95 protein-coding genes and 5 tRNA genes (2 of these 100 running past the window's edge) are annotated in these 115343 nt (G+C 72.6%); 69 read left to right on the top strand and 31 right to left on the bottom strand.

Annotated features, from left to right (window positions below; genetic code table 11):
- The 7 genes from ACY0MR_RS11655 to ACY0MR_RS11625 form a co-directional block, all read left to right on the top strand.
- A protein-coding gene (locus ACY0MR_RS11655; protein WP_388793680.1) for an ABC transporter substrate-binding protein crosses the window boundary here: on the top strand, positions 1 to 1250 show its 3' portion. The gene continues 517 nt to the left of window position 1, outside the view; the window shows 1250 of its 1767 coding nt (coding positions 518-1767); its start codon lies off the left edge, out of view; it ends in the stop codon at positions 1248 to 1250.
- A gap of 114 nt (positions 1251 to 1364) precedes the next feature.
- Positions 1365 to 2363 (top strand): ABC transporter permease, encoded by a 999-nt coding sequence (locus ACY0MR_RS11650; RefSeq protein WP_361854052.1) that lies wholly within the window; start codon positions 1365 to 1367, stop codon positions 2361 to 2363.
- Entirely contained in the window at positions 2360 to 3463 is a 1104-nt protein-coding gene (locus tag ACY0MR_RS11645) for an ABC transporter ATP-binding protein (RefSeq protein WP_361854049.1), read from the top strand. Before ACY0MR_RS11650 ends, ACY0MR_RS11645 begins: the two co-directional genes overlap by 4 nt.
- A gap of 8 nt (positions 3464 to 3471) precedes the next feature.
- Positions 3472 to 4692, top strand: a complete 1221-nt coding sequence (locus ACY0MR_RS11640) for an ABC transporter ATP-binding protein (protein WP_473561773.1) — start codon at positions 3472 to 3474, stop codon at positions 4690 to 4692.
- Positions 4693 to 5474: 782 nt separating this feature from the next.
- Positions 5475 to 6152 carry a trimeric intracellular cation channel family protein gene (locus tag ACY0MR_RS11635; protein ID WP_361854046.1) on the top strand — a complete coding sequence of 226 codons (678 nt, stop codon included), beginning with the start codon at positions 5475 to 5477 and terminating at the stop codon, positions 6150 to 6152.
- 23 nt (positions 6153 to 6175) lie between these two features.
- Positions 6176 to 7060, top strand: a complete 885-nt coding sequence (locus ACY0MR_RS11630) for a thioesterase family protein (RefSeq protein ID WP_388793685.1) — start codon at positions 6176 to 6178, stop codon at positions 7058 to 7060.
- A gap of 373 nt (positions 7061 to 7433) precedes the next feature.
- A complete protein-coding gene (locus ACY0MR_RS11625; protein WP_404085613.1) occupies positions 7434 to 8597 on the top strand; it encodes a cysteine desulfurase family protein in 1164 nt (387 codons plus the stop codon).
- 287 nt (positions 8598 to 8884) lie between these two features.
- Here ACY0MR_RS11625 and ACY0MR_RS11620 read toward each other — a convergent pair whose 3' ends face one another.
- Entirely contained in the window at positions 8885 to 9580 is a 696-nt protein-coding gene (locus ACY0MR_RS11620; RefSeq protein ID WP_361849293.1) for an N-acetylmuramoyl-L-alanine amidase, read from the bottom strand.
- Positions 9581 to 9641: 61 nt separating this feature from the next.
- On the opposite strand from ACY0MR_RS11620, the gene mnmA reads away from it, so the two are divergent.
- Entirely contained in the window at positions 9642 to 10793 is a 1152-nt protein-coding gene (gene mnmA, locus ACY0MR_RS11615; protein WP_388793688.1) for a tRNA 2-thiouridine(34) synthase MnmA, read from the top strand.
- Positions 10794 to 10837: 44 nt separating this feature from the next.
- Here mnmA and ACY0MR_RS11610 read toward each other — a convergent pair whose 3' ends face one another.
- The 3 genes from ACY0MR_RS11610 to ACY0MR_RS11600 all read right to left on the bottom strand — a co-directional run bounded on the left by ACY0MR_RS11610 (position 10838) and on the right by ACY0MR_RS11600 (position 17353).
- Positions 10838 to 15472: an nSTAND1 domain-containing NTPase gene (locus ACY0MR_RS11610; protein WP_473560616.1), complete on the bottom strand. Its 4635-nt coding sequence runs from the start codon at positions 15470 to 15472 to the stop codon at positions 10838 to 10840.
- Positions 15469 to 16356 carry a hypothetical protein gene (locus tag ACY0MR_RS11605; protein WP_473561771.1) on the bottom strand — a complete coding sequence of 296 codons (888 nt, stop codon included), beginning with the start codon at positions 16354 to 16356 and terminating at the stop codon, positions 15469 to 15471. Before ACY0MR_RS11605 ends, ACY0MR_RS11610 begins: the two co-directional genes overlap by 4 nt.
- 208 nt (positions 16357 to 16564) lie before the next feature.
- Positions 16565 to 17353 carry an alpha/beta fold hydrolase gene (locus ACY0MR_RS11600; protein WP_473560614.1) on the bottom strand — a complete coding sequence of 263 codons (789 nt, stop codon included), beginning with the start codon at positions 17351 to 17353 and terminating at the stop codon, positions 16565 to 16567.
- A gap of 97 nt (positions 17354 to 17450) precedes the next feature.
- Between ACY0MR_RS11600 and ACY0MR_RS11595 the strand changes: the two genes are divergently transcribed.
- From ACY0MR_RS11595 to ACY0MR_RS11525, 15 genes are all read left to right on the top strand, one after another.
- Positions 17451 to 17990: an LOG family protein gene (locus ACY0MR_RS11595; RefSeq protein ID WP_404085624.1), complete on the top strand. Its 540-nt coding sequence runs from the start codon at positions 17451 to 17453 to the stop codon at positions 17988 to 17990.
- Positions 17991 to 17997: 7 nt separating this feature from the next.
- Positions 17998 to 18696: an SDR family oxidoreductase gene (locus ACY0MR_RS11590; protein ID WP_388793694.1), complete on the top strand. Its 699-nt coding sequence runs from the start codon at positions 17998 to 18000 to the stop codon at positions 18694 to 18696.
- 2 nt (positions 18697 to 18698) lie between these two features.
- Positions 18699 to 19715, top strand: coding sequence for a methionine synthase (locus ACY0MR_RS11585; RefSeq protein WP_473560612.1), 1017 nt, complete (start codon positions 18699 to 18701; stop codon positions 19713 to 19715).
- A gap of 32 nt (positions 19716 to 19747) precedes the next feature.
- Positions 19748 to 21928 (top strand): NAD-dependent DNA ligase LigA, encoded by a 2181-nt coding sequence (ligA, locus tag ACY0MR_RS11580; protein WP_388793698.1) that lies wholly within the window; start codon positions 19748 to 19750, stop codon positions 21926 to 21928.
- Between the two features lie 332 nt (positions 21929 to 22260).
- The gene (locus tag ACY0MR_RS11575; RefSeq protein ID WP_388793700.1) at positions 22261 to 24375 is read left to right on the top strand and encodes a putative bifunctional diguanylate cyclase/phosphodiesterase; all 2115 of its coding nucleotides are present in this window, start codon (positions 22261 to 22263) and stop codon (positions 24373 to 24375) included.
- Between the two features lie 105 nt (positions 24376 to 24480).
- Positions 24481 to 24777 (top strand): Asp-tRNA(Asn)/Glu-tRNA(Gln) amidotransferase subunit GatC, encoded by a 297-nt coding sequence (gene gatC / locus ACY0MR_RS11570; RefSeq protein WP_015036350.1) that lies wholly within the window; start codon positions 24481 to 24483, stop codon positions 24775 to 24777.
- Positions 24778 to 24782: 5 nt separating this feature from the next.
- The gene (gatA, locus tag ACY0MR_RS11565) at positions 24783 to 26279 is read left to right on the top strand and encodes an Asp-tRNA(Asn)/Glu-tRNA(Gln) amidotransferase subunit GatA (protein WP_361849245.1); all 1497 of its coding nucleotides are present in this window, start codon (positions 24783 to 24785) and stop codon (positions 26277 to 26279) included.
- Positions 26280 to 26284: 5 nt separating this feature from the next.
- Positions 26285 to 26518 (top strand): hypothetical protein, encoded by a 234-nt coding sequence (locus ACY0MR_RS11560; protein ID WP_187623239.1) that lies wholly within the window; start codon positions 26285 to 26287, stop codon positions 26516 to 26518.
- Positions 26519 to 26534: 16 nt separating this feature from the next.
- Positions 26535 to 28046 (top strand): Asp-tRNA(Asn)/Glu-tRNA(Gln) amidotransferase subunit GatB, encoded by a 1512-nt coding sequence (gatB, locus tag ACY0MR_RS11555; protein WP_388793702.1) that lies wholly within the window; start codon positions 26535 to 26537, stop codon positions 28044 to 28046.
- A gap of 566 nt (positions 28047 to 28612) precedes the next feature.
- Entirely contained in the window at positions 28613 to 30691 is a 2079-nt protein-coding gene (locus ACY0MR_RS11550; protein ID WP_473560606.1) for a phosphocholine-specific phospholipase C, read from the top strand.
- Positions 30692 to 30892: 201 nt separating this feature from the next.
- Positions 30893 to 33151, top strand: coding sequence for an MMPL family transporter (locus tag ACY0MR_RS11545; protein ID WP_473560604.1), 2259 nt, complete (start codon positions 30893 to 30895; stop codon positions 33149 to 33151).
- Positions 33129 to 33686: a GNAT family N-acetyltransferase gene (locus tag ACY0MR_RS11540; RefSeq protein ID WP_473560602.1), complete on the top strand. Its 558-nt coding sequence runs from the start codon at positions 33129 to 33131 to the stop codon at positions 33684 to 33686. Before ACY0MR_RS11545 ends, ACY0MR_RS11540 begins: the two co-directional genes overlap by 23 nt.
- A 48-nt stretch (positions 33687 to 33734) precedes the next feature.
- The gene (locus tag ACY0MR_RS11535) at positions 33735 to 34331 is read left to right on the top strand and encodes a hypothetical protein (protein ID WP_473560600.1); all 597 of its coding nucleotides are present in this window, start codon (positions 33735 to 33737) and stop codon (positions 34329 to 34331) included.
- A gap of 171 nt (positions 34332 to 34502) precedes the next feature.
- On the top strand, positions 34503 to 34700 hold the full coding sequence (locus tag ACY0MR_RS11530; protein WP_388793712.1) for a hypothetical protein: 198 nt from the start codon (positions 34503 to 34505) through the stop codon (positions 34698 to 34700).
- 7 nt (positions 34701 to 34707) lie between these two features.
- The gene (locus tag ACY0MR_RS11525) at positions 34708 to 37761 is read left to right on the top strand and encodes a helix-turn-helix transcriptional regulator (RefSeq protein ID WP_473560597.1); all 3054 of its coding nucleotides are present in this window, start codon (positions 34708 to 34710) and stop codon (positions 37759 to 37761) included.
- Here ACY0MR_RS11525 and ACY0MR_RS11520 read toward each other — a convergent pair.
- The 3 genes from ACY0MR_RS11520 to ACY0MR_RS11510 form a co-directional block, all read right to left on the bottom strand.
- The gene (locus ACY0MR_RS11520; protein ID WP_473560595.1) at positions 37699 to 38001 is read right to left on the bottom strand and encodes a DUF6191 domain-containing protein; all 303 of its coding nucleotides are present in this window, start codon (positions 37999 to 38001) and stop codon (positions 37699 to 37701) included. The genes ACY0MR_RS11525 and ACY0MR_RS11520 overlap by 63 nt on opposite strands.
- Before the next feature lie 8 nt (positions 38002 to 38009).
- Entirely contained in the window at positions 38010 to 39152 is a 1143-nt protein-coding gene (locus tag ACY0MR_RS11515; RefSeq protein WP_473560593.1) for a PQQ-dependent sugar dehydrogenase, read from the bottom strand.
- Positions 39153 to 39252: 100 nt separating this feature from the next.
- The gene (locus ACY0MR_RS11510) at positions 39253 to 40275 is read right to left on the bottom strand and encodes an aldo/keto reductase (protein ID WP_388793720.1); all 1023 of its coding nucleotides are present in this window, start codon (positions 40273 to 40275) and stop codon (positions 39253 to 39255) included.
- Between the two features lie 75 nt (positions 40276 to 40350).
- Here ACY0MR_RS11510 and ACY0MR_RS11505 point away from each other — a divergent pair, with 75 nt between their 5' ends.
- The 7 genes from ACY0MR_RS11505 to ACY0MR_RS11475 all read left to right on the top strand — a co-directional run bounded on the left by ACY0MR_RS11505 (position 40351) and on the right by ACY0MR_RS11475 (position 51233).
- Positions 40351 to 41316, top strand: coding sequence for a 2-hydroxyacid dehydrogenase (locus ACY0MR_RS11505; protein ID WP_388793722.1), 966 nt, complete (start codon positions 40351 to 40353; stop codon positions 41314 to 41316).
- 827 nt (positions 41317 to 42143) lie between these two features.
- Entirely contained in the window at positions 42144 to 44987 is a 2844-nt protein-coding gene (locus ACY0MR_RS11500; protein WP_403317642.1) for a putative bifunctional diguanylate cyclase/phosphodiesterase, read from the top strand.
- Positions 44988 to 45202: 215 nt separating this feature from the next.
- Positions 45203 to 47053, top strand: a complete 1851-nt coding sequence (locus ACY0MR_RS11495) for an acetolactate synthase large subunit (RefSeq protein ID WP_361849286.1) — start codon at positions 45203 to 45205, stop codon at positions 47051 to 47053.
- A gap of 41 nt (positions 47054 to 47094) precedes the next feature.
- Positions 47095 to 47622 (top strand): acetolactate synthase small subunit, encoded by a 528-nt coding sequence (ilvN, locus tag ACY0MR_RS11490; RefSeq protein ID WP_266897003.1) that lies wholly within the window; start codon positions 47095 to 47097, stop codon positions 47620 to 47622.
- A 133-nt stretch (positions 47623 to 47755) separates the two neighbouring features.
- Entirely contained in the window at positions 47756 to 48757 is a 1002-nt protein-coding gene (gene ilvC / locus ACY0MR_RS11485) for a ketol-acid reductoisomerase (protein ID WP_055602072.1), read from the top strand.
- A 237-nt stretch (positions 48758 to 48994) separates the two neighbouring features.
- Entirely contained in the window at positions 48995 to 50584 is a 1590-nt protein-coding gene (serA, locus tag ACY0MR_RS11480; RefSeq protein ID WP_388793727.1) for a phosphoglycerate dehydrogenase, read from the top strand.
- Between the two features lie 76 nt (positions 50585 to 50660).
- Positions 50661 to 51233 (top strand): TetR/AcrR family transcriptional regulator, encoded by a 573-nt coding sequence (locus tag ACY0MR_RS11475; RefSeq protein WP_392040513.1) that lies wholly within the window; start codon positions 50661 to 50663, stop codon positions 51231 to 51233.
- A gap of 101 nt (positions 51234 to 51334) precedes the next feature.
- Here ACY0MR_RS11475 and ACY0MR_RS11470 read toward each other — a convergent pair whose 3' ends face one another.
- The 3 genes from ACY0MR_RS11470 to ACY0MR_RS11460 all read right to left on the bottom strand — a co-directional run bounded on the left by ACY0MR_RS11470 (position 51335) and on the right by ACY0MR_RS11460 (position 54836).
- A complete protein-coding gene (locus ACY0MR_RS11470; RefSeq protein ID WP_473560588.1) occupies positions 51335 to 52507 on the bottom strand; it encodes a DUF1266 domain-containing protein in 1173 nt (390 codons plus the stop codon).
- Positions 52504 to 53652, bottom strand: coding sequence for a DUF1266 domain-containing protein (locus tag ACY0MR_RS11465; RefSeq protein ID WP_473560586.1), 1149 nt, complete (start codon positions 53650 to 53652; stop codon positions 52504 to 52506). The genes ACY0MR_RS11470 and ACY0MR_RS11465 overlap by 4 nt, the downstream gene beginning before the upstream one ends.
- Positions 53653 to 53714: 62 nt before the next feature.
- Positions 53715 to 54836, bottom strand: coding sequence for a PucR family transcriptional regulator (locus tag ACY0MR_RS11460; protein ID WP_392862401.1), 1122 nt, complete (start codon positions 54834 to 54836; stop codon positions 53715 to 53717).
- A 183-nt stretch (positions 54837 to 55019) separates the two neighbouring features.
- On the opposite strand from ACY0MR_RS11460, the gene ACY0MR_RS11455 reads away from it, so the two are divergent.
- The 3 genes from ACY0MR_RS11455 (at position 55020) to ACY0MR_RS11445 (ending at position 57986) form a co-directional block, all read left to right on the top strand.
- Positions 55020 to 55946 (top strand): proline dehydrogenase family protein, encoded by a 927-nt coding sequence (locus ACY0MR_RS11455; protein WP_388793737.1) that lies wholly within the window; start codon positions 55020 to 55022, stop codon positions 55944 to 55946.
- A gap of 30 nt (positions 55947 to 55976) precedes the next feature.
- The gene (pruA, locus tag ACY0MR_RS11450) at positions 55977 to 57608 is read left to right on the top strand and encodes an L-glutamate gamma-semialdehyde dehydrogenase (protein ID WP_388793739.1); all 1632 of its coding nucleotides are present in this window, start codon (positions 55977 to 55979) and stop codon (positions 57606 to 57608) included.
- Positions 57609 to 57749: 141 nt separating this feature from the next.
- Entirely contained in the window at positions 57750 to 57986 is a 237-nt protein-coding gene (locus tag ACY0MR_RS11445) for a hypothetical protein (protein WP_388793741.1), read from the top strand.
- Here ACY0MR_RS11445 and ACY0MR_RS11440 read toward each other — a convergent pair.
- Complete coding sequence (locus ACY0MR_RS11440; protein ID WP_473560583.1) at positions 57976 to 58869, bottom strand: alpha/beta fold hydrolase; 894 nt, start codon at positions 58867 to 58869, stop codon at positions 57976 to 57978. The two genes, ACY0MR_RS11445 and ACY0MR_RS11440, sit on opposite strands and share 11 nt — an antisense overlap.
- 108 nt (positions 58870 to 58977) lie before the next feature.
- Between ACY0MR_RS11440 and ACY0MR_RS11435 the strand changes: the two genes are divergently transcribed.
- The gene (locus ACY0MR_RS11435; protein ID WP_473560581.1) at positions 58978 to 59514 is read left to right on the top strand and encodes a GNAT family N-acetyltransferase; all 537 of its coding nucleotides are present in this window, start codon (positions 58978 to 58980) and stop codon (positions 59512 to 59514) included.
- Between the two features lie 7 nt (positions 59515 to 59521).
- Here ACY0MR_RS11435 and ACY0MR_RS11430 read toward each other — a convergent pair whose 3' ends face one another.
- Genes ACY0MR_RS11430 through ACY0MR_RS11420 form a run of 3 tightly spaced genes read right to left on the bottom strand, consistent with a single transcriptional unit; the run spans position 59522 to position 61663 of the window.
- Positions 59522 to 60265, bottom strand: a complete 744-nt coding sequence (locus ACY0MR_RS11430; RefSeq protein ID WP_473560579.1) for a hypothetical protein — start codon at positions 60263 to 60265, stop codon at positions 59522 to 59524.
- Positions 60262 to 60603, bottom strand: coding sequence for a PadR family transcriptional regulator (locus tag ACY0MR_RS11425; RefSeq protein ID WP_388793749.1), 342 nt, complete (start codon positions 60601 to 60603; stop codon positions 60262 to 60264). Before ACY0MR_RS11425 ends, ACY0MR_RS11430 begins: the two co-directional genes overlap by 4 nt.
- A 55-nt stretch (positions 60604 to 60658) precedes the next feature.
- Positions 60659 to 61663: a zinc-binding dehydrogenase gene (locus ACY0MR_RS11420; protein ID WP_473560577.1), complete on the bottom strand. Its 1005-nt coding sequence runs from the start codon at positions 61661 to 61663 to the stop codon at positions 60659 to 60661.
- A 101-nt stretch (positions 61664 to 61764) separates the two neighbouring features.
- Here ACY0MR_RS11420 and ACY0MR_RS11415 point away from each other — a divergent pair, with 101 nt between their 5' ends.
- The 4 genes from ACY0MR_RS11415 (at position 61765) to ACY0MR_RS11400 (ending at position 65497) form a co-directional block, all read left to right on the top strand.
- Positions 61765 to 62661, top strand: a complete 897-nt coding sequence (locus ACY0MR_RS11415) for a LysR family transcriptional regulator (RefSeq protein ID WP_473560575.1) — start codon at positions 61765 to 61767, stop codon at positions 62659 to 62661.
- A gap of 239 nt (positions 62662 to 62900) precedes the next feature.
- Positions 62901 to 63032 carry a hypothetical protein gene (locus tag ACY0MR_RS11410; RefSeq protein ID WP_260461862.1) on the top strand — a complete coding sequence of 44 codons (132 nt, stop codon included), beginning with the start codon at positions 62901 to 62903 and terminating at the stop codon, positions 63030 to 63032.
- An 80-nt stretch (positions 63033 to 63112) separates the two neighbouring features.
- Complete coding sequence (locus tag ACY0MR_RS11405; RefSeq protein ID WP_361851117.1) at positions 63113 to 64153, top strand: 3-isopropylmalate dehydrogenase; 1041 nt, start codon at positions 63113 to 63115, stop codon at positions 64151 to 64153.
- A 255-nt stretch (positions 64154 to 64408) separates the two neighbouring features.
- Entirely contained in the window at positions 64409 to 65497 is a 1089-nt protein-coding gene (locus tag ACY0MR_RS11400; protein ID WP_361851119.1) for a branched-chain amino acid aminotransferase, read from the top strand.
- Positions 65498 to 65963: 466 nt separating this feature from the next.
- Here ACY0MR_RS11400 and ACY0MR_RS11395 read toward each other — a convergent pair whose 3' ends face one another.
- The gene (locus ACY0MR_RS11395) at positions 65964 to 67385 is read right to left on the bottom strand and encodes a cytosine permease (RefSeq protein WP_473560572.1); all 1422 of its coding nucleotides are present in this window, start codon (positions 67383 to 67385) and stop codon (positions 65964 to 65966) included.
- A gap of 316 nt (positions 67386 to 67701) precedes the next feature.
- On the opposite strand from ACY0MR_RS11395, the gene ACY0MR_RS11390 reads away from it, so the two are divergent.
- From ACY0MR_RS11390 to ACY0MR_RS11370, 5 genes are all read left to right on the top strand, one after another.
- Positions 67702 to 68718: an agmatine deiminase family protein gene (locus ACY0MR_RS11390; RefSeq protein WP_388793760.1), complete on the top strand. Its 1017-nt coding sequence runs from the start codon at positions 67702 to 67704 to the stop codon at positions 68716 to 68718.
- 139 nt (positions 68719 to 68857) lie between these two features.
- The gene (locus tag ACY0MR_RS11385; protein WP_361851144.1) at positions 68858 to 69403 is read left to right on the top strand and encodes a TetR/AcrR family transcriptional regulator; all 546 of its coding nucleotides are present in this window, start codon (positions 68858 to 68860) and stop codon (positions 69401 to 69403) included.
- 144 nt (positions 69404 to 69547) lie between these two features.
- Positions 69548 to 70879 (top strand): MFS transporter, encoded by a 1332-nt coding sequence (locus ACY0MR_RS11380; RefSeq protein WP_473560570.1) that lies wholly within the window; start codon positions 69548 to 69550, stop codon positions 70877 to 70879.
- A gap of 282 nt (positions 70880 to 71161) precedes the next feature.
- Entirely contained in the window at positions 71162 to 72778 is a 1617-nt protein-coding gene (gene cimA / locus ACY0MR_RS11375) for a citramalate synthase (RefSeq protein WP_388793764.1), read from the top strand.
- A gap of 63 nt (positions 72779 to 72841) precedes the next feature.
- The gene (locus ACY0MR_RS11370) at positions 72842 to 74191 is read left to right on the top strand and encodes a hypothetical protein (protein WP_473560568.1); all 1350 of its coding nucleotides are present in this window, start codon (positions 72842 to 72844) and stop codon (positions 74189 to 74191) included.
- A 17-nt stretch (positions 74192 to 74208) separates the two neighbouring features.
- Here the strand turns inward: ACY0MR_RS11370 and dnaN are convergent, their stop codons facing one another.
- Complete coding sequence (dnaN, locus tag ACY0MR_RS11365; protein WP_473560566.1) at positions 74209 to 75312, bottom strand: DNA polymerase III subunit beta; 1104 nt, start codon at positions 75310 to 75312, stop codon at positions 74209 to 74211.
- A gap of 82 nt (positions 75313 to 75394) precedes the next feature.
- The gene (locus ACY0MR_RS11360; protein WP_473560564.1) at positions 75395 to 76006 is read right to left on the bottom strand and encodes a YceI family protein; all 612 of its coding nucleotides are present in this window, start codon (positions 76004 to 76006) and stop codon (positions 75395 to 75397) included.
- 307 nt (positions 76007 to 76313) lie between these two features.
- Between ACY0MR_RS11360 and ACY0MR_RS11355 the strand changes: the two genes are divergently transcribed.
- The 3 genes from ACY0MR_RS11355 (at position 76314) to ACY0MR_RS11345 (ending at position 82305) form a co-directional block, all read left to right on the top strand.
- Positions 76314 to 80240 carry an endo-alpha-N-acetylgalactosaminidase family protein gene (locus ACY0MR_RS11355; protein ID WP_473560562.1) on the top strand — a complete coding sequence of 1309 codons (3927 nt, stop codon included), beginning with the start codon at positions 76314 to 76316 and terminating at the stop codon, positions 80238 to 80240.
- Positions 80241 to 80503: 263 nt separating this feature from the next.
- Positions 80504 to 82087, top strand: a complete 1584-nt coding sequence (locus tag ACY0MR_RS11350; protein WP_361851137.1) for an acyl-CoA carboxylase subunit beta — start codon at positions 80504 to 80506, stop codon at positions 82085 to 82087.
- Positions 82088 to 82101: 14 nt separating this feature from the next.
- Positions 82102 to 82305, top strand: coding sequence for an acyl-CoA carboxylase subunit epsilon (locus ACY0MR_RS11345; RefSeq protein ID WP_473560560.1), 204 nt, complete (start codon positions 82102 to 82104; stop codon positions 82303 to 82305).
- 154 nt (positions 82306 to 82459) lie between these two features.
- Here the strand turns inward: ACY0MR_RS11345 and ACY0MR_RS11340 are convergent, their stop codons facing one another.
- From ACY0MR_RS11340 to ACY0MR_RS11305, 8 genes are all read right to left on the bottom strand, one after another.
- A complete protein-coding gene (locus tag ACY0MR_RS11340; RefSeq protein WP_015036414.1) occupies positions 82460 to 83041 on the bottom strand; it encodes a GTP-binding protein in 582 nt (193 codons plus the stop codon).
- Positions 83022 to 83576 carry a DUF742 domain-containing protein gene (locus ACY0MR_RS11335; protein WP_361851139.1) on the bottom strand — a complete coding sequence of 185 codons (555 nt, stop codon included), beginning with the start codon at positions 83574 to 83576 and terminating at the stop codon, positions 83022 to 83024. The genes ACY0MR_RS11340 and ACY0MR_RS11335 overlap by 20 nt, the downstream gene beginning before the upstream one ends.
- Before the next feature lie 92 nt (positions 83577 to 83668).
- Entirely contained in the window at positions 83669 to 84082 is a 414-nt protein-coding gene (locus ACY0MR_RS11330) for a roadblock/LC7 domain-containing protein (RefSeq protein ID WP_026057603.1), read from the bottom strand.
- Between the two features lie 7 nt (positions 84083 to 84089).
- Complete coding sequence (locus tag ACY0MR_RS11325) at positions 84090 to 87377, bottom strand: sensor histidine kinase (protein WP_473560558.1); 3288 nt, start codon at positions 87375 to 87377, stop codon at positions 84090 to 84092.
- Positions 87378 to 87718: 341 nt separating this feature from the next.
- Positions 87719 to 88300, bottom strand: coding sequence for a GTP-binding protein (locus tag ACY0MR_RS11320; protein WP_473560556.1), 582 nt, complete (start codon positions 88298 to 88300; stop codon positions 87719 to 87721).
- Positions 88281 to 88685 (bottom strand): DUF742 domain-containing protein, encoded by a 405-nt coding sequence (locus ACY0MR_RS11315; protein ID WP_017235980.1) that lies wholly within the window; start codon positions 88683 to 88685, stop codon positions 88281 to 88283. Before ACY0MR_RS11315 ends, ACY0MR_RS11320 begins: the two co-directional genes overlap by 20 nt.
- A 159-nt stretch (positions 88686 to 88844) precedes the next feature.
- Complete coding sequence (locus tag ACY0MR_RS11310) at positions 88845 to 89258, bottom strand: roadblock/LC7 domain-containing protein (protein ID WP_030325548.1); 414 nt, start codon at positions 89256 to 89258, stop codon at positions 88845 to 88847.
- 9 nt (positions 89259 to 89267) lie between these two features.
- Positions 89268 to 93083 carry a sensor histidine kinase gene (locus ACY0MR_RS11305; RefSeq protein ID WP_473560554.1) on the bottom strand — a complete coding sequence of 1272 codons (3816 nt, stop codon included), beginning with the start codon at positions 93081 to 93083 and terminating at the stop codon, positions 89268 to 89270.
- Between the two features lie 571 nt (positions 93084 to 93654).
- Between ACY0MR_RS11305 and ACY0MR_RS11300 the strand changes: the two genes are divergently transcribed.
- The 9 genes from ACY0MR_RS11300 (at position 93655) to ACY0MR_RS11260 (ending at position 97633) form a co-directional block, all read left to right on the top strand.
- Complete coding sequence (locus tag ACY0MR_RS11300) at positions 93655 to 93858, top strand: hypothetical protein (RefSeq protein ID WP_376460180.1); 204 nt, start codon at positions 93655 to 93657, stop codon at positions 93856 to 93858.
- 128 nt (positions 93859 to 93986) lie between these two features.
- The gene (locus tag ACY0MR_RS11295) at positions 93987 to 94781 is read left to right on the top strand and encodes a fumarylacetoacetate hydrolase family protein (protein WP_361847072.1); all 795 of its coding nucleotides are present in this window, start codon (positions 93987 to 93989) and stop codon (positions 94779 to 94781) included.
- Positions 94774 to 96249, top strand: a complete 1476-nt coding sequence (gltX, locus tag ACY0MR_RS11290) for a glutamate--tRNA ligase (protein ID WP_361847075.1) — start codon at positions 94774 to 94776, stop codon at positions 96247 to 96249. Before ACY0MR_RS11295 ends, gltX begins: the two co-directional genes overlap by 8 nt.
- Before the next feature lie 26 nt (positions 96250 to 96275).
- On the top strand, positions 96276 to 96998 hold the full coding sequence (locus ACY0MR_RS11285; RefSeq protein ID WP_361847078.1) for an HAD family hydrolase: 723 nt from the start codon (positions 96276 to 96278) through the stop codon (positions 96996 to 96998).
- Positions 96999 to 97091: 93 nt separating this feature from the next.
- Positions 97092 to 97163 (top strand) — tRNA-Gln (locus ACY0MR_RS11280).
- Positions 97164 to 97205: 42 nt separating this feature from the next.
- Positions 97206 to 97278, top strand: a tRNA-Glu gene (locus tag ACY0MR_RS11275).
- Between the two features lie 84 nt (positions 97279 to 97362).
- Positions 97363 to 97435 (top strand) — tRNA-Glu (locus ACY0MR_RS11270).
- Positions 97436 to 97449: 14 nt separating this feature from the next.
- A tRNA-Gln gene (locus ACY0MR_RS11265) sits at positions 97450 to 97521 on the top strand.
- A gap of 39 nt (positions 97522 to 97560) precedes the next feature.
- A tRNA-Glu gene (locus ACY0MR_RS11260) sits at positions 97561 to 97633 on the top strand.
- A 124-nt stretch (positions 97634 to 97757) separates the two neighbouring features.
- Here ACY0MR_RS11260 and ndgR read toward each other — a convergent pair.
- Positions 97758 to 98474, bottom strand: coding sequence for an IclR family transcriptional regulator NdgR (ndgR, locus tag ACY0MR_RS11255; protein ID WP_015036427.1), 717 nt, complete (start codon positions 98472 to 98474; stop codon positions 97758 to 97760).
- A 140-nt stretch (positions 98475 to 98614) separates the two neighbouring features.
- Between ndgR and leuC the strand changes: the two genes are divergently transcribed.
- The 4 genes from leuC (at position 98615) to ACY0MR_RS11235 (ending at position 101816) form a co-directional block, all read left to right on the top strand.
- Entirely contained in the window at positions 98615 to 100039 is a 1425-nt protein-coding gene (gene leuC, locus ACY0MR_RS11250; protein WP_361847081.1) for a 3-isopropylmalate dehydratase large subunit, read from the top strand.
- Between the two features lie 6 nt (positions 100040 to 100045).
- Complete coding sequence (gene leuD, locus ACY0MR_RS11245) at positions 100046 to 100639, top strand: 3-isopropylmalate dehydratase small subunit (protein ID WP_388793787.1); 594 nt, start codon at positions 100046 to 100048, stop codon at positions 100637 to 100639.
- Positions 100640 to 100743: 104 nt separating this feature from the next.
- Positions 100744 to 100971: an SCO5555 family protein gene (locus tag ACY0MR_RS11240; RefSeq protein WP_024755921.1), complete on the top strand. Its 228-nt coding sequence runs from the start codon at positions 100744 to 100746 to the stop codon at positions 100969 to 100971.
- Between the two features lie 143 nt (positions 100972 to 101114).
- Complete coding sequence (locus ACY0MR_RS11235; RefSeq protein ID WP_388793789.1) at positions 101115 to 101816, top strand: HU family DNA-binding protein; 702 nt, start codon at positions 101115 to 101117, stop codon at positions 101814 to 101816.
- An 89-nt stretch (positions 101817 to 101905) separates the two neighbouring features.
- Here ACY0MR_RS11235 and ACY0MR_RS11230 read toward each other — a convergent pair whose 3' ends face one another.
- Both ACY0MR_RS11230 and cofC read right to left on the bottom strand, forming a co-directional pair.
- On the bottom strand, positions 101906 to 102115 hold the full coding sequence (locus tag ACY0MR_RS11230) for a hypothetical protein (protein WP_361847090.1): 210 nt from the start codon (positions 102113 to 102115) through the stop codon (positions 101906 to 101908).
- Positions 102116 to 102125: 10 nt separating this feature from the next.
- On the bottom strand, positions 102126 to 102773 hold the full coding sequence (cofC, locus tag ACY0MR_RS11225) for a 2-phospho-L-lactate guanylyltransferase (protein WP_404085700.1): 648 nt from the start codon (positions 102771 to 102773) through the stop codon (positions 102126 to 102128).
- 127 nt (positions 102774 to 102900) lie between these two features.
- On the opposite strand from cofC, the gene ACY0MR_RS11220 reads away from it, so the two are divergent.
- The 3 genes from ACY0MR_RS11220 to ACY0MR_RS11210 all read left to right on the top strand — a co-directional run bounded on the left by ACY0MR_RS11220 (position 102901) and on the right by ACY0MR_RS11210 (position 105912).
- Positions 102901 to 103653, top strand: a complete 753-nt coding sequence (locus tag ACY0MR_RS11220; RefSeq protein ID WP_361847096.1) for a lysophospholipid acyltransferase family protein — start codon at positions 102901 to 102903, stop codon at positions 103651 to 103653.
- Positions 103650 to 104651, top strand: coding sequence for an NAD(P)H-dependent glycerol-3-phosphate dehydrogenase (locus ACY0MR_RS11215; protein WP_388793795.1), 1002 nt, complete (start codon positions 103650 to 103652; stop codon positions 104649 to 104651). Before ACY0MR_RS11220 ends, ACY0MR_RS11215 begins: the two co-directional genes overlap by 4 nt.
- 121 nt (positions 104652 to 104772) lie before the next feature.
- A complete protein-coding gene (locus tag ACY0MR_RS11210; RefSeq protein ID WP_361847102.1) occupies positions 104773 to 105912 on the top strand; it encodes a D-alanine--D-alanine ligase family protein in 1140 nt (379 codons plus the stop codon).
- A gap of 32 nt (positions 105913 to 105944) precedes the next feature.
- Here the strand turns inward: ACY0MR_RS11210 and ACY0MR_RS11205 are convergent, their stop codons facing one another.
- Together ACY0MR_RS11205 and ACY0MR_RS11200 are read right to left on the bottom strand one after the other, a co-directional pair.
- Complete coding sequence (locus tag ACY0MR_RS11205) at positions 105945 to 106424, bottom strand: DUF3515 domain-containing protein (protein ID WP_361847204.1); 480 nt, start codon at positions 106422 to 106424, stop codon at positions 105945 to 105947.
- 23 nt (positions 106425 to 106447) lie between these two features.
- Complete coding sequence (locus ACY0MR_RS11200) at positions 106448 to 106681, bottom strand: Lrp/AsnC family transcriptional regulator (protein WP_017947604.1); 234 nt, start codon at positions 106679 to 106681, stop codon at positions 106448 to 106450.
- A 233-nt stretch (positions 106682 to 106914) separates the two neighbouring features.
- Between ACY0MR_RS11200 and ACY0MR_RS11195 the strand changes: the two genes are divergently transcribed.
- Complete coding sequence (locus ACY0MR_RS11195; RefSeq protein WP_148006334.1) at positions 106915 to 107877, top strand: thiamine-phosphate kinase; 963 nt, start codon at positions 106915 to 106917, stop codon at positions 107875 to 107877.
- Entirely contained in the window at positions 107874 to 108674 is an 801-nt protein-coding gene (gene thiD, locus ACY0MR_RS11190; protein ID WP_388793798.1) for a bifunctional hydroxymethylpyrimidine kinase/phosphomethylpyrimidine kinase, read from the top strand. Before ACY0MR_RS11195 ends, thiD begins: the two co-directional genes overlap by 4 nt.
- A 140-nt stretch (positions 108675 to 108814) precedes the next feature.
- Here the strand turns inward: thiD and rpmB are convergent, their stop codons facing one another.
- Positions 108815 to 109000, bottom strand: a complete 186-nt coding sequence (gene rpmB / locus ACY0MR_RS11185) for a 50S ribosomal protein L28 (protein ID WP_015036441.1) — start codon at positions 108998 to 109000, stop codon at positions 108815 to 108817.
- A gap of 276 nt (positions 109001 to 109276) precedes the next feature.
- On the opposite strand from rpmB, the gene ACY0MR_RS11180 reads away from it, so the two are divergent.
- The 5 genes from ACY0MR_RS11180 to ACY0MR_RS11160 form a co-directional block, all read left to right on the top strand.
- A complete protein-coding gene (locus ACY0MR_RS11180; RefSeq protein WP_392862437.1) occupies positions 109277 to 110896 on the top strand; it encodes a DAK2 domain-containing protein in 1620 nt (539 codons plus the stop codon).
- Positions 110897 to 110955: 59 nt separating this feature from the next.
- Entirely contained in the window at positions 110956 to 113157 is a 2202-nt protein-coding gene (recG, locus tag ACY0MR_RS11175) for an ATP-dependent DNA helicase RecG (protein WP_361847113.1), read from the top strand.
- 68 nt (positions 113158 to 113225) lie between these two features.
- Complete coding sequence (rsmD, locus tag ACY0MR_RS11170) at positions 113226 to 113810, top strand: 16S rRNA (guanine(966)-N(2))-methyltransferase RsmD (RefSeq protein WP_388793803.1); 585 nt, start codon at positions 113226 to 113228, stop codon at positions 113808 to 113810.
- A gap of 26 nt (positions 113811 to 113836) precedes the next feature.
- Positions 113837 to 114316 (top strand): pantetheine-phosphate adenylyltransferase, encoded by a 480-nt coding sequence (gene coaD, locus ACY0MR_RS11165; protein WP_328491035.1) that lies wholly within the window; start codon positions 113837 to 113839, stop codon positions 114314 to 114316.
- Between the two features lie 110 nt (positions 114317 to 114426).
- Positions 114427 to 115343 carry the 5' portion of an ATP synthase F0 subunit B gene (locus tag ACY0MR_RS11160; protein WP_388793805.1) on the top strand. Its footprint extends 142 nt past the window's final position, so 917 of the gene's 1059 nt are visible here — the first part of the coding sequence; the start codon lies at positions 114427 to 114429; the stop codon falls past the right edge of the window.

Below are 115343 nucleotides of genomic sequence, written 5' to 3'. Positions count from 1 at the left end.
ACCCCAAGGGCGAGTACAAGGGTCCCTACAAGGACACCTCCGCGGACAAGCTCGGCCTGAAGGCGATCGAGACCCCGGACGACAAGACCATCATCTTCAAGCTGCCGGTCGCCAACGGCGACTTCCTGCAGATGCTGGCCATGCCCGCCGCCTCCCCGGTCCGCCAGGACAAGGACACCAAGGCCAAGTACGGCCTGAAGCCCTTCTCCTCCGGCCCGTACAAGTGGGACTCGTACACCCCGAACAAGTCCATCAAGCTCGTCCGCAACGACAAGTGGGACGCCAAGACGGACACCGTCCGCAAGGCCCTGCCGGACAAGGTCAGCGTCACGTTCACCACGAACGCCGACGACATGGACAACCGCCTGGTCGAGGGCGAGTACGACCTCGACATCAACGCCACCGGCGTCGGCGCCTCGGCCCGCCAGAAGGTGCTCCAGCAGCACAAGGGCAACGTCGACAACCCGCAGACGGGCTTCATCCGCTACGCGGTCTTCCCGCAGACGGTGATCCCCAACATCGAGTGCCGCAAGGCCATCATCTACGCGGCCGACTCCAAGTCCCTCCAGACCGCCCGCGGCGGCCCGCAGGCCGGTGGCGACATCGCCACCAACATGCTTCCGCCGGCGATCAAGGGTGCCGACCCGAAGGCCGACCCGTACGGCAAGCTCGGCGGCGCCCCGGACCTGGCCAAGGCCAAGGACGCGCTCAAGAAGTGTGGCAAGCCGAACGGCTTCAAGACCACGATCGCGGTCCGCAACAACAAGAAGATCGAGATCGCGACCGCCGAGTCCCTCCAGCAGTCGCTGAAGGCCGTCGGCATCGAGGCCGAGATCGACCAGTTCGACGGCGCCCAGACGTCCGGCATCATCGGTTCGCCGAAGGTCGTCAAGGACAAGGGCTACGGCATCATCATCATGGGCTGGGGCGCCGACTTCCCGTCCGGCCAGGGCTTCCTCCAGCCGCTCGTCGACGGTCGCTTCATCCTCCAGAGCGGCAACAACAACTTCTCGGAGCTGAACGACAAGGCCGTCAACGGCCTGTTCGACCAGGCGCTGAAGGAGACCGACCCGGTCAAGGCCGGCGAGCTCTACAAGCAGATCAACACGAAGGTGTCGGAGGCCGCGGTCTACCTGCCCTTCACCCACGAGAAGAACATCATCTGGCGCAGCTCCCGGCTGACCAACGTCTACACGGCGGACGCCTACAACGGCCGCTACGACTACGCGTCGCTCGGCGTCGTCAAGTAATCCGACCCGTTCCACCGGCGCACCACCCGCCGCCAGGTCCGAAGGGCAGGTGATGGCCGAGGGCGGCGGCCGGGGGACCCGATCGGGTCCCCCGGCCGCCGACCGGCCGACCGCATGCTTGCATACATAGTCCGGCGACTCTTCGCGGTCGTCGTGATGCTGCTCGTCGTCACGCTCGTGACGCTCAGCATCTTCTTCCTCATACCCAAGCTGACCGGCAGCGACCCTGCCGCGATGTTCGTCGGCAAGCAGGCGGATCCGGCATCCATCGAGGCCGTCCGGCAGAAGCTGGGCCTGGACGAGCCGATCCTGGTGCAGTTCTGGCACTTCGTCTCCGGCATCTTCGTCGGTCGCGACTACACCGGCGGCGGCGACACCATCCACTGCGCGGCGCCCTGCTTCGGCTACTCGTTCCGCACCGAGCAGGACGTCTCGGAGATGCTGGTCGACGCCTTCCCCGTCACCCTCTCCATGGTCATCGGCGCCGCGGTGCTCTGGCTGGTGCTGGGCGTCTCGACCGGCGTCGTCTCCGCCCTCAAGCGGGGCACGATCATCGACCGCGCCGCCATGATCACCGCGCTGGCCGGCGTCTCGCTCCCCATCTTCTTCACCGCCATGCTGGCGATGCTGATCTTCCGAACCCAACTGGGCTGGCTCAACGCCTCGTACACGCCGATCACCGAGTCCTTCGGCGGCTGGTTCGGCGGCCTGCTCCTGCCCTGGGTGACCCTCGCCTTCCTGTACGCGGCGATGTACGCGCGGCTCACCCGCGCCACCATGCTGGAGGTCCTCGGCGAGGACTACATCCGCACCGCGCGGGCCAAGGGCCTCCCGGAGCCGGTCGTGCTCGGCAAGCACGCCATGCGCTCCACCATGACCCCCATCCTGACCATCTTCGGCATGGACCTCGGCGCCCTCGTCGGCGGCGCGATCCTGACCGAGACCGCGTTCAGCCTCCACGGCCTCGGCGGACTCGCCATCAAGGGCGTCAGCGAGCGCGACCTGCCGCTGATCCTGGCCGTCACGCTGATCACCGCGGCCTGCGTCGTCCTCGCCAACCTCGTCGTGGACCTCCTGTACGCGGTGATCGACCCCCGAGTGAGGCTCGCATGACGGACAAGCTGACGAAGACCGGCGCGGCGGTGGGAGAACCCGTCGCCACCGGGTCCGCCCCCTCCGACGCCTTCCTCGACGTGCGCGACCTGAAGATCCACTTCCCGACCGACGACGGTCTGGTCAAGTCGGTCGACGGGCTCAGCTTCCAGCTGGAGAAGGGCAAGACCCTCGGCATCGTGGGCGAGTCCGGCTCCGGGAAGTCGGTCACCTCGCTCGGCATCATGGGTCTCCACACCGTCGGCCAGTACGGCCGGCAGAAGGCCCGCATCTCCGGCGAGATCTGGCTCGACGGACGCGAGCTGCTCTCGGCCGACCCGGACGAGGTCCGCAAGATGCGCGGCCGCGACATGGCCATGATCTTCCAGGACCCGCTGTCCGCGATGCACCCGTACTACACGGTCGGCAACCAGATCGTGGAGGCGTACCGCGTCCACCACGACGTCGACAAGAAGACGGCACGCAAGCGGGCCGTCGAACTCCTCGACCGGGTCGGCATCCCCGAGCCCGCCAAGCGGTTCGACAACTACCCGCACGAGTTCTCCGGCGGCATGCGCCAGCGCGCGATGATCGCCATGGCGCTCGTCAACAACCCGGCCCTGCTCATCGCCGACGAGCCGACCACCGCGCTCGACGTGACCGTGCAGGCCCAGATCCTCGACCTGATGCGGGACCTCCAGAAGGAGTTCGGCTCCGCGGTCGTCATCATCACCCACGACCTCGGCGTCGTCGCCGAGCTCGCCGACGACATCCTCGTGATGTACGGCGGGCGCTGCGTCGAGCGCGGACCGGCCGAGTCCGTCTTCTACGAGCCGCAGCACCCCTACACCTGGGGCCTGCTCGGCTCGATGCCGAGGATCGACCGCGACCAGACCGACCGGCTCATCCCGGTGAAGGGCAACCCGCCCAGCCTCATCAACATCCCGGACGGCTGCGCCTTCAACCCCCGCTGCCCGTACGCGGACGTCCCCAAGGGCGGCATCACGCGCACCCTGCGACCGGAGCTGGCGCCGGCCGGGGACCGCCACTTCTCGGCCTGCCACATGCCGCAGGAGGAGCGGACCCGTATCTGGACCGAAGAGATTGCGCCGAAACTGTGAGCGAGACCATGGAACCCCTCCTCAAGGTCACCGGCCTGAAGAAGCACTTCCCCATCAAGAAGGGGCTTCTCCAGCGGCAGACCGGCGCGGTCAAGGCGGTCGACGGGATCGACTTCGAGGTCCTGCCCGGTGAGACGCTCGGCGTCGTCGGCGAGTCCGGCTGCGGCAAGTCCACGATGGGCCGGCTGATCACCCGGCTGCTCGAACCGACCGGCGGCACGGTCGAGTTCCAGGGCAAGGACATCTCGCACCTCGGCGTCTCGGGCATGCGCCCGTTCCGCCGGGACATCCAGATGATCTTCCAGGACCCGTACGGCTCGCTGAACCCGCGCCACACGGTCGGCACGATCGTCTCGGCCCCCTTCAAGCTCCAGGGCGTCGAGCCCGAGGGCGGCGTGAAGAAGGAGGTCCAGCGCCTGCTCGGACTGGTCGGCCTCAACCCGGAGCACTACAACCGCTACCCGCACGAGTTCTCCGGCGGCCAGCGCCAGCGCATCGGCATCGCCCGCGCCCTGGCCCTGAAGCCGAAGCTCGTGGTGGCGGACGAGCCGGTCTCGGCCCTGGACGTCTCCATCCAGGCGCAGGTGGTCAACCTCCTGGACGACCTCCAGGAGGAGCTCGGCCTCACGTACGTGATCATCGCGCACGACCTGTCGGTCATCCGGCACGTGTCGGACCGCATCGCGGTGATGTACCTCGGCAAGATCGTGGAACTCGCGGACCGCAAGTCCCTCTACGAGAACCCGATGCACCCGTACACCCGCGCCCTCATGTCGGCGGTCCCGATCCCGGACCCCCGCCGCAGGGGAGCGAAGAGCGACCGCATCCTGCTGACCGGCGACGTCCCGTCCCCGATCGCCCCGCCGCCGGGCTGCCGCTTCAACACCCGCTGCTGGAAGGCGACGGACGTCTGCCGCACGCAGGAGCCCCCGCTGATCGAACTCCGCCCGGGCCAGCGGGTGGCCTGCCACCACCCGGAGAACGCGGAGTCCCTGACAATCCCGGGGGCGAGGGAGTCGCTGGAGATCACGACGGCACCCGTGAAGACGGAGACGCCGGTGGCGCCGGTGACGCCGGAGAAGAAGGAGACGGCGTCGGAGCCGACAGCCGCGGAGAAGCCGGCGGAGCCGGCCGAGACGGCGCCGGAGTCGACGGAGGCCGAGGGGAAGGCGGAGGTCCGGGCCGAGACGCCGGAGCCCGCGGCCGAGGGCGACGCGCCGAAGGCGTGACGCGGGGGAGGCCCCCGGTGCCGAAAGGCACCGGGGGCCTTCGCGCGTACGGGGACCCGGGCGTCCGGGGACCCGCGCGTCCGGCGACCCGGGCGTCCGGGGACCCGCGTGTACGGGACCCGCGTGTACGGGGACCCGCGTGTTTGGGGACCCGCGCGTCCGGCGACCCGGGCGTCCGGGGACCCGCGTGTACGGGACCCGCGTGTACGGGGACCCGCGTGTTTGGGGACCCGCGCGTCCGGCGACCCGGGCGTCCGGGGACCCGCGTGTACGGGACCCGCGTGTACGGGGACCCGCGTGTTTGGGGACCCGCGCGTCCGGCGACCCGGGCGTCCGGGGACCCGCGTGTACGGGACCCGCGTGTACGGGGACCCGCGCGTTTGGGGACCCGCGCGGCGGGACCGCTGCGGAACGCCGGGCGCCGGTCCCCGGACCGGGGTCCTACGGGGGTCGGGCCGGCTTCCGCCGCCTCCCGCCCCGCCGGGCGAGGCGCGTCCGCGGGGCCGCCGGCGTCGGGGGTTCGGGGGCGGAGCCCCCGGTCCCGTCAGGGTTTCGGGAAGGGGCGGGGTGGGGAAGTCCCCCGCCGTACCCGGTGGCGGCGCGACATCCCGCCGCCCGCCGCCCGCCGCCCGCCGCCCGCCGCCCCGCGGCTCTGCGCCCGGAGCCCGGCGGCCCGGCCCCGCACCGGGAACGGGACCCGGCCCCGTACCCAGGGACACGCCCCCGGACGGGAGCCCGTGGTGTGGGACGGGGCCAGTGGGAAGTACCGGGACAATGGGCCGGTGCTCCACGACCTGTTCACCCCCTCCGTCCAACACGCCCTCGACCTCGTCGGCATCTTCGTCTTCGCCATCTCCGGCGCCCTCCTCGCCGTCCGCAAGAACTTCGACGTCTTCGGCATCGCCGTGCTCGCCGAGGTCACCGCCCTCGGCGGCGGCCTCTTCCGCGACCTGGTCATCGGCGCCGTACCGCCCGCCGCCTTCACCGATCTCGGCTACTTCCTCATGCCGCTGATCGCCGCGGGCCTCGTCTTCTTCCTCCACCCCGAGGTCGAGCGCACCCAGAACGCGGTGAACGTCTTCGACGCCGCCGGCCTCGGCCTGTTCTGCGTGACCGGTACGACGAAGGCGTACGACTACGGCCTCGGCCTCACCTCCTCCGCCGCGCTGGGTCTCGCGACGGCCGTCGGCGGCGGTGTCCTGCGCGACGTGCTCGCCAACGAGGTGCCGTCACTGCTGCGCTGGGACCGTGACCTGTACGCCGTCCCCGCGATCGTCGGCGCCGCGATGGTCGCGCTCTGCATCCGCTTCGACCTGCTCAACGCCTGGACCAGCGGCGCCGCCGTCCTCACCGCCTTCCTGCTCCGCCTGCTCGCGATGCGCTACCACTGGCGCGCGCCCCGGGCCTGGCACCGCAGGTCCTCCGCACGCGAGGAACCGGAAAAAGCTACCGCTCAGTAGCTACCTGGGGTACCGTCGGAGGCATGAGCACGAGCATCGAGACCCCCGCCACCACGAGCGGGCACGACGGCGGGCGCGAGGACGAGCGCACGTACGAGTTCGACCGCGACACCGCCGTCGTCCTCCGGGAGCCCGGCGTCTACGACGCCGAACTCTCCGCGGGCTGGACCATCATCCACGCGGTCAACGGCGGCTACCTCCTCGCTCTGCTCGGCCGCGCCCTCGGCGACCACCTCCCGCACCCCGACCCGTTCACGATCTCGGCGCACTACCTCACGCCGTCCGTGCCGGGCCCCGCGGTGATCAGGACGGAGACCGTCCGCACCGGCCGCACGCTCTCCACCGGCCAGGCCTCCCTCTTCCAGTACGCCGAGGACGGCACCGAGGTCGAGCGCATCCGGGTCCTCGCCTCCTACGGCGACCTGGACACCCTCTCCGACGAGGTCCGCACCACCGCGGCACTCCCCGCGATGGCGGCCGTCGAGAACTGCTTCAGCGCCGCCGACGGACCCACCCCGGCCATCCCCGGCTCCTCGGCGATCGCCGACCGGCTCGACCTGCGGCTCGACCCGGCCTGCGTCGGCTGGGCGATCGGCGCGCCCTCCGGGAAGGGCGAGATGCGGGCCTGGTTCGGCCTCGCGGACGGCCGCGAGCCGGACGCCCTGTCGCTGCTCCTGACGGTCGACGCGCTGCCGCCGACCTCTTTCGAGCTGGGGCTGAAGGGCTGGACCCCGACCGTCGAGCTGACCACCCACATCCGCTGCCGCCCCGCCCCGGGCCCGCTGCGGGTCTCCATCACCACCCGCAACCTCGCCGGAGGCTTCCTGGAGGAGGACGCGGAGGTCTGGGACAGCGCCGACCGCCTGGTCGCGCAGTCCCGTCAGCTGGCCCGCGCCCCGCGCGCCTGACGCCGTTCCGGCCCCGACCCCGGGCCGGAACACGACAGGGGCCGTACGCCCGGGGCCCGCACACCCCGGAGCGCGTACGGCCCGGAGCCGGCGAAGCCGGTCCCGGACGCGACCGACCGGCCGCGTCCGGGCCCCCGGCACGCCGCCGTACCGCCGGCCGCGTCGAGGCCCCCGGCAAGGCAGCCGTACGGCCGGCCGCGTCCGGGTCTCCGGCGGGGCAGCCGTAACGTCGGCCGCGTGGAGGGCAGCCCCGCACGCCGGCCTCTACCGCGCCCTGCTGCGCCCGGGCGGCGCCCCGCCGGCCACCGTGCCCGGCGGCGTAAACCGGCCACCCGCCGGGGCAGCGGGCACGGGCTCGTAGAATCGATCCACCATGGCTTACCTCGACCACGCCGCGACCACGCCCATGCTGCCCGAGGCGATCGAGGCGATGACCGCCCAGCTCGCCGTCACGGGCAACGCCTCCTCCCTCCATGCCGCCGGACGGCGGGCCCGGCGGACCGTCGAGGAGGGGCGCGAGACCCTCGCCGCCGCCCTCGGCGCGCGGCCGAGCGAGGTCGTCTTCACGTCCGGCGGCACCGAGGCCGACAACCTCGCCGTGAAGGGCCTCTACTGGTCCCGCCGCGACGCCGACCCGCGCCGGACCCGCGTCCTGGCCAGCCCGGTCGAGCACCACGCCGTGCTCGACGCCGTCGACTGGCTCGCCGCCCACGAGGGCGCCGACGTCGAGTACCTGCCGGTCGACCGGTACGGCCGCGTGCACCCCGAAGCCCTGCGCGAGGCGATCGCCCGCGACCCCGCATCGGTCGCGCTCGCCACCGTCATGTGGGCCAACAACGAGATCGGCACCGTCATGCCGGTACGCGAACTGGCCGATGTCGCGGCCGAGTTCGGGGTGCCGCTGCACGCCGACGCCGTCCAGGCCGTCGGCCAGACCGAGGTCGACTTCGCCGCGTCGGGACTCGCCGCGATGACCGTCTCCGGTCACAAGATCGGCGGCCCCTACGGCATCGGAGCCCTGCTCCTCGGCCGCGAGCACACCCCCGTGCCCGTGTTGCACGGCGGCGGCCAGGAGCGGCACGTCCGCTCCGGCACCCTCGACGTGCCGGCCGTCGCCGCCTTCGCGGTCGCCGCCCGGCTCGCCACCGAGCGGCGCGAGGAGTTCGCCCGGGAGATCGGCGCGCTGCGCGACGAACTGGTCGCCGCGGTCACCGCGCTCGTCCCCGACGTGATCCTCGGCGGCGACCCCGTCGAGCGGCTGCCCGCCAACGCGCACTTCACCTTCCCGGGCTGCGAGGGCGACTCGCTGCTCCTGCTGCTCGACGCGGCCGGGATCGCCTGCTCCACCGGCTCCGCGTGCACCGCGGGCATCGCCCAGCCGAGCCACGTCCTCCTGGCCACCGGCACCGACCCGGACCTGGCCCGCGGCACCCTGCGCTTCTCCTTCGGGCACACGTCCACCAAGGAGGACGTCGCGGCCGTCGCGGACGCCATCGGCCCCGCGGTGGAACGGGCCAGGTCGGCGGGCCTGAGCTGACCCGAGGCCCCGCCCGGGCCCACGCCGCGGGACGCGCCCCGGCGGGCCCGCCGGCCCGAGCCGCGGGCCCGGGACCAGGGACGACGCCCCGGGGCCCCTGACCGGCCCGAGCAGCCGGGGCACGCTCGCACCCGCCTCAGAAGCGCACGGCGAACGCCTCCGCCTCGGACACACGCCCAGGCGCTTCCGCCTCAGGCGTGGGCCCCGGGCGCGAGCCCCAGGCGCTTCCGCCTAAGCCGCGCACCCCGGACGCTTCCGCCGCAGCCGCATGCCCAGACGCCTCCGCCTCAGACGCGTGCCTTGGACGCCTCCCGCACCAGCTTCAGATAGCGGTCCCAGTCCCAGTGCGGGCCGGGGTCGGTGTGGTCGGTGCCCTCGACCTCGACGTGCCCGATGATGTGCTCCCGGTCCACCGGGATGCCGTACCGGGCGCATATGTCCGCCGCCAGCCGCGCCGACCCCGCGTACATCGCCGCCGTGAAGTCCTGCGGCCGGTCGACGAAGCCCTCGTGCTCGATGCCGATGCTCCGCTCGTTCATGTCCCGATTCCCGGCGTGGAACGCGACGTCCAGCTCCCTGATCATCTGTGCCACGTGCCCGTCCTTGCGGACCACGTAGTGCGCGGCGGCCCCGTGTCCGGGGTCCTTGAAGACCTTCAGGGCGGTCGCGTAGCTGCCCTGGACGACGTGGATCACGATCCGGTCGATCCGGTAGTCGTCCGGCCGGTCGGCCCGCCGCCAGTTCGCCCGCGACGCCGAGGTCCACTCGGCCGCCCGGTGGTCGAGCTCGCCCTCGACCCGCTTCTTCTCCATGCCCGGCAGCCGCCACCAGGCGCGCGCCAGCTCGTCCCGCGCCAGCACCGCCGTCCCCAGGACGGCGACCCCGCCGCCCAGCAGCACCGCGCGCCGCCCCACCCGTCGGCCGGAACCGGAGTCCTCGCCGGAACCGCCGGACCTGCCCGCACCACTCGTCTCGCTCCCCATGCCTCCGAGAACGCTTACTACCGCGACCGCGGTTCCCGGTGCCCCGTACCCTGGTAGGGCTATGACTCAGACTCCGCCCCCGCACCCCCGCACCCGCCCCCTCCGGGTACTCGCCGCCATGTCCGGCGGAGTGGACTCCGCCGTCGCCGCGGCCCGTGCCGCCGAGGCCGGCCACGACGTCACCGGCGTGCACCTCGCCCTCTCCGCGAACCCGCAGTCCTTCCGCACGGGAGCCCGCGGCTGCTGCACGATCGAGGACTCCCGCGACGCACGCAGGGCGGCCGACGTCATCGGCATCCCGTTCTACGTGTGGGACCTCGCCGAGCGCTTCCGCGAGGACGTCGTGGACGACTTCGTCGCGGAGTACGAGGCGGGCCGCACCCCCAACCCGTGCCTGCGCTGCAACGAGAAGATCAAGTTCGCGGCGCTGCTCGACAAGGCGCTCGCCCTCGGCTTCGACGCCGTCTGCACCGGTCACTACGCGACCGTCGTCCTGAACGAGGACGGCACCCGCGAGCTGCACCGCGCCTCCGACATGGCGAAGGACCAGTCGTACGTGCTCGGCGTCCTCGACGAGAAGCAGCTGGCGCACGCGATGTTCCCGCTGGGCGACACCCTCACCACCAAGGACGAGATCCGGGCGGAGGCGGAGCGGCGCGGCCTCGCCGTCGCGAAGAAGCCCGACAGCCACGACATCTGCTTCATCGCCGACGGCGACACCCAGGGCTTCCTCGCCTCCCGCCTGGGCAAGGCGGAGGGCGACATCGTCGACGAGTCCGGTACGAAGGTCGGCAGCCACGAGGGCGCGTACGGCTTCACCATCGGCCAGCGCAAGGGCCTGCGGATCGGCCACCCGGCCGCGGACGGCAAGCCGCGCTACGTGCTGGACATCTCGCCGGTGAACAACACGGTCACGGTCGGCCCGGTCGAGGCCCTGGACGTCACGGCCCTGACGGCGATCAAGCCCCGCTGGTGCGGCACCGCACCCGAGGGCGAGGGCCGCTACACGGCCCAGCTCCGCGCCCACGGCGGCGAAACGGCGGTGACGGCCTCCCTGACGGACGGCGAACTGACGGTCGCCTTCGACGAGCCGGTCCGCGGGGTCGCCCCGGGACAGGCAATCGTCCTCTACGACGACACCCGCGTGGTCGGCTCGGCCACGATCGCGACGACGACCCGCCGCACCCCGGAACCGACGGCGACACCGGCCTAGGCCGGGGGCGGCGCGCCGAGGCCGGCCCGCGTGCGGCCCGGGCGCTACCGTCCGAAGCCGTTCCGGGTCCGCCCCGGAAGGTCCCGTCCGGCGGCGGCCGGCGATCGGTCCTGGCTGTTCCCGGAGCTGGTCGTCCGAGGTGCCGGGAAGGGGCGCGTGGCCTTCTTCGGGTCGTCGGGTGGTTCGGTTGCCGGCGAGGGGCCGAAGACGTGGACGTCCGTCTCCGCGCAGACCACGAGACGCCCGTCGGCGGCGAACTCCAGCGCGGTGACCGGTACGCCGCCGGGCATGGTGAACGAGTCGGCGGGCTCGCCGCACGCGGGCGGCGGCCAGGTACCGGCGTGTGTCGCCCACACCGTCACCCGCCCCGAGCCGTCCCCCACCGCGAGCAGCAGCCGGCCGTCGGCGACGCCGCCTGCGAGCACGACGGTTCGGCTCAGCAGGCCCCCCTGAAACACCGCCGCGGCGGGCTCTGCCGGGTTGCCCGGCTGCCAGCGGGCCACGGTGACCGCGGAGGTGCCGTCCCAAGCCCGGATCGCCGCGTCGTCGCAGGCGACGATGGCCACTGGGCGCCCCTCCGCACGCACGCACACCACGGCGACCGCCTCCCAGCCGGCCCGCAGCTCATGACGTCGCCCGTCGGCGGGGTCGGGCCACATCGTCACCGAGCCGTTCGCCCGTGCCGCGACCACGGCGAGCCCCCCGCCTTCGGGCGCGCACGCGAGAGCCGTCACGGGGATCGGAGCGGGTCCCTGTTCCAGCCGGAGCACCGACATCCCGCTGACCGGATCCCACACGTCCAGGTGGTGGGTGCGATCGGCCGTGACGGCGACGGGGCGGCCCCCGTGGTGTCCGATCGCCTCCGCCACGGGCCAACGGGGCGACTGCCGGTCCATCGGCAGACCGTCGACCAGGTCCCACACCTCCGCCGGGCGGTTCGCGGCCCGGGTCAGCGCGAGCAGCCGCCCGTCGACGGAGGTCGCGACGACACCGGTGAAGGCGGACACCGCGTCGGTCAGCGGGGGCAGGGCGTTGACCCCGGTGTCCATCCGGCGGATGCGCACCGTCGTGTCGGTGCTTGCGGTCACCACGTACGGGGGCCGGGATCCGCCCGTGACGCAGGCGACTGCCGTCACGGGCCGGGTGTGGCCGGCGCTGGGCGCGCCGGGCGGGGCCGTCACGTCGCACACGTGCACGGACCCGTCGGACCCCCCGAGGACGGCGGTGACGGCACCGTCTGACGATGCGTGGGTCCGCAGGGCCGTGAACGGTGGCGCCGGGTCGGGTCCGGCGGACCTCGGGGCCGGCCTCGCGGCGGTCGATGAGCCGGTGAGACGGCGGCTCTCCAGATCGAGGAGATGAACGGTTCCGTCCGCGCAGGCCAGGACCGCCGTGGGGCGGCTGCCCAGGGTGGTGCAGGACACCGCGACCGCCGAGGACCGCAGCGGCACGATGCCGACCTCCCGGGGAGCCCGCGGCCGGCGCAGCGACCAGATGCGGACGGCCCCGCGGTCGGCTGTCACGGCGACGGGGACGGAGTGGAGCAGCGTGCAGCCGACCGCGTCGAGTGCCGGGCGGGCCGGGTCTGCCGCGGTCGCCGTGAGTCTTCCGTGCAGGGGGTCCCAGACGTACAGGACGCCCTGCGGGCCACCGGCCACGACCAGGTCCCGGCCCCTGCGGAGGACGGGGTCCTCCGCCTCGGGGTCCTGGTCCACGGTGACGGTCGCCAGCCCGCCCGTGCAGCCGTCCGGCAGCCCGGCCCGGTAGGGCAGTGCCCTCCTGTCGGCGGTGTCCCACGCGCGCAGCTCTCCGTCGGCCGACACGCTCGCGACGGCCTTCCGGCCGTCGAGTTCGAGGGTGACGAGCGCGTCGACGCGCTCGCCCCCAGCGGGTCCCCGTGCGGCCCCGGGGACCGCCTCCGCCACGCGGCCGGCCGGAAGGGTCTTGCCGGTGGTCAGGTCGTGGAAGTGGAGGTCACCGGTCTCCGTACCCGTGACGAGCAGGTTGTGTCCGCCCGAGGAAGTCGAGGCGAGGGCGGTGGCCGCCCGTGATTCGGCGACCGCGCCCGGCAGCCCGGACTCCCGCCCCGTCGCGAGCGACCAGCCCTGGAGGACGCCGCTGCCGAGCGTGACGACGGTGCCCGGCCCCGCCGACGTGACGAACGCGGCCGACACGACGGGCCCCTGGGCGTCTGCCAGGCGCTGGACGGAGAGTGTGGTCGACCCACTGCCCGCGGCGGCCCAGTGGGGTCGCCAACGGCTCAACCGGCCAGCCGAGTTCAGTGCCCGGAGCAGGGCGGTATGGCGATACCTGGCTGCATCGCACGCCAGAACGTGACGGCGTTCGTCCCGGTTCATGCCCCGGTGCAGGTCCACGTGGGCCCGGTAGACGGCGGCCGCCAAGCGTGCCTGTTCGGTCCGCAAGCCGTGCAGCCAGGGGGCGAGTCCGGAGGGGTCGGCGTGCACGAGGAACTCCGCGTCCGTGACCAGCTCGTCGAGCCGGTCGGCCGCCGCGGCCTTCGCCGGTAGATGGCGCAGGACGTACGGGTCGGCCGCCTGCCAGAGCACCGTGCCGTCCGCGGCGCGCGGCACCGTGCCCCGGAGCCGTTCGTACCACTGCGTCTCGGCGTCCGGAGGTGCGTCGTGGCGGCGCAGCTCGTCGGCGAGCGCCTGGTGGTAGAGCCGGTACACCGACCGGTCGTCCTCGTCGAGGGCCTCGACGAGGTAGGGACCGACCGCCTCGTGGCTCAGCAGCAGCGTCAGCCGTTCCGCCGTCGCACCTGTCCGCGAGGGCCCGTCTGCGAGCGCCGCCCAGATCGGGGCGAGGGGCATGCCGTGGCCCTCCGCGTACGCCAGCGGCAGCAGGAGCCTGCTGACCTCGGCGACCTCCGTCGGGGTCAGCTGCTGCGCCAACGCCCACCGGAAGGCGCGGCCGACCTGGGCCGCCGGGTCCGCCGCCGGGTCGCGGACGGGCAGCGCCAGCGGCTTTCGGGACTGCAGCAGTCCGGAGGCGGCGACCGAGCGCGCCATCAGCCGCGCCACGAGGTAGATCGGGTCGGAGGCCCGCGCGATCTCTGCCGCGGCGGAGCCGATGACCGCGTCCGGTACGCCGGTGCCGCTGTCGGGACCGAGGGGTGACCTGAGGACGCTTGCGGCGTACCGCACGAGGTCGTCGGGCTCTGTCCAGTCGCGGGACGAGAGGTCGACGACCCGGGTGTACGGGGCGCCGTCCGCGACCGCGCCGGCGAGATGGGGGCGGGTGCCCACGAGGAGGCGCAGCCGGGGCGCTGAGGCGGCCGTTTCGGCGAGGAAGCGGGCGATGCGGCGCTCCTCGTCGTGGGCGACGCCCGATTCGTCGAGGGCGTCGACGACGACGGTGGCCGGGGCGTCGAGCTCTGTGAGACGGGTGCGCAGTGCCGTCTCGGTGGGCTCCGGGCATCCGAACGCGGCGGCGAGCGCGGAGACGACCTGCGGGAGCGACAGCGCGCGTGCGTGCAGGGCGACGGTGACCGATCCGGAGGGTGGCGCCGTGTCGGGGGTGACGGTGTGGGTGGGGACGCCGCCGCGCGCGTCGTCGTCGGCAAGCGCGACGAGCCGGCCCAGCACCGCTGACTTGCCCACGCCCGGGGGGCCGGTCACGACGAACACGCGTACGTCGTCGTTGGTTTCGCCCCGTAGCCAGCCGGCCAGCCGGGTCAGCACGCGGAGCCGGCCTGTGAAGTAGTGCCCCGTCTCCTGGACGGTCTGCCGGCCCGTGCCGCGCGGTGAGAAGTGTTCGACCAGGTCCTTGTAGCGGCGCTGCCGCTCGGCGGCCCCGTAGCCGGAGGCCGCTTCGAGTCGCCGTACGAAGTGCCGCTGCTCGGCGACATCGAGGTCGCGGTCGATCAGGTCCAGTTCCGGCACGTGGAAGGGGTTGCGGAAGAAGCCGGTGGCGGTGTCCCCGCGGACGGTGTCGTCGCACAACTGGGCCCAGTCCGCGTGCTGGTCGACGCCCCTGCGCCGGAACTCGGCGTTGAGGGCGCCGGTGAGGTCGGGCAGCGAGATGTGGCTGGAGCGGCGGCCGAGCCAGGTCTCGTCGCCGAGGACCTGGGCCAGCGCCGCGCTGAACGCGCCCTCGTGCGCCTCCTCGGTGATCCGCGCCGCGCTGAGCACGCCGAAGGACTTCAGGAAGCGGTGGTCGGTGTTCGGCGCGTGGGCGACCGCGTGCTTGGCGGCGACGGCCCAGGTGAACGCGTCCACGGCGCCCCGGCCCGCGTAGCAGGCGTCGATGACGAGCAGGATCCGCCGGACGCCCTTGCGCGCGGGTAGTTCCACGAGCTGACGGGTGCTGAGGGCGGTGATCCGGACCTCGGCCGAACCCGGATCGGAATCCGCGCACATCAGGAAGTGCTCATGGCCGTCCGCCAGTCCGTGGCCGCTGTAGTAGACGAGGAGGGCGTCGTCCTCCTCGAAGCCCTCGGGGATCCAGCTCAGCAGCGGTCGCAGGACCTCCAGGGGTCCGGTCGGGTCCAGACTGCCCGCGGGCGAGAAGGGCACCGGTCGGTACCCGACGCCGCTGAGCGAGCCCAGCACCTTGGGCAGGTCGTCGGCGACCTGCGGCAGTTCTGTCAGCTCTTCGTGCGTGTAGTGCGCGGTGCCGAAGGCCAGCACGTACCGCTTCGGCTCCACGGCCTCCGTCACCCCGCCCGCAGCCCCTCGCCGATCGCCGCGCCCGTCTCCCGCGCCGTGAGATGACGCAGAAGGTCGTGCACCTTCCACCCGTTGTCCACCGGTACGTCGCGCAGCACACCGCCCGGCGCGGCCCCGGCGGGCCGGAACAGGTCGGCGAGCTCCTTCACGGATGCCACCACGTCGTGCCGGTCGGCGAGGTTCGTCCAGTGCGTCAGGCCCGCCGGCCAGTGGCCGCGGCCGGCACGGGGGGCGGGGCGCAGCTTGTCGTAGACCAGTGTCGGCATGCCGAGCGGGGAGCCGAGGGTCACCAGGGTGCGGACCGGCCACTCGGGGTGGGCGCAGAGGGCCTCGTACGCGACGACGGAACCGAGCGAATGGCCGACGAGCACGGTGGTGTCCGATCCCACCCGGGCGGTGACCGCCTCGATCGCCCGGGCGCGTACGGCGTCCTCGCCGAAGTAGCGGCGGACCTGCCGGAGGACACCGAGCAGGAACCGCTCCGCCACGGGCCCCGGAAGGAAGGGGGAGCGCAGCAGGGTGTTCATGGCGCGCTGTACGACCTGAGGCGTCGGCGCCTTGGTGCCGGTCCTCGGTACCTGCCCGCGGGCCGCCGCGTCCGCCCACGCGAGGAGCAGCTCCTGCTCGTACGGATCGGTGACGTCGTCCACGGACAGCGGGCCCGACGGTCCGGCCTTGGCGCCGGGGGTGCGAAACGCGTCGCCGTAGAAGGCCACGTCCACGTCCCCGACCGCCGGCACCCGGTCCGCGGGTACGTCCCCTGCGTTCGCCGCCGTCTCGACGCCGTCCGCGAGCGCGGCGGCGACAGGCGCCTGGAGGGTCCTGCGACCCAGATACTCCTGACCCACTCCGTGCACGACCACGACTTGCGCCATCACGGCCCCCGATCTCCGTCGTCCGGACTGCCATGATCTCCCCAAGTGGGTTCCCGGGGCAGCCCGTTCGCGTACTCAGCTCGGTCGTGAGGTACTCAGTCGACTGGGGTGCGTGGCTGTGCTTCTGCCGGTTGATCACATTCAATCGGTACGTGATCGATCCTCGGCAGATCCGATCGACATCGGTCGTCCCGACCCGGCCCACGCCCTAAGCCGCCTCCGCCGGCTCCCGGTCCTCCGTGAGGAACTCCTCCAGGACCGGGGCCAGCACGTGCGGGGCCACGTCGTGGGTCTGGCCCGTCAGGGTGCGGTGGCGGGCCCGGGGGAGGGACTCCGTCACCGCGCGGGCCGCCTGCCGGGTGCCCGCCGGGCTCGCGCCCCCGTCCACCACCAGGACGCGCGCCCGGATCCGGGCGAGGAGACCCTCCGGGACCGTCCCGTCGCCGAGGACGGCGACGTCGTACGCCAGGGTGTGCGCCAGCTCCGCGAGCCCGGGCCGCAGCTCCGCCGGCACCGTCGACTCCGCCAGGAACAGGTCGAGCGCCTCGGCCGGACGGCCCGCGCCGAGCAGCTCCGCCACCCGGTGCCGCCTTTCGGCCGCCGCCGCGGAGTACGGCGGCTCGAAGACCGACACCGCCCCGGCCGGCAGTCCGGCGGCCACCGCGGCGAGGACCAGCGCGCCCCCGGTCCCCGTCCCGTGCAGCGCCGCTCCCGGGCCCGCCGCCCCGACCACCGCGGCCAGGTCCTCGACCTCCCGCTCCACCGCGTACGGCCCGCCGTCCCCGCTGCCGCCGCGCCCCCGCCGGTCGTACGCCACGACCGAGAAGCGCCGGGCCAGGAACCCGCCCAGCAGCCGCTCGGCCGCCGCCGTGCCCAGTGCCCCGCTCACCAGCACCAGCGGCGGCCCCTCCCCGTACCGCTCGTACGCGATCGGCGTCCCGTCCCGCGACACGACCCGTCCCCGAACCCCGGCCGGCGGGGTGCTCACCTCATCCATGGCAGGTGAGACCGGAGCCGCCGCCCGAACTCATCGCCCCGCGGCGGGATTTCCCGGAGGAATTCTGAAGTCCCTGGCCAGGGCCTACGGTGGGGTCATGAACATCTGTGTCTTCCTCTCCGCGGCCGATCTCGACGAGCGCTACACGACCCCCGCCCGCGACTTCGCGCGCCTCCTCGGCAAGGCCGGCCACACCCTGGTCTGGGGCGGCTCCGACACGGGTCTGATGAAGGTCGTCGCCGACGGCGTCCAGGAGGCCGGCGGCCGACTCGTCGGCGTCTCCGTCGACTTCCTCGCCCACAAGGCCCGCCCGGGGGCCGACGAGATGGTCGTCACCCGCGACCTCGCCGAGCGCAAGGCGCTGCTCCTCGCCAAGTCCGACGCGATCGTCGTCATGGTCGGCGGCACCGGCACCCTCGACGAGGCCACCGAGATCCTGGAGTTGAAGAAGCACGGCAAGCACCGCAAGCCGGTCGTCGTCCTCAACACCGCGGGCTTCTACGACGGACTGAGGACCCAGTTCCGCCGGATGGAGGAGGAGGGCTTCCTGCCGATCCCCCTCGCCGACCTCGCCCTCTTCGCCGACGACGCCCCCACGGCCCTCGCCCACCTGGAGGAGAACATCGCCGCCCGCTGATGCGAGCATGGTGACCATGGCTACACATGTGATCACCGGAGCCGGTTCCGGCATCGGCGCGGCCGTCGCGCGCCGCCTCCACGCGCGCGGGGACGACCTCGTGCTCCACGCCCGCGACGCGGGGCGGGCCAAGGAACTCGCCGCCCGGTTCCCCGGCGCCCGGACGCTCGTCGGAGACCTCGCGGACCCGGACCGGCTCTCCTGGGCGTTCTCGCACCAGACCATGCCGGAGCGGGTGGACACCCTGCTGCACATCGCGGGCGTCGTCGACCTCGGGCCGATCGGGGAGCTCACCCCCAAGACCTGGCACCACCAGCTCGACGTCAACCTGGTCGCCCCCGCCGAGCTGACCCGCCACCTCCTGCCCCAGCTGCGGGTCTCCCAGGGCCACGTCGTCTTCGTGAACTCGGGCGCCGGCCTCGCCGCGCACGCCGAGTGGGGCGCGTACGCCGCCTCCAAGCACGGCCTCAAGGCCCTCGCCGACTCCCTGCGCCACGAGGAGCACGCCAACGGCGTGCGGGTGACCTCCGTCTACCCGGGCCGCACCGCGAGCCCCATGCAGGCCAAGGTCCACTCCCAGGAGGGCAAGGAGTACGACCCCTCGCGGTGGATCGACCCCGAGTCGGTCGCGACGGCGATCCTCACCGCCGTCGACCTCCCGCGCGACGCGGAGATCAACGACCTCACCGTTCGTCCGGGACGCTAGACATGGGCGAGACGCAAGCCGAGGACGACCGCCCGCTCTGGGGACCCGCCACCGGTGTCGGCTCCATGCCGGGCGGCGACGCCCGGGAGACCGCCAAGACCGTCACGGGCTCCTTCGAGGACTTCCCGTTCCTCGCGGAGCTGCCCGCCCGCGGCCCCGGCGCCGACATGATCGGCCGGACCGTCGGGATGCTCGTCGACCTCTACGCGCACGTGGAGCCCAGCGGCTGGCGGATCAGCGACCGCCCCGGCCGCGACACCCGCCGCGCCCGCTCCTGGATGGGCGAGGACCTGGACGCCCTGGAGGAGTTCACCCAGGGGTACCAGGGCCCGCTCAAGGTGCAGGCGGTGGGCCCCTGGACGCTCGCCGCGGCCCTGGAGCTGCGCGGCGGCGAGGCCGCGCTCGGCGACCCCGGCGCCTGCCGCGACCTCGTCGGCTCACTCGCCGAGGGCCTCCACGGGCACCTCGCGGACCTGCGCAAGCGGATCCCGGGCGCCCGGGTCGTCCTCCAGCTCGACGAGCCCTCGCTCACGGCCGTCCTGCGCGGCCAGGTCCGCACCGCCAGCGGCTACCGCACCCACCGGGCCGTCGACCGGCAGGTCGTGGAGAGCGCGCTGCGCGAGGTGTTCGCCGTCCACGACGGGCCGGTGATCGTCCACTCCTGCGCCCCCGACGTGCCGTTCGCGCTCCTGCGGCGGGCCGGGGCGGCGGGCGTCTCGTTCGACTTCTCCCTGCTCACCGAGCGTGACGAGGAGACCATCGGGGAGGCCGTGGAGGCCGGCACCCGGCTCTTCGCCGGTGTGGTGGCGTCCACCGACGGCCCATTGTCCGACCCGGGCGGTAGCGTCATGGGTGTCAGGACGCTGTGGCGCAGGCTGGGGCTGAATCCGGGGACTCTCGCGGAGTCCGTGGTCGTCACCCCGACGTGCGGGCTCGCGGGCGCGTCGCCCGCCTACGCCCGCGCGGCGCTCGCCCATTGCGTCCGGGCGGCGAGATCGCTCGCGGACAACCCAGAGTGACCGGGTTTCGAGGCACGGGAGGACGGACGAAGGTGGCAGTCGAACAGGGGGCCCTGCCCGCCGAGGCACGGGAGAAGCACGCCGACCTGGCCGAACAGGTCGAGGAGCACCGCTTCCGGTACTACGTGAAGGACCAGCCGGTCATCAGCGACGGCGACTTCGACCGGCTCCTGCGCGCCCTGGAGGCGCTGGAGGAGGAGTACCCGGAGCTGCGCACCCCGGACTCGCCGACGCAGAAGGTCGCGGGCCAGTACGAGACCGAGTTCACCTCCGTCGAGCACCGCGAGCGGATGCTCTCCCTCGACAACGCCTTCGACGACGCCGAACTGGCCGCCTGGGCCGAGCGGATCGCGCGGGACGTCGGCGGCCCCGACTACCACTACCTGTGCGAGCTCAAGGTCGACGGCCTCGCGGTCAACCTGACGTACGAGCACGGCCGGCTCACCCGGGCCGCCACCCGCGGCGACGGCCGCACCGGCGAGGACATCACGCCCAACGTCCGGACGATCGCCGACATCCCGGAGCGGCTGCACGGGGACCGCGTCCCGGCCCTCGTGGAGATCCGCGGCGAGGTCTACTTCCCCATGGAGGACTTCCAGGGGCTCAACGCCCGCCTCGTGGAGGCCGGCGACAAGCCCTTCGCCAACCCCAGGAACGCGGCGGCGGGCTCGCTCCGCCAGAAGGACCCGAAGGTCACCGCCTCCCGCCCGCTGCACATGGTCGTGCACGGCATCGGCGCCCGCGAGGGCTTCGACATCGACTGCCTCTCCCACGCGTACGAGCTGCTGCGCGAGTGGGGCCTGCCCACCGCCCGGCACAACAAGGTGGTCGGCTCGCTCGCCGAGGTGCGGGAGTTCATCGCGTACTTCGGGGAGAACCGCCACTCCGTCGAGCACGAGATCGACGGGGTCGTCGTCAAGCTCGACGAGATCCCCCTCCAGGGCAGGCTCGGCTCCACCGCGCGCGCCCCGCGCTGGGCCATCGCCTGGAAGTACGCGCCGGAGGAGGTCAACACCAGGCTGATCGACATCAAGGTCGGCGTCGGCCGCACCGGCCGCGTCACGCCGTACGCCCAGGTCGAGCCGGTGACCGTGGCCGGCTCCGAGGTCGAGTTCGCCACCCTCCACAACCAGGAGGTGGTGAAGGCCAAGGGCGTGCTGATCGGCGACACCGTGGTGCTGCGCAAGGCCGGAGACGTGATCCCCGAGATCCTCGGGCCGGTCGCCGACCTGCGGGACGGCAGCGAGCGGGAGTTCGTGATGCCCGCCGAGTGCCCGGAGTGCGGGACGCCGCTGAAGCCGATGAAGGAGGGCGACATCGACCTCCGCTGTCCGAACGCCCGGACCTGCCCGGCCCAGCTGCGCGAGCGCCTCTTCTTCCTCGCCGGGCGCCAGTGCCTGGACATCGAGAACTTCGGTGCGGTGGCCGCGGCGGCGCTCACCCGCCCCCTGGAGCCCGCCGAGCCCCCGCTCGTGGACGAGGGCGACCTCTTCGACCTGACGATCGAGCGGCTGCTGCCGATCAAGGCGTACGTCCTGGACCCGGACAGCGGACTGCCCAAGCGGGACCCGAAGACCGGAGAGGAGAAGATCGTCACGGTCTTCGCCAACCAGAAGGGCGAGCCGAAGAAGAACGCCGTGGCGATGCTGGAGAACATCGCGGCGGCGAAGACGCGTCCGCTGGCCCGCTTCATCAACGGCCTGTCGATCCGGCACGTGGGGCCGGTCGCGGCCGAGGCGCTGGCCCGCGAGTTCCGCTCCCTGGAGCGGATCGAGCAGGCGAGCGAGGAGGAGCTGGCCGCGGTCGACGGGGTCGGCGGGATCATCGCGGCCGCGGTGAAGCAGTGGTTCGCCGAGGAGTGGCACCGCGAGATCGTGCGCAAGTGGCGTGCCGCCGGGGTCAGTCTCGAGGACGAGGGCGCGGGGGAGGAGGTCGGCCCGCGTCCGCTGGAGGGCCTCACGGTCGTGGTGACCGGAACCCTGGAGAAGTTCACCAGGGATGGCGCAAAAGAGTCCCTCCAGAGCCTCGGTGCGAAGGTGACCGGTTCCGTTTCGAAGAAGACCGCCTTCGTGGTCGTCGGCGAAAACCCTGGTTCGAAGTACGACAAGGCCATGCAGCTGAAGGTTCCGGTTCTCGACGAGGACGGCTTCGGCATCCTGCTCGAACAAGGACCCGAGGCCGCTCGGGAGGCCGCCGTCCCGGTCGCCGAGTAGCCGCCCGCGGCCCGCCCCCGACCCGCCCGAAGTCCGTGCGACGGTCACCCGTTCGGCGCATACCAGATCGTTACGGGTGGCCAGGTCGCATTCGGGCAAGACAGGGAGAGCGCTGCCCGTCGACGCCCTCGGCGGCCTAATGTGGTGACCGTGCGCCCGGTCCTGCACGACCGCGCGAGGGTTCTGCCGGTCGCGGCGCCAGGACGACGGCCCCGTGGCACGACGTCCGACCGCCCGGCGGCGGCCGGACGACGGACGGCCGGACGACGGACAGCCGCCTGACCGCGGCGCATCGCACACCGACGGCACCGCCGCCTGTGAGAGGGACGGGAATGGAACCGACCGAGAGCGCCGCCCCGGTCCCACGGCCGCACGGCCGTACGGGGTCCCCGGGCTCCACCTCCCGGCTGCCCGCAGCCGTGGTGGGCATCGCCGCCGTCGTGCTCGTCGTCGGCCTCCAACAGGGCCTGAGCGCCGGCAGCGGCCTCTTCCCCGGCGGAGTCACCGGCTGGTCCCTCGCGCTCCTCACCGGCCTCATCGTCGGCCACCTGGTCGCCCTCGGCCGCGACCGCTGGTGGGGCGGCACGGGCTCGGGCGCCGCCCTGACCCTCGCCGTCCTCCTGCTCTACGGCTGGGTGCCGGCCGGACTCGTCTCGATGACCGTGGTCACCCTGGTCGGCGCCGCCCGCAGGCACCGCTGGCGACAGGGCCTGCTGCACGGCGCCGCCGACGTCCTCGGGGTCGCCGCCGCCGCCCTCGTCCTCGCCCTCTTCGGCGACGTCCCGACCGTCGAACGGCCCTGGCAGCCCCTCGACTGGACGATCGGGGACCTCCCGGAAGTCGTCCTCGCCGCCGCCACCTACCTCGTGGTGACCCGGCTCCTCCTGTGGTACACGCTGGCCCCCCAGACCCGCGGACTGCCCACCGTCGCCCGCACCGCGCTCCTGAGGCAGGGCCTCGTCGCCGTCGCCCTGCTCGGCATCGCCCCGCTGATCTGCGTCGTCGCCGCCACCCGGCCGGTCCTGCTGCCCCTCTTCGCCGTCCCCCTCATCGCCCTCGACTCCACCCTGTGGATCGCCCGAGCCCGCGCCGAGGAACAGCTGCGCGACCCGCTCACCGGACTCCCCAACCGCCAGTGGCTCCTCGAACGGGCCTGGACCGCCCTGGAGGAGGCCGAAGGCGAAGGAGCCCGCGCCGCCCTCGTACTGATCGACCTCGACCGCTTCCGGTCGGTCAACGACACTCTCGGACACCTCGCGGGCGACCGGCTGCTCCTGCAGATCGCCGACCGGCTCCGTCACGCCCTGCCCCGCGGCGCGGAGGCCGCCCGGCTCGGCGGCGACGAGTTCGCCGTCCTGCTGCCCACCGCCGACTCCACCACCAGCGCCCAGCGGGTCGCCCGCCACCTCGTCGCCGAACTCTCCTCCCCGCTCGACCTCGACGGACTCACCCTCGTCCTGGAGGCCAGCGCTGGCGTCGCCGTCTTCCCCGACCACGCCCTCGACGCCGAGGGCCTGCTGCGCCGCGCCGACGTCGCCATGTACCAGGCCAAGCGGGACCGCACCGGCGTCGAGGTCTACGAGTCCAAGCGCGACTCCAACACCCCCGACCGGCTCGGCCTCCTCGGCGACCTGCGCCGCGCGCTCGACGCCGGCGAGGTCGAACTCCACTACCAGCCCAAGGTCCGCTTCGACGGCCAGGTCGCCGGACTCGAAGCCCTCGTCCGCTGGGTCCACCCCGAGCGCGGCAAGGTCCCGCCGGACGAGTTCATCGCCATCGCCGAGTCCTCCGGACTCATGCCCCACCTCACCGAGTACGTCCTGGAGACCGCCCTCGCCCAGGTCGCCCGCTGGCGCGCCCAGGGGCTCGACGTACCGGTCGCCGTCAACGTCTCGCCGCGCGACGTCCACACCCCCGGCTTCGCCGGCGCCGTCGCCGCCCGGCTCGCCCGCCACGGAGTCCCGGCCGGCGCGCTCCAGCTGGAGATAACGGAGCACGTCCTCCTGGAAGACCCCCAGCGGGCCGCCGACACGCTCAACGGCCTCACCGGCCACGGCGTCAAGATGTCCCTCGACGACTTCGGCACCGGCTACTCCTCCCTCGTCCACCTGCGCCGGCTCCCGGTCAGCGAACTGAAGATCGACCGCTCCTTCGTCGCCCGGCTCGCCGTCGACACCGAGGACGCCGAGATCGTCCGCTGCACCGTCGACCTCGCCCACTCCCTCGGGCTGCTCGTCGTCGCCGAGGGCGTCGAGGACGACGAGACCTGGGAGCGCCTGCGCGACCTGGGCTGCGACGCCGTCCAGGGCTGGCTGGTCGCCGCCGCGATGCCGCCCGGCGAGGCCACCGCCTGGCTGCTCGCCCGCGGCGAGCACGGCTGGCGCCGACCCGCCGACATCGCCGCCGAGGTCGCCGTGGACCACCCCTCCGGCCAGGTCGTTCCGTAGCCCGCGTCCGCCCGGGGCGCCGCCCCGGGCAAACCGTTTCACGGGCAGCGGCACCGGCCCCATAGGATGGGCCCACACCATCAAGCTCACCCCGTGAGGATCCGCATGCCTGGCATCACGCGCGAGGAGGTCGCCCACCTCGCACGGCTGGCGCGTCTGGAGCTGAAGGGCGAAGAACTCGATCACTTCGCCGGCCAGCTCGACGACATCATCGGCGCGGTCGCCCGCGTCTCCGAGGTCGCCGACCAAGACGTCCCGCCGACCTCCCACCCGCTGCCGCTGACCAATGTCATGCGCGCGGACGAGGTCCGTCCGTCGCTCACCCCCGAGCAGGCGCTCTCCGGCGCTCCGGCCCAGGAGCAGCAGCGTTTCAAGGTGCCGCAGATCCTGGGGGAGGACTAACCGTCATGACGGACAACATCATCAAGCTCACCGCGGCCGAGATCGCCGCGGGGATCGCCGCCGGCGAGCTGACCGCCGTCGAGGTCACCGAGGCCCACCTCGCCCGCATCGAGGCCGTCGACGAGAAGGTCCACGCCTTCCTGCACGTCGACCGCGAGGGCGCGCTCGCCCAGGCCCGTGCCGTCGACGAGAAGCGGGCCCGCGGCGAGAAGCTCGGCCCGCTCGCCGGTGTGCCGCTCGCGCTCAAGGACATCTTCACCACCGCCGGCATGCCGACCACCGTGGGCTCGAAGATCCTCGAGGGCTGGATCCCGCCGTACGACGCGACCCTGGTCAAGAACCTGAAGGCCGCCGACGTCGTCATCCTCGGCAAGACCAACATGGACGAGTTCGCCATGGGGTCCTCCACCGAGAACAGCGCCTACGGTCCGACCGGCAACCCCTGGGACCTCACCCGGATCCCCGGCGGCTCCGGCGGCGGCTCGTCCGCTGCCCTCGCCGCGTACGAGGCCCCCCTCGCCATCGGCACGGACACCGGCGGTTCGATCCGCCAGCCCGCCGCCGTCACCGGCACCGTCGGCGTCAAGCCGACCTACGGCGGGGTCTCCCGCTACGGCATGGTGGCCTTCTCGTCCTCCCTCGACCAGGGCGGCCCCTGCGCCCGCACGGTCCTGGACGCGGCCCTCCTGCACGAGGCGATCGCCGGGCACGACCCGCTCGACTCGACCTCCATCGACGCCCCGGTCCCGCAGGTCGTCGAGGCCGCGCGCAACGGCTCGGTGGCCGGCATGCGCGTCGGCGTCGTCAAGCAGTTCCGCGGCGAGGGCTACCAGGCCGGCGTCGTCCAGCGCTTCGACGAGTCCGTCGAACTGCTCAAGGAGCTGGGCGCCGAGATCGTCGAGCTGGACTGCCCGACGTTCGACCTCGCCCTTTCGGCGTACTACCTGATCGCGCCGTCGGAGTGCTCCTCCAACCTGGCCCGCTTCGACGCCATGCGCTACGGCCTCCGGGTCGGCGACGACGGCACGCGGTCCGCCGAGGACGTCACCGCCCTCACCCGCGAGGCCGGCTTCGGCGACGAGGTCAAGCGCCGCATCATCCTCGGCACGTACGCGCTCAGCTCCGGCTACTACGACGCGTACTACGGCTCGGCCCAGAAGGTCCGGACCCTCATCACCCGCGAGTTCGAGAAGGCCTTCGAGGAGGTGGACGTCATCGTCTCCCCGACGACCCCCACCACCGCCTTCCCGATCGGCGAGCGCGCCGACGACCCGATGGCGATGTACCTCGCGGACCTGTGCACCATCCCGACCAACCTGGCCGGCAACGCCGCCATGTCGCTGCCCTGCGGCCTGGCGCCCGAGGACGGTCTGCCGGTCGGCCTGCAGATCATCGCTCCCGCCATGAAGGACGACCGGCTGTACAAGGTCGGCGCCGCCGTCGAGGCCGCCTTCGTGGAAAAGTGGGGGCACCCGCTGCTCGAGGAGGCTCCGTCGCTGTGAGTGCCATGGCTAAGAAGGCCAAGAACTTCAAGAAGTCGAAGACCGGCGTCTACGTCTCGCTGGCGACCACCGCGTTCGGCGCCGTCAGCGTCGCGAAGCAGGCCAAGCTGGCCCGCAACGACAACGACATGCTGCGGCTGATCGACTCCGCCGTGTCCGCCGCCGCCATCGTTACCGGCCTGGCGATCCTCTACCGGGAGCTGAAGCGCCTGGGCGACGACGACGTCCTGCTGGGCTGAGAGGGAAAGTCTCACCGTGACCGTCACTGAACTGCTGTCGTACGAAGCGGCGCTCGCCGAGTACGACCCCGTCATGGGCCTGGAGGTCCATGTCGAGCTCGGCACCAAGACGAAGATGTTCTGCGGCTGCTCGACCGAGCTGGGCGCGGAGCCCAACTCGCAGACCTGCCCGACCTGCCTCGGCCTGCCCGGCTCGCTGCCCGTCGTGAACGCGATCGGCGTCGAGTCGGCCGTCAAGATCGGCCTCGCGCTGCACTGCGAGATCGCCGAGTGGTGCCGCTTCGCCCGGAAGAACTACTTCTATCCGGACATGCCGAAGAACTTCCAGACCTCCCAGTACGACGAGCCGATCGCCTTCAACGGCTACCTGGACGTCCAGCTGGAGGACGGCGAGGTCTTCCGCGTGGAGATCGAGCGCGCCCACATGGAGGAGGACACCGGCAAGTCGCTGCACGTCGGCGGTGCCACCGGCCGCATCCACGGCGCGTCCCACTCGCTGCTCGACTACAACCGGGCCGGCATCCCGCTCATCGAGATCGTCACCAAGCCGATCGAGGGCGCGGGCGAGCGGGCCCCCGAGGTCGCCAAGGCCTACGTCGCCGAGCTGCGCGAGCTGATCCGCGCGCTCGACGTGTCCGAGGCGCGGATGGACAAGGGCCAGATGCGCTGCGACGTGAACCTGTCGCTGCGTCCCCACGGCACCAAGACCTTCGGCACCCGCTCGGAGACGAAGAACGTCAACTCGCTCCGCTCGGTGGAGCGCGCGGCCCGCTTCGAGATCCAGCGCCACGCCGCGGTGCTGTCCTCCGGCGGCACGATCGTGCAGGAGACCCGTCACTTCCACGAGGACGACGGCTCCACCACCTCCGGCCGCATCAAGGACAACGCCGAGGACTACCGGTACTTCCCGGAGCCCGACCTCGTGCCCGTCGCCCCGGCCCGCGCCTGGGTGGAGGAGCTGCGGGGCACGCTGCCCGAGCTGCCCCGGGTGCGCCGCAACCGGCTGCGCGAGGAGTGGGGCGTGTCGGAGCACGACATGCAGTCCATCCTCAACGCGGGCGCGGTCGACCCGATCGTCGCGACGATCGAGGCGGGCGCGGACGCGGCCTCGGCCCGCAAGTGGTGGATGGGCGAGCTCGCCCGCAGCGCCAACGAGCAGGGCGTGTCGCTGGAGGAGCTGGCGATCACCCCGGCGGACGTGGCCCGGGTCTCGGCCCTGGTCGCCGCCGGCGACCTGAACGACAAGCTGGCCCGCCAGGTCATCGAGGGCGTCCTCGCCGGCGAGGGCACCCCGGACGACGTCGTCGAGAAGCGCGGTCTGAAGGTCGTCTCCGACGACGGCGCGCTCGGCACGGCGGTCGAGGAGGCCATCGCTGCCAACGCGGCCATCGCCGACAAGATCCGCGGCGGCAAGGTCGCCGCGGTCGGCGCCCTGGTCGGCGCGGTCATGAAGGCCACCCGCGGCCAGGCGGACGCGGCGCGCGTGAAGGACCTGATCCTGGAGAAGCTGGGCGTCAGCGAGGGCTGATCTCCGGCCCGCACGGATCTGTGCACGGCCCCGCACCGGAGTCCCGGTGCGGGGCCGTGCCGCGTCCCACGCCCGGACGCCAGGTGTCGGTGACGGCCGGGCGCCGAGGGCAGCTGGACGCTGACGGCAGCCGGGCGCTGAGGGAGCTGGGCGCTGACGACGGCCGGGCGCTGAGGGAACTGGCCGCCGACGACGGCCGGGCGCCGGTGCTGAGGACGGCCGCGCGCCGAGGACGGCCGCGCGCCCAGGACGACCGGGCGCAGAGGGCGGCTGTACGCCGACGACGCCCGGGCGCCGGTGCTGACGACGGCCGCGCGCCGGCGACTGCCCGGCTCCGACCGCGGCGCTGGTCCGGCGACTGCCCGGCTCCGACAGCGGCCGTGGTCCGGCGGCGGCCCGGCGCTTGGACTCTCGGCGCGGCCTCTTGGACGTTCACCACCGCGCCCCCGCCGGGTCTTCCGCGCGTCACCCGGCGTCACTACCGTCCCCGGCGTACCACCCAATGGCTCGAAGGCGAACCATTGGCCGTCGACTGGAGGTCGGTCTTGTCCCCCGAGAAGTCCCGGATGTCCCGCAGAAGGCTCCTCGCCCTGGGCGGAGGTGCGCTCGGCGCCGCCGCGGCGGGCTCGCTGCTCCCGCCCTCGCTCCACGAGGCGATCGCCGCGGGGCCGCCGCAGGGTGGTCTGTCGGCCGTCCGGCACGTGGTGATCCTCATGCAGGAGAACCGTTCCTTCGACCACTACTTCGGCACCCTGCGCGGCGTCCGCGGCTTCTCCGACCGCAACGCCGTCGAGCTGCCCTCCGGCCGGCCCGTGTTCGAGCAGCCCGCCGCCCTCGGCCGGACCGTGCTGCCCTTCCCGATCCGCGGCGCCGCCCGAACGCAGCAGAAGGACCTCCAGTACATCGGAGACCTCGACCACTCCTGGGGCGGCGGCGCCAAGGCCTGGCGCGACGGCTGGATGGACGGCTGGGTCTCGGCGAAGACCGCCGCGACCATGGCGTACTACGACCGGCGGGACATCCCGCTGCACTACGAGCTCGCCGACACGTTCACCGTCTGCGACGCCTACCACTCGTCCGTCCACACCTCGACGAGCCCCAACCGCAACCACCTCTGGTCCGGCTGGACCGGCTTCGAGGCCGACGGCAGCCGGGCCGTCACCAACGCCGCGTACGCCGAGGGCACCCACCCCGGCTACGGCTGGTCCACCTACGCCGAGCGGCTCGAAGCCGCCGGGCGCAGCTGGAAGACGTACACCGAGTGGGAGAACTTCACCGACAACAACATCGAGTTCTTCACCACCTTCAAGAAGATCGCCCGCAAGGCGCTCGCCCGGACCGGCGGACACACCTTCATGGAGTCCTTCTACGCCGCCGTCCGCGACACCGGGGACACCGCCGAGCGCGCCCGCCTGCTCGGGCTCCTGGAGGAGGGCGTGGCGGGCCTGACCGCGGCCGAGCGCTCCCTCTTCGAGCGCGGACTGCGCCGGGTCGAGAGCGGCACCCTCGCCGACGCCTTCCGCGCCGACGTCGCCGCCGGCACCCTCCCCGAGGTCTCGTACCTCGTGCCGTCGGCGATCGACTCCGAGCACCCGGGCTCCTCCTCGCCGATCGCCTCCGCGTCCCTCGTCTACAAGGTGCTCGACGCCCTCGGCGCGCACCCGGACGTCTGGCGCCACACCGTCGTCCTGATCAACTACGACGAGAACGACGGCTTCTTCGACCACGTCCCGCCGCCGGTCCCGCCGGCCGGGGACACGGACGAGCGCTGGAAGGGGCAGCCCACCGGGCTCGGCATCCGCGTCCCGCTGCTCGTCGTCTCCCCCTGGTCGGTCGGCGGCTACGTCTGCTCCGAGACCTTCGACCACACCTCGGTGATCCGCTTCCTGGAGAAGCTGACCGGCGTCCGCGAGCCGAACATCACCCGCTGGCGCCGGACCGTGACCGGCGACCTCACCTCCGCCTTCGACTTCCGGCGCGGGCACCGGCAGCCCGACGTCGAGCAGCCGGGCCCGGTCCCGCCCTTCAGCGGCCGCTGGCGGCCCCAGCCCCCGGCCGAGCAGCGGATGCCCGTCCAGGAGCCCGGGGTCCGCCGGGCCCGCCCGCTCCCGTACCAGCCGGACGCCGCCGCCACCTCCGCGGCCGGGTCCGTGCGGGTGGCGCTCAGCAACACGGGGAAGGCCAGCGCGCACTTCGCGCTCTACCCCTACGCGGGCGAGTTCGCCGTGCCGCAGCACCAGGACGTCAGGGGCACGGGGGAGTGGACCGTGCCCGTCCCCGGCGAGCGCTACCGCTTCACGATCACCGGCCCCAACGGCTTCCGCCGCGAGTTCGAGGGGCCGGCGGCCGGCGGCGCCGAGCTGGCCTCCCGGATCGACCACCACGACCGCGACCTGCACCTCACGGTGCGGAACACGGGACCGGCGCCCGTCTCCTTCACGGTGAGGCCGCTCGGGTACGTGGACGAGGACGACCTGGGGGACTGGACCCGCACGGTCACCGTGCGGCCCGGGAAGACCCGTACCGTCGTGCACTCGGCCGCCGACGCCCACGGCTGGTACGACGTCGAGGTCACCGCCCCCGGCGGGTTCCGCCGCCGGCTCATGGGCCACATCGAGAACGGCCGCGCCAGCGTCTCCGGCTGAGCACCCACGGTGAGCGGCTGCCCGAGGGGCCGGGACCGAGGTCCGGGACCTCCGGCCCGACCCTTCGGGCATCCCTGTGAGCATCGACACGAAACGGACAAACGATCTCGTTCGGCTGCGAGAGTGGGCCCACACAGGTGAAGCGTTCCTTCTCGGGCTGTTCCCGCTGAGGATCCTCGAACCACCCAGGGAGCACCCCCTTTGGCAGCCATCGCACGGTGGTGCGTCACGCACCGCCTCGTCGCCGTCCTGCTGTGGCTCGCCGCCCTCCTCGGGGTGGGCACCGCGGCCGTCGTCGCCGGCAGCGCGTACTCCAACGACTACGAGGTCCCCGGCACCGAGTCCGGCCGTGCCACCGCGCTCATGGAGCGCGGCTTCCACGGCCTGGGCGGGGACAGCGACACCATCGTCTGGCACACGGACCGGGGCAGCGTCCGCGCCGACGCCGTCGAGCGGCGCATGACCGTGATGCTCGACGAGGTCGCCGGACTCCCCGGCATCGCCGCCGTGACCTCCCCCTACGGCGACACACGGGGCCAGGTCAGCGAGGACGGGCACACCGCCTACGCCACGGTCGTCTTCCGCGAGCAGGCCGACGACATCCCCGAGGCGCAGGCCCGCGCCCTCGTCGACACCGCGAAGGCCGCCGAGCGCGACGGCCTCGAGGTCGAACTGGGCGGCAGCGCCGTCGCCCTCACCGAGGCCCCCGGCGGGCACATCGCCGAGGTCGTCGGCGTCGCCGTCGCGGCCGTCGTCCTCTTCCTCGCCTTCGGCTCCCTGGCCGCCTCCACACTCCCCATCGCGACCGCGCTCGTCAGCGTCGGCATCGCCTACTCCGGGATCGTGCTCCTCGGCCATCTGATGACCGTCGCCGACTTCGCCCCCATGCTCGGCATGCTCGTCGGCCTCGGCGTCGGCATCGACTACGCGCTGTTCATCGTCACCCGGCACCGCAGAGGCCTGAAACGCGGGCTCTCCGTCGCCGAGGCCGCCGAGACCGCCGTCGCCACCACCGGCCGCGCCGTCGTCTTCGCCGGGGCCACCGTCTGCATCGCCCTGCTCGGCATGCTGATCCTGCGGCTCAGCTTCCTCAACGGCGTCGCCATCGCCGCCTCCCTCACCGTCGTCCTCACGGTCGCGGCCTCCGTCACCCTCCTGCCGGCCCTGCTCTCCCTCATCGGCATGCGGGCCCTGTCCCGGCGCGAACGCCGGACCCTCGCCGAGCACGGACCGCAGCCGGAGCTGCCCACCGGCTTCGCCGCCCGCTGGTCCGCCTTCGTCGAGCGGCACCCCAAGCTCCTGGGGCTCGTCGCCGCCGTCGTCATGGGCGTCCTCGCGCTGCCCACCCTCTCGCTCCACCTGGGCACCTCCGACCAGGGCAACGGCCCGGCCACCGCGACCACACGACAGGCGTACGACCTGATCGCCGACGGCTTCGGACCCGGGGTGAACGGCCCGCTCACCCTGGTCGCCGGGCTCGACGGCGCCGACGACCGGATCGCCCTCGACCAGCTGCCCGCCGCCCTGTCGGCCACCAAGGGCGTCGCGTCCGTCTCCCCGGTCACCTACAACAGCTCGGGCGACACCGCCGTCCTCACCGTCGTCCCCGACTCCTCGCCCCAGTCCAAGGCCACCAGCGAACTCGTCGACCGGCTCCGCACCGACGTCCTCCCGACCGCCGAGAACGGCACCTCGCTCGACGTGCACGTCGGCGGCGTCACCGCCTCGTACGACGACTTCGCCGAGATCATCATCGGCAAGCTGCCGCTCTTCGTGGGGGTCGTCATCGCCCTCGGGTGCCTGCTGCTCCTGGTGGCCTTCCGCTCCCTCGGCATCCCCCTCAAGGCCGCCGCCATGAACGTCGCCGCCGTCGCCGGCGCCTTCGGCGTCGTCGTGGCGATCTTCCAGTGGGGCTGGGGCAGCGAACTCCTCGGCCTCGGCAGCGCCGGGCCGATCGAGCCCTTCCTCCCGGTGATCATGGTCTCGGTCCTCTTCGGACTCTCCATGGACTACCAGGTCTTCCTGGTCAGCCGGATGTACGAGGAATGGCTGGAGACCGGCGACAACCGGCGGGCGGTGCGGGTCGGCCTCGCCGAGACCAGCCGCGTCATCAACTCCGCCGCCGTGATCATGATCGCGGTCTTCCTCGCCTTCGTCCTCTCCGGCGACCGGGTCATCGCGATGTTCGGCATCGCGCTCGCGGCGGCCGTCGCCCTCGACGCCTTCGTCCTGCGGACCCTGCTGGTCCCCGCCCTCATGCACCTGCTCGGCGGGGCGAACTGGTGGCTGCCCAAGTGGCTCGACCGCCTGCTGCCCCGCATCAGCATCGAGACCCCCGAGTGCCGCGAGGCCGCAGACGCGCGTGGGAGGATACCGGCTCAGCGTGTGACCGCCGTGGCCGTGGCAGCGGTCCCGGCCGCGGAGGAGAGGAACGACGATGTTCGCGATATCGCTGGGTGACGACGGCGCCGAACTGAGGCCCCTGGAGCCCGCCCAGGCCGAGGAGTTCCTCGCCCACATGGACCGCGGACGCGCGTTCATCGGCGAGCACATCGTGCTCCCCGACGTCGTCACGGACAGCGCGTCCGCCCGCTCCTTCCTCCACGCGTACGCCGAGAAGGCCGCGCACGACACCGGACGCATCTACGGCATCTGGACCGGGGGCACGCTCGTCGGCGGCGTCCTGTTCCGGACCTTCGACGCGAGCCACGGCACCGCCGAGGCGGGCTGCTGGCTGGAGCCCTCCGCCGCCGGGAAGGGCCTGGTCACCCGCGCCTGCCGGGTCATCATCGACTGGGCGATCGAGGAGCGCGGCATCCACCGCGTCGAATGGCACGCCTCCGCGGAGAACGGGCCGAGCATCGCCGTCGCCCGCCGCCTCGGCATGACCCGCGAGGGCGTGCTCCGGGAGAACTACCCGCACCGCGGCGTCCGCGCCGACACCGAGGTCTGGGCCGTCCTCGCCCCCGAGTGGCGCGCCGCCAAGGCCGCCTGACCCGCCTTCCTCATACGGTTCTCATACGGGGCGCCTAGCGTGCCGCGCATGGACACCAAGACGACGACAGAGAAGACCGGCGAGACCCCGGAGGCCGGGACCGCCGAGGCGCCCGCGCCCGCCGAGGAGACGGCCGCGGTCGCCCTCGGCAAGCAGGACTCCGAGCCCGCCGCCGCGGCGACCGACGCACCCGACGACGAGGCCGGCCTCGCCGCCGAGGACGGCGACGAGGACGGCGAGCTGTCCGCCGAGGCGGCCGCCCCGGCCTCCGCCGGCATCGGCGGCGCCGCCGCGGCCGTCGTCTCCGCCGCCCTCGGCGCCGTCGCGCTCACCGGCACCTGGACCGGCAAGGTCGTCTCCGAGCGCGAGACCCTCCTCGGGCAGATCAAGACCTCCGGATCCGGCACCCCCGCCCAGCAGATCTCCGAGATCTACGGCGACGCCTGGCACAGCACCGCCCTGGTCAACGGCGTCTTCGCGCTGATCGCCCTGCTCGTCGCCGTCCTCGTGCTCGTCCTCCCCGGGCGCCCCGCCTGGGTCCGCTCGGTCGCCGTCGCCGGGGCCGTCCTCGGCGGACTGGGCGTCCTGCTGTCGGTCGGCACCTACTTCGACCTCTTCCTGAGCCTGCCGACCGCCGGATCCTGACCCCGGATCCCGAGGGGCGCGGGGAACGCCTAAGGCCCCCCGCGGCCCCGCCTAAGGCCCCCCGTACGCCGGACATGCGGCACACGCCCGATGCGGCCGCACCCCCTGGGACACGACAGTAGAGGCATCGCAGGGAGCGATGCCGACACCGGAAGAACCAGGGAGCACCCCATGTTCGCGTACGAACTCCACCGCATGAACCACGCCCAGCTCGTCCGTGAGGCCGCCGTCCAGCGGCTCACCCACGAGGCCGCCGAGGCGGCCGGCTCCGCCCGGGGGCTGCGCCGCCTGGGCCGCCGCAGCGGCGGCCAGGACGCGGAGGGGCGGGTGGGAGACGGCGGACGCGGCCGCTTCGTCCGGGCCGCGTGACCCCCGTATGAGCGACGGCGCGGACGGCTGTGCGATGCTCGGCGCCGTGGAGACCAGGTCAGTCAGCCCCGTGTTCGTCGGCCGCGCCGGCGAACTCACCGCCCTCACCGAGGCGCTCTCCCGCGCGACCGCGGGAGAGCCCCAAGCCCTGCTCATCGGCGGCGAGGCGGGCGTCGGCAAGACCCGGCTCATCGAGGAGTTCCTCGACACGGCCTGCGCCCGGGGCGCCGTCGTCGCGCTCGGCGGCTGCGTCGAGCTCGGCGCCGACGGACTGCCCTTCGCCCCCTTCGCCGCCGCGCTGCGCTCGCTGCGCCGACACCTCCCTGAGGAACTCTCCGCCGCCGCCGAGGGCCAACAGGCCGAACTCGCCCGGCTCCTGCCCGAACTGGGCGACCCCGGCAGTCACGACTCCCCGGACGAGGACTCCACCGCCCGCCTCTTCGAACTGACCGTACGGCTCCTGGAACGGCTCGCCGCCGACCGCACGATCGTCCTCGTCCTGGAGGACCTGCACTGGGCCGACGCCTCCACCCGGCACCTCCTCACCTACCTGCTCCGCACCCTGCGCCGCGGCCGCATCGTGGTCGTCGCCAGCTACCGCGCCGACGACATCCACCGCCGCCACCCGCTGCGCCCCCTCCTCGCCGAACTCGACCGGCTCCGCACCATCCGCCGCATCGAACTCGCCCGCTTCACCCGCACCGAGGTGCACCGCCAGCTCACCGGCATCCTCGCCGCCGAACCCGACCCCGCCCTCGTCGAGGAGGTCTTCGAACGCTCCGACGGCAACGCCTTCTTCGTCGAGGAGCTCGTCGTCTCCCACGAGGCCGGCTGCGCCGCCGGCCAGCTCAGCGCCTCCCTGCGCGACCTCCTGCTCGTCCGGGTCGAGACGCTCCCCGAGGACGCCCAGCGGATCGCCCGGATCGTCGCCGAGGGCGGCTCCACCGTCGAGTACGGGCTCCTCGCCGCCGTCGCCCGGCTCACCGAGGACGATCTCATCGAGGCCCTGCGGGCCGCCGTCGGCGCCAACCTCCTGCTCGCCGTCCCCGACGGCGACGGCTACCGCTTCCGCCACTCCCTGGTCCGCGAGGCCGTCAGCGACGACCTGCTCCCCGGCGAACGCTCCCGCCTCAACCGCCGCTACGCCGAGGCCCTGGAGGCCGACCCCGGCCTGGTCCGGACCGACGAGCGCGCCAACCGGCTGGCCACGTACTGGTACCACGCCCACGACCCCGCCAAGGCCCTGCCCGCCGTCCTCAGCGCCTCCGTCGCGACCCGCAAGCGCCACGCCTACGCCGAGCAACTCCGGCTGCTCGAAAGGGCCATGGAGCTCTGGGAGGACGCCCCCGCCGAGACCCGCGGCTCGCTCCGGCCCATGGACTACGCCGAGGCCTACCCGGCCTGCGGCTGCGACCCCGAGACCGCCGCGCTCAGCTACCTCGACCTGCTCGCCGAGGCCGCCGTCGCCGCCCGGCTCAGCGGCGACCGCGAACGCGCCCTGAAGATCTGCCGCACCGCGCTCCGCGTCCTCGACGACGCCGAACCGGGCGACCCGCTGCGCGCCGCCTGGTTCTGGACCGAGCGGGCCCGCCTCCAGTCCAACCTCGGCCGCGGCGACGGCTGGGAGGAGATCGCCCGCGCCCAGGAGCTCGTCAAGGGCCTCCCGCCGTCCGCCGTGCACGCCGTGGTCCTCGTCGGCGCCGCCGGCTGGGGCATGCTCCGCAACCCCGGGCCCGACGCCCTCACCGCCGCCGAACGCGCCGTCGAGTACGCCCGGCTCGTCAACGCCGAGTCGATCGAGCTCAACGCCCGGCTCACCCTCGGCACCCTCATGACCGCCGCCGGCGACGTCGAGGCGGGCCTCGCCGAGATGCACGCCGTACGGGAACGCACCGCGATCCTCGGCCAGTTCACCGAGACCGCCCGCGCCCACATCAACATCTCCTCCGCCCTCGAATCCCTCGGCCGCTCGGCGGAGGCCGTCGAACTGGCCGAGACCGGCATCCGCGTCGCCCGCTCCTACGGTCTCGTCGACAGCATCGGCTGGGTCGAGTCCAACCGCGCCGAGTCCCTCTTCTCCCTGGGCGGCTGGGACGAGGCCGGAGAGATCGCCGCCCGGCTGGTCCGCTCGGCCACCAGCAGCAAGCCCCGCGGCTCCGCCTCCCTCCGCCTCGCCCAGCTCGCCGTCGCCCGCGGCGAACTCGACGCGGCCCGCGGCCATCTCGCCGACGCCCGCGCCGCCTACGGCTGCGACACCATCCCGCAGTACGTCCTCCCGATGGCCCAGGTCGACATCGCCGTCGCGGCGGCCGAGGGGCGCGTCGAGGACGTCCGGGCCCGGCTCGCCGCCACCGAGGCGGCGGGCTTCCCGCCCAGCACCCACCGCTACGGCTGGCCCCTCGTCCTCACCGCCGTCACGGCCGAGGCCGACAGCAGGGGACTGCCCGCCGCCGACGAGGGCCGCGCCGAGGCGCTCGCCGTCGTCCGCCGCTGCGTCCGCGCCCTCGCCACCCCGGCCCCCGTCTGGGAGGCGTACTCCCGGCAGGTCTCCGAGGAGATCGCCCGCGCCGAGGGCCGTGAGACGGCGACCCGCTGGGCCGAGGTCGTCGCCGCCTTCGAGCCGCTCGGACGCCCGCACCAGCTGGCCCGGGCCCGCCACCGCCTCGCCGACGCCCTGCTCGTCGAGGGCGGCCGCCGCGAGGAGGCCACGGCCCTGCTCCGGGAGGCCCGCGCGACCGCGGTCCGCCTCGGCGCCCGCCCGCTCCGCGAGGACGTGGAACTCCTCGCGGCCCGCGCCCGCCTCTCCCTCACCGAGGACAAGCAGACCCCGGCCCCCTCGGAGCCGGGGGACGACACGTTCGGCCTGACCCCCCGGGAGCAGGACGTGCTACGGCTCGTCGCGGCCGGCCGCACCAACCGCCAGATCGCCGAGGAGCTCTTCATCTCGCCCAAGACGGCGAGCGTCCACGTCTCCAACATCCTCGCCAAGCTCGGCGTCTCAGGCCGGGGCGAGGCCGCCGCCCTGGCCCACCGCCTCCATCTCCTCGCCACACCCCTCTGAGCCACCGGGTCCGCCGCCCTCCGCCGTGTCGCCGGCCGCCCCGTCGCCCTGCGCCGCCTCCCCCGCCGTCGGGCGGCGGGGGGCCCGTATCGTCACGCGGCCCGACGCGAGGTCCACGCGCCCCCGCGACGGGTCGGCGTCACCCGGGTCCTCCCTGGTCAGCGCCTGCCTGCGGCGCTCCTCCGCGGTGTGCCTGCGGCCGGGCGCGAACAGCTCCGCCAGCGGGTCGAACACGGTCACCAGCTCCTTCAGCTCACCTCCAGCCGGAGAACCCTGTCGTCCCCGGAGCCGGGCGTGCCCCGGCCGTCGGTCTCGCTGGTCACCAGCCAGAGCCGCCCGCCGCCCCCCGCGAGGACCGTGCGCAGGCGTCCGTACTCCTCCGAGAGGAACGCCTGGGGGTCCCCCGAGCGTTCCGCCCCGGCGAGCGGGACCCGCCACAGCCGCTCGCCTCTGAGCCCGGCCATCCAGATCGCGCCCCGGGCGTACGCGATCCCGCTGGGGGAGGCCTCCGAGGTCGGCCACTGGGCCACCGGGTCCACGAACCCGGCCTTCCCGGCCCGCCCCTCCGCCTCCGGCCAGCCGTAGTTCTTCCCGGGCTCCACCAGGTTCAGCTCGTCCCAGGTGTTCTGCCCGAACTCGGCGGCCCACAGCCGGCCCTCGTCGTCCCAGGCGATCCCCTGCACGTTCCGGTGTCCGTACGAATAGACCACCGAACCGGGGAAGGGGTTCCCGGGCGCCGGCTCGCCCTCCGGCGTCATCCGCAGGATCTTCCCGCCGAGCGACTCCCGGTCCTGGGCCAGACCGGTCTGTCCGGTCTCGCCGGTCCCCGCGTACAGCATCCGGTCCGGCCCGAACGCGATCCGCCCGCCGTTGTGCACGGCACCCTTGGGAATGCCGGTCAGCACGGGCTCGGGCGCGCCGAGGCGGTCGCCGTCCCCGCCGCCGTACCGCATGCGCACGATGCGGTTGTCGGACGCGGCCGTCAGGTACGCGTACACCCAGCCGTCCCGCACGGCGAGGCCCATCAGCCCGCCCTCGCCCCCCGGCACCACCCCGGGCACCTCGCCGAGCGGGGTCTTCGCCCCGGTCCGCCCGTCGACCCGGGTGATCGTCCGCTCGTCCCGCGAGGAGACCAGCAGATCCCCGTCGGGCAGCTCCGCGAGCCCCCAGGGCGACCTGAGCCCCTCGGCCAGCGTGCCGGTCACCGTCGCCCGCGCGCCCGCGGTCGCGGACGGGCCGGCCGAGCCGCCGGGCGTCGCCGGGGCGGACGCCGTCGCCGACGTCGGCGGGGCCGTGCCCGGCCGGTCCTCCGTACCTCCCGAGGAGCAGCCCGCCACCAGGACCAGCACGGCGGCGCCCCACAGGGCCTTCACAACTGCAGGACGGCTCATGGCGCGGTCCCCTTCGACGAGTCGAGCGGCATCCCTTCACCCTTGATACACCGCTCGACGCGATCAGGTTCCCGATGCCACGGCCCGATCCGCGCCGCGGTCAGTCCCAGGACCCCCGGGCCGCCGGCAGGGCCGCGATCTCCGCCAGGTCGGCCGCGGTCAGCCGCAGGCCGGCCGCCCGGGCGTTCTCCACGGCCCAGGACTCCCGCTTCGTGCCCGGCACCGGCACGACGTGCCGCCCCCGGCCCAGCACCCAGGCGAGCGCCACCTGCGCCGGGGTGACCTCCGCGCCGTGCCGCGCGGCCACCCGCCGCAGCCCCGCCACCAGCGGCTGGTTCGCCGCCATCATCTCCGCCGTGAACCGCGGGTGCCGGGCCCGCGGGTCGTCCGGCTCGAAGCCGCCGCCCGGGGTCAGCGTCCCGGTCAGGAAGCCGTTCCCCAGCGGCATCGCGGCCAGGAAGCCGACCCCGCGCGCCGCGCACCACGGCAGCAGCCGGACCAGTGCCTCCTGGGACCAGACCGAGAGCTCCGCCTGCACCGCCGCCACCGGGAACACCTGCTGGATCCGCTCCAGTTGGCGGATCGTTCCCTCGTAGCCGTCGCGGCTGGGCCCGGTCGCGCGCCGGCGCGCCGAGCGGCTGCCGACCGCGCAGAGCCCGAGCGCCCGCACCTTCCCGGCCGAGACCAGCTCGGCCATCGCGCCCCAGGTCTCCTCGACCGGCACCTCGGGGTCCGCGCGGTGCAGCTGGTACAGGTCGATCACATCGGTCTGGAGGCGCCGCAACGAGGCGTCGCACGCCCGACGGACGTACCCCGGCCTGCCGTTGGCGACCACGTGCCGGCGCTCGCCGCCGTCGCCGACGAGCAGTCCGCACTTCGTCGAGACGAAGGCGTCCGCCCGCCGCTCCTTCAACACCCGCCCCACCAGCAGCTCGTTGGTGAACGGCCCGTACATGTCGGCGGTGTCGAGCAGGCTCACCCCGGCGTCCAGCGCCGCGTGCACGGTCCGCAGCGAGCGGTCCCCCCGCTGTTCCGAACGGCTGTACGCCCAGCTCATCGGCATGCACCCCAGGCCGATCGCACCCACGTCGAGCGCCGTCGCCCCGATAGTCCTGCGCTCCACCTGCCGGTACCCCTCCCTGTGCCGTCCCCCAAAGTAACCAATGGCGCACGGGATTCTTCGCATAGCCTCCCGGTCATGAGATGCGAGAACACCACCGCTGACGTGTGGCTTCCGATTCCCGCGGACGAGATCGACGATCTCCCCGAGCCGGGCGCGTCGGGCCTGGCCTACCGCTTCTGGGACGGCGGACCGGAGTTCCCGGCCGACCCGGCGCGCTGCGCCTTCTACGTCGTCCCGTACATGAAGGGCTCCGAGATCGCCGTCCGGCCGCTGGCCGCGATGACCTCGCTGCGGGTCGTGCAGACCCTCTCCGCCGGCATCGACCACGTCACCCCCGGGCTCGACGCGCTGCCCGCGGGCGTCGCCGTCTGCAACGCCAAGGGCGTCCACGAGGCCAGCACCGCCGAGCTCACGCTCGCCCTGATCCTGGCCTCGCTGCGCGGCATCCCCGGCTTCGTGCGCGGCCAGGACGCCGAGCGGTGGCGGGCCGGCTTCTACCCGGCCCTGGCCGACAAGTCGGTCCTCATCGTCGGCTACGGATCGATCGGCGCCGCCATCGAGGACCGGCTCGCGCCCTTCGAGTGCGCGCGGGTGGCGCGCGTCGCACGCTCCGCACGCACCACAGCGCGCGGCGAGGTCCACGCCCTGACGGAGCTGCCGGCGCTCCTGCCGGAGGCCGACGTCGTCGTGCTCTCCACCCCGCTCACGCCCGCGACCAGGCATCTCGCCGACGCCGGGTTCCTCGGCCGGATGAAGGACGGGGCGCTCCTGGTGAACGTGGCCCGCGGTCCCGTCGTCGACACCGCGGCCCTGCTGAAGGAGGTCGAGAGCGGCAGGATCACGGCGGCACTCGATGTCACCGACCCGGAACCGCTGCCGGCCGGGCACCCCCTGTGGCACGCTCCCGGTGTCCTGATCAGCCCCCACGTCGGAGGGTCCACCTCGGCCTTCATGCCGCGGGCGAAGCGGTTGATCGCGGCGCAGCTGCGGCGGTTCGCGGCGGGCGAGCAGCCGGCCAACACGCTGCTCACCACCGGCTGAGCGGCCGTGCTGGGCCGGCCGGGTGGCGCGTGCTTCCGACACGCGCCACCTGCACGTCCCCCGGTAGTCACGGAGAGTACTGCGACCCTGTCCCTGAGTGACCGTCCTGGTGTATCGTCCCGGAGCGGGGGGACTGCGTCGAGTACGGGCTGACGCTGGGGAGCGAAGTGACGGGTCATCAGATTCCGAGGGGGGCGACGGGTGAAGTACGGCCGAAGGACCGGCGATCCGACGCGGCGACGCCGCCGGCGGCGGGCCTTCCGGACCTCGCCGCCGGCCTCGCGTGTTCCGTGCCGGACCAGGCCGCGCCGCACCGTGAGCCCCGAGCGCCCGAACCGCAGGACACCGGGGCGGCGGCCGACGCGCACGCCGGGCCGGGAATCGGACCGAGGACCGGACCGGACCGTCCGGCCGAGGGCGGCGGCGTCGAACCGCCGGGCCCGGCCGCTCGACCCGGCGGTGCCCCGGCCGCCCGCGCCGCCGCACACCATGCGATCCCCGTGGGGGACGACGTTCCCGCGGGCCCTGGCGACTCCACGCCACCCGGCGCCGTCGGGGCGGCGGGAAGCGGCGGGCCCGGCGGTTCCGGCGGTTCCGGCGGTTCCGGCGGTTCCGTCGGGGCATCCGCGCTGGAGCCGGCCGTCGTGCGGAGGGCCGTCGCCCCTGCGGTCCGCGCGCCGGGCGCCCCGCCGGAGCCGGCCGTCCCGGTCGTACGGGACCCCGCAGGCCCCCACGACTGCGACGGGCACGCACCCGGCCGCGCCGACGAGCCGCCCGCGCGGCCGCACGACACCGCCGGGTGCGGCGGCCCGGCTCCGGAGGGACCGGTGAGCGCCCCCGGGGCGGTCCTCGACCGGCGACCCGCCGCCACGGGCGCCGAACCCGGCCACCCGGACCCCGACCGGCCCCGCCTCGGATCGCTCCTCGCCCAGATCGCTCTGGTGGTGATCTGCGCGGGCTACACGACCGGCGCCTCGCTCGGCTGGGGATCGCCCGAGCTCGCGCTCTTCATGGGCGACTTCGGACTCAGCGCCGCCGCCCTCACCGCCGCGGTCTCCTGCTTCCTCTACGGGCGCGCCCACCGCGGCAGCGCCCGCCCCGCCTGGCTGCTCTTCGCGTTCTCCTCGTTCATGGCCTCCGCGGGCAACGCGGTCTGGGGCTGGTACGAGGTCGTGCTCCGCACGGAGGTGCCCGACTCCTCCGTCGCCGACCTCTTCTTCTTACTCTTCGCCCCGCCGGCCATCGTCGGCCTCCTCGTCCTCGCCAAGAAACCCGTCACCCGGGCCGGCTGGGTCTGCCTCGCGCTCGACGCCTGGCTCATCGGGGGCTCGCTCCTCACGCTGTCCTGGAGCCTCGCCCTCGCCCGTACCGCCCACTTCCAGAACGAGCCGGTGTCCCAGGCGGCACTGTCGCTCGCGTATCCGCTGCTCGACATCGTCCTCGTGAGCATGGTCCTGGTCCTCCACTTCCGGCGCTCCCAGGCGAACCGGTCGGCGACCAACACCGCGATCGCGGCCCTCGCCCTGACCGTGCTCTGCGACGCCCTGTTCACCTCGCCGCTGCTGCGCGAGAACTACGCCTCGGGCCAGCTGCTCGACGCCGGCTGGTTCGCCGGCTCCCTGCTGCTCGCCTACGCGCCCTGGGGGGTGCGCCGGCTCCCGGACGCCACCGCCGTCGCCGCCGCGCGGGGCCAGTGGCTGCACAGCCGGCCGGTGGCCGGCTCGCTCGCCGCGCTCACGCCCTACCTCGCCGCCGCGGTCTGCACCCTCGGCATCCTGTACAACGTCGTGGAGGGGCGCCGCGTCGACCGGGTCGTCGTCCTCACCGGCTGCACGGTGGTCCTCGCCCTCGTCGTGCGCCAGGGCATCATGCTCCTCGACAACATCGCCCTGACCCACGAACTGGCGCAGAAGGAGAACCACTTCAGGTCGCTCGTGCAGGGCTCCAGCGACGTCATCATGATCGCCGCGCCGAACGGGATCCTCCGCTACGTCAGCCCCGCGGCCACCGGGGTCTACGGGCGGGACGCCGAGGAGCTGATCGGCTCCGAGCTGGCCTCGCTGATCCACCCCGAGGACCTCGGCGCCGTCGTGCACGAGGTGCGGCGCTTCCTCGCCGCCTCGCCCGCCAAGGAGCCCACCACCCGGATCGAATGCCGCTTCCGCTCCGGCCGGGGCGACTGGCTGAACGTCGAGTCCACGGTCAACCGGCACCAGGGCGGACTGATCTTCAACAGCCGGGACGTCACCGAACGGGTCCGGCTCCAGGCCCAGTTGCAGCACAACGCCGAGCACGACCCGCTCACCGACCTGCCCAACCGGGCGCTCTTCACCCGGCGGGTCCGGCAGGCGCTCGGCGGCCGGCGCGCCTCCGACGTGGGCACCGCCGTGCTCTTCATCGACCTCGACGGCTTCAAGGGCGTCAACGACCGCCTCGGCCACCAGGCCGGCGACGACCTCCTCGTCCAGGCCGCCCGCCGGCTGCACGACTCCGTCCGCGCCGGCGACACGGCCGCCCGGCTCGGCGGCGACGAGTTCGCCGCCCTCATCCTCGGCGACGGCGGCCGCGACCAGGCGGCCCGCCGGCAGCAGGTCCAGGAGATCGCCGACCGGCTCCGCCTCACCCTCTCCCGCCCCTACCGCGTCGACGGCGGCACCGAGGTCCGGGTCGCCGCCTCCATCGGCGTGGCCTTCGCCGAGCCCGGCATCGAGGCCGGCGACCTCCTGCGCAACGCCGACCTGGCCATGTACCGGGCCAAGGCGGCGGGCAAGGACCGCGTCGAGCTCTACGCCCCCCAGATGCAGGCCGAGGTGGTGCGCAGGACCGAGCTCGCCGCCCGGCTGCGGACCGCCCTCCACGACGGCGAGTTCGCCCTGCTCCACCAGCCGGTCGTCGATCTCGCCACCGGCCGGATCGCCGCCGTCAGCGCCCAGGCGCGCTGGCGCTCGGCCCAGGGCATCCTCTTCACTCCCGCCGAGTACCTCCGGGTCACCGACGACGCCGAGCGCACCGCCGAGCTCGGGCGCTGGCTGCTGGAGGAGGCCGTCGAGCAGGCCGCCGAGCGGGCCGGAACCGGCCACCGCGTCCCCGTCGCCATCCGGATCTCCGCCCGCCGCCTCATGGACCGCTCCCTGCCGCTCGGCTCGATCGAGGCCCTGCTCACCCGGCACGGACTGGCCTCCGGCTCGCTGATCGTCGAGCTCGCCGACAGCGATCCCCGGATCCCGCTCGACGACCTGGAGCAGCGTCTGATCACCCTGCGCCGTCTCGGCGTGCGGATCGCCCTCGACGGATTCGGCAGCGGACATGTGGCGATCAACGCCCTCCGCAGGCTCCCCGTCGACATACTGAAGCTGGACCGGGGCCTCGTCGAGGGCGTCGTGGAGTCGGCCCGCCTCCGCAAGATCACCCGCGGGGTGCTCCGCATCGCCGACGAGCTCGGCATCCGGACCGTCGCCGAGGGCGTCGACGTACCGGAGCAGGTCGTGGCCCTGCGGGCGATGGGCTGCAGCCACGCCCAGGGCATGGCCTTCTCGGGCCCGCTCGACGAGTACCGGCTGCGCAGGGCGCTCGTACGGGACGCGTACCCGCTGCCCGGAGCGGTCCCCGTACGGGCCGGAAACCGTCCCCCGTTCCGCTCAAATAATGAGACGCCCGTCCCACCCACTTGACAGTGGTGAGGGCTGAGAGGGAGGGTCATTGCCATGCGCACCCGAATTCTCGTACTTGGAAAGCGCGTCGGCTGAAGCAGGGCCCCGGTAGGCCCCGCTTGAAACGCACCCGACGCGCTCCCCTCGCTTGCCTCACGGCACGAGGGGTTTTTTGTTGCACTGGCTCACCCCCAAGCCGTCCCAAACCCTCGTAAAACCCTCTGCTTCGAGAAGAGATGCTGATGACCGACCAGGCCACCGGGCACCATCCGCAGCCGCGGCCCCGTAGCGGCGCTCAGGCCGCCACCGCCGTCGAGCACGTCACGGGCGCGCAGTCCCTCATCCGCTCTCTCGAAGAGGTGGGCGCGGACACCATCTTCGGTCTCCCCGGTGGCTGCATCCTCCCGGCCTACGACCCGCTGATGGACTCGAAGAAGGTCCGCCACATCCTGGTCCGCCACGAGCAGGGCGCGGGCCACGCGGCCACCGGCTACGCCCAGGCGACCGGCAAGGTCGGCGTCTGCATGGCGACCTCGGGACCGGGTGCGACCAACCTCGTCACCCCGATCGCCGACGCGCACATGGACTCGGTCCCGCTCGTCGCGATCACCGGCCAGGTCGCCTCCAAGGCGATCGGGACGGACGCCTTCCAGGAGGCGGACATCTGCGGCATCACGATGCCGATCACCAAGCACAACTTCCTGGTCACCAGGGCCGAGGACATCCCGCGGACCATCGCCGAGGCCTTCCACATCGCCTCCACCGGCCGTCCCGGCCCGGTCCTGGTCGACATCGCCAAGGACGCCCTCCAGGCGAAGACCACCTTCAGCTGGCCGCCGCAGACCGACCTGCCCGGCTACCGCCCGGTCACCAAGCCGCACGCCAAGCAGATCCGCGAGGCCGCAAAGCTGATCAGCGCGGCCAAGCGCCCCGTCCTGTACGTCGGCGGCGGCGTCATCAAGGCCGGTGCCACCGCCGAGCTGAAGATCCTCGCCGAGCTCACCGGCGCCCCGGTCACCACCACCCTGATGGCGCTGGGAGCCTTCCCGGACAACCACCCGCTGCACGTCGGGATGCCCGGCATGCACGGTGCCGTCACCGCCGTCACCGCGCTGCAGAAGGCCGACCTGATCGTCGCCCTCGGCGCCCGCTTCGACGACCGCGTCACCGGCAAGCTCGACAGCTTCGCCCCGTACGCCAAGATCGTCCACGCGGACATCGACCCCGCCGAGATCGGCAAGAACCGCGCCGCCGACGTCCCGATCGTCGGTGACGCCCGCGAGGTCATCGCCGACCTGGTCCAGGCCGTCCAGGCGGAGCACAGCGAGGGCAACAAGGGCGACTACACCGCCTGGTGGAGCGACCTCAACCGCTGGCGCGAGACCTACCCGCTCGGCTACGACATGCCGGACGACGGCAGCCTCTCGCCGCAGCAGGTCATCCAGCGCATCGGCGAGCTCACCCCCGACGACACGATCTTCGCCGCGGGCGTCGGCCAGCACCAGATGTGGGCCGCCCACTTCATCGAGTACCAGCGCCCGGCCACCTGGCTGAACTCCGGCGGCCTGGGCACGATGGGGTACGCGGTGCCCGCCGCGATGGGCGCCAAGGCCGGCATGCCCGACCGCCCGGTCTGGGCGATCGACGGCGACGGCTGCTTCCAGATGACCAACCAGGAGCTCACCACCTGCGCCCTGAACAACATCCCGATCAAGGTCGCCATCATCAACAACGGTGCCCTCGGGATGGTCCGCCAGTGGCAGACCCTCTTCTACAACCAGCGCTACTCGAACACCGTCCTGCACTCCGGTCCGGACGACGTCCAGGCGAACAAGGGCACCCGCGTCCCCGACTTCGTCAAGCTGTCCGAGGCCATGGGCTGCGTCGCCCTGCGCTGCGAGGACCCGGCGGACCTGGACAAGGTCATCGCCGAGGCCAACGCCATCAACGACCGTCCGGTCGTCATCGACTTCATCGTCCACGAGGACGCCCAGGTCTGGCCGATGGTCGCCGCCGGCACCTCGAACGACGAGGTCATGGCCGCCCGGGGCGTCCGCCCCGACTTCGGTGACGGCGAAGACGACTGAAGCGCGGAACGAAGCAGAGCGAAAAGGAAGAGACCCAGACCATGTCCACCAAGCACACGCTCTCCGTTCTCGTCGAGAACACGCCCGGCATCCTCGCCCGGATCGCCGCCCTGTTCTCGCGCCGCGGCTTCAACATCGACTCCCTCGCCGTCGGCATCACCGAGCACCCCGACATCTCCCGCATCACCATCGTGGTCAGTGTCGAGGACCTGCCCCTGGAGCAGGTGACCAAGCAGCTCAACAAGCTGGTCAACGTCCTGAAGATCGTCGAACTCGAGCCCAGCGCTGCGATCCAGCGCGAGCTCGTCCTGGTGAAGGTCCGCGCCGACAACGAGACCCGCTCCCAGATCGTCGAGATCGTGCAGCTGTTCCGCGCCAAGACCGTGGACGTCTCGCCCGAGGCGGTCACCATCGAGGCCACCGGATCGAGTGACAAGCTCGACGCCATGCTCAAGATGCTGGAGCAGTTCGGCATCAAGGAGCTCGTGCAGTCCGGCACGATCGCCATAGGGCGTGGTTCCCGGTCCATCACGGACCGGTCCCTCCGGGCCCTCGACCGCAGCGCCTGAGGTCCGGCGCCGCGGGGACGTCGGAGGTCGACGGGCGGTCCATCCGCCGGTCCGACTGACGAGACCCGAAAACCTTCCTCCCGCTCCCCGCCGTACGGTGGGACGCAACACCAGCACTTCAAGGAGATACCCAGTGGCCGAGCTGTTCTACGACGACGACGCCGACCTGTCCATCATCCAGGGCCGCAAGGTCGCGGTGATCGGATACGGCAGCCAGGGCCACGCCCACGCGCTGTCGCTCCGTGACTCCGGTGTCGACGTCCGCGTCGGTCTGCAGGAGGGGTCGAAGTCCAAGGCCAAGGCCGAGGAGCAGGGCCTGCGCGTGGTCTCCGTCGCCGAGGCCGCCGCCGAGGCCGACCTCATCATGATCCTGACCCCGGACCCGATCCAGGCCCAGGTCTACGAGGAGTCCATCAAGGACAACCTGAAGGAGGGCGACGCGCTCTTCTTCGGCCACGGCCTGAACGTCCGCTACGGCTTCATCAAGGTGCCCGAGGGCGTCGACGTCGCCCTGGTCGCCCCGAAGGGCCCGGGCCACCTGGTCCGCCGTCAGTACGAGGAGGGTCGCGGCGTCCCGTGCATCGCTGCCGTCGAGCAGGACGCGACCGGCAGCGCCTTCGCGCTGGCGCTCTCGTACGCCAAGGGCATCGGCGGCACCCGCGCCGGCGTCATCAAGACGACCTTCACCGAGGAGACCGAGACCGACCTCTTCGGCGAGCAGGCCGTCCTCTGCGGTGGCACCGCGGCGCTGGTCAAGGCGGGCTTCGAGACCCTGACCGAGGCCGGCTACCAGCCGGAGATCGCCTACTTCGAGTGCCTGCACGAGCTGAAGCTCATCGTCGACCTCATGTACGAGGGCGGCCTGGAGAAGATGCGCTGGTCGGTCTCCGAGACCGCCGAGTGGGGCGACTACGTCACCGGCCCGCGGATCATCACCGACGCCACCAAGGCCGAGATGAAGAAGGTCCTCGCGGAGATCCAGGACGGCACCTTCGCCAAGGAGTGGATGGCCGAGTACCACGGCGGCCTGAAGAAGTACAACGAGTACAAGACCCAGGACGAGAACCACCTCCTGGAGACCACCGGCAAGGAGCTGCGCAAGCTCATGAGCTGGGTGAACGACGAGGAGGCGTAAGCCTTCGGGGCGGGGGTCGGACAACTGTCCGGCCCCTGTCCGCATCGTTGGACACGCCGTCCAACCACGGACGGGTGATCCTTCCAACGAGGCGCATGAACGGCGCCCCCGCACCACTACACTGCTCAACAACATTCGCGTTCAGGCCCACAGCGTCGTGCGCTTTCACGCGGCAAGCCCCCTCCACCGCCTGCGGCCGTCGGGACGGCCGTCCGCACTGGATCTGTGAGGACTCACGTGAGCTCGAAACCCGTCGTACTCATCGCTGAAGAGCTGTCGCCCGCCACCGTCGACGCCCTGGGCCCGGACTTCGAGATCCGGCACTGCAACGGCGCGGACCGCGCCGAACTGCTGCCCGCCATCGCCGACGTGGACGCCATCCTGGTCCGTTCCGCGACCAAGGTCGACGCCGAGGCCATCGCCGCCGCGAACAAGCTCCGCGTCGTCGCCCGCGCCGGCGTCGGTCTGGACAACGTCGACGTCTCCGCCGCCACCAAGGCCGGCGTGATGGTCGTCAACGCCCCGACGTCGAACATCGTGACCGCCGCCGAGCTCGCCTGCGGCCTGCTGGTCGCCACCGCGCGCAACATCCCGCAGGCCAACACCGCGCTGAAGAACGGCGAGTGGAAGCGCTCCAAGTACACGGGCGTCGAGCTGAGCGAGAAGACCCTCGGCGTCGTCGGCCTCGGCCGCATCGGCGTCCTGGTCGCCCAGCGCATGTCCGCCTTCGGCATGAAGATCGTCGCGTACGACCCCTACGTGCAGCCCGCCCGCGCCGCCCAGATGGGGGTGAAGCTGCTGGCCCTGGACGAGCTCCTGGAGGTCGCCGACTTCATCACCGTCCACCTGCCCAAGACGCCCGAGACCCTCGGTCTCATCGGCGACGAGGCGCTGCACAAGGTCAAGCCCTCCGTCCGGATCGTCAACGCCGCGCGCGGCGGGATCGTCGACGAGGCCGCGCTCTACTCGGCCCTCAAGGAGGGCCGCGTCGCCGGCGCCGGCCTCGACGTGTACGCGAAGGAGCCCTGCACGGACTCCCCGCTCTTCGAGCTCGACCAGGTCGTCTGCACCCCGCACCTCGGCGCGTCCACGGACGAGGCCCAGGAGAAGGCCGGCATCGCCGTCGCCCGCTCGGTGCGCCTGGCGCTCGCCGGCGAGCTCGTGCCGGACGCGGTCAACGTCCAGGGCGGCGTCATCGCCGAGGACGTCAAGCCGGGTCTGCCGCTCGCCGAGAAGCTCGGCCGGATCTTCACCGCCCTCGCGGGCGAGGTCGCGGCCCGCCTCGACGTCGAGGTGTACGGCGAGATCACCCAGCACGACGTGAAGGTGCTCGAACTCTCCGCGCTCAAGGGCGTGTTCGAGGACGTCGTCGACGAGACCGTGTCGTACGTGAACGCCCCGCTGTTCGCGCAGGAGCGCGGTGTCGAGGTGCGCCTGACGACCAGCTCCGAGTCGCCCGACCACCGCAACGTGGTCACCGTCCGCGGCACCCTCGCCAGCGGCGAGGAGGTCTCGGTCTCCGGCACGCTCGCCGGCCCCAAGCACCTCCAGAAGATCGTCGCGGTCGGCGAGTACGACGTGGACCTGGCGCTCGCCGACCACATGGTCGTGCTGCGCTACGAGGACCGCCCGGGTGTCGTCGGCACCGTCGGCCGGATCCTCGGCCAGGCCGGTCTGAACATCGCGGGCATGCAGGTGGCCCGCGCCGAGGAGGGCGGCGAGGCGCTCGTCGTCCTGACCGTGGACGACACCGTCCCGCCCGCCGTGCTCACGGAGATCTCGGCGGAGATCGGCGCGGCCTCGGCCCGCTCGGTCAACCTGATCTGAGGTTCCGCACGACCCCGTACCCGGTCGATAGACGATCGTCTTACACAGGCGTCTACCGGCCGGGTACAGTGCTGTCATGGGACACAAGGAAGACCTGCTCGAAGGCGCCAAGCGCTGCCTCCTGGAGAAGGGGTACGGGCGGACCACGGCCCGTGACATCGTCGCCGCCTCCGGCACCAACCTGGCCTCGATCGGCTACCACTACGGCTCCAAGGACGCCCTGCTCCAGCAGGCCTTCCTCGCCGTCACCGAGGAGTGGGGCGAGGCGGTCGGCCCCGCGGGCGGCGAGGAGAAGCGGGAGCTGCCGGCCGATCCGTACCGGCGCTTCCACGCCGTCTGGGAGCAGGTCATCGCCGCGGCCGGGGCCAGCCGCCCCCTGTGGAAGCTCCAGACCGAGGTCGTCACCCGGCTCGACGACGACGAGAAGCTGCGCGAGGCGATCCGGGAGCCGCAGCGCGAGGGGCGGCTCGGCATGGCCGAGGGCTTCCTCGGCATCGACCCCGAGGCCGACCCCGAGCGGGCCCGGGTGGCCGGACTGCTCTGCCAGGCCCTCGCCACCGGTGTCATGATCCAGTGGATGGTCGACCCGGAGTCGGCGCCGACGGCGGACGACCTCACGGCGGGCCTCAAGGTCCTCATGGGGGAGTGACGGACCGGAGGGGGAGTGACGGCCGGAGGGGGAGTGACGGCCGGAGGGGGAGTGACGGCCGGAGGGGGAGTGACGGCCGGAGGGGGAGTGACGGGCCCGGCTCAGCGCCACGGAATGTTGCGCCAGGGGCTGCCCTCGTGGGCCGTCAGGGCGCGGTGGGCGGCCACGTTGCCCTCGTGGAAGCAGCCGTACTCCTCCCCGTCGAAACGCAGCACCCTCCCCAGCGCGTACCCCGCCGAGTACTCCTCCCAGGAGGCGTACGCCGACCGGGCGAGCGCCCCCGCGTGGACGATCGCCTGTTCGGCCTCGGCGGGCGCGCAGAAGCGGGCCGAGAGGCCCCAGCGCGTGAGGTTCACCGCGCGCCCGTAGTCGTACGCGACCGTCCTGCGCACCCGTCCGTCCGGCGGCAGCAGCCCCTCGGCCCGGAACCGGGCCTCGTAGCGCACGATGCGGCGTACGAGCTCCTCGATGTGCCGTACCGCCGCCGGGCCCGCGCCCAGGTCCTGGGCGTGTCCCGCGGCCGTCTCGCGCCACTCGTCGGGCGCGGGCACCGCGGCGCGCGCGTGCCGCAGCTCCTCGCGGATCCGGAGGGCGAAGTCCGGCTCGGGCGGGCTGTTGCGCCCGTCGAGGAGCGCGTCGAGCTGCTTGCGCCAGCCGGCCCGGTCGGTGACGCCCCAGGCCTCGCGGAGCGAGTCGAGGTCCTCGGTGTAGTCCCGGTAGTGGGACCCGACGTCGTTCCACGGGACGCCGTTGCCGAAGGCCAGATGGGCGCCGCAGGCGAGGCCGAAGGCGAGGGGGCCGTGCAGCGGCCCGTGCCGCAGAGCGGCGAACCGGTCGCCCGAGCCGTGCTCGCGCTCGCGGTACGCGCGCAACCATCCGGCACGGTGCTCGGGCGTGGCCGGCAGCAGCAGCTCCCCGGGGGTGCCGCCGTTGACGGCGAGCAGCGCCCGGGGGTCCCGCCAGGCGCACTCGGCGACCCACTGGAGGGTGATCCGGTGGAACACCAGGTCCGGTTGCCAGGGCGGCAGCATCCCGCGGGTGAGGAGCGGCCGGACGACCAGCCCCTTCGGGAGCTGCCGGGTCCGCCAGTAGACCGACGCGGGTTCGGCGTCCACCTCGGCCCGCGGAGCACCGATGAAGAGCTCGGCCCGGGCGAGGACGCGGATCTGTTCCGCGAAGTCGCCGCGCAGCACCGCCTCGTGGAGCAGCTGCTCGGTCTCGGACGGCGGGGTCCAGGGGGCGGCGTGCGGTGCGGGCTTGCGGCGGGGGCTCATGACCACGGGATGTTCCGGTAGGGGCTCGAAGGGTCCTGGGTGAGGGCGCGATGGAGGGCGGTGGACTCCTGGTACATCGGCTCGGGGTCCCCCTCGTCGAAGTGGATCAGCCGGGCGAGCAGATAGCCGAGCGAGAACTCCTCCCAGGAGCGGTACGCCCGTCGTGCCGCTTCGAGGACCTTCAGGACGGACTCCTCGGCCTCCCGCGGATCGCAGTACCGCGCGCCCAGGGCCAGGCGCACGACGTTCACGGCCCGGCCGTGGTCGAAGGCGGCGAGGGTGTCGACCCGGCCGTCCGGCGGCAGGAGGCCGTCGGCGCGGAACCGCTCCTCGTAGTGGGTGATCCGCCGCAGGAACTCCGCGGCCTCGGTCCGGTCCTCGCCGTGGGGGTCGTCCCGCTCGAACGCGGCGGTCACCGCGGCGGCCCACTCCTCACCGGAGGGCGCGGCGCCCAGCCGGGCGGTGAGGGTGCGCCGGACGCCCAGCACGGACTCGGGGACCCTGCCGACCAGCCGGGTGGCGAGGAGGATCCGCAGCTTGTCCCGGAAGTCCGCCCGGTGGTGGACGGCCCACGGCCGGCGCAGCCGGGAGACGTCGGTGGGGTAGTCCTCGTACTGGGCGCCGAGGCCGTTCCACACCAGGCCGTTGAGGACGGCGAGGTGCGCGCCGAGCGCGAGGGCGTGCGCGACCGGGCCGTGCAGGGGGCCGCCCGCGTGGGTGAGCAGGTGGAGGCGGGGCGGGCCGCCGCCCCGGTCGCTCGCCTCCCGCCAGGCCCGCCGGTCCCGGGCCCGGGCGGGGAGGGCCGCCGCGAACGGGGTGTCGGGGTTGACCGCGAGCCACCACCGGTCGTTCGGCCAGGCGGCGGCGAGCCGGCCGAGGGTGGTCTGCTGGAAGACCCAGTCCGGGTGCCACGGCGGCAGCATGCCCTCGGTCAGCACCGGTACGACGGTGCGCCGGGCGGACCGGTCGCGCCGGGAGATCAGGGGAGGGACGTGGCCGGGGGCGTCGGCCTGCGCCCGTGCCTGCAGGACGTACAGCCGGGTCCGTCCGAGGGCGTCCAGGACCGCGGCGCGGTCGTCGCGTTCCCCCGCCTCGTACAGCAGTCGCTCGGTGTGCGTCGGCGGCGCCCCGTTCCCCGTGGTCATGGGGGAGATTCTATGAACGGGCCGAACCGGGCCGGCGGGGCGGCCGTTCGGAACCGTCGGCCTCAGAGCCGCGCCGACTTGAGGGACATGTGGAGCAGCAGGCGGTCCTCGCCGTCGTCCAGGTCCAGGCCGGTGAGCTGCTCGACCCGGGACAGCCGGTAGTAGAGGGTCTGCCGGTGGATGCCCAGGGCGGCCGCCGTGCGTCCCGCCTGGCCCGCGTTGTCGAGGAACACCTCGGCGGTGCGCGCCAGTTCGGCGTGGGCGGGGGCCACCAGCGGGGCGACGGCGGGGTCGACCTCGGGGTGGTACAGCGCCGCGAGCAGGCGGTACGGGCCGATCCCGGCCCACTCGGCCACCGGGCCCAGGCTCGGCTGCGCCGTGGCGGCGCGGGCGGCGGTGTTGGCTTCGCGCCAGGCCGCCGGGAGGTCCGTGAGGCCCCGGCGGGGGTTCGCGATGCCGGCCGGGGCGGCGGCGCGCAGCCGGTCGGCGGCCGTGCGGGCGGGGGAGAGGTCCTCGGCGGTGCGGAGCCGTACGAGGGCGGCGAGGGACTCACCGGAGTCCCCCTCGGGGAGCACGGCGACGGCCGCCGCGCCGGGGACCGACCGGACGGAGGGGGCCTCGCCCTGCCAGGGGGTCACGCAGACGACGGCGTGCAGACCGTCCCCGCTGGGGCCGAGGGCGACGCGGAGGGCCGCGACGGCCATCTCGCTCTGCCAGCCGCGTCCGGCGGTCAGGGTCGCGGCGAACTCGCGCGAGAGGTCGGCGTCCGCGCGCTCCTCGTCGGCGAGCAGGTCGCCGATGCGGGTGGCCACCTCCATGGCGGCCGTGAGCCGGGCCGGCGGGGGGCCGGGCTCGGCGTCGAGCAGCCAGACGTAGCCCAGGACGACACCCCGATGGCGTACGGGCAGGCAGATGCGGTCGCGGAACACCCCGGCGTCCGGGGCGGCCGGGATGCGGACCGGGCCCGTCGCCCGGGTGATGCCGAAGCCCTCGAACCAGGCGCGGACGGCCGGGGTCGACTTGCGCGTCAGGATCGACCGGGTCCGGACGGGGTCCATCGCGCTGTCGTCGTCGCTGTCGTGGGCACCGAAGGCAATCAGGCCGAAGTCTCGGTTCTCCAGCGTCGCGGGTGCGCCCAGGAGCGCGGAGATCTCGTCCACCAGTTCTTGGTAATCGCCCTTCACAGCGCCATTCTCGCACCCTCTCAGACATATGTATGAGAGGCCGCCCACGGATGCGTGACAGCTGTAGATGGCGGACGATCGGAGCGGTCCCTAGGTTTCACGGTGGTTCTTCGTGCTGTTCCCGGATTCTTCGCAAAGACCGGGTACGGCCCCCTTCGTCACCCTGTCCTTCTGGAGGTCCCCGTGCTGGGTCCCGTGATCCTCGCCGCGTCGCGCAGCGACAAGATGCGCCGTTTCGTGTCGGCCGCCCCCGGGACCAAGCAGGTCGTCGCCCGCTTCATCGCCGGTCAGACGGTCGAGGACGTCGTCCCGATCGTCCAGGAGCTGAGCGACCGCGGCCTGGAGGTCACCCTCGACGTCGTCGGTGAGGACATCACCACCGTCGAGCAGTCGTACGCCGCCCGCGACGCCTACCTGGAGCTCATCGGGCGCCTGAAGGAGCTGGGCCTCGGCGAGCGCGCCGAGATGTCCGTGAAGCTCTCGATGTTCGGCCAGTCGCTGGAGAACGGCCACGAGCTGGCCCTCGCGAACGTCCGCCCGGTCGTGGCGGCCGCCGCCGAGATCGGCACCACGGTCACCCTGGACGCCGAGGACCACACCACCCTCGACTCGATGTTCGCCATCCACGAGGAGCTGCGGAAGGACCACCCGCAGACCGGCTGCGTCATCCAGGCCTACCTCTTCCGCACCGAGGACGACGCCCGCCGCCTCGCCGCGAACGGCTCCCGCGTCCGGATCGTGAAGGGCGCCTACAAGGAGCCCGCCTCGGTCGCCGTCCAGGACAAGCCCGGGATCGACAAGGCGTACGTCCGGATCATGAAGATCCTGATGGACGGCGAGGGCTACCCGATGATCGGCTCCCACGACCCGCGCCTGATCTCCATCGGCCAGGAGCTCGCCCGCCGTGCCGGGCGCAAGCTGGACGAGTACGAGTTCCAGATGCTGTACGGCATCCGCAGCGAGGAGCAGAACCGCCTCGCGGCCGAGGGCCACCGGATGCGTGTCTACACGGCGTACGGCACCGACTGGTACGGCTACTTCATGCGCCGCCTCGCGGAGAAGCCGGCCAACCTCCTCTTCTTCGTCCGCTCCATCCTCACCAAGGGCTGAGCCCACCTCTCACAAGGAGTCACGAGACTTATGGACGCTGTCACCCAGGTCCCCGCTCCGGTCAACGAGCCGGTGCACAGCTACGCCCCCGGCTCCCCCGAGCGCGCCCGCCTCGAGACCAAGCTCAAGGAGCTGGCCGAGAACCCGCGCGAGCTGCCGATGACCATCGGCGGCGTGAAGCGCCTCGGCGGCGGCGAGGAGTTCAAGGTCGTCCAGCCGCACAACCACAAGGCTGTCATCGGCACCTTCCGCGGCGCCACCGCGAAGGACGCCCAGGACGCCGTCGACGCGGCCCTCGCCGCGGCCCCCGCCTGGCGCGCGATGTCCTTCGACGACCGCGCCGCGATCATCCTGCGCGCCGCCGAGCTGCTCGCCGGCCCGTGGCGCGAGACGCTGGCCGCGTCCACCATGCTCGGCCAGTCGAAGACCGCCCAGCAGGCCGAGATCGACACCCCGTGCGAGCTCGTCGACTTCTGGCGCTTCAACGTGGCGTACGCCCGCCAGATCCTCGCGGAGCAGCCGCCGGCGAACTCCCCGGGTGTGTGGAACCGTCTGGACCACCGCCCGCTGGAGGGCTTCGTCTACGCGATCACGCCGTTCAACTTCACGGCGATCGCGGGCAACCTGCCCACCGCCCCCGCCCTCATGGGCAACGTGGTGGTCTGGAAGCCGTCCCCGACGCAGACCCACTCCGCCGTGCTCCTCATGGAGCTCCTGGAGGAGGCCGGCCTGCCGAAGGGCGTCATCAACCTGGTGACCGGCGACGGCATCGCCGTCTCCGAGGTGGCCCTGAACCACCCCGACCTGGCCGGCATCCACTTCACCGGTTCGACCAGGACCTTCCAGCACCTGTGGAAGACCGTCGGCACCAACATCGAGAAGTACCGCTCGTACCCGCGGATCGTCGGCGAGACCGGCGGCAAGGACTTCGTCGTCGCGCACCCCAGCGCCGACCGCGCCATCCTGAAGACCGCGCTGACCCGTGGCTCCTTCGAGTTCCAGGGCCAGAAGTGCTCCGCGTCCTCGCGCGCCTACGTTCCGGCCTCCATCTGGAACGACGGCTTCAAGGAGGAGTTCGCGGCCGAGGTCGACGGCATCACCATGGGTGACGTCACCGACCTGTCGAACTTCATCGGCGCCGTCATCGACGAGCGCTCGTTCGCCAAGAACAAGGCCGCGATCGACCGCGCCGCGGCCGACCCGACCTGCACGATCATCGCCGGCGGCACCTACGACGACTCGGTGGGCTACTTCGTCCGCCCGACCGTCATCGCGTGCACCGACCCGGAGAACGAGGTCTTCAAGGCCGAGTACTTCGGTCCGATCCTGGCCGTCCTGGTCTACGAGGACGAGAAGTACGACGAGATGCTGACCCAGATGGAGTCGGTCTCGGACTACGCCCTCACCGGCTCGGTCATCTCCGGCGACCGTGCCGCGGCCGCGTACACGATGGAGAAGCTCCGCTTCGCCGCGGGCAACTTCTACATCAACGACAAGTCGACCGGCGCCGTCGTCGGCCAGCAGCCCTTCGGCGGCGGCCGTGCCTCGGGCACCAACGACAAGGCCGGCGCCCCGCAGAACCTGATGCGCTGGACGCTGACCCGCGCCATCAAGGAGACGCTGGTCCCGCCGACCGAGTACGGCTACCCCCACATGGGCTGACGCCCCCGCCTCCCCCGGAGGCCCGCCGCGCGAGCGGCCCCCGATCACCGCCCCCCTCCCCGGTCCCCCAACCGAGGACGGGGGCGGTTCTCATCGTGCGGGCTTACGCTGCTGGGAGGGGGTTCGGTGAGGAGGTACGACATGCCCGGTTCGACGACACTCGGCCCTGGGCACGGGGTCGACGCGGTCGAGCATCTCGACGCGCTGCGGATGATGTCCCTGGTCAAGCGGCTCCACGGGCTGCTGACGGAGTCGGGGCCCGACCGGATCACGGACGCGCAGGCCGCGGCCCTGAGCGGGGGCGAGGCCTCCTCCCGGGAGGAGCTCGCCGGCTGGCTGGAGCGGGTGGGCCGGGATCTGGAGAGGGCTACGGCCTGAGGTCGGCGCGCCGCCCGAGGAAGTCCCCGATCAGTTCCGCGATCGCCGGCGCGTGGGTCTCCAGGGCGAAGTGGCCCGTCGGGAGCAGGTGGACCTCGGCGTCCGGGAGGTCCCGGCGGAACGCCTCGGCGCCCGCGGGGACGAAGACCTCGTCGCCCTCGCCCCAGACCGCGAGCAGCGGGACCCGGCTGGTGCGGAAGTACTCCTGGAAGGCCGGGTAGAGCGCGAAGTTGGAGCCGTAGTCGGCGATCAGGGCGAGCTGGATGCCGTCCTGGCCCGGGCGGGCCATGAGCGCCGCGTCGTGGTGCCAGGCGTCCGGGCTCAGCAGGTCCCGGTACGCGGCCGGCACGCCCGTCTCGTACTGCCACCGGATGCCGTCCAGGGAGCGGAGGGCGCGCACCGGCGCCTCCGTCTCCGGGGTGCGCTCCGCGATCAGGGCGAGGACCGGCGCCCAGGCCTCGGCGCCGAGGCCCTCCTCGTAGGCGTTGCCGTTCTGGGTGACGATCGCGGTGATCCGCTCCGGGTGGGCGAGGGCGAGGCGCAGGCCGATGGGGGAGCCGTAGTCCTGGATGTAGAGCGCGAACCGCTCCAGCCCCAGGGTCTCGGTGAACTCCGAGGTGAGCGAGGCCAGTTCGGCGAAGGTGTAGGCGAACTCGGCGGCGTCGGGTGCCGCGCTGCGGCCGAAGCCCAGGTGGTCGGGGGCGATCAGCCGGTAGCGGTCGGCGAGCAGCGGGATCAGGTCGCGGAACATGTGCGAGCTGGTGGGGAAGCCGTGCAGCAGGAGGAGGACGGGCGCGTCGGCCGGACCGGCCTCCCGGTAGGCGATCTCGTGGCCCCGGACGGTGGCGGTGCGGTGGTGGACGGACAAAACGGCGGACGTCATCTCTAACCCCTTACGTGCACGACAGTGGTTATGAGTCGACTCAAGCAGGCTTCCTCTAACCTGTCAATGTTCCTTTAAGGGTTAGAGGTGATGTGGGAGTCTGGGGCCATGACCGTGAGGACCGCGCCCACCCACGAACTCGGGGCCGATCGGCTCCGCTCCGTACGCGCGCTGCTCGACGACGCCTTCGACGGAGGCTTCTCCGACGAGGACTGGGACCACTGCCTCGGCGGCGTCCACGCCTGGATCGAGGACGAGCACGGCATCGCGGCCCACGGTGCCGTCGTCCTGCGCCGCGCCCGCCACCGCGGGCGCTCCCACCGCGTCGGGTACGTCGAGGCCGTCGCCGTCCGGGCCGGCCTCCGGCGGCGGGGGCTCGGTGGCGCCGTGATGGCCGCACTGGAGCGGGTGATCGACGGGACCCACGCCTTTGGGGCCCTCGGCGCCTCGGACGAGGGGGCCGCGCTCTACCGGGCGCGCGGCTGGCGGGTCTGGGAGGGCCGCATCGAGGCGATGGGACCCGAGGGGCCCGTCCGGCTCGCGGAGGAGGAGGGACACGTCCTGCTGCGCCCGGCGGCCGGCCGGAGACTGCCCGATCCGGCCGCCGCGCTCGTCTTCGACTGGCGTGACGGCGACGTGATGTGAGGAGGCGTCAGGAGGAGCTCGGGCGCTCCTGGTCCACCCGCCCCCTGGCCGTCTCCAGGTGCGAGGTGAACAGGGCGGAGAACATCGAGGCGAGCGCGATGGTGATCGCGAGCCCGCCCGTGCCGAGCGTCCCGATGAAGCAGGCCGCCGTCGCGGCGCCGACCACGACGGCCCACACCGCGAGCGCCGCCTTGCCGCGGCGGCTCAGGAACAGCCACCGGCGCGGGGCGGCCGGCCGGACGTCCAGGGATCCGGCGGGGCCCGCCGTCGCCGCCCGCGGCCGCTTGAAGTAGCCGTACACCAGCCACTCCCCGCACGGCTCCCAGCCCTCCGGCTCCAGCTCGGCCAGCACCTTGGCCCGGCGCCCGGCGCCGATGACCTCGCGGCGGTACTCCCAGCGCAGGGTCGCCGTCGCGGGACGTCGGCAGACGAACCGGCCGAGGGGGTCCAGGGACTCCACCTCCCAGCCCTGGTCGCCGTGGACGGCGAGCATCCGGCGGTCGTTGAAGAGGTCCGCCGTCCAGGTCCAGCTCTCCGCCCGGTCGTCCGGTTCGCCCGGCAGCGGCGCGAGGCCGCCGAGCCGGGCGGCGAACGCGGCGGCCGGCCCGAACTCCTCCTCCGGGTGCGCCCCGGTCCCGGAGAGGTGCCCGCGCAGGTCCTCGACGGTGGCGTCGATCTGCTCCTGCGGCACGCCCGCGGCGCGCAGCGCGTCGGCGAGCTCGGCGAAGTAGCGGTCGGGTGCGGTGGTCATGCGGTGGTTCCCCCTGGGTGGAGCGTGGTCTCGACGGCGCGGTGGAAGCGCAGCCAGTCGCGGCTCTCGGTGGCGAGGTGCTCGCGCCCTTGTGCGGTGAGCCGGTAGTAGCGGCGCCCCGGGCCGCGCTCCGCGGCGCGGAACTCGGCCTCCACCAGACCCGCTTCCTCCAGCCGGTTCAGTACGGGATAGAGCGTCCCGCCCTTGATCTCGCCGAGTCCCGCCTCGGCGAGCGCCCTGGCGATCTCGTACCCGTAGCTCTCGCCGTCGGTCAGGCGGGAGAGGACGAGCAGGTCGAGGACTCCCTTGAGCCAGCTGGATCTGCGGTCTGCGGCCATGGGTGTATTGCACCACCAGCTAGGTAGGGATGCAAACTAGATAGTGGGGCCGAGTTCATCGGGCGACCAGCATCTTCCCCAGGTTCTCGCCGCGCAGCATCCCGAGGAACGCGCTCACGATGTGCTCGAAGCCCTCCACCATCGTCACGTCCAGGGGCAGCGAGCCGTCGCGCAGCCCCGGAACGGCCAGGTCGTACAGCTCCTCCAGGGCGTCGGCGTGGTCGCGCACCAGGAACCCCTCCAGCCGGATGCTCTTGCCGACCACGTCGAAGAGGTTGCGCGGAGCCGGCGGGGGAGTGGAGAGCGCGTGGTACTGGCCCACCGCGCCGACCCAGGCGATCCGCCCGAACGGGCGCAGCGATCCGATCGCCGCCTCCAGATGGTCGCCGCCCACCCCGTCCAGCACGGCGTCGAGCCCGTCCGGCGCCGCCGCGGCGAGCAGCTCCGGGACCGGGCCGTCGTGGTAGTCGAAGGCCGCGTCGAAACCGACCCGCTCCGTCAGGTACGCCGCCTTCCGCGCCGAACCCGCGCTGCCCACGAGCCGGCCCGCGCCCAGCAGCCGGGCCAGCCGGCCCGCCGCGGTGCCCACCCCGCCCGCCGCGGCCGAGACGAACAGGTCCTCGCCCGGCTGGAGGCGCGCGATCCGGGTCAGACCCACGAAGGCCGACAGGCCCGTACCGCCGAGCAGGCTCAGGTGCGCCGCGAGCGGGACGCCGGGGCCGAGGTCCGGGACCTTCCTCGCCTCGGCGGGGGACACGACGGAGTGCGTGCGCCAGCCCCGGCGGTGCAGGACGAGGTCGTCCGGCCGTAGCGCGGGGTCGCGGGACTCCAGGACCCGGCCCAGCGTGCGGCCCTCCATGGGGGAGCCTAGGGTCCAGATCTCGTCCGAGTCCATCGCCTCGCGGTGGTAGGGGTCGACCGACCACTGGAGGTTCTCGACCAGGGCGGTGCCCGGCTCCGGTGCCGGGACCGCGGACTCGGTGAAGGCGAAGAGGCCGGGCGTGGGGAAGCCGTCCGGACGGGCGGTCTGCCGGACGGTGATCATGGTGTCGTTCGTCATGCCGCCGACCGTAGGAAGGAATCCGGCGGCCGGGCAGGGGGTAGCGTCGATGGCCGCGGCCCGTCCATGAGCGCCGCTCATAGACACAGGTGGGAGCCCCCGTGACCGAACTCGCGCCCCGCGAACTGCGCGTCCTCGTCGCCGTCGCCGACACCGGTGGCTTCTCGGCGGCCGCCGCCGTCCTCGGCATGACCCAGTCCGCGGTCTCCCACTCGGTGCGGGGCAGCGAGCGGCGGCTGGGCGCGGTCCTCTTCGACCGCGGCCGGTCCGGCGCGTCCCCGACGCCGGCGGGCGCGGTGGCCCTCGCGCACGCGCGGCGGGCCCTCCGGCTCCTGGAGGTGATGGGCTCCGAGGTGCGCGCCGCGGCGAGTGCCGCGGCGGGCGCCGGGGCGGGCGCGGGCGTCCCCGCCGGACCGCTGCGGATCGCGGCCTTCCGCAGCGCCGCGCTCCATCTGCTCCCGCGGGCCCTGGGGCGTCTGACGGAGCGGCACCCGGGGATCGTGCCCGAGGTGCGGATCGTGCGGGAGGTGGGGCGCGGGACCGCCGGCGAGGTGCTCGACGGGCGGGCCGACCTCGGCATCGCGACGCTCGGCACGACCTCGCCCGTCCCGCCGGAGCTGGTCGGCGGCGTCCTGGTGGAGGAGGGGTACGCGCTGGTGCACCCGGCGGGCCATCCGGCACCCCGCTCGCTCCCGCTGATCGACTGGACCGAGAACTGCACCTCGTACACGCGCGACTGGTGGGCCGGGCAGGAGTGGCTGCCGCCCGCCACCGTCCGGGCCGAGGACGACGGGACGGTGCTCTCGATGGTGGGCACCGGTTTCGGGATGGCGGTCATGCCGGAGCTGTCCCTGGTCGGAGCGCCGTCCTCGGTCGAGATCACCGATCTCGGTCCGGACCGCCCGACCCGCTCCGTCGGCTACGTCACCACCCCCGAGCTGGCCTCCTCGCTCGCCGTACGGGCCCTCATCCGCGAGCTGCGGGCCATCGCGGGCTGACGCGCCGTGGCATGCCGTCTCAGATAGTAGGAAGTCCGAGTAATTGTGGAGACAGATGAGGGGACCTGCCCTAGCTTTGTAGAAGCCGAACGTCTCGCTTCATCAGCGAATGGCGGTCGAGAGCGCGACGCCCTGTGCAGGCAACCCCTGCGGCGGCGCTCCCCGCCCCTGCCGGCACCTTCGATCACCACTGATCTCCGCACTTCGGATCACCACTGATCTCAAGGAGTCGATCCCTCATGGCAACTCAGACCGCCCGCCGCGTCCGCCACTCCGCCAACCGTCCCAGCGACGAGGCCCGCCAGAACGCCGCAGCCGCCCTCCAGCGCGCCCTCGACCGCCGTGACAACGGCGGCTCCACCGGCCACTGACCCCCCGTCACCCGAAGGGCGCTTCGTCCACATGATGGACGAGACGTGTCAGACGATGGGACGAAGAGTAGGGTGCCGACATGTCTCACAGCATCAATCTCGCAGTCATTCCCGGCGACGGCATCGGCCAGGAGGTCGTGGCCCAGGGCCTCAAGATCCTCGCGGCCGTCCTTCCCCAGGACGTGAAGCTGGAGACCGAGGAGTACGACTTCGGCGCCAAGCGCTACCACGCCACCGGTGAGACCCTCACCGACGCCGACCTCGACTCGCTCAAGAAGCACGACGCCATCCTGCTCGGCGCCATCGGCGACCCGTCGGTGCCGTCCGGGGTGCTGGAGCGCGGCTTCCTCCTGAAGCTCCGCTTCGCCTTCGACCACCACGTGAACCTGCGTCCCTCGAAGCTGCTCCCCGGCGTCGCCACCCCGCTCGCCGGGCAGCCCGAGATCGACTTCGTCGTGGTCCGCGAGGGCACCGAGGGCCCGTACACCGGCAACGGCGGCACGATCCGCAAGGGCACCCCGCACGAGGTCGCCACCGAGGTCTCGGTCAACACCGCCTTCGGCGTCGAGCGGGTCGTCCGCGACGCCTTCGCCCGCGCCCAGGCCCGCCCGCGCAAGAAGCTCACGCTGGTCCACAAGAACAACGTGCTGACCTTCGCCGGCCACCTGTGGACGGACATCTTCACCAAGGTCGCGGCCGAGTTCCCCGAGGTCACCACCGACTACCTGCACGTCGACGCCGCGACGATCTTCCTCGTCACCGACCCGGCCCGCTTCGACGTGATCGTCACCGACAACCTCTTCGGCGACATCATCACCGACCTCGCCGCGGCCGTCTCCGGCGGCATCGGCGTCGCCGCCTCGGGCAACATCAACCCGAGCGGCGCGTTCCCGTCCATGTTCGAGCCGGTCCACGGCTCCGCGCCGGACATCGCGGGCCAGGGCAAGGCCGACCCCACGGCCACCGTCCTCTCCGTCGCGCTCCTGCTCCGCCACCTCGGCTACGAGACCGAGGCCGCCCGGGTCGAGGAGGCCGTCGCGGCCGACCTCACCGAGCGGGGCGACTCCGTCCGCACCACGGACGAGATCGGCGACGCGCTCGCCGCGCGAGTAGCGAGCTGACCCGCGCCGACTGACTCTCCACAGCAGCCGCCGGGTCGCCTCAGCGCCCGGCGGCTGTACCTGTGCGGCCGCAGGGTGCAACCATCGAACCCTGGACCGTGTTCACCCGTTTCGTGCACCGGCCCCCACGAGCGATAATCGAACGTGGGGCCGCGGCATGCGGGCATGCTCGGACGTCCACGTACCGCGGACGTCAGCCGCAGACTGAGGCGTGAGCGCGGTCCGACACACACAACCGGTGAAGGACACGCACTCATGACGACGCCCACCATCGAGCTCAAGCCCTCCTCCAGCCCGCTGTCCGACGCGGAGCGCGAGACGATCCTGGCCAACCCCGGGTTCGGCCGCCACTTCACCGACCACATGGTCACCATCCGGTGGACCGAGGGCCGGGGCTGGCACGACGGGCAGCTCGTGCCGTACGGCCCGCTGCACCTGGACCCGGCGACCAGCGTCCTCCACTACGCGCAGGAGATCTTCGAGGGACTGAAGGCCTACCGCCGCCCCGACGGTTCGGTCGCCACCTTCCGCCCCGACGCCAACGGCCGCCGCTTCCAGTACTCCGCGCGCCGCCTCGGCATGCCGGAGCTCCCGGTCGAGACCTTCATCGAGGCCTGCGACGTGCTGGTCCGCCAGGACCGGGCGTGGGTGCCCGCGCACGGCGGCGAGGAGTCCCTCTACCTGCGTCCGTTCATGATCGCGACCGAGGTCGGCCTCGGCGTCCGCCCGGCCAACGAGTACCTCTTCGTCGTCATCGCCTCCCCGGCCGGCGCGTACTTCCCGGCGGGCGTCAAGCCGGTCTCCATCTGGGCCTCCGAGGACCGGGTCCGTGCCGTCCCCGGCGGCGTCGGCGACGCCAAGACCGGCGGCAACTACGCCGCCTCCCTGCTCGCCCAGGCCGAGGCCGCCGAGAAGGGCTGCATCCAGGTCGCCTACCTCGACGCGGTCGAGCACAAGTGGGTCGAGGAGCTCGGCGGCATGAACCTGTACTTCGTGTACGGGAACAAGATCGTCACCCCGACCCTCACCGGCTCGCTGCTCGCGGGCATCACCCGCGACTCGCTCCTCAAGGTCGCCGAGGACCTCGGCTACGAGTCGGAGGAGTCCCGGATCTCCATCGACCAGTGGCAGAACGACAGCGAGAACGGCACCCTCACCGAGGTCTTCGCCTGCGGCACCGCCGCCGTGATCACCCCCGTCGGCACGGTGAAGTCCGCCCGGGGCGAGTGGCAGCAGTCGGGCGGCGAGCCCGGCGAGGTCACGATGAAGCTCCGCGAGGCGCTCCTCGCCGTCCAGACCGGCAAGGCCGAGGACGTCCACGGCTGGATGCACCAGCTGGGCTAGTCGCCCGCCTCGGAGGACGCCCCGCCGGCGGTGCCGGGCCCACGGCCCGATCGGCGGGGCGTCTCCATGAGTCCGGCTCCCTCGGAATGAGGCCGGCTCCCTCGGAATGAGGCCGTCTCCCTCGGACCGGGCCCGCGGTCCGGTCCCTGGGTCGGGGCCCGCGATTCGGTCCCTGGCCGGGTCCGCGATTCGGTCCCTGGGTCGGGGCCCGCGATTCGGTCCCTGGCCGGGTCCGCGATCCGGTCCCAGGGTCGGGGCCCGCGATCCGGTCCCTGTCCGGGTCCGCGATCCGGTCCACGGTCGGGAGTGCGAGTCCGCCCGCGATCGGGCCCGTTGCCCGGCCCGCTGCCCGGCCCGTGGGCCAGCCCGTGGACCGGGTCCCGGGCCTGGCCCCCGCCTCCGACGGGACGAGCCCGTGCCCCCTCCTCCGACGGGCCTGGCCCGGCCCCGTCCGAGGAGGCCGGTACTACTCCGCGGTCGCCAGGGCCTCCGGGGCCGTCGCGTCCATCGGGGCCCTGTTCGGCGTCAGGACCGCGTACAGCGCCCCGCCCACGAGGCCCGACAGCACGAAGCTGCAGTCGATCCCGCCGGTCAGCGCCAGCAGCGGCCCCTCGTACAGGGGCGTCGACACCGCGGCGAGGCCGACCGCCGCGCCGATCGCCCAGGAGGCGGTGGCGCGCGGGTGCCACCCCGCCGAGTACCAGTAGATCCCCCCGCGCGAGCGCCGGTTGTAGACCTGGAGGGCCTCCGGGTCGTACGCGCCGCGGCAGCGCACGTGCCCGATCAGGGTGATCACCGCCCACGGCGTGCCGATCGCCGTGAGCAGCAGCACGAACGAGGTCATCGCCGACTGGGCGTCCGAGGCGAAGTGGCCGAGGAAGACGAAGGCCGTCGCGACCGCCGCGACCACGAGCGTGGCCCGGGCCCGGGTGGCCTTCGGCAGGATCGCGTCCAGGTCGAGGCCCATCGAGTACAGCATCAGCCCGGCGTTGCCGACGGATCCGGCGGTGGCCGCGAGCAGCAGCGGGACGAGGTACCAGGCGGGCGAGGCGGCGACCAGCGGCCCGGCGTAGTCGAGTCCGCCGCGGGCGGCGAGCGCCGTGAACGTGCCGAAGAGCTGGGGGACCAGCAGCCCGACGACCAGGCCGAGACAGGTGGCCCGCCAGACGGACCGGGAGCTGTGCCGCTCGGGGGAGACGTACCGGGTGTAGTCGCCGAGCAGAGTGATGAAGGCGACCGGTCCGCTGAGGCCCGCCGCCACCGCCGAGAGCAGCCAGGTCGGCCAGAACGAGCCGAGCAGGTAGGGGGTGTCCGGCACCGCGGCCGCCGTGAAGTCGCCGGCGTACGCCAGGAGTCCGAGGGCGAGGAGCACGGTCATGACGACGGAGAGCGCCTTGCTCAGCTTGAGCAGCAGCCGGTAGCCGTACACCGCGGCGACCGCGGTCCCGGCGGCCAGCAGTGCGTAGACGGCCGCGTGTGCGGCGCCGCCGGTCGGGAGGCCGACCAGCCGGGCGAGCGTCCCCACCATCACGTCGCCGCCGATCCAGAGGGTCAGCGCCGTGTAGCCGAGGGAGAGCAGCAGGCCGACCACCGAGCCGACCAGCCGGCCCCGGACGCCGAAGAAGGCGCCGGAGGAGGTGGAGAGGTTGGTGGCGGTGCGGAGCGACACGAGGGCCAGCGGGGCGGTGACCGCGACGCCGACGAGGGTGCCGGTGACGACGGAGGCCACCGAGGCCCAGAGCCCGAGCCCGAAGGAGACCGGCAGCCAGCCGAAGACGATCACCCCCAGGCAGAGGTTGGACCCGAGCAGGATCGCGACGAGATCACGGGGCCCGCTGGTGCGTTCGGCCTCGGGGACGGTGTCGACTCCGCGCTGTTCTATGGGCATGGGGTCTCCTGGGGACGGGAGCGGCGGGCGTATTTAGAGCGACGCTCAATGTGACCTGAGCCAGCATGCCGAGTCAATGCTTGGAGGAAAGCGGCTGAACATTTAGAGTGTCGCTCAAAAGAGTGGCGAGGGGACGGCCCGCCCCGTGCGCGGGGCGGCGGGCCCCGCCCGCCACGACCGCCCGCCACGACCGCCCGCCACGACCGCCCGCCACGACCGCCCGCCCCGCCCCGATCGGCCGGGGCTCCCCGACGACCAGCCCTGCGAACGCCCCCCGGCCCACCCGGACCGTCTAGCCCCACGAGGACCCGTCACCATGACCTACCGCATGCCCGCCGAGTGGACGCCGCACGAGCGCACCTGGATGGCCTGGCCCAGCCCCAACCCCACCTTCACCAACGCCGAGGAGCTGGCCGAGGCCCGTACGGCCTGGGCGTCCGTGGCCCGCGCCGTGCGCCGCTTCGAGCCCGTGACGATGGTGGTGGCCCCCGGCGACGCCGACTCCGCCCGCGCCCTCGTGGGCGAGGACGTCGAGCTGGTCGAGCGGGACCTCGACGACGCCTGGATGCGGGACATCGGCCCGACCTTCGTCACCGACGGCACCGCACTGGCCGCCGTCGACTGGGTGTTCAACGGCTGGGGCGCCCAGGACTGGGCCCGCTGGGAGCACGACTCGAAGATCGCCCGGCACGTCGCGGACACGGCGGGCGTCCCGGTCCTCTCCTCCCCCCTCGTCAACGAGGGCGGCGCCCTCCACGTCGACGGCGAGGGCACCGTCCTGCTGACCGACACCGTGCAGCTCGGCTCCGGCCGCAACCCCGGGTGGACCCGCGAGCAGGTCGAGGCCGAGATCCACGCCAAGCTCGGCACGACGAAGGCGATCTGGCTCCCGCACGGCCTCAGCGGCGACTACGGCCTCTACGGCACCCAGGGCCACGTCGACATCGTCGCCGCCTTCGCCCGCCCCGGCACGGTCCTCGTCCACAGCCAGCAGGACCCGGCCCACCCCGACTACGAGCGCTCCCGGATGTACGTGAACATCCTGCGCGGCCAGACCGACGCCCAGGGCCGCCCCCTGGAGGTCGTCGAGATCCCCGCCCCGACCGTCCTGAAGGACGAGGAGGGCGACTGGGTCGACTACTCGTACATCAACCACTACCTGTGCAACGGCGGCGTGGTCCTCTGCGCCTTCGACGACCCGCACGACGAGCTGGCCGCCGAGATCTTCCGCCGCCTCTTCCCGGAGCGCGAGGTCGTCCTGGTCGACGCCCGCACGATCTTCGCAGGTGGGGGCGGCATCCACTGCATCACCCAGCAGCAGCCGAAGGTCTGAGGCCGGGAGGGGGATGAGGTAGAACGTACGAGTGACCCGTATGGACCCCTCCGACCCCTCCCGCCCCTCCGTCGCGGCCGCCCCGCCCCGCCGGCGCAACCAGGCCGCCCCGCCCCGCGAGGAGCTGCTCGCCGCCGCCATGGACACCATCGCCGAGCGCGGGCTCGACGGGCTCACCATGGCGGGGCTCGGGCGGCAGGTCGGGATGAGCAGCGGGCACCTGCTCTACTACTTCCGCACCAAGGACGAACTGCTGCTCCAGACCCTGGAGTGGAGCGAGGGGCGCCTAGGCGCGGAGCGCAGCGCCCTGCTCTCCCGGCCCGGGACCGCCCGCGAGCGGCTCGACGGGTACGTCGACGTCTACGTGCCCGACGGACCGCGCGATCCGCACTGGATCCTCTGGCTGGAGGTCTGGAACCGGTCCCAGAACGCGGACGCCGACGCCCGGGTCCGGCAGGCCGCCATCGAGGGGGCCTGGCACCGCGACCTGGTCGCGATCCTCGCCGAGGGCGTCTCGCGCGGCGAGTTCCGGCCGGTCGACCCGGACCGCTTCGCCACCCGCACGAGGGCGCTCCTGGACGGCTTCAGCGTGCACGTCGCCGTCGGCGTGCCCGGCACCGGACGCGAGCAAGTCCTGGCACACGTACGAGAGTTCATCGAGCAGGACCTGCTGCCACGGCCCTAGCCGCAGCCCTGGCCGCGGCCCTGGCCGCGCACCGGCCCGCCGTCGCCCCCGCCCGGCCCGCGACCACAACGCACGCAAGTACACGGGATCGTTGCCCGCTGCACCCTTGTTGCCCCGGCGTCACCTCCGGCACGGTTCCGGTCCATGGGACGAGAGCACTGGAAGAAGATCTGGGTCGGCTCCGCCGGCAACATGGTCGAGTGGTTCGACTGGTTCGTGTACGCCAGCTTCGCCACCTACTTCGCGGGGGCGTTCTTCCCCGAGGGGAACGACACGGCCAAACTCATGAACACCGCCGGCATCTTCGCCGTCGGCTTCTTCATGCGGCCCGTCGGCGGCTGGCTCCTCGGCCGGGTCGGCGACCGCAGGGGCCGCAAGGCGGCCCTCACCCTCACCGTCACCCTGATGTCCGCCTCCGCGCTCCTCATCGCGGTCGCGCCCACCTACGCCGTCGCCGGGTACGGCGGCGCCGCCGTCCTCCTGGTCGCGCGCCTCCTCCAGGGACTGTCCGTCGGCGGCGAGTACGCCGCCAGCGCCACCTACCTCACCGAGGCCTCGGCCCCCGAGCGCCGCGGCTTCGCCTCCAGCTTCCAGTACGTGTCGATGACCGCCGGCCAGATCCTCGGCCTCGGCCTGCTGCTCGTCCTCCAGCACACCCTCTCCACCGAGGCCCTGCACAGCTGGGGTTGGCGCATCCCCTTCGTCCTCGGCGCCCTCGGCGCCGCCGTCGTCTTCTACCTGCGCCGCACGATGCTGGAGACGGAGGTGTACGAGACCACCGCCGACGACGGGGTCGCGAGCGACCAGAAGGGCACCCTCACGGCGCTCTGGGCGCACCGGCGCGAGGCCTTCCTCGTCGTCGCGCTCACCATGGGCGGCACCGTCGCGTACTACACGTACACCACCTACCTCACCAAGTACCTCTCCAACTCCGCGGGCCTCCCCAAGCAGACCGCCACCCTGGTCTCCTTCTGCGCCCTCATCGTCTTCGCCTGCCTCCAGCCGCTGGCCGGACGCCTCTCCGACCGCATCGGCCGCCGCCCCCTGCTCATCACCTTCGCGGTGGGCTCGACGCTCCTCACCGTCCCGATCCTGACGATGCTGAAGCACGCCGGCTCCTTCTGGCCGGCCCTCGGGCTCTCGCTGCTCGCGCTGGTCGTCGTCACCGGCTACACCTCGATCAACGCCTGCGTGAAGGCCGAGCTCTTCCCCACCGGCATCCGCGCCCTCGGCGTCGCCCTGCCGTACGCCGTCGCCAACGCGCTCTTCGGCGGAACGGCCGAGTACGTGGCCCTCTGGTTCAAGGACGCGGGCGTCGAGTCGGGCTTCTACTGGTACGTGGCGGGCTGCGCGGCCGTCTCCCTGGTCGTCTACCTCACGATGCGGGAGACCCGGGACATCGACCTGGGGCGGGTCGGCGCGGACGGCGGCGACGCCCTGCCCGGCCGCGAGCCGGACCGGCTGCCCGTATCGTGAGATCCCCGTCCCGCCGGGACGCCACCTGTGTCAGACTTCCGGCGTGCTTGCTACCACGATGATTATCGGCAGCAGTGCGCCGGTCCGCAGTGGCCACTGAATCGCGGCACGACCCCCGCGGCAGTGGACACCGTGCCTCAGACCCGCGCGCAGACCTCTCGCACCCGCGAGGGGTTTTTTCGTTTTCCGGCCCCACCCGCGCCGGAGACCGACGCCGCGTGAGAATGGGGGCAAGTGGATCCATCCCTTCCGGAGCCACATCCGACAGGAGCCATCACAGCCATGACCACGGAGAACGCCGAGAGCCCGGGCCTCGACGACAGCTTCCATGTCTTCGACACGACGCTGCGCGACGGGGCGCAGCGTGAAGGCATCAACCTCACCGTCGCGGACAAGCTGACCATCGCACGGCACCTCGACGAGTTCGGCGTGGGCTTCATCGAGGGCGGCTGGCCCGGGGCCAACCCGCGCGACACGGAGTTCTTCGCCCGCGCCCGCCAGGAGATCGACTTCAAGAACGCGCAGCTCGTCGCCTTCGGCGCCACGCGCAGACCCGGCGGCGACGCGGCCGCGGACCCGCAGGTCAAGGCGCTCCTCGAATCCGGCGCCCCGGTCGTCACGCTGGTGGCGAAGTCGCACGACCGGCACGTCGAGCTCGCCCTGCGCACCACCCTCGACGAGAACCTGGAGATGGTCCGCGACACCGTCTCCCACCTGGTCTCCGAGGGCCGCCGCGTCTTCGTCGACTGCGAGCACTTCTTCGACGGCTACAAGGCCAACCCCGACTACGCCAAGGCCGTCGTCCGCGCCGCCCACGAGGCCGGCGCCGACGTCGTCATCCTCTGCGACACCAACGGCGGCATGCTCCCCGCCCAGATCCAGGCCGTCGTGGCCACGGTCATCGCCGACACCGGCGCCCGCCTCGGCATCCACGCCCAGGACGACACCGGCTGCGCCGTCGCCAACACCCTGGCCGCCGTCGACGCCGGCGCCACCCACGTCCAGTGCACCGCCAACGGCTACGGCGAGCGGGTCGGCAACGCCAACCTCTTCCCCGTCGTCGCCGCCCTGGAGCTGAAGTACGGCAAGAAGGTGCTGCCCGACGGCGCCCTCGCCGAGATGACCCGGATCTCGCACGCCATCGCCGAGGTCGTCAACCTCACCCCCTCCACCCACCAGCCCTACGTCGGCGTCTCCGCCTTCGCGCACAAGGCCGGGCTCCACGCCTCCGCGATCAAGGTCGACCCCGACCTCTACCAGCACATCGACCCCGAGCTGGTCGGCAACACCATGCGGATGCTGGTCTCCGACATGGCCGGCCGGGCCTCCATCGAGCTCAAGGGCAAGGAGCTCGGCGTCGACCTGGGCGACGACCGCGCGCTCGTGGCCCGGGTCGTCGAGCGGGTCAAGGAGCGCGAGCTCCAGGGCTACACCTACGAGGCCGCCGACGCCTCCTTCGAGCTGCTCCTCCGGGAGGAGGCCGAGGGCCGGGCCCGCCGCTACTTCCGCACCGAGTCCTGGCGCGCGATCGTCGAGGACCGCCCCGACGGCACCCACGCCAACGAGGCCACCGTGAAGCTCTGGGCCAAGGGCGAGCGGATCGTCGCCACCGCCGAGGGCAACGGCCCCGTCAACGCCCTCGACCGCGCGATGCGGCTCGCCCTGGAGCGGATCTACCCGCAACTCGCCAAGTTCGAGCTGGTCGACTACAAGGTCCGCATCCTGGAGGGCCGCCACGGCACCGAGTCCACCACCCGCGTCCTGATCACCACCAGCGACGGCAACGGCGAGTGGTCGACCGTCGGCGTCGGCGAGAACGTCATCGCGGCCTCCTGGCAGGCCCTGGAGGACGCCTTCACGTACGGCGTGCTGCGGGCCGGGATCGACCCCGCCGAGTAGCCGGCCCGCTGCCCGAAGCGCTGGTCTATGTCTTGTTTGTCGCGCTTCGGGTAGCGTCGAACCATGAGGACCAGGCCGCTCTCCGTCCTGTCGGCCCTCGGCGGGCTGATACTGCTGCTGCTCCTGGCCCTGGCACCCTCCGCGGGCGCCAGGGCCACGGGGATCCCCGACGCGGCCGCCGCCCTGAGACAGGGCCCGGTCTACGTCGACCCGGGCGCCGCCGACCAGCTGTCGACGTCCGAGGCGAACGCCCTCGCCCAGAAGATCAAGGACGCGGACAAGCCCCTGTTCGTGGCGGTCCTGCCCGCGAACGCCCAGTTCCCGCCGAAGGACCTCCTCGCGAACCTGCGGACCCAGACCGGCGTCACCGGCCTCTACGCGGTCCGCCTCGGCGACCGCTTCGACGCGGGCGCCGACCGCGCCGTGATGTCCCAGCAGGCCGTGCGCAACCTGGTCACCTCCGTCCGCCAGCCGGGCGTGGACGCGGCCACCGAACTGAACAACTTCGTCGACCAGGCCCTGCCCACCCTGCGCGGCTCCGCCCCGGCCGGCTGGGGCGCCGTCGGCACCGACTCGGGCGTCCCGGTCGCCGGCCTCGTCACCCTGGGCGCCGTGGTCGTCGCGGGCGGCGCCGGTGCCTACGCGGTCACCCGACGCAAGCGGCTCCGCAAGGAGGCGGAGGAGCGCGCCGCACTCGACAAGCTCCGGGTCGTCGTCGACGAGGACATCACCGCCTTCGGCGAGGAACTCGAACGCCTCGACTTCCACCCCGCCGAGCCGGGCGCCGACGACGCCATGCGCGCCGACTACGAACGCTCCCTCGACTCGTACGACAAGGCGAAGTCCCTGATGGCCTCCGCCGCCCGGCCCCACGACGTCCGCGCCGTCACCGAGGCCCTGGACGACGGCCGGCACGCGCTCGCCGTCCTCGCCGCCCGCCGCGAGTCCCGACCGCTGCCCGAGCGCCGCGCCCCCTGCTTCTTCGACCCGCGGCACGGCCCCTCCACCGAGGACCGCACCTGGAGCCCGGCGGGCGGAACGGCCCGCCAGGTCCCGGTCTGCGCGGCCGACGCGTCCCGCCTCGACGACGGCCTCGACCCGATGGCCCGCACGGTGGACGCGGACGGCGTCCGCCGCCCGTACTGGGAGGCGGGCCCGGCCTACGGCCCCTGGGCCGGCGGCTACTTCGGCGGCGGCCTGCTCCCCGGCCTCCTGATGGGCACCGTCCTCGGCTCGATGCTCTCCACCCCGGCGTACGCGGCCGAGTACGGCGGCGACTTCGAGGGCGGCGACTTCTCGGGAGCCGACTTCAACACCGGCGACTTCGGAGGCAGCGGCTTCGGCGACGGCGGCGGCGGCTTCGGAGGCGGCGACTTCGGCGGCGGCGGCGACTTCGGCGGGGGCGGGTTCTAGGGCCCCGGCCGGAAGCCTCAGACCAGTGGCTTCACCGACATCAGCAGGTGGCGGTGGGTCGCCTGGGGGCCGTCGGTGAGGAGGGCGCGCTGGCCCGGGCCCAGGACGTGGAAGTGGACCTCCGGGGTGTCCAGGGTGGTCAGCGCGTCCAGGAGGTAGCCGGGGTTGAAGGCGACCGTGAGGGTGTCCGGGCCCGTGAGGGTGGCCGGGAGGTGCTGGGAGGCGATGTCGTCCTCGTAGCCCGCCTGGAGGTGGATCGCGGTGGGGGTGAAGGTGAGCTGGACCGGGCTGTCGCCCTCCGCGACGACCGCGACCCGCTTCACCGCCTCGGCCAGCGGGGCCCGCGCGGTGGAGGCCAGGGCGTGGTCGCCGAGCGTGAACAGCTTGTCGTGGCGGGGGAGGCGGCCGTCCAGCAGCCGGGTCGTGGTGCGCAGGCCGCCGTTCTCGAAGCCGATCGAGCCGCCGTCCAGGGCGAGCACGGCCGGTCCGGTGCCCGCCAGGGAGCGGGCGATCTCGGTGAGACGGCGGGCCGGGACGACCACGTCGGCCGCTTCGCCGGAGGCCTCGGCCCCGGGCTTCCACTCCAGGGTGCGGACCGCGTAGCGGTAGCGGTCGGTGGCGGCGAGCGTCATGGTCGTGCCGTCCAGGGCGAGCCGTATGCCGGTGAGGACCGGCAGCGCGTCGTCCCGGCCCGCCGCCACGGCCACCTGCCCGACCGCCGTGGCGAACGCGTCCCCGTCCACCAGGCCGCGGACCTCGGGCAGCGCGGGCGGGGCCGGGTAGTCCTCCAGCGGCAGCAGGGAGAGTCCGAAACGGGCGTCGCCGGAGGTCACCGAGAGGCGGCCGCCCTCGACGGCGAGCCCGGTGCGGCCCCGGGGGAGGACCTTGCAGATGTCGAGCAGCCGCCGGCCCAGGACCAGGGCGCGGCCCTCGACGTCCGTGTCGGCCTCGACTTCGACCCGGGCCGAGGCCTCGTGGTCGAGGCCGGAGACCCGCAGCCGGCCGTCCGCCGCCTCCAGGAGGAGGCCGCCGAGGACGGGCAGGGGGGAGCGGGCCGGCAGGACGCGCGCGGCCCAGGCGACGGCTTCGGTCAGCACGCCGCTGTCGATACGGAGTTCCATGCCGCCGACGCTAGACGCCGGCACTGACAATGCCGAGCGCCCGCCGTCCGCTGCTGCGGAGGGCGGGCGCGCTCGGGGTGACTCAGGCGGCGTTCTTGATCGCGGAGATGTCGAAGTTCAGCTTGACCTTGTCGCTGACCATCACGCCGCCGGCCTCCAGCGCCGCGTTCCAGGTCAGGCCCCAGTCGGAGCGCAGGATCTCGGCGGAGCCCTCGAAGCCGACGCGCTCGTTGCCGTACACGTCCGTCGCGGAGCCGTTGAACTCCAGGTCGATCGCGAGCGGCTTCGTGACGTCCTTGATGGTCAGGTCGCCGGTGATCCGGTACTTGTCGCCGCCGAGCTGCTGCGCCTCCAGGGAGCGGAAGGTCATCAGCGGGAACTGCTCGGCGTCGAAGAAGTCGCCGCTGCGCAGGTGGCCGTCGCGGTCGCCGATGCCGGTGTCGATCGAGGCGATCCTGACGTCGATCGAGGCGGTGGAGGCGCCCGGGTTCGCGCCGTCCAGCTTCAGGACGCCCTCGTGCTCGGCGAAGGTGCCGCGGACGTTGGTGACCATGGCGTGACGGACGGTGAAGCCGATGCTGCTGTGGGCCGGGTCGATGGTGTAGTCGCCGGTCAGGGCGGCGAGGGCCGGGTCGACGGGGAGGGTGGCGACGGCGACGGCGGACTCGTTGCTCTTGCGGTTGAAGATACCCATGACTGACAACTCCTTGATCGGGACGTGTGCTGATCGGTTCTTGTTGAACCTTCAACGAGAATGACTGTAGACCCATTCCGTTCAACTTTCAACATCTCTGGAGGATGTTCACCCGAACGGCGTCGAGAGGGCGACCGCGGGGACGAGGCGGCCCGCCCCCCTGGGCGGCCGCCGCCCCCGTGGTTCCGGCCCGGAGAAGCCCCTCCGGTGGTCGCTTGGACTAACCGAACGGGGTTCTTGGACTGGAGGGGCCCGCGCGGCGCGATCTCGTTGACGGTGCCGCAGGGGCGGGGGCCAACTAGTGCGCATGTCCCTCCCCCCTTCGCGAAGAATCCGTGCGGCCTGCGCCCTCGCCGTCGCTTCCTCCGCCGTGTTCGCCCTGGCCGGGCCCGCCCTGGCCGACGGTGCCGCGGCCCGCGGGGCGACCGCCGCCACCCCGACCGCCGCCACCCCGGCCGGCGCCGCCTCGGACGCCCCCGGCACGGCGTCCGCCCCCGGCGCCGCGGACGGCCCCGTCATCGCCTCCGGCCGGCTCGCCGTGGCCGTCGCCGCGGATTTCCCCCGCGTCCTCTCGTACACCGACCGCGCGAGCGGCGCCCGGCTCCTCGGCAGCACGGCCCCCGTCACGAAGGTCGTCCTCAACGGCACCGCCCACGACGTCCGGGTCAAGGCCGCTCCCGCCCTGACCGCCTCCTCCGCCGCGTACACCCTCGTCTTCCCCGAACTGCCGGGCGTCGAGATCGACGCCCGGCTCGGCGTCGACGGGCGGACCACCACCTTCCGGGTGACCGCCGTCCGCGACACCGAGGCGTTCCGCGTCGGCACGCTCGACATACCGGGCCACGACCTGGTCTCCGTAGGCTCCTCGGACCCCGGCGCCGCGACCGCCTTCACCCGGCTCGACCCGGACTCCACCCGGACCGCCGACGTCTTCGCCCGGATCACCGACGCGACGGCCGCCGAGCCCGCCCCGGTGGGCGCCGGCTACGCGATCGTCAGCACCGGGCGGCTCGCCGCCGCCGTCGAGTCCAACTCCAGCTACGACAAGCCCTCCGGCGCGTCCGCCCGCGACGGCGCCCGCTTCTGGCACCAGGCCCGCACGCGGGCCGCCGGCACCGGCACCGAGACCCGGGTCGGCGTCTGGTCGGGCCAGTGGACCTACCGCGGCGAGGGCGCCCCCAAGCCCGCGACCGGCGACGGACTGCCCTGGGCCAAGGTCGTCGTCACCCCCGACGCCAACGGCGACGGCACCACCGACTGGCAGGACGGCGCCGTCGCCTTCCGCACGATCGGGATCAGGGCCCCGGGCAGCGAGGACACCCCCGACCGGGTCGTCGCCCACATCCCGTTCAACTTCGCCTCACAGGCCACCCACCCCTTCCTGCGCACCCTCGACGACGTCAAGCGGATCTCGCTCTCCACCGACGGACTCGGCCAGTTCGCGCTGCTCAAGGGGTACGGCTCCGAGGGCCACGACTCCGCCCACCCGGACTACGGGGGCAACTACAACAAGCGGGCCGGCGGCCTCGCCGACCTCAACACCCTCCTCAAGGAGGGCCGGAAGTGGGGCGCCGACTTCGGCGTCCACGTCAACGCCACCGAGGCCTACCCCGAGGCGAGGAACTTCAGCGAGACCCTGGTCGACAAGACGAAGCCCGGCTGGAACTGGCTCAACCAGAGCTACTACATCGACCAGCGCCGCGACCTCAACAGCGGCGACCTCGCCCGCCGCTTCCAGCAGCTCCGCGACGAGACCGACCGCAACCTCTCCACCCTCTACATCGACGTCTACTACACCCACGGCTGGATCGCCGACGAGACGATGCGGGCCGTGCAGGCCCAGGGCTGGAACGTCGCCACCGAGTGGTCCGACAAGTTCGAGCGGGCCTCCCTCTGGTCCCACTGGGCCAACGACCTCGACTACGGCGGCGCCACCAACAAGGGCCTCAACTCGCAGATCATCCGCTTCATCCGCAACGGCGAGAAGGACGTCTGGAACGACCACCCGGTCCTCGGCCAGACCGCCCTGGTCGACTTCGAGGGCTGGACCGGCGAGACCGACTGGAACGACTTCACCGCCAACGTCTGGCAGCGGAACCTGCCCGCCAAGTACCTCCAGCAGGAGCGGATCACCCGCTGGAACGGCGACGACCTCACCTTCACCGGCGGCGTCCGCGGCACCGTCGAGGACGGCGTCCGCACCTTCTACGAGCACGGCCGCAAGGTCCTCGACGGCGAGCGCTACCTGCTGCCCTGGGACGACGGCAAGAAGCTCTACCACTACAACAGGACCGGCGGCACGACCAGTTGGGCCGTCCCCGCCGGGACGCGCTCCTACTCCGTGTACCGGCTCACCGACAACGGGCGCGTGAAGACCGCCACCGTGCGGCCCGTCGACGGCCGGATCACCCTGGACGCCGCCGCCGGACAGCCCTACGTCCTGTACCCCGACCGCGCACCCGCGCAGCACGCCCCGAAGTGGGGCCAGGGCACCCCGGTCGCGGACCCCGGCTTCAACGACGCCGCGCTCACCGCCTGGACCAGGACCGGCACCGTCGCCCGGGACACCGACGCGCAGGGCCGCAACAGCGCCAGGCTCACCGGCACCGCCGCCGCCTCGGTCGCCCAGCGGATCACCGGCCTCGTCCCGGGCCGGCGGTACACCGCCTCCGCCCTGATCGAGGTCCAGCCCGGGGCCACCCGGCCCACCACCCTCTCCGCCGGCGGGCGGAACGTCACCGTCGAACGCTCCGCGCTCCAGGACCGGGTCGCCGCCTCCGACTGGAACGGCACCCGCCTCCAGCGCGCCAAGGTCACCTTCACCGCGCCGCGCGGCGCCACGATCCTGCGGATCGAGGCCGCGGCCGGCAGCGCCGCCGCCGTCCGCGTCGACGACGTCCGGATCGTCGCCAACGCCCCCGCCACCCGGCCCGGGGCCCTGGTGCACGAGGACTTCGAGGCCGTCGACCAGGGCTGGGGCCCCTTCCTCAAGGGGGACGCGGGCGGCACCACCGACCCGCGCACCCACATCGCCCAGCTGCACGCCCCCTACACCCAGGCGGGCTGGAACGGAAAGCCGATCGACGACGTCATCGGCGGCGCCGAGTCCCTCAAGTCCCACGACGAGAACAGCGGACTCGTCTACCGGACCGCCCCCTGGACCGTCCCGATGAAGGACGGCCACCGCTACCGCGTCGAGTACGCCTACCGCTCCAGCCACGCGGGCGCGTACGAGTGGGTCACCGGCTACGACCGCGCGGACGGCACCCAGGCCGAGACCCGCCGCACCCCGATCGGTCAGCAGCGGACCGACGGGCGCTTCTCCGAGACCGTCACCGCCGGCTGCGGCGACACCTGGACCGGCCTGCGCAAGCGCGCCGACGCACCGGACGGCGCCGACTTCGTCCTCGACGACTTCACCGTCACCGACCTCGGACCGGCCGCCGAACGCGCCGCCTGCGGCACCCTGACCCTCACCGCCCCCGAGACCCTGGTGCCGGGCCGCCCGAACAAGGTCACGGCCGTCTTCGGCAACGACGAGGCGACCGAGGTCTCCGGCGCCCTGGCCGCGCTCGCCCTGCCGGCCGGCTGGACCGCCGAACCGGCCGCCCCCGTCGCCCTCGGCACGGTCGCGCCGGGCGGCAGGGCCACGGCCACCTGGCAGGTGACGCCCCCGGTGGACGCCGCCTACCGGCCGTACACCCTGGACGCCTCCCTCGCCTACACCGTCGCGGGAGGGGCGCGGAAGCTCGCCGCCGCCGCCACCGTCCGCACCCTGCCCCCGCCGCCCACCGCCGACAGCTGGGCCGGCGACCTCGACTGGACCTCGGCGACCAACGGCTGGGGCCCGGTCGAGCGCAACCTCTCCAACGGCGAGACCGGCACCGGCGACGGCTCCCCGCTGCGCATCGGGGGAGTGACGTACGCCAAGGGCCTCGGCACCCACGCGCCCTCGACGGTCCGCTACTACCTGGGCGGCCGCTGCACCTCCCTCACCGCCGAGGTCGGGGTGGACGACGTCCAGACCTCGCGGGGCAGCGTCCGGTTCAGCGTGCTCGCCGACGGGGCCGCGAAGGCGACGTCCCCGGTCCTCCGGGCCGCGGACGCGGCCTGGTCGCTCACCGCCGACGTCACCGGCGCCGACTACGTCGACCTGGTGGTCGACGACGGCGGGGACGGCAACGGCAACGACCACGCGGACTGGGGCGGCGCCCGCTTCCACTGCGGAGGCTGATCCCGCCGGAGAACAACGGGCCCGCGCCCCTCACGGGGGGCGCGGGCCCTACCGCGGCGTCCACTAGGTTGGGGGGCCGACCCGGGCCCGACGAATCCCCGCCCGCCAGGGTCTATGTCGGACCCCTACAAACACGAGGGGTGCCTGGCTGTTGACTCGTGCCGAACGGTTCCTCGTTCTGTCCAGCCTCACCAGGATTCGACACGCGAGACTGTACGGAGTCGACGGCGGGGTTTTCTTGTCCGACTTCGTAGGGTCGGTACATGACCGTTGTGGACCAGATCCCGAGCGAGCCCGTCGACGCCCGTGGCCGAGTGGCCGAGCTGCACGTCCTGCGCGAGCAGGCCCTCAGCGGCCCGAGTGAGCGCGCGACCGAGGCCCAGCACGCCAAGGGCAAGCTGACGGCGCGCGAGCGCATCGAGCTGCTGCTCGACCCTGGTTCCTTCAACGAGGTCGAGCAGCTCCGCCGGCACCGCGCCCAGGGCTTCGGCCTGGAGGCGAAGAAGCCGTACACCGACGGCGTGATCACCGGATGGGGCACCGTCGAGGGCCGCACGGTCTTCGTCTACGCGCACGACTTCCGGATCTTCGGCGGCGCGCTGGGCGAGGCCCACGCCACGAAGATCCACAAGATCATGGACATGGCCATCGCGGCCGGTGCCCCGCTGGTCTCCCTGAACGACGGCGCGGGCGCCCGCATCCAGGAGGGCGTCTCGGCGCTCGCCGGCTACGGCGGCATCTTCCAGCGCAACACCCGCGCGAGCGGCGTCATCCCGCAGATCTCGGTGATGCTCGGCCCGTGCGCCGGCGGCGCGGCCTACAGCCCGGCGCTGACGGACTTCGTCTTCATGGTCCGCGAGACCTCGCAGATGTTCATCACCGGACCGGACGTCGTCAAGGCGGTCACCGGCGAGGAGATCACCCAGAACGGCCTCGGCGGCGCCGACGTCCACGCGGGTGTCTCCGGCGTCTCCCACTTCGCGTACGACGACGAGGAGACCTGCATCGCGGAGGTCCGCTACCTCCTCTCGATGCTCCCGCAGAACAACCGCGAGAACCCGCCGACCGTCGCCTCCGAGGACCCGGCGGACCGCCGCTCCGACGTCCTCCTCGACCTGGTCCCGGCCGACGGCAACCGCCCGTACGACATGCACAAGGTCATCGAGGAGCTCGTCGACGACGGCGACTACCTGGAGGTCCACGAGCGCTGGGCCCGCAACATCATCTGCGCGCTGGCCCGTCTCGACGGCCAGGTCGTCGGCATCGTGGCCAACCAGCCGCAGACGCTGGCCGGTGTCCTCGACATCGAGGCCTCCGAGAAGGCCGCCCGCTTCGTGCAGATGTGCGACGCGTTCAACATCCCGATCATCACCCTTCTGGACGTGCCCGGCTTCCTGCCGGGCGTCGACCAGGAGCACGGTGGAATCATCAGGCACGGCGCGAAGCTGCTCTACGCGTACTGCAACGCGACCGTGCCCCGGATCTCCCTGATCCTGCGCAAGGCCTACGGCGGCGCCTACATCGTGATGGACTCCCAGTCCATCGGCGCCGACCTGACGTACGCCTGGCCCACCAACGAAATCGCGGTCATGGGCGCCGAGGGCGCCGCCAACGTGATCTTCCGCAAGCAGATCGCGGAGGCCGAGGACTCGGAGGCCATGCGGGCCCGCATGGTCAAGGAGTACAAGGCCGAGCTGATGCACCCGTACTACGCGGCGGAGCGCGGCCTGGTCGACGACGTCATCGACCCCGCCGACACCCGCCAGGTGCTCATCAGGTCCCTCGCGATGCTCCGCACCAAGCACGCCGACCTGCCGTCCCGCAAGCACGGCAACCCGCCTCAGTAAGAGGAGTCATCCACGTGACCACGCCTGCCAACCTTCTCCGTGTCGAGAAGGGCCACGCCGACCCCGAGGAGCTGGCCGCCATCACGGCGGTGCTGCTCGCCCGTGCCGCCGCCCGGTCCGAGGAGGACCCCGCCGCGGGCCACCGCGGCCGCACCACGGCCGGCTGGCGCCGCCTGGAGCGCGAGCACGGCTTCCGCGCCCCGCACAGCTGGCGCTGAGCGACGCAGGAGGGCCGGAACCCGGTGATACCGGGTTCCGGCCCTCCTGCGCGCGTACGGGGCCCTGTGGCGCGCACAGGGCCCCTGACGCACCGAAAGGCCGCGCCCCCCGAGGGGGAGCGCGGCCTTCGCGGTACGGGGCGCCGGGGGACAGCTACCGCAGGCGGGCCATGAGGGCGTGCTCCACCAGGGTGATGAGCGCGCTCTTGGCGTCGGCGCGGTGCCGGGCGTCCGTGGTGATGATGGGGGTGTCCGGGCCGATCTGGAGGGCCTCGCGGACCTCCTCCGGCTGGTAGGGCTGGTTGCCGTCGAAGCCGTTGAGGGCGATGACGAACGGCAGGCCGCTGTTCTCGAAGTAGTCGACCGCGGGGAAGCAGTCGGCGAGACGGCGGGTGTCGACCAGGACGACGGCGCCGATGGCGCCGCGGACGAGGTCGTCCCACATGAACCAGAAGCGGTCCTGACCGGGCGTACCGAAGAGGTACAGGATCAGGTCCTGGTCCAGGGTGATGCGGCCGAAGTCCATGGCGACGGTCGTCGTCGTCTTGTCGCCGGTGTGCGTGAGGTCGTCGATGCCCGCGGACGCGGACGTCATGACGGCCTCGGTGCGCAGCGGGTTGATCTCAGAGACGGCGCCGACGAACGTGGTCTTGCCCACGCCGAAGCCACCCGCCACCACGATCTTCGCGCTGGTGGTTGAACGGGCCGCGCCGCCGCTAGAGCTTGCGAAGTCCACTGAGCACCCTTTCGAGCAGTGTCACGTCTGGCTGACCGCCGGCGGCCTCGTCGCCGCCCGGCTGGTGGATGGCGACGAGCCCGGCCTCTGCCAGGTCGGCCACGAGGATTCGGGCGACGCCGAGGGGGATGGAGAGAAGGGCCGAGATCTCGGCGACCGATTTGATCTCGAAGCACAGCCGGCAGATCCGCTGGTGCTCGGGCAACTGCCCCTGCAGCCTGGACGGATCGGCCGTCGTGCTGACCAGCGCCTCGATGGCGAGCTGGTAGCGCGGCCGGGTCCGGCCGCCGGTCATCGCGTACGGACGCACCAGCGGGTTGTGCGAGCCGCCCGAACTGCTGGAACCGGCGGCCGACGGAGCGCGTGAGGAGCCCTGCGCACCCGCGGGCTGGGCGTGAGGCTGCCGATAGGGCTGCGACGCGCCCTGTCTGCTCGGGGTGGAGGGAAAGTTGAACCGGTTCTGCGCGGTCTCGCCGAGCGGCGCCTGGTGCGCGTCATAACCGTTGTACGGGCTTGAGCCCGGTGGTGTTCCCACGTCTCCTCCTCCGACTGCCTCGCGGTCCATGTCCCTTGGAACCGCGCCACCGCACCTTACGGGGCGGTGGCGCGAAACGCACTGTCTGTCTGTTAGTTGAGAAGACTTCCCTGAAGCTCCGCCCGGAGGTCGGGGGTCAGGACGGTGCCCGCGCGATCCACGAGAAGGGCCATCTCGTAGCCCACGAGACCGATGTCCGCCTCGGGGTGGGCGAGCACGGCCAGCGAGGAGCCGTCCGAGATCGACATGATGAAGAGGAAGCCCCGCTCCATCTCCACGACGGTCTGGTTGACCGCCCCGCCCTCGAAGATCCGGGACGCGCCCGCGGTCAGCGAGGTCAGTCCGGAGGCGACGGCCGCCAGCTGGTCGGCGCGGTCCCGGGGGAACCCCTCGGACATCGCCAGCAGGAGTCCGTCGGCGGAGACCACCACCGTGTGGGACACCCCGGGGGTGTTGTCCACGAAGTTGGTGATCAACCAGTTCAGATTCTGCGCCGCCTGGCTCATGCTCACACTAACGCTCCTGGTTGTAGGTACTGCCCGGGCCGAGGCCCGATCCGTTCGTGTCCGTTCCCGCGCTGCGTCCCTGCTGGACCCCGCGGCGCAGGTTGCTCAACCTGCCCCGGACGTCCTCGGGTGCGCGGGAGACCTGGGGGCCGCCCTGCGGGGTCTGCTCAGCCGTGCCCTCGACCAGGTTGGCCTTCGGGACCCGGCGGGGAAGTCCGGACGAGGTGACCCCGCCCGCCTTCGGGTCCTTGAGCTTCCCGGCCCGCTGCCAGCGCTCGTCGTTGGTCGAGCGCCATTCGTCGGTGGGGTCGGCTTGGTTCTGCTGCTGCTCCTGCGCCGGCTGCGCGGGCTTGGCCTGCTGCGGTGCCTGCTGCTGCGGCGCCTGCTGGGTCGGCGAGGCGACGCTGCCGCGGCGCGGCAGTCCGGCGTCGGTCAGTGCGTGGCCGGCGTCCGGGGCGGCACTCGGGGTCGGACCCGGACGGTCGAAGCCTACGCGGTCGGGGGCCTGCGCGGGAGCGCTCGGGGCAGATTCCGATTCCGCTCCGAACGGCTGCTGGTAGCCGCCCTGGTAAGCGCTCTGATCCTGCCAGTCTCCCTGGTGGGACTGGGTATCGAACGCATTGCCGTACTGCTGGTGTTCGGTTCCCGGGGTCTCGTACGAAGCTTCCGCATAGCCCTGCTGCGGGTACGCCTCGTAGCCCTGCTGCGGGTAGGCGTAGCCGTCCTGCTGCTGCGGGAATCCGGCCGCGTACTCCTGGCCGTACTCCTGAGACTGCTGGGGCTGCTGCTGTCCGTACTCCTGCGCCGGGGCGTACGGATCGGCCGGGAACTCCTGGCCCTGCCGGCCGTACTCCTGGTCCTGGGCGTACGGGCCGGCCTGGGGCTGTGCCTGCTGCCCGAACTCCTCCGCCGGCTCCGCCTCGTCGCGGAAGAGCGGGCGCTCGCCGCCCTGCGCCTGGGCCTCCAGGGCGGCACGCCGCCCCTCGCGCTTCAGCGAGCGGTCGACCGGGTCGAGCGGGCGCTCCTCCTCGGCCGGCTGCTCGTAGCGCGAGTCGTCGAAGCCGAGGTCGGCGGCGGTCAGCATCGGCTGCTGCGGCGGCGGGGCGCTCTCGAAGGCGCTCTGCTGCTGCTGCGGAATGATCTGCGAGACGGTGAAGTCGTCCTGGAGCGGCTGCTCGCCACCGCCACCGTGCGTGATCGCGTCCGGCAGCATGACCAGCGAGGTCGTACCGGCCTGCTCGCCCGAGGGGCGGAGCTGGACCCGGATGCCGTGCCGGTCGGCGAGCCGGCCGACCACGAAGAGGCCCATGCGCTGCGAGACGGCCGCGTCCACGGTCGGCGGGTTGGCCAGCTTGTGGTTGATGTCCGCGAAGTCCTCGGCGGTGAGGCCGATGCCCTTGTCGTGGATCTCGACCATCACGCGGCCGTCGGGGAGACGGGTCGCGGTGACGCGGACCTTGGTCTGCGGGGAGGAGAACGTGGTGGCGTTCTCCAGGAGCTCGGCGAGCAGGTGCACGAGGTCGGTCACGGCCTGGCCGTGGATCTCGGCGTCCGGCACGCCCGCCAGCTCGATGCGCTCGTACTGCTCCACCTCGGAGGAGGCGGCGCGCATGACGTCGACCAGCGGAACGGGCTGGTCCCAGCGACGGCCGGGCTCCTCGCCGGCGAGGACGAGGAGGTTCTCGCCGTTGCGGCGCATACGGGTCGCCAGGTGGTCCAGGCGGAAGAGGTTCTCCAGCTGGTCCGGGTCGGCCTCGTTGTTCTCCAGGTCGGTGATCAGGGTCAGCTGGCCCTCGATCAGCGACTGGTTGCGGCGCGAGAGGTTGGTGAAGATCGCGTTGACGTTGCCCCGGAGCATGGCCTGCTCGGCGGCGAGCCGGACGGCCTCGCGGTGGACCTGGTCGAAGGCGCGGGCGACCTCGCCGATCTCGTCCTGCGTGTCGATGGGGATCGGCTGCACGCGGGTGTCGACGCGGCCGGGCTCGGTGCGCGAGAGCTGGTCGACCAGCATCGGCAGGCGCTGCTCGGCGATGCCGAAGGCGGCGGTCCGCAGCTGCTGCATGGCGCGGCTCATCTGGCGGGCCATCATCCCGGCCAGGATGAAGGCGGCGAGCAGGGCGATGACGACGATGCCGCCGTTGACCCAGGCGTCCGTCTTGGCCTCGTCGGAGATCTTGGCGGCCTCGGCCACGGCCTTGTCGACCAGGGCCTTCTCGACCTCGGAGTAGCCCTCGAACTTGGCGGTCGAGACGGCCATCCAGGACTCGGCCGTGATGCCCTTCGCCTTGAGCGACGCGAGGCCGTCGGGGTCCTTGGCGGTGCCGATCGCGGTGGCGGCGCCCGAGTAGACGGAGCCGTCCTTGCCCTTGGGCAGGTCCAGGCCGGCGGCCTGCATCTGCTTGGCGCCCGCGGCGGCCTTGCCCGCCATGACCTTCTTCAGCATCTCGACGTCCTCGGGCATACCACCGGAGGAGAACTCGCCGAGGGCGATCTGCTCCAGGTAGTTGTACGAGTTGAACGCCACGGACTGCTGGGCGAAGACCGCCTCGGTGCGGCTGGGCCGGACCAGGAGCTGGGTGCCGATGGAGCGCTGGAGGGACTCGGCGCCCTTGGCCAGCTGGATGGCGTAGACGCTGCGGCCGTAGGCCGTGACGTTGCCGGTGCCGAGGCCGAGCTCGTTGGAGAACTCGGTGAGGTAGTGCTGGACGCCGGTGTACTGGAGCTGCGTGTTCACCGGGTCGAGGGAGCGGGTGTACGCGGCCTTGCGGAGCGCTTCGAGCTTCGGCTCCTCCTCGCGGAAGAGGTTCAGGCGGCGCTCCAGGCCCTGGCCCGAGGGCAGGTCCTCGGCGGCCTCGTCGAACTTCACCTTGGCGGCGTCGGTCGCGGCGTACGCCCTGGTGACCTCGTCGCTCTTGCGGTCCTCGGCGGTCTTCGCCGCCAGCAGCGGGGCCGCGGTGAGGTCGCGCTCGTTGAGGAGGGCGGTGCTGTACTCCGAGGCGGCGCGCACGATGAGCGCCGTCTTCTCGGCGTCCTGCGCCTCCTGCCAGGTGTCGATCGACCCCTTGACCTGGAAGCCGCCCATGACGAGGCCGACCAGCACGGGTATGCAGAGGATCGCGTTCAGCCTGGTGGGCACCCGCCAGTTGCGGGGCGAGAGCTTGCTGGAGCTGCCCGGGGCAGGGGCCACGGTGGGCTGCGTCACGGGCACGTCGGCGGGCGACATCGCCGTGCGCGACGGCGGGGTGAAGTTGCCCCGTGTCTCCTGCTCCGCGGAGCTTTCCTTGCTGCGCCTCACTCGACCAACAACCTCTCGGCGTCGGCACCTACGTTGTGCCGGTGTTTCGTTCAGGGCCGTACTACTCGGGAGTTCATGAATTGCAGCACGTGAAGGGTGTCGGTTCCAAACAGTGGGATGCGGACGGTTTCACGGGCCTGCGCGTCGCATAAAACGGGCATAAAGAGCGAGCCCCGTCAAAAGACGGGGCTCAGGTGAGCGCAGCGACACCGATCGGATGCATCGGGTGTCCGGGGCGCCCCAATTCTCTGTCGAAACGTTATGAACGCGCGGGCGGTCGTGTCGAACGACACAGACCGCCCCCGGCGCGGTGGCACGGGACAACCGCCCTGGGCGTCCGACTACTTGAGCCGCGCCATGAGGGCGTGCTCGACCAGCGTGATGAGCGCGCTCTTGGCGTCGGCCCGGTGCCGGGCGTCCGTCGTGATGATGGGGGTGCCGGGACCGATCTGGAGGGCCTCGCGGACCTCCTCCGGCTGGTACGGCTGACTGCCGTCGAAGCCGTTCAGGGCGATGACGAACGGCAGGCCGCTGTTCTCGAAGTAGTCGACCGCGGGGAAGCAGTCGGCGAGACGGCGGGTGTCGACGAGCACGACGGCGCCGATGGCGCCGCGGACCAGGTCGTCCCACATGAACCAGAAGCGGTCCTGACCGGGCGTACCGAAGAGGTACAGGATCAGGTCCTGGTCCAGGGTGATGCGGCCGAAGTCCATGGCGACGGTCGTCGTCGTCTTGCCACTGGTGTGCGTGAGGTCGTCGATGCCCGCGGACGCGGACGTCATGACGGCCTCGGTGCGCAGCGGGTTGATCTCGGACACGGCGCCGACGAACGTGGTCTTGCCCACGCCGAAGCCACCCGCCACCACGATCTTCGCGCTGGTGGTCGACCGAGCAGCACCGCCGCTAGAGCTTGCGAAGTCCACTGAGCACCCTTTCGAGCAGAGTCACGTCCGGCGTGCCGCCGGTCTCTCCGTTGCCCGGCTGGTGGATCGCCACCATGCCGGCCTCCGCCAGGTCGGCGACGAGGATGCGGGCGACGCCGAGGGGCATCGACAGCAGCGCCGACACCTCGGCCACCGACTTGACCTCACGGCACAGGTGGCAGATCCGCTGGTGTTCCGGGAGGAGCGTGGCGAGGTGCGCCGGGTCGGCCGTGGTGCTGACCAGCGCCTCGATGGCGAGCTGGTAGCGCGGCCGGGTCCGGCCGCCGGTCATCGCGTACGGACGCACCAGCGGCTGGTCGCCCTCGTGCCCGTACTCGTCGACTGACGCGCCGTACGGATCGTGAGAGGCGGGGGGCGGGGTCATGAATCCTCCGGGCGTGACAGCAAGCCTTCTGCCGTCTGATGGGGCCGGTGGGGGGCCGGGTGGGGCGGCCGGACGGATAACGGTGCCAGGGCGGTACGGAGGGGCGTACCGCCCTGTCGAGCGGTCGTGCGGTGGGGTCCTGTCCGGGAGGCGGACCGGCTAGTGGAGCAGGCTTCCCTGGAGCTCCGCGCGGAGATCCGGGGTGAGGACGCTGCCGGCCCGGTCGACCAGCAGCGTCATCTCGTAGCCCACGAGGCCGATGTCGCACTCGGGGTGCGCGAGCACGGCCAGCGAGGAACCGTCGGAGACCGACATGAGGAAGAGGAAGCCTCGCTCCATCTCCACCACGGTCTGCGCGACGGGGCCCCCCTCGAAGATCCGGGACGCGCCCGCGGTCAGCGAGGTCAGTCCGGACGCGACCGCCGCCAGCTGGTCGGCGCGGTCACGGGGGAATCCTTCGGACATGGCAAGCAGGAGTCCGTCGGCGGAGACCACCACCGTGTGGGACACCCCGGGGGTGTTGTCCACGAAGTTGGTGATCAACCAGTTCAGATTCTGCGCCGCCTGGCTCATCGCGTTCAACTAACGCTCCTGCTGATGGTTCGGACCGAGGTGGATGCTACCCGTGGTCGAGTTGCCCGCCTGCCGGCCCTGCTGGATGCCGCGGCGCAGATTGGTCAGCCGGCCGCGGACGTCGTCGGGTGCACGCGAGACCTGGGGGCCGGCCGTGTGGGCCTGCTCCTGTGCGGTCCCGGGTACGAGGTTGGCCTTCGGCACGCGCCGGGGGAGGCCGGAGGTGGTGACGCCGCCGGCCGCGGGCTTGCGGACCCGCTCGGCCTGGCGCACCAGCTCGTCGTTGGGCGAGGTCCGCCAGGCGGCCGCGCCGTTCTGGCGGCCGTCCGCCGGGTCACCGGCCGGACGCTGCTGCGGGGCGGACGGCTGCGGGCCGGCCGGGGCCTGCGGCTGCTGCTGTCCCTGCTGCTGCGCCTGCTGCTGGGCCTGCTCCTGCTGGAACCAGTTGGTCTCCAGCGTGTCGTACAGCGGCGTACGGCCGTCGCCGGTACCCGCCGGCGGCAGGGCCTCCGGACGGCGCGGCTGCTGGAGCTGCGGCTGCTGGCCCTGCGGCTGGACCGGCTCCGGGCGCGGGGCGCCGAAGTCACCGCCCGTCCGCTGGCGCGGAGCCGGAGCCTGCGGGGCCTGCTGCTGCGCCTGCGGCACGTACGGCTGCCGGCCGAACTGCTGCTGCTGGCCGCCCTGGTAGCCCTGCTGCTGAGGGGCCTGCTGGGGAGCCTGCTGCGGGCCGCCGAAATCGGGCCGGGCGAACTGGCCGGTGGAGCCGGGGCCCTGCGGCGCGCCGAAGTCGGGGCGCGGGAACTGCGCGGTGGACGCCGGGTCCTGCGCACCGCCCTGGTACCCCTGCGGGGCCTGCTGCTGCGGCACCTGCTGCTGCGGGGCCTGGGGCCGGCCCTGCTGCGGAGCGCTGAAGTCGGGGCGCGGGAACTGGCCCGTGGAGCCGGGGCCCTGGGGCGCCGGGAACGAACCGGTCGTCTCCGGGTCCTCGTGACCGCGCGGCGCGTCGAGCGGGGTCATCTCCTGCTGCGGACGGCGGACCGGCTGCTGGGCCTGGTCGTTGCCCCAGCTCGCCGCCTGCGGCCGCTGCTGCTGGGGGGCGCCCCCGGGCAGCTCGGCGCGCGGGAAGTCGTACCCGCCGGTCGGCTGGCCGCCCTGGGCGGGGCCCTGCGGCTGCGGAGCGCCGGGTCCGGCCTGCGGGCCGGAACGGCTGCCCCAGACGTCGGTACGGGACGGGATGGCGCTCGCCGCACCGCCGATGAGACCGCCGCCGCCGGGGCCCGGACGCAGCGGGTCGCCGCCCTGCGGGCCCTGCGGGCTCTGGGGGACCTGCGGCAGCTGCCCGGTCCGGTCGAGCGAGGCGTTCTGCGGCTGCGGGGTCTGCGGGGCGCCCTGCGGGCCGCCGGTGAGCGGGGCACCGTCGCGGGTGGGCAGCGCGGCGCGGGGGCCGCCCGCACCGACCTGGCCGCGCGGCGCACCGGTGCCGAGCCGGCCGGCCGCCGAGGACGGCGCACCGCCCTGGCCCGGGCGTCCGCCGGGGCCGCCGGTCGCGCCGGGACCGGCGGGAAGCCGCCCGCCGGGGGCGGAGGCGCCGGGCGGCATCGCGCCCTGGCCGCCGGCACCCGGCTTGGGCATCGGCTTCTTGCCGCCCTGGGCGACGTCGACCGGCAGCATGACGAGCGCGGTGGTGCCGCCCGAGTCCGAGGGGCGCAGCTGGATGCGGATGCCGTGTCGCAGGGACAGGCGGCCGACCACGAAGAGGCCCATGCGGCGGGAGACGGAGACGTCCACGGTGGGCGGCGAGGCGAGCCGCTCGTTGATCGCGGCGAGGTCCTCGGGGGAGAGGCCGATGCCGGTGTCGTGGATCTCGACGAGCACGCGGCCGTCGGGCAGCGCGTGGCCGGTGACCCGGACCTTGGTCTGCGGCGAGGAGAACGAGGTGGCGTTCTCCAGCAGCTCGGCGAGGAGGTGGACGAGGTCGTTGACGACCCGGCCGGCGACCTCGGTCGCGGGGACCGAGGCGAGTTCGATGCGCTCGTACTGCTCCACCTCGGAGGCGGCGGCACGCAGGACGTCGACCAGCGGGACCGGGCGGGTCCAGCGACGGCCCGGCTCCTCGCCGGCGAGGACGAGGAGGTTCTCACCGTTACGGCGCATACGCGTCGCGAGGTGGTCGAGCTTGAAGAGCGAGGACAGCTGGTCCGGGTCGGCCTCGCGCGACTCCAGCTCGGAGATGAGCGAGAGCTGGCGCTGGATGAGGCCCTGGGAACGGCGCGAGAGGTTGGTGAACATCGCGTTGACGTTGCCCCGGAGGAGGGCCTGCTCGGCGGCGAGTCGGACGGCCTCGCGGTGCACGTCGTCGAAGGCCGCGGCCACCTGGCCGATCTCGTCCCGGGAGTGCACGCCGACGGACTCGACGGAGGTGTCGACGTCCTGCGGGTCGGACTCGGAGAGCTGCTTGACGAGCTCGGGCAGGCGTTCCTGGGCGACCTTGGTCGCGGTGTCCTGGAGCCGGCGCAGCGAGCGGATCATGGACCGGGCCACGACGAAGGCGCCGATGAGGGAGACGCCGAGGACGAGGAGGATCAGCGCACCGTTGACGATGGCGTCCCGCTGCGACTCCTGGCGGAGTTCACGGGCCAGGCTCTCCATGTCGCCGAGCAGACCGCGCTCGATGCGGTTCATGGTGGCGATCTTGGTGCCGTACTCGTCGGTGAAGTTGAGGTGGCCGCGCTTGTTGGCCCGCTCCATGGCGCCGTCCATGTTGAGGACGCGCTCGGCGTACTTCTCGGCGGCGGTGATCGACGGGTTGCCGCTGTTCAGGGACGCGAGCCGCTCGGTGGCGTCGCCGCCGGTCGACTCGTAGATCGCCTGGAAGGACTGGAGCTCGCGGCCCTCGGAGTTGAGCGCGGCCTCGGCGTAGAGGCGGTCACCCTGCTGGATCCTGCCCTTGGTCCGGTCGCTCGGCGGCAGCGCGGAGGCGATGATCGCCTGCTGGATGGAGGCGTACTCCTTGGCGGACGAGAACGCGGCGAGCGCGCGGGTCCGCTTGATCATCTCGGGGTTGCTGGTCGCCTGGGCCATGTCCTGGGACAGGCTGAGCAGCGAGCGGATGAGACGGCTGTACGCCTCGACCGTCACCGAGTGGGAGACGCCCGCCTCGTAGGCGTTGCTCCGGATCGTGTGCAGACCGCTGACCTGCGAGGCGATCTGGTTGACGTTCTGCCGGATGCTGCGCAGGGCCTCGTCGCCCTCGGTGGCCGGGATGGCCTCCGTGGCCTGGAGGAACGCCTTGTACTCGAGGTCGGTCTTCCGGCGCGGGTTGGCGACCTGGTAGTCGCTGACCGGGCGGCTGTTGGCGAGCGGACCCGCGGAGAGGTCGCGCTCGGACTGGAGGGCCTGCGCGAGGTCGGTGGCCTCTCGGGTCAGCTTGGTGAGCAGCTGCATGTGGTCGAGCTGCTCCATGTCCTGGAGCGACTCGCTGATGCGGATGCCGCCCAGGGTGGTCGCCGCGACCACGGGGAGGGTGAGGAGCGCGACCAGGCGCGTGGAGATGCGCCAGTTGCGCAGGGCTATTCGAGGGCCGACCTCGTTCTCGGCCCGGGCCTTGGGGGGCGTGTCGGTCGGCTCGGCGGAGCCGGCCGCCGCGCTCGTGCGCCTGCCGCCGTCACCGGCGTCGCCGGACGGGCCCTGACCCTGGTTCGGGGTGTGCGGGGCCGAGGGACCGCGGTCGGTCCCGGCACGCGGTTCCTGCTCCGCCGGAGCATCCGCTCGGCCCTGACGGGCCTGGGGAGACCCCGAGCCATCCCTCTTGAAACGTCCCTGCACTAGCGTCGCAACCTCTGGACCAGGCGTCCTTCCGGGTGAACGGAGAGGACGGTGTCGGTGTCAATCGGGGTGCGTGGAGGGCACCCCAGGTGGTCGTCGGTGACCGGCGCACTTCCCCCTTCCCCGCCCCTGGGCCGGCGCTGCGTTGCGCCCCCTGCGTGCCGGCTTGAATCCCGCGGCGGTGCGTGGAATTCCAGCACAGTGCCGGACCTCCAACAAGGGCCGCGTGTCGCGCCGGGCGGGTCATGACAACCTGTGCGCACGACGTCACCCGATGTAGAAGATGATCACGGAGGATTCGGACTTTTCCGCTCCAATGGCCGCGCGTACCCGTGTGTCCCAGTCGCCATGATCAGGAGCGGAATGCAGCATTCAGTGGCGTAATGTCCCTTTCCGTGGCGACAGGCGACGGTCCGTAATGCCCGGAATATGTCGCCCGTGGTGAGCAAACTCACACGATGATCGATGTCTTAGCCATGCATTCGAAGGGAATCGCATGTTTAGCCTGACGCTTTACACCCCTTCGCGCCCGAACGCGGCGCCCGCTCCGGAACAAGGTCAGATCACCGCGATGAAGACGACGACGCCCGGCACCACGGCCAACCCCCGCCGTTCCACCCTCGTCCACCTCTCGGACGCCGCAGAGCTCGGCCGGGTCGCCCTGCCCGAGTACGCGGCCGAGCTGCCGGCCAGGACGGCCAACCCGCGCCGCACCGTCCTCATGCAGCCCCCGGCCCCCTACCAGCCGCAGCCGTACGCCTCCGCGACCCGCTGACGCCACTCCCGGGCCCGCCCGCGTCATCCTTGTCACGGCCCCGGTGACATCGCCGGTCGGCCGCCCCGCGCCGCGTTAGCCTGGAGCGTCAGACTCCAGCCAGCACCAAGTGAGGGGCGACAGCACCCGTGCGCATCGCCAGATTCTCGATCGACGGCAATGTGGCCTTCGGCGCCGTCGAGGGCGAGGGAAGCGTCGAATCCGGCGGCCTCGTCCTCGACATCATCAAGGGCATCCCGTACACCGACTTCGAGCTCAGCGGCACCAAGGTCCCGCTGAGCAAGGTACGGCTCCTGCCGCCCGTGCTCCCCAACAAGGTCGTGGCCATCGGCCGCAACTACGCGGAGCACGCCGCCGAACTCGGCAACGAGGTCCCCGACGTCCCCGTCGCCTTCTTCAAGCCCACCACCTCGGTGATCGGCCCCGGCGACGCCATCGAGTACCCCTCCTTCTCCAGCGAGCTGCACCACGAGGCCGAACTGGCCGTGGTCATCGGCCGCATGTGCCGCGAGGTGCCCCGCGAGCGCGTGAAGGACGTCGTCTTCGGCTACACCTGCGCCAACGACGTCACCGCCCGCGACGCCCAGCGCCGCGAGAAGCAGTGGGCCCGCGCCAAGGGCTTCGACACCTCCTGCCCGCTGGGCCCCTGGGTCGAGACGGACCTGAGCATCGCCGCCGCGGGCGACCTGACCATCCAGGCCACGGTCAACGGCGAGCAGCGGCAGCTGGGTCGGACGAGCGACATGATCCGCTCCATCGAGGACCTGGTCGTCCACATCACCGAGGCCATGACGCTGCTCCCCGGAGACGTCATCCTCACCGGCACCCCCGCCGGGGTCGGCCCCCTCAACGTCGGCGACGAGGTCGCCGTCACCATCGAAGGCATCGGCACTCTCACCAATAGGGTGATCAAGCGTGGCTAACGCGAACATCCGCGTCCGTTTCTGTCCCTCGCCGACCGGCAACCCCCACGTGGGCCTGGTCCGCACCGCCCTCTTCAACTGGGCCTTCGCCCGGCACAACGAGGGCACCATGGTCTTCCGCATCGAGGACACCGACGCTGCGCGCGACTCCGAGGAGTCGTACAACCAGCTGCTCGACTCCCTGAAGTGGCTCGGCCTCGACTGGGACGAGGGCCCGGAGGTCGGCGGCCCGCACGCGCCGTACCGCCAGTCGCAGCGGATGGACATCTACAAGGACGTCGCCGAGAAGCTGCTCGCCGGCGGCTACGCGTACCCCTGCTACTGCACCACCGAGGAGCTCGACGAGCGCCGCGAGGCCGCCCGGGCCGCCGGCCGCCCCTCCGGCTACGACGGCCACTGCCGCGACCTCACCGACGAGCAGAAGGCCGCGTACGAGGCGGAGGGCCGCGCGTCGATCGTCCGCTTCCGGATGCCCGACGAGCCGATCACCTTCACCGACCTGGTCCGCGGCGAGCTCACCTTCACCCCGGAGAACGTGCCGGACTACGGCATCCTCCGGGCCAACGGCGCCCCGCTGTACACCCTGGTCAACCCGGTCGACGACGCCCTGATGGAGATCACCCACGTCCTGCGCGGCGAGGACCTGCTCTCCTCCACCCCCCGCCAGGTCGCCCTCTACAAGGCGCTCATCGAGCTGGGCGTCGCCAAGGAGATCCCCTCCTTCGGGCACCTGCCGTACGTCATGGGCGAGGGCAACAAGAAGCTCTCCAAGCGCGACCCGCAGGCCTCCCTCAACCTCTACCGGGAGCGCGGCTTCCTCCCCGAGGGCCTGCTGAACTACCTGTCGCTCCTCGGCTGGTCCTTCTCGGCCGACCAGGACATCTTCACCATCCCGGAGATGGTGGCGAAGTTCGACATCGCCGACGTGAACGCCAACCCGGCGCGCTTCGACCTCAAGAAGGCCGAGTCGATCAACGCCGACCACATCCGCATGCTGGACGTGAAGGCGTTCGCCGAGGCCTGCGAGCCCTGGCTGCGGGCCCCCTTCGCCAACTGGGCCCCCGAGGACTTCGACCGGACCGCCTGGGAGGCCATCGCGCCGCACGCCCAGACCCGTGTCACCGTCCTCTCGGACATCACGGCCAACGTGGACTTCCTCTTCCTCCCGGAGCCGGTCTTCGACCAGCCCTCGTGGGACAAGGCGATGAAGGGCGAGCCCGCGGCCCTCCTGACCACCGCCCGCGAGAAGCTCGAAGGCGCCGACTGGAGCGACCCCGAGTCCCTCAAGAACGCCGTGCTGGCCGCCGGCGAGGCCCACGGCCTCAAGCTCGGCAAGGCCCAGGCCCCGGTCCGCGTCGCCGTCACCGGACGCACGGTCGGCCTGCCCCTCTTCGAGTCCCTGGAGATCCTGGGCAGGGAGAAGACCCTGGCTCGCATCGACGCGGCCCTGGCGAAGCTCGCCGCCTGACCCCTGCCGCGCGGTACGGTCGGTCCATGGCCATCCGCGCGGTGCTGTGGGACGTCGACGACACGATCTTCGACTACGCCCGTGCCGACCACGCCGGCATGAGCGCGCACCTGACGGCCGAGGGCCTGGTGGACGGATACGCATCCGTCGACCAGGCCCTCGGTCGTTGGCGCGAGCTGACCGTGCTCCACTGGCGCCGCTTCGAGGCCGGCGGGGTCGACTTCCAGGAGCAGCGGCGCGACCGCGTCCGGGACTTCCTGACGCGGCCGGGCCTCACGGCGGCGGAGGCCGACGGCTGGTTCGAGCGGTACGTCTCCCACTACGAGGCCGCCTGGGAGCTCTTCCCCGACGCGGTGCCGGTCCTGGACCTGCTGGCCGATGACTATCGTCACGGGATTCTCTCCAACTCCAGCCTGCACAACCAGGAGCGGAAGCTGCGGGTCCTCGGCGTGCGGGACCGCTTCGAGACCGTGCTCTGCGCGGCGGAGCTCGGGGTGGCCAAGCCGGCCCCGGAGGCCTTCCACGCCGCCTGCACCGCCCTTGACCTGCGCCCGAGCGAGGTGGCGTACGTGGGGGACCAGCCCGACATCGACGCCAGGGGGGCCGTCGAGGCGGGCCTGCGGGGCATCTGGCTGGACCGGGCGGACACCGGCGGCCGCCCCGAACTGAAGCGGATCACGAGCCTCCGCGAGCTTCCGGCCCTGCTCGGGGGCCATACCCGTTTTGGAGCACCGTCCACCTTCGGGTAATGTTCTTCCTGCGCCGAGGGGAACAAGCCGAAAGGCAAGAACCCGGAAAGCGCAAGCCGAGCAAGATCCTCCCTGGTGGGGACATTGCCCCGGTGGCCTATGGTGTAATTGGCAGCACGACGGTTTCTGGTTCCGTTAGTCTTGGTTCGAGTCCAGGTAGGCCAGCTCGCAGAGCTTTATCTGCAACCTGTGGATGGCATCCACGAAGCCCCCGTTGTGTAGCGGCCTAGCACGCCGCCCTCTCAAGGCGGTAGCGCCGGTTCGAATCCGGTCGGGGGTACTGATCCATCCTGTAGGTCACTTGGGTAGCTCCCGGTCGATCTACGGTGACATCACCCGGTTCCCACCGGGTGGGATCGCTAGGGCCCCCGTTGTGTAGCGGCCTAGCACGCCGCCCTCTCAAGGCGGTAGCGCCGGTTCGAATCCGGTCGGGGGTACGGTGTAACCACCATGGCCTATGGTGTAATTGGCAACACTACGGTTTCTGGTACCGTCATTCTAGGTTCGAGTCCTGGTAGGCCAGCTCGCAGAGCTTATCTGCACCGCGGATCACATCCGCAAGGCCCCCGTTGTGTAGCGGCCTAGCACGCCGCCCTCTCAAGGCGGTAGCGCCGGTTCGAATCCGGTCGGGGGTACAGACAGAAGAAGCCCTTCCCTTCGGGGGAGGGCTTCTTCGCTGTCCGCTGCCGTCCACACAACTCCGGCCCACCGCTGCGGCGTTGAAGCGGTGGGCCGGTACGAACGGGAGGGGGCGGGAGGTCAGCCGGTGCGGCGGAGCGCCTCGGAGAGGCGGGCCGCGGCGTCGATGACCGCCTGGGCGTGCATACGGCCCGGGTGACGCGTCAGACGCTCGATCGGACCGGAGACCGACACGGCGGCCACCACGCGGTTCGACGGGCCGCGTACGGGCGCGGAGACGGACGCGACGCCCGGCTCCCGCTCGCCGATCGACTGGGCCCAGCCGCGGCGCCGTACGCCCGACAGGGCCGTCGCCGTGAAGCGGGCGCCCTGGAGGCCGCGGTGGAGCCGCTCGGGCTCCTCCCAGGCCATCAGGATCTGCGCCGAGGAGCCGGCCTTCATCGTCAGCGTCGAGCCGACCGGGACGGTGTCCCGCAGGCCCGAGAGCCGCTCGGCCGCCGCCACGCAGATGCGCATGTCGCCCTGCCGGCGGTAGAGCTGGGCGCTCTCGCCGGTGACGTCGCGCAGATGCGTCAGCACCGGGCCCGCGGTCGCGAGCAGGCGGTCCTCGCCGGCCGCGGCGGCGAGCTCCGCCAGCCGCGGTCCGAGGATGAACCGGCCCTGCATGTCACGCGCCACCATCCGGTGGTGTTCCAGTGCCACGGCCAGTCGGTGGGCCGTGGGTCGTGCGAGTCCCGTCGCCGCGACCAGTCCTGCGAGGGTGGCCGGACCGGACTCCAGGGCGCTCAGGACAAGGGCTGCCTTGTCGAGAACGCCTACGCCGCTAGAGTTGTCCATGCAACGATATTCGCGTCTCACTCTGTGAAACGCAAGTTCAATTTCCTGCGGAACTTGTCACTCTGGTGAGGCGGCCGCACAACGGCCCGCGAAACGGGTCTCTAGTTGTGCCGGCGTAGACGTCGGCCGGAGGGAAAGCGATGGGTAGGACACTCGCGGAGAAGGTCTGGGACGACCACGTCGTCCGGCGCGCCGAGGGCGAGCCCGACCTCCTCTTCATCGATCTGCACCTGCTGCACGAGGTGACCAGCCCCCAGGCCTTCGACGGCCTGCGCCAGAACGGCCGGCAGGTGCGGCGCCTCGACCTCACCATCGCCACCGAGGACCACAACACCCCGACCCTCGACATCGACAAGCCGATCGCCGACCCGGTCTCCCGCGCGCAGCTGGAGACCCTCCGCAAGAACTGTGCCGAGTTCGGCGTGCGGCTGCACCCGCTGGGCGACGTCGAGCAGGGCGTCGTCCACGTGGTGGGACCGCAGCTGGGCCTGACCCAGCCGGGCACCACCGTCGTCTGCGGCGACTCGCACACCTCCACGCACGGCGCCTTCGGCGCGCTGGCGTTCGGCATCGGCACCAGCCAGGTCGAGCACGTGCTCGCCACCCAGACGCTGCCGCTGGCCCGCCCCCGGACCATGGCCATCACGGTCGACGGCGAGCTGCCCGAGGACGTCACCGCCAAGGACCTGATCCTGGCGATCATCGCCAAGATCGGCACCGGCGGCGGCCAGGGCTACATCCTGGAGTACCGCGGCTCCGCCATCGAGAAGCTCTCGATGGAGGCCCGCATGACCATCTGCAACATGTCGATCGAGGCCGGCGCCCGCGCGGGCATGATCGCCCCGGACGAGACCACCTTCGCGTACCTGAAGGGCCGCGCCCACGCCCCCGAGGGCGAGGACTGGGACGCCGCCGTCGCGTACTGGGAGACCCTGAGGTCCGACGAGGACGCGGTCTTCGACGCCGAGGTCGTCATCGACGCCGCCGCCCTGGCGCCGTTCGTCACCTGGGGCACCAACCCGGGCCAGGGCGCGCCGCTTTCGGCGAACGTCCCCGACCCGGCTTCGTACGAAGACGCTTCGGAGCGCCTGGCCGCGGAAAAGGCCCTGGAGTACATGGGGTTGACCGCCGGACAGCCGCTGCGCGACATCAAGGTCGACACCGTCTTCGTAGGCTCCTGCACCAACGGCCGCATCGAGGACCTGCGCAACGCCGCCGCTCTGCTGGAGGGCCGCAAGGTCGCCGACGGCGTCCGCATGCTGGTCGTCCCCGGCTCGGTGCGGGTCGCCCTGCAGGCCGTGGAGGAGGGCCTGGACAAGGTCTTCAAGGAGTCCGGCGCCGAATGGCGGCACGCGGGCTGCTCGATGTGCCTGGGCATGAACCCCGACCAACTGGCTCCCGGTGAGCGCTCCGCGTCCACCTCGAACCGCAACTTCGAGGGCCGGCAGGGCAAGGGCGGCCGGACCCACCTGGTCTCGCCCCAGGTCGCCGCCGCCACCGCCGTGCTGGGCCATCTGGCCTCCCCGGCCGATCTGTCCGACGTCGCCACCACCGCGGGGGTCTGAGGAACCATGGAAGCTTTCACCACGCACACCGGCCGGGCCGTCCCGCTGCGCCGCAGCAACGTCGACACCGACCAGATCATCCCGGCCCACTGGCTCAAGAAGGTCACCCGCGACGGCTTCGAGGACGGCCTGTTCGAGGCCTGGCGCAAGGACTCCGAGTTCGTCCTCAACCGCCCCGAGCGGCAGGGTGCCTCGGTCCTGGTCGCCGGACCCGACTTCGGCACCGGCTCCTCCCGCGAGCACGCCGTCTGGGCGCTCCAGAACTACGGCTTCCAGGCCGTGATCTCCTCCCGCTTCGCCGACATCTTCCGCGGCAACTCGCTGAAGAACGGACTGCTCACCGTGGTCCTGCCGCAGGAGACGGTCGACGCGCTCTGGCAGCTGACCGAGGCCGACCCGACCGCAGAGGTCACCGTCGACCTGGAGCGCCGCAAGGTCCTGGCCGAGGGGATCGACGCCGACTTCGAGCTCGACGAGAACGCCCGCTGGCGGCTCCTGAACGGTCTCGACGACATCAGCCTCACCCTTCAGAACGAAGCCGACATCGCGGCCTACGAGGCGTCCCGACCGGCCTTCAAGCCCCGTACAATTACGGTCTGAGCAGCGCTTTTCCACGACTGCGCCCCCCACCGCCCGGTGGGGGGCGCAGTCGCTTGTTGAGACCCTGTCGGGCGACAACTCGCCCTAGATGGCACAATCGGTGCATGGAACGCGACAGCCAACTCGAGCTCTACGAGTCAGTCGCCGCCCGATTGAAGGAAGCGCACACAAGAGTGCGCTCACTGCAAGTCCCGGAGGGCGTAAGGATGGCGCTGTCCCGGAAGCTGCTGGTCGTGACGGCCGCGGCGAAGCACGATCTCAAGGACGCGGCAGCGCGTCTGGACCGGTTGATGAAGGACCTCGACGAGGGCCGATTCCCAGAGGACGACTGACACCAGGAACTCCGCAGCGGATCTACCGCGTTGCGGCACTAGGGTGATTAGCCCGTTTCGTGTTTGATTTGCGGTATATACATGCCTAACGTGCGAAAAAGCTTGAACACTTTCGTTCTGGCAATGTCTCCGAAGGGGAAGACGTGAACAAGGCGCAGCTCGTAGAAGCGATTGCCGACAAGATGGGCGGTCGCCAGCAGGCCGCCGAAGCCGTCGACCACGTGCTCGACGCCATCGTGCGTGCCGTGGTCGCCGGCGACCGGGTCTCCGTGACGGGCTTCGGTTCGTTCGAGAAGGTCGACCGTCCGGCCCGCTACGCCCGCAACCCGCAGACGGGTGAGCGGGTGCGGGTCAAGAAGACCTCGGTCCCGCGCTTCCGTGCCGGTCAGGGCTTCAAGGACCTGGTCAGCGGCTCGAAGAAGCTCCCCAAGGGCGGCGAGGTCTCCGTCAAGAAGGCCCCCAAGGGCAGCCTGACCGGCGGCGCCTCCGCCACCGTGAAGAAGGCCGCCGCCAAGAAGGCGACCACCGCCAAGAAGGCCGCCGCGAAGAAGGCGACCCCGGCGAAGAAGACCACCACGGCCGCCGCGAAGAAGACCTCCGCCGCCGCGAAGAAGACCACCGCGGCCGCGAAGAAGGCGACCCCGGCGAAGAAGACCACCACGGCCGCCGCGAAGAAGACCTCCGCCGCCGCCAAGAAGACCACCACGGCCGCCGCCAAGAAGGCGACCAAGGCCACCGCCAAGAAGACCGCGCCCGCCGCCAAGAAGGCCACGGCGACGAAGGCGCCCGCCAAGAAGACGACGGCGCGCAAGACGACCGCCAAGAAGACCGCCGCCAAGAAGTAGGACCAGCGGTAGACACCCGCCGGGCCGGGCTCCCCCAGGGAGCCCGGCCCGCGGCGCGTCCGGGACCCCGAGGGCGGGGGCCGGGCGCGTCAGAACGTCTGGAGCGTCACCAGGGTGATCCGCAGGCCGGCCCCCGAGGTGCCCGGCTCCGCCTCGATCCGGACCCGCTGCCCCGGCCGCAGCATCCGCAGCCCGCCCGCCTCGAAGGCCTCCGCCCCGAACTCCACGGGGGTGCCGTCGTCGAGCAGCACACTGCCGCTGCGGGTCTCGGAGTCGTACGTGAACGCGGTCGCCTGCATGGACCGCAGCCTATCCGGCCGCCGGCAGCCACCGGGCCGCCGTCCGCGGGCCGAGCCCCAGCGCCCCGGCCGCCGCCAGGTCCTCGCCGGTGTCGACGTCCCGGCGCACCGAATCCACCCCCGCGAGGAGGATTTCCACCGCGCCCGAAGACAAATGCCGAAGCCGCGACGCACCCCCGAATGCCGGTTCCAATTCCACGCCCGGACCCGCCGAGAGGAATGTCGTACCTATTTCGGCGGCATCCGCGAGAAAAGCCCTGGGAAATTTCCCGGCCGCCTCCAGGACCCGGCTCAGCTCCTCCGGCCGGAGCGCCGGCAGGTCCGCGTTGAGCGCCGCGACCCGGGCGCGGGGCCGCCGGGACCGCACGGCGCGGACCCCGTGCGCGAGCGCCGCGTTGAGCCCCGCCGCCGGAGCGTCCGGCACGATGCGCGCGCCCAGGGCCGAGAGCGCCGCCGCGGCCGCCGGATCGTCCGTGACGACGACCACATCCCGTACCCGCGGGCAGTCCAGCACCGCCCCCACGGTGTCCTCGGCGAACGCCAGCGCCAGCCGCGGGCGCAGCCGGGACCCGGCCGCCGCGGCCAGCCTGCTCTTCGCCAGGGCGAGGGGCTTCAGGGGTACGACCAGGGACCAGCCGTCGTCCGCATGCGTGTTCATCGCGGCCCATTCTGTCCCGCCCACGCGGTCCCCAGGAGGGCCCGGGGCGTACGGTGTCACTCGACAGAGCAGGAGCATGGGGCGACACTTGACCCCCTGCCAGCCTGTCCCGGAGAAAGGTGTACGCGTGCCCCGCCGCAGAATCGGCTTCTGGTACCGCCTCGCGGCGGTCATCGCCAAACCCCCCCTGGTGGTTCTGTTCAAGCGGGACTGGCGCGGTATGGAGCACATTCCGGCCGACGGCGGATTCATCACCGCGGTCAACCACAACTCCTACCTGGACCCGCTGTCGTACGCGCACTACCAGTACAACACCGGCCGGGTCCCGCGCCTCCTCGCCAAGGCGGGCCTCTTCAAGACCCCCTTCGTCGGCATGATGCTGCGCGGCACCGGGCAGATCCCCGTCTACCGGGAGACGACGAACGCGCTCGACGCGTTCCGCGCCGCCGTCGACGCCATCGAGCGCGGCGAGTGCGTCGCCTTCTACCCCGAGGGCACCCTCACCCGGGACCCCGACATGTGGCCCATGGCCGGCAAGACGGGCGCCGCCCGCGTCGCGCTGCTGACCCGGGCCCCCGTCATCCCGGTGGCCCAGTGGGGCGCCAACCTGGCGATGCCGCCGTACGCCAAGGAGAACAAGCTCAGCCTGTTCCCCCGCAAGACGCTGACCGTGCAGGCCGGTCCGCCCGTCGACCTCTCCCGCTTCTACGGACTCGAGCCCACGCCCGAGGTGCTCCGCGAGGCGACCGAGGTCATCATGGCCGCCATCACCGCGCTCCTGGAGCAGATCCGCGGCGAGCGGGCGCCCGCCGAACCGTACGACCACCGCAGGGCGCGCCTGGAGCAGCGGCGCAAGGCCGCCGAAGGGGGCACCACATGACCAGGGCAGCGGTCTTCGGCAACGGATCCTGGGGCACCGCGTTCGCGATGGTGCTCGCCGACGCGGGCTGCGAGGTGAGCCTCTGGGGCCGCCGCGCCGAACTCGCCAAGGAGATCAACGCCTCCCGGAGCAATCCCGACTACCTGCCGGGCGTCGAACTCCCCGCGGCGATCACCGCCACCGCCGACCCGGCCGAGGCGGCCCACGACGCCGACTTCACCGTCCTCGTGGTCCCCTCCCAGACCCTCCGCGGCAACCTCGCCGCCTGGGCGCCGATGCTGGCCCCCGACACCGTCCTCGTCTCCCTCATGAAGGGCGTCGAACTCGGCACGGCCAAGCGCATGAGCGAGGTCATCACCGAGGTCGCGGACGTCCCCGCCGAGCGGGTGGCCGTCCTCACCGGCCCGAACCTGGCCAAGGAGATCGCCGCCCGGCAGCCCGCCGCCGCCGTGGCCGCCTGCGTCGACGAGACGGTCGCCCAGCGCCTCCAGGCCGCCTGCATGACCCCGTACTTCCGCCCGTACACCAACACCGACGTGGTGGGCTGCGAGCTCGGCGGGGCCGTGAAGAACGTCATCGGCCTCGCCGTCGGCATCGCCAACGGCATGGGACTCGGCGACAACTCCAAGGCCACGCTCATCACCCGCGGCCTCGCCGAGACGACCCGCCTGGGCCTCGCCATGGGCGCCGACCCGCTCACCTTCTCCGGCCTCGCGGGCCTGGGCGACCTCGTCGCCACCTGCTCCTCGCCGCTCTCCCGGAACAACACCTTCGGCACCAACCTCGGCCGCGGGATGACCCTCCAGGAGACGATCGCCGCCACCAAGCAGACCGCCGAGGGCGTCAAGTCCTGCGAGTCCGTGCTCGACCTGGGGCGCCGCCACGGCGTCGACATGCCCATCACCGAGACGGTCGTGTCCATCGTCCACGACGGCAAGCCCCCGATCGTCGCGCTCAAGGAGCTGATGTCCCGCAGCGCGAAGCCCGAGCGCCGGTAGCCCGCGCCGGGCGCACCGCCCCGCGGCCCCTCCGCCGCGCCGCCCCGCACTGGGCCGGACGCGCGCGAGGGGAGCGGGGTCGCAAGGCCGTTCGGGCCGCGCAGGGTACGCTCATCGCGATATGAGCGAGAACACCCAGAGCCCCCGCAAGCCGCGCGTGGCCGTCGTCTTCGGCGGACGCAGCTCCGAGCACGCCATCTCCGTCGTCACGGCGGGCGCCGTCCTGAGCGCCATCGACCGGGACAAGTACGACGTGCTGCCCATCGGCATCACGACGGACGGGCGCTGGGCGCTCACCGCCGACGCCCCCGAGCGCATGGCCATCGCCGACCGCGCCCTGCCGAACGTCGCCGACCTGGCGGACTCCGCCGAGGGCGGCGTCGTCCTCTCCGTCGACCCCGCCAACCGGGAGGTCGTCCTCACCGAGCCCGGCGCCGTGCCGAGGGCCCTCGGCGAGGTCGACGTGGTCTTCCCGATGCTCCACGGCCCCTACGGCGAGGACGGCACCCTCCAGGGCCTCCTGGAGCTCTCCGGCGTCCCCTACGTCGGCGCGGGCGTCCTCGCCTCCGCCGTCGGCCAGGACAAGGAGTACATGAAGCGGGTCTTCGTCTCCTTCGGCCTCCCGGTCGGCCCGTACGAGGTCGTCCGGCCGCGCGAGTGGGAGCAGAACCCCGCCGCGGCCCGCAAGAAGATCGTCGAGTTCGCCGCCGAGCACGGCTGGCCGCTGTTCGTGAAGCCGGCCCGCGGCGGCTCCTCGATGGGCATCACCAAGGTCGACGACCTCTCGGGCCTGGACGAGGCCATCGAGGAGGCCCGCCGGCACGACCCCAAGATCCTCGTCGAGTCGCTGCTGCGCGGCCGCGAGATCGAGTGCGGCGTCCTGGAGTTCGAGGACGGGCCGCGCGCCAGCGTGCCGGCCGAGATCCCGCCGGTCACGGACCACGACTTCTACGACTTCGAGGCCAAGTACATCGACTCGGCCTCCGGCATCGTGCCCGCCCCCATCGGGGACGAGGCCACCGCCGAGATCCAGCGCCTCGCCGTCGCCGCCTACGAGGCGGTCTCCTGCGAGGGCCTGGTCCGCGCCGACTTCTTCCTCACGGAGGACGGCGACTTCGTCATCAACGAGATCAACACCATGCCGGGCTTCACGCCGATCTCCATGTACCCGCGCATGTGGCAGGAGAGCGGCGTGAGCTACCCCGAGCTCGTCGACCGGCTGATCCAGGCCGCACTGACCCGCTCCACGGGCCTGCGCTGACCCGAAGAACCCCGAAGACCGTGCCGCCGCCCTCAGAGGCTGGGCGGCACGGTCTTCCGCACGGGATCGGCGAGGTCCGCGAGCGGCGTCATGTCGTGCGTGTACTGCTCGCCGAGGGTCACCTCGACGTACGTCTTCCGGTACGTCGAGGTGAAACGGGGCCCGCCGCCCTCGGGACGCTCCAGCATCCAGTTCACGCCGTTCGCCTCGACGCCCTGCGCCTTGGGATCGCTCATCTTTTCGGGCCGGGGCACGCCGCAGCGCAGTACGATCGCACCGTCACCCCAACCGGCGGTCAACTCGGAGCCGGGCTCCGGGTCACTCCGTTCCAGCCCCGCCACGGTGTCGGGAAGCTCCTTCGCCAGTGCCTGGCAGAAGACGGCCTCCGCCGCCGGCGGGCTGGGAACCTCGACGGACGCAGCCGCGTCGGGCGAGGAGCAGCCGGCGGCGGCCAGCAGCAGAACGGCTGCCGTGACGGCGGCGGGCAGGCCGAAGGGCCGGTGGGAAGACATCACCGGCCAAGCGTAGACGGGGGCTACAGATGAACGACCGGGCAGGTGAGGGTGCGCGTGATGCCGTCCACTTGCTGGACCTTCGCGACCACCATGCGGCCGAGCTCGTCGACCGTGTCCGCCTGCGCCCGCACGATCACGTCGTACGGACCGGTGACGTCCTCCGCCTGGATCACCCCCGGGATCTTGGAGATGGTGTCGGCGACGGTCGACGCCTTGCCCACCTCGGTCTGGATGAGGATGTACGCCTGAACCACGGAACCTCCAGGGCGACCACGAGGATCTTGTGGGAGAAAGGGACGCCACGGTACCGCGTCGCCGCGGGCCGCGGGGAGACCTGCGTGTCCCGAGGCGCTCGCGGGGTGGCGTACGCAGGACAGAAGTTGACGGCTTACTTGACGGTACCCAGCACGGTGACGGCCCGCGACCCGCGGCGCGCGCAGACGCGCCGCCGCCCGCCGGCCGGCACGAAGACACGAGGTGAGGCGCGGTGAAGGGCACAGTCGGAGAGCTGGGCGAGTTCGGGCTCATCAGGGAGCTCACGTCCCGGCTCACGTCCACCCCGGCGGTACGGATCGGGCCGGGCGACGACGCCGCGGTCGTCTCCGCACCCGACCGGCGGGTGGTAGCCAGCACGGACATCCTGCTCGAAGGACGTCACTTCCGCCGCGACTGGTCGACGGCCTACGACGTCGGCCGCAAGGCCGCCGCGCAGAACCTCGCCGACATCGCCGCCATGGGCGCGGTCCCCACGGCACTCCTCCTCGGCCTGGTCGTCCCGGCCGAGCTGCCCGTCACCTGGCCCACCGAACTGATGGACGGACTGCGCGACGAATGTCAGGTCGCGGGCGCCGCGGTGGTCGGCGGCGACGTCGTCCGGGGCGACACGATCATGGTCTCCATCACCGCGCTCGGCGATCTGCGCAACCACGACCCGGTCACCCGGGGCGGCGCCAAGACCGGCGACGTCGTCGCCTACACGGGATGGCTCGGCTGGTCCGCCGCCGGGTACGCGGTCCTCTCCCGGGGCTTCCGCTCGCCCCGCGCCTTCGTCGAGGCCCACCGCAGGCCCGAACCGCCGTACCACGCGGGCCCCGCGGCCGCCGGCCTCGGCGCCACCGCCATGTGCGACGTCAGCGACGGCCTCATCGCCGACCTCGGCCACATCGCCGAGGCCAGCAACGTCCGCATCGACCTGCGCTCCGGCCTCATCGACATCCCGACCCAGATGAACGACATCGGCCAGGCCGTCGGCGTCGACCCCATGCAGTGGGTGCTCACCGGGGGAGAGGACCACGCCATCGTGGCGACCTTCCCGCCCGACGTGAAGCTGCCCGCCCGCTGGAAGGTCATCGGCGAGGTCCTCAATCCCTCCGCGCTGCCGCAGGTCACCGTGGACGGCGCGCCCTGGCACAGCGTGGGCGGCTGGGACCACTTCGGGGAGACCGAGTGAGCTCCGCGCCGCCGCTGGTGCTGACCGTCGCCGGATCCGACTCCGGCGGCGGTGCGGGCATCCAGGCCGACCTGAAGGCGATGCTCGCGCTCGGCGTCCACGGCATGAGCGTCGTCACCGCCGTCACCGCCCAGAACTCGCAGGGCGTCCTGGGCGTCTGGGAACTGCCCGTCGAGGCCGTGCGCGCCCAGTACCGGGCCGTCGTGGACGACATCGGCGTCCAGGCGGTCAAGACCGGCATGCTGGCCTCCGCCGCCCTCGTGGAGACCGTCGCCGAGCTGCTCGCGGACACCGCCGCCCCGGTCGTCGTCGACCCGGTCGGCGTCTCCAAGCACGGGGACTCCCTGCTCGCCGCGAGCGCGCTCGACTCCGTCCGGACGAAGCTGCTGCCCCGGGCCGCCGTCGCCACGCCGAACCTGGACGAGGTGACACAGCTCACGGGCGTCCACGTCGTGGACGAGTCCGACATGCGGGTCGCGGCCGAGGCCGTCCTCTCGTACGGACCCGAGTGGGTCCTGATCAAGGGAGGGCACCTGCCCACCGGCCGGGAGGCCGTGGACCTGCTCACCGACGGCTCGGAGGAGCACTGGCTGCGCGCCCCGCGCCACGACAACCGGCACACGCACGGGACGGGCTGCACGCTCGCCTCGGCGATCGCGTCCGGGCTGGCCAAGGGGCTTCCGGTGCCGGCGGCGGTACGGGAGGCGAAGGACTACGTGACCGGGGCCATCGCGGCCGGGTTCGCGCTGGGCGCGGGCATCGGCCCGGTCGACCACGGCTGGCGGTTCAGGGACTGAGGACCCCGCCGGCCCTCGCGCCGGCGGGACCCCCGGGCCGGGCGCGGGGGAGTCCGGGCACGGCAAAAGGCCGGTTCACCTGGGTGAACCGGCCTTTCAAGGCAACCGCAGGGGCTGCGCTACGACAGAACACGTCGCAATTAGCGCGAGACCTTGCCGGCCTTGATGCACGAGGTGCAGACGTTGAGCCGCTTCGGCGTCCGACCGACCACGGCACGCACACGCTGGATGTTCGGGTTCCAGCGACGGGGCGTACGGCGGTGCGAGTGCGAAATGTTGTTGCCGAAGCCCGGCCCCTTGCCGCAGACGTCGCAGTTGGCAGCCACGGGTCACTCCAAAGACTTCAGAATTACAGTGAAATCCGGCGCACCGGAATCAGGAGTCTGAAGTGGCTTGCCGGGGGATGGCCCGGCGTGAACCAGGCAACCGAAGCAGCATACAACGGCTGGCTCGGTGGAACGAAACTACCACGGTCTCGGCGGACCTCGCCCCGGGGCCCGGTCACCGGGGGTCCCCTCCCGCTCGCGCGAAACCGGGAGCTTGGGGGACGGACACCTCGGGTCTACCCTGCGGTGAGCCCGCCGCCGAAGGAGGACCCCCCGTTGTCGCGAGCCCTTCACCCCTTCGAGGAGCTCGTCGAGCTCGACGCCGAAGCGGTCAGGTCCTGGTGCGCGCGCTCGCTCGACGCGCTCGGCCGGGAGCGCGAGGAGATCGACGCGATCAACGTGTATCCCGTGGCGGACGGGGACACCGGCACCAATCTGTACCTGACCGCGGAAGCCGCCCACCAGGCCGTCGAGGCCGTCTTCGCGGCCGCCGCCGCACCCCGCCCCGACACCGCGGAGACCGTCCGGGCCATGGCGCACGGCGCCCTGCTCGGCGCCCGCGGCAACTCCGGCACCATCCTCTCCCAGCTGCTCCGCGGCATGGCGGGCGTCCTCGCCCACGGCTGTGACGGTGATCACCTCGCCCGCGCCCTCGACGAGGCCGCGACCGCGGCCCGCCGGGCCGTCGCCCACCCCGTCGAGGGCACCATCCTCACCGTGGCGAGCGCCGCGGCCGCCGCCTGCGCCGCCGGCGGCGGCCTCGTCGACGTGGCCAGGAACGCCCACGACGGGGCCAGGACCGCCCTCGCCGCCACCTGCGGACAGCTCGACGTCCTCGAACGGGCCGGAGTCGTCGACGCAGGCGGCCGGGGCCTCGTGACCGTCCTCGGCGCCCTCCTGGAGACCGTCACCGGACGGACGCCCCCGCCGGCCCCCGAGGCGCGGACCGCCCCCGCCCCCCGGGAGGACTGCCCGGCCGAGGACGGGCCGGCCTACGAGGTGATCTACCTCCTGGAGGCCGGGGACGAGGCCGTGGACCTCCTCCGGTCCCGCCTCGACGCCCTGGGGGAGTCCCTCGTCGTCGTCGGCGGCGACGGGCTGTGGAACGTCCACGTGCACGTCGACGACGCCGGCGCCGCCGTCGAGGCCGGCATCGAGGCCGGACGGCCCCACCGCATCCGGATCACCCACTTCGCCGCCGACGCGGCGGCCTCCACCGCCCGCGGCGAACGCGCCCAGCGGGCCGTCGTCGCCGTCGTCCCCGGCGAGGGCCTCGCCGGACTCTGCGCCGAGGCGGGCGCCACGACCGTACGGACCCTGCCCGGCGAACAGCCCGCCGCCGACGCCCTCCTCGACGCGATCCGGCGGGCCCACGCGCGCGAGGTGGTCCTGCTGCCCAACGACGGCGACCTCCGGCAGACCGCGGCCGCCGCCGCCGAACACGCCAGGGCCGAGGGCATCCGCGTCGCCCTCATCCCGACCCGGGCCGCCGTCCAGGGCATCGCCGCCCTCGCCGTCCACGAACCCGACCGGCGCTTCGACGAGGACGTCGTCGCCATGACCGCCGCCGCCGGAGCCACCCGCTACGCCGAACTCGCCGTCGCCGAACGGCAGTCCTTCACCTCGGCCGGCGTCTGCCAGGCCGGCGACATCCTCGGCCTCATCGAGGGCGACGTCGCCGTCATCGGCACCGACCTCGCCGAGACCGCCCGCACCGTCCTCGACCGGATGCTCTCCGCCGGCGGCGAACTCGTCACCCTCGTCGTCGCCGACGACACCCCGCCCGGACTCGCACCCGACCTGGAGGCCCACGTCCGGAGCGGCTACCTGGCCGTCGACACCACCACCTACCACGCCGGCACCGGCGCCCCGCCCCTGCTCATCGGGGTGGAATAGCGGCATTTCCCGACGCTCCTCCCCGGCATCCGGGACGACTGTCGGTCGCGTGGTGTGCAATGGAACGCGTGCCCGCGCTCGACGAACCACTCAAGAAGTCCCTCGGCCCCGCCACCGCCAAGGTCATGGCCGAGGCGCTCGACCTGCACACGGTCGGCGACCTCCTCCACCACTACCCCCGCCGGTACGCCGAGCGGGGGGAGCTGACGACCCTCGCCGACCTGCCGCTCGACGAGCACGTCACCGTGGTCGCCCAGGTCGCCGACGCCCGTGTGCACACCTTCAACGGCGCCAAGGGACGCGGCCAGCGCCTCGAAGTGACCATCACCGACGGCAGCGGCCGCCTCCAGCTGGTCTTCTTCGGCAAGGGCGTGCACAAGCCGCACCACGACCTGCTGCCCGGCACCCGCGCGATGTTCGCCGGCAAGGTCTCGCTCTTCAACCGGCGCCTCCAGCTCGCCCATCCCGCGTACGAACTCCTCCGCGGCGACGACGGGGAGAGCCCCGACACGGTCGACGTCTGGGCCGGGGCCCAGATCCCGATCTACCCGGCCACCACCAAGCTGGAGTCCTGGAAGATCGCCAAGGCCGTCGACGCCGTCCTGCCCAGCGCGGTCGACGCCGTCGACCCGCTCCCCGACGCCCTGCGCGAGGGCCGCGGACTCGCCGAACTCCCCGACGCCCTCCGGCTCATCCACCGGCCCCGCACCAAGGCCGACATCGCCGTCGCCCGCGAACGCCTCAAGTGGGACGAGGCGTTCGTCCTCCAGGTCGCCCTCGCCCGCCGCCGGCACGCCGACACGCAGCTCCCCGCCGCCGCCCGCCGGCCCGTCCCCGGAGGCATCCTCGACGCCTTCGACGCCAAGCTGCCCTTCACCCTCACCGACGGCCAGCGCAAGGTCTCCCGGGAGATCTTCGACGACCTGGCCACCGAGCACCCGATGCACCGCCTCCTCCAGGGCGAGGTCGGCAGCGGGAAGACCATGGTCGCGCTGCGCGCCATGCTCGCCGTCGTCGACTCCGGCGGACAGGCCGCCATGCTCGCCCCCACCGAGGTCCTCGCCCAGCAGCACCACCGCTCCGTCACCGAGATGATGGGGGAGCTCGCCGAGGGCGGGATGCTCGGCGGCGCCGACCGCGCCACCAAGGTCGTCCTGCTCACCGGCTCCATGGGCGCCGCCGCCCGCCGGCAGGCCCTGCTCGACCTGGTCACCGGCGAGGCCGGCCTCGTCATCGGCACCCACGCCCTGATCGAGGACAAGGTCCGCTTCCACGACCTGGGCCTGGTCGTCGTCGACGAGCAGCACCGCTTCGGCGTCGAGCAGCGCGACGCCCTCCGCGGCAAGGGCAAGCAGCCCCCGCACCTCCTGGTGATGACCGCCACCCCCATCCCGCGCACGGTCGCCATGACCGTCTTCGGGGACCTGGAGACCAGCGTCCTCGACCAGCTGCCCGCCGGACGCTCCCCGATCGCCACCCACGTCGTCCCCGCCGCCGACAAGCCGCACTTCCTCGCCCGCGCCTGGGAACGGGTCCGCGAGGAGGTCGGCAAGGGACACCAGGCGTACGTGGTCTGCCCCCGGATCGGCGACGAGGAGGACCAGAAGAAGAAGGCGAAGGCGTCCGCCGAGGACGAGGCCGAGAAGCGCCCGCCGCTCGCCGTCCTCGACGTCGCCGAGAAGCTCGGCGCCGGGCCGCTCGCCGGACTCCGGATCGCCGTCCTGCACGGCCGGATGCACCCGGACGACAAGGACGACGTCATGCGGCGCTTCGCCGCCGGCGAGCTCGACGTCCTCGTCGCCACCACCGTCATCGAGGTCGGCGTCAACGTCCCCAACGCCACCGCCATGGTGATCATGGACGCCGACCGCTTCGGCGTCTCCCAGCTCCACCAGCTCCGCGGCCGCGTCGGCCGCGGCTCGGCCCCCGGCCTCTGCCTCCTGGTCAGCGAGATGCCCGAGGCCAGCCCCGCCCGGCAGCGCCTCGCCGCCGTCGCCGCCACCCTCGACGGCTTCGAGCTCTCCCGCATCGACCTCGAACAGCGCCGCGAGGGCGATGTCCTCGGCCAGGCCCAGTCCGGCGTCCGCTCCTCGCTGCGGGTGCTCACCGTCATCGACGACGAGGAGGTCATCGCCGCCGCCCGGGAGGAGGCGACCGCCCTCGTCCTCGCCGACCCGGACCTCACCGCCCACCCCGGCCTGCGCACCGCGCTCGACGCCCTGCTCGACAAGGACCGTGAGGAGTACCTGGAGAAGGGCTGACCGCGCGCCGCGGACCCGCGGTCATATCCTGAGACGTACGCACTGGACGACGCAGGACGAGGACACCGATGACCCGCGTGATCGCCGGAACCGCCGGCGGGCGCCGCCTGGCCGTGCCGCCCGGCAACGGCACCCGCCCCACCTCCGACCGGGCGCGCGAAGGCCTGTTCTCCACCTGGGGGGCGTTCCTCGGCACCCTCGACGGGGCCCGGGTCGCCGACCTGTACGCCGGCTCCGGCGCCGTCGGCCTGGAGGCGCTGTCCCGCGGGGCCGCCCACGCCCTCCTCGTCGAGGCCGAGCCGCGCGCCGCGCGGACCATCCGGGAGAACATCTCCTCGCTCGGTCTGCCCGGCGCCGAACTCCGCACCGGCAAGGCGGAGCAGATCGTGACCGGAGCTGCCCCCGCCGACCCCTACGACCTGGTCTTCCTCGACCCGCCGTACGCCGTCGGCGACGCCGAGCTCCGGGAGATTCTCCTCACACTCCGCTCGGGGGGCTGGCTCGCGGACGACGCCCTCGTCACCGTGGAGCGCAGCACCAGAGGCGGGGAATTCGGCTGGCCGGACGGTTTCGAACCACTGCGGGCCCGTCGTTACGGCGAGGGAACGTTTTGGTACGGTCGCGCCGCCTCACCGTGCGAAGACGCACGATGACCGGACCGGAGAGCGAGGGACCCACGTTGCGCCGCGCCGTCTGTCCGGGGTCATTCGACCCCATCACCAACGGACACCTCGACATCATCGCCCGTGCCTCCAAGCTGTACGACGTCGTGCACGTCGCGGTGATGATCAACCAGTCGAAGAAGGGCCTGTTCACGGTCGACGAGCGGATCGAACTGATCCGCGAGGTCACCGCCGACTTCGGCAACGTCGAGGTGGAGTCCTTCCACGGGCTGCTCGTCGACTTCTGCAAGCAGCGCGACATCCCCGCGATCGTCAAGGGGCTGCGCGCGGTCAGCGACTTCGACTACGAGCTGCAGATGGCCCAGATGAACAACGGCCTCACGGGCGTGGAGACCCTCTTCGTCCCCACCAACCCGACCTACAGCTTCCTGTCGTCCTCGCTGGTCAAGGAGGTCGCCGCCTGGGGCGGCGACGTCTCCCACCTGGTCCCGCCGACGGTCCTGCCCCGGCTGACCGAGCGCCTGGGCCGGAAGTGACGCGCGGCCATCGCCGCTGACGCTCCGTCACCCGGTGTCGGACGGGCCCCGACTGCCCTTACAGTCGTCCCGTCCGTCTCCATCCAGCTGTAGAGAGTGGCGAGCACCCGGTGGACGTGCAGAAGAAGCTCGACGAGATCGTCGCGACCGTTCAGGGCGCCCGCTCCATGCCCATGTCGGCATCCTGCGTGGTCAACCGCGCCGAGCTGCTCGCCCTGCTCGAAGAGGTGCGGGAGGCCCTGCCCGGCTCCCTGGCCCAGGCCCAGGAGCTGATCGGCGGCCGCGCGCACATGGTCGAGCAGGCCCGCCAGGAGGCGGATCGGATCATCGAGGCGGCCCACGCGGAGCGCGGCTCGATCGTCTCCGACACCCAGGTCGCCCGGCAGTCCCAGGAGGAGGCCGACCGGATCCTCTCCGAGGCCCGCCGGGAGGCGGAGGAGGTCCGCGCGGAGGCCGACGACTACGTCGACTCCAAGCTCGCGAACTTCGAGGTCGTCCTCAACAAGACGATCGGCTCCGTCGACCGCGGCCGCGAGAAGCTCCTCGGCCGGGGCCCCGGGCTCGACCAGAACGGCTACGCCGACGAGGACGCCCCCGAGTACAGCTCGGACCCGCAGACCCTGATCCACCGGGCCGACGAGTACGTCGACGCCAAGCTCGGCGCCTTCGAGGCGGTGCTCAGCAAGACCCTGGAGGCCGTCGGCCGGGGCCGGCAGAAGCTGCACGGGCGGATCGCCACCGACGCGCTGGGCGAGCACATGGCCGCCCAGGACGGCCTCGTCGGATCCGTGCACACCAGCGACTCCGACTACCTGGCCGGCCTCGCGGAGCTCGCCGACCCCGAGCCGGTCCAGATCCCGGCCCAGCAGCAGGCGCAGCCCCAGGCCGACCCGTACGCGGCCTACCAGCAGCCCCAGGGCGACCCGTACGCCGGCTACCAGCAGGTCCAGCAGCAGCCCGACCCCTACGCGTACCAGCAGCAGCCGCAGCACACGGACCCGTACGGCTACCAGCAGCAGGACCCGTA

Source organism: Streptomyces sp. JN8, assembly GCF_055808075.1.
Note: the sequence above shows the minus strand (reverse complement) of the source record. Positions and strands in the feature narration are given on the sequence as shown.

What these genes read in the sequence shown, in the direction of transcription:
- gatA (WP_361849245.1), top strand. Translation starts at nt 24,783, where the DNA reads ATGACGGACAACATCATCAAGCTCACCGCGGCCGAGATCGCCGCGGGG.
- ACY0MR_RS11535 (WP_473560600.1), top strand. Translation starts at nt 33,735, where the DNA reads ATGGACACCAAGACGACGACAGAGAAGACCGGCGAGACCCCGGAGGCC.
- ACY0MR_RS11595 (WP_404085624.1), top strand. Translation starts at nt 17,451, where the DNA reads ATGAACATCTGTGTCTTCCTCTCCGCGGCCGATCTCGACGAGCGCTAC.
- mnmA (WP_388793688.1), top strand. Translation starts at nt 9,642, where the DNA reads ATGACTCAGACTCCGCCCCCGCACCCCCGCACCCGCCCCCTCCGGGTA.
- leuD (WP_388793787.1), top strand. Translation starts at nt 100,046, where the DNA reads ATGGAAGCTTTCACCACGCACACCGGCCGGGCCGTCCCGCTGCGCCGC.
- ACY0MR_RS11430 (WP_473560579.1), bottom strand. Translation starts at nt 60,265, where the DNA reads ATGACCACCGCACCCGACCGCTACTTCGCCGAGCTCGCCGACGCGCTG.
- ACY0MR_RS11515 (WP_473560593.1), bottom strand. Translation starts at nt 39,152, where the DNA reads ATGAGCCGTCCTGCAGTTGTGAAGGCCCTGTGGGGCGCCGCCGTGCTG.
- ACY0MR_RS11205 (WP_361847204.1), bottom strand. Translation starts at nt 106,424, where the DNA reads ATGTCTTCCCACCGGCCCTTCGGCCTGCCCGCCGCCGTCACGGCAGCC.
- ACY0MR_RS11465 (WP_473560586.1), bottom strand. Translation starts at nt 53,652, where the DNA reads ATGACCACGGGGAACGGGGCGCCGCCGACGCACACCGAGCGACTGCTG.
- ACY0MR_RS11410 (WP_260461862.1), top strand. Translation starts at nt 62,901, where the DNA reads ATGGCAACTCAGACCGCCCGCCGCGTCCGCCACTCCGCCAACCGTCCC.
- ACY0MR_RS11495 (WP_361849286.1), top strand. Translation starts at nt 45,203, where the DNA reads ATGCTGATGACCGACCAGGCCACCGGGCACCATCCGCAGCCGCGGCCC.
- ACY0MR_RS11600 (WP_473560614.1), bottom strand. Translation starts at nt 17,353, where the DNA reads ATGGATGAGGTGAGCACCCCGCCGGCCGGGGTTCGGGGACGGGTCGTG.
- ACY0MR_RS11405 (WP_361851117.1), top strand. Translation starts at nt 63,113, where the DNA reads ATGTCTCACAGCATCAATCTCGCAGTCATTCCCGGCGACGGCATCGGC.
- ACY0MR_RS11645 (WP_361854049.1), top strand. Translation starts at nt 2,360, where the DNA reads ATGACGGACAAGCTGACGAAGACCGGCGCGGCGGTGGGAGAACCCGTC.
- rsmD (WP_388793803.1), top strand. Translation starts at nt 113,226, where the DNA reads ATGACCCGCGTGATCGCCGGAACCGCCGGCGGGCGCCGCCTGGCCGTG.
- ACY0MR_RS11425 (WP_388793749.1), bottom strand. Translation starts at nt 60,603, where the DNA reads ATGGCCGCAGACCGCAGATCCAGCTGGCTCAAGGGAGTCCTCGACCTG.
- ACY0MR_RS11380 (WP_473560570.1), top strand. Translation starts at nt 69,548, where the DNA reads ATGGGACGAGAGCACTGGAAGAAGATCTGGGTCGGCTCCGCCGGCAAC.
- ACY0MR_RS11585 (WP_473560612.1), top strand. Translation starts at nt 18,699, where the DNA reads ATGGGCGAGACGCAAGCCGAGGACGACCGCCCGCTCTGGGGACCCGCC.
- pruA (WP_388793739.1), top strand. Translation starts at nt 55,977, where the DNA reads ATGGACGCTGTCACCCAGGTCCCCGCTCCGGTCAACGAGCCGGTGCAC.
- leuC (WP_361847081.1), top strand. Translation starts at nt 98,615, where the DNA reads ATGGGTAGGACACTCGCGGAGAAGGTCTGGGACGACCACGTCGTCCGG.
- ACY0MR_RS11540 (WP_473560602.1), top strand. Translation starts at nt 33,129, where the DNA reads ATGTTCGCGATATCGCTGGGTGACGACGGCGCCGAACTGAGGCCCCTG.
- ACY0MR_RS11650 (WP_361854052.1), top strand. Translation starts at nt 1,365, where the DNA reads ATGCTTGCATACATAGTCCGGCGACTCTTCGCGGTCGTCGTGATGCTG.
- ACY0MR_RS11550 (WP_473560606.1), top strand. Translation starts at nt 28,613, where the DNA reads ATGTCCCGCAGAAGGCTCCTCGCCCTGGGCGGAGGTGCGCTCGGCGCC.
- ACY0MR_RS11560 (WP_187623239.1), top strand. Translation starts at nt 26,285, where the DNA reads ATGGCTAAGAAGGCCAAGAACTTCAAGAAGTCGAAGACCGGCGTCTAC.
- ACY0MR_RS11310 (WP_030325548.1), bottom strand. Translation starts at nt 89,258, where the DNA reads ATGAGCCAGGCGGCGCAGAATCTGAACTGGTTGATCACCAACTTCGTG.
- ACY0MR_RS11400 (WP_361851119.1), top strand. Translation starts at nt 64,409, where the DNA reads ATGACGACGCCCACCATCGAGCTCAAGCCCTCCTCCAGCCCGCTGTCC.
- ACY0MR_RS11445 (WP_388793741.1), top strand. Translation starts at nt 57,750, where the DNA reads ATGCCCGGTTCGACGACACTCGGCCCTGGGCACGGGGTCGACGCGGTC.
- ACY0MR_RS11630 (WP_388793685.1), top strand. Translation starts at nt 6,176, where the DNA reads ATGAGCACGAGCATCGAGACCCCCGCCACCACGAGCGGGCACGACGGC.
- ACY0MR_RS11625 (WP_404085613.1), top strand. Translation starts at nt 7,434, where the DNA reads ATGGCTTACCTCGACCACGCCGCGACCACGCCCATGCTGCCCGAGGCG.
- ACY0MR_RS11385 (WP_361851144.1), top strand. Translation starts at nt 68,858, where the DNA reads ATGGACACCATCGCCGAGCGCGGGCTCGACGGGCTCACCATGGCGGGG.
- ACY0MR_RS11640 (WP_473561773.1), top strand. Translation starts at nt 3,472, where the DNA reads ATGGAACCCCTCCTCAAGGTCACCGGCCTGAAGAAGCACTTCCCCATC.
- ACY0MR_RS11605 (WP_473561771.1), bottom strand. Translation starts at nt 16,356, where the DNA reads ATGGCGCAAGTCGTGGTCGTGCACGGAGTGGGTCAGGAGTATCTGGGT.
- ACY0MR_RS11355 (WP_473560562.1), top strand. Translation starts at nt 76,314, where the DNA reads ATGTCCCTCCCCCCTTCGCGAAGAATCCGTGCGGCCTGCGCCCTCGCC.
- ACY0MR_RS11350 (WP_361851137.1), top strand. Translation starts at nt 80,504, where the DNA reads ATGACCGTTGTGGACCAGATCCCGAGCGAGCCCGTCGACGCCCGTGGC.
- recG (WP_361847113.1), top strand. Translation starts at nt 110,956, where the DNA reads ATGGAACGCGTGCCCGCGCTCGACGAACCACTCAAGAAGTCCCTCGGC.
- ACY0MR_RS11230 (WP_361847090.1), bottom strand. Translation starts at nt 102,115, where the DNA reads ATGCAGGCGACCGCGTTCACGTACGACTCCGAGACCCGCAGCGGCAGT.
- ACY0MR_RS11575 (WP_388793700.1), top strand. Translation starts at nt 22,261, where the DNA reads ATGGAACCGACCGAGAGCGCCGCCCCGGTCCCACGGCCGCACGGCCGT.
- ACY0MR_RS11505 (WP_388793722.1), top strand. Translation starts at nt 40,351, where the DNA reads ATGAGATGCGAGAACACCACCGCTGACGTGTGGCTTCCGATTCCCGCG.
- ACY0MR_RS11620 (WP_361849293.1), bottom strand. Translation starts at nt 9,580, where the DNA reads ATGGGGAGCGAGACGAGTGGTGCGGGCAGGTCCGGCGGTTCCGGCGAG.
- ACY0MR_RS11300 (WP_376460180.1), top strand. Translation starts at nt 93,655, where the DNA reads ATGAAGACGACGACGCCCGGCACCACGGCCAACCCCCGCCGTTCCACC.
- cofC (WP_404085700.1), bottom strand. Translation starts at nt 102,773, where the DNA reads ATGAACACGCATGCGGACGACGGCTGGTCCCTGGTCGTACCCCTGAAG.
- cimA (WP_388793764.1), top strand. Translation starts at nt 71,162, where the DNA reads ATGACCACGGAGAACGCCGAGAGCCCGGGCCTCGACGACAGCTTCCAT.
- ACY0MR_RS11590 (WP_388793694.1), top strand. Translation starts at nt 17,998, where the DNA reads ATGGTGACCATGGCTACACATGTGATCACCGGAGCCGGTTCCGGCATC.
- ACY0MR_RS11240 (WP_024755921.1), top strand. Translation starts at nt 100,744, where the DNA reads ATGGAACGCGACAGCCAACTCGAGCTCTACGAGTCAGTCGCCGCCCGA.
- ACY0MR_RS11315 (WP_017235980.1), bottom strand. Translation starts at nt 88,685, where the DNA reads ATGACCCCGCCCCCCGCCTCTCACGATCCGTACGGCGCGTCAGTCGAC.
- ACY0MR_RS11530 (WP_388793712.1), top strand. Translation starts at nt 34,503, where the DNA reads ATGTTCGCGTACGAACTCCACCGCATGAACCACGCCCAGCTCGTCCGT.
- ACY0MR_RS11420 (WP_473560577.1), bottom strand. Translation starts at nt 61,663, where the DNA reads ATGACGAACGACACCATGATCACCGTCCGGCAGACCGCCCGTCCGGAC.
- ACY0MR_RS11215 (WP_388793795.1), top strand. Translation starts at nt 103,650, where the DNA reads ATGACCAGGGCAGCGGTCTTCGGCAACGGATCCTGGGGCACCGCGTTC.
- ACY0MR_RS11470 (WP_473560588.1), bottom strand. Translation starts at nt 52,507, where the DNA reads ATGAGCCCCCGCCGCAAGCCCGCACCGCACGCCGCCCCCTGGACCCCG.
- ACY0MR_RS11210 (WP_361847102.1), top strand. Translation starts at nt 104,773, where the DNA reads ATGAGCGAGAACACCCAGAGCCCCCGCAAGCCGCGCGTGGCCGTCGTC.
- ACY0MR_RS11395 (WP_473560572.1), bottom strand. Translation starts at nt 67,385, where the DNA reads ATGCCCATAGAACAGCGCGGAGTCGACACCGTCCCCGAGGCCGAACGC.
- ACY0MR_RS11475 (WP_392040513.1), top strand. Translation starts at nt 50,661, where the DNA reads ATGGGACACAAGGAAGACCTGCTCGAAGGCGCCAAGCGCTGCCTCCTG.
- ACY0MR_RS11360 (WP_473560564.1), bottom strand. Translation starts at nt 76,006, where the DNA reads ATGGGTATCTTCAACCGCAAGAGCAACGAGTCCGCCGTCGCCGTCGCC.
- dnaN (WP_473560566.1), bottom strand. Translation starts at nt 75,312, where the DNA reads ATGGAACTCCGTATCGACAGCGGCGTGCTGACCGAAGCCGTCGCCTGG.
- ACY0MR_RS11370 (WP_473560568.1), top strand. Translation starts at nt 72,842, where the DNA reads ATGAGGACCAGGCCGCTCTCCGTCCTGTCGGCCCTCGGCGGGCTGATA.
- ilvN (WP_266897003.1), top strand. Translation starts at nt 47,095, where the DNA reads ATGTCCACCAAGCACACGCTCTCCGTTCTCGTCGAGAACACGCCCGGC.
- ACY0MR_RS11440 (WP_473560583.1), bottom strand. Translation starts at nt 58,869, where the DNA reads ATGACGTCCGCCGTTTTGTCCGTCCACCACCGCACCGCCACCGTCCGG.
- ACY0MR_RS11330 (WP_026057603.1), bottom strand. Translation starts at nt 84,082, where the DNA reads ATGAGCCAGGCGGCGCAGAATCTGAACTGGTTGATCACCAACTTCGTG.
- ACY0MR_RS11525 (WP_473560597.1), top strand. Translation starts at nt 34,708, where the DNA reads ATGAGCGACGGCGCGGACGGCTGTGCGATGCTCGGCGCCGTGGAGACC.
- ACY0MR_RS11285 (WP_361847078.1), top strand. Translation starts at nt 96,276, where the DNA reads ATGGCCATCCGCGCGGTGCTGTGGGACGTCGACGACACGATCTTCGAC.
- gatC (WP_015036350.1), top strand. Translation starts at nt 24,481, where the DNA reads ATGCCTGGCATCACGCGCGAGGAGGTCGCCCACCTCGCACGGCTGGCG.
- ACY0MR_RS11390 (WP_388793760.1), top strand. Translation starts at nt 67,702, where the DNA reads ATGACCTACCGCATGCCCGCCGAGTGGACGCCGCACGAGCGCACCTGG.
- ndgR (WP_015036427.1), bottom strand. Translation starts at nt 98,474, where the DNA reads ATGGACAACTCTAGCGGCGTAGGCGTTCTCGACAAGGCAGCCCTTGTC.
- ACY0MR_RS11435 (WP_473560581.1), top strand. Translation starts at nt 58,978, where the DNA reads ATGACCGTGAGGACCGCGCCCACCCACGAACTCGGGGCCGATCGGCTC.